The sequence below is a fragment of the Enterococcus sp. LX10 genome (assembly GCF_023539285.1).
GTDB classification, from domain to species: domain Bacteria; phylum Bacillota; class Bacilli; order Lactobacillales; family Enterococcaceae; genus Enterococcus; species Enterococcus faecalis.
In genome coordinates this window covers 553,529-668,871 of record NZ_CP092784.1, presented here as the reverse complement: position 1 = coordinate 668,871, position 115,343 = coordinate 553,529, and the positions used below count along the sequence as shown (strand labels likewise).

Below are 115,343 nucleotides of genomic sequence, written 5' to 3'. Positions count from 1 at the left end.
AAATCTAACATACTGTTTGAGGTTTTCGGTTGACTGTCATCATCTTGTCGAGCTGTTAAATACACCCCAAAAACTAAAAAGGCTAAAGCGATAAAGCCTACAACAAAGTCTTTTGTTTTTGTCCATTCATGGAAAAAAACAGCCCCTGCAACGGTATTAACAACTAACTGCATCCCAGTTGAAATTGGTAAGCCAACTGAAACGCCCATATATTTCATGCTATGAAATTGTTGATTCTGTCCCAAACTCCAGAATAAACCAGATATAAATCCAACAATTAATGTGGCTGTCGTCAACGTAGGCTGGATAACAAAAAAGACAACAATTGAAAATAGTAATGCGCCGATTGTCATACCTAACGTTTGTTGATTGGCGCTTCCACCAATTTTACCGCTGACTAAACCAATACTGCCCCACGCAATCATGGGCACTAAAGCGATAAGTAAACTCATAATATTCTCCTAACAAATTTATTTCATTTCATTCTAACAATAAAAACGTTTTCTAAACAACTAAGAAGAGTAAGAGAAGTTAGCAAGAAAGTTTTAATAAATAAAAAAAGGCCTATCACCTCTTTAATTTGCTGATAGACCTACTTTTTATTTCACTTCATTATAATAACTGAGGGAAGGGAAAAACAATGTCATCGTCGTACCTTGCCCTTCTGTCGATTCGACTGTTAAATCATGACCTAACTTTTTCGCTAAGCTATGGGCCAAATACAGGCCAAGACCAGTCGAATGCTGTTCACTTTTCCGCCCGTTTTCTCCAGTAAATCCTTTATCAAAAATGCGTCGTTGATCTTGCATCGGAATGCCAATCCCAGAATCTTTTAAAGATAAATAAATACCTTGTTTATTTTTGGAAATTAGAACCGTAATTGTGCCGCCTTCTGGCGTATACTTGACTGCATTACTTAATAATTGGCGGAAAATAAAAATGACCCATTTTCGGTCGGTTAAAACCGCTTCATCTTCTCCTTCAATTGAGAATTGCAATCTTTTTTGGATAAAATAATTTGCCTGCGTACGAACAACAGATTGCACAATTTCTTTTAAAGAATATTCTTGGAGTAAATAATCTCGAGAAAAGCTGTCCAGTCTAGCATAATATAGGACTTGCTCGACATATTCATCAATTTTCCCTAACTCATTTTCCAATAGATAATATTTTTTCTCTGGAATATCATCTTCGACAGATTGTACCAGTAAAGTGATAGCCGCTAGGGGGACTTTGATTTCATGAACCCAAGAGTCAATGTAATCTTTTTGGTCCTGTTGGTTGTTAATTGCTTGCTGCATGGTTTGTTGGTGCTCTTGCAATAAACCGTTAATATACGTTTGGACAAGTAGCTCTTCTTCTTTTTCTGCTGTATTCAAATATTCTTGTAAAGAAGGCGGCTCTTTTTCCGTTGCCAACGAAAGCCACCACTTACGTTTTAAATAATAATCAATTGTTAAAAATAGCGATAAAAACACACTTTGCAGTAAAAAGATATAGCCAACCACTGTCCAATCTAAGCGGACATTAGGAGCCAACCATAAAATAAAACAAGTTAAGAACAGAAAAAATAACCAACCAATTAGTAATAACCAGCGATCTTTTAAATACTTTAGAATGGTCATTGTCTACTCCTATCTAGGGCACCATATAACCGACGCCCACTTTGGTTTCAATATAGCCAGCAATCCCTGCTTGCTCAATTTTTTTTCGTAAACGATTGATATTTACCGTCAACGTATTGTCATCCACAAAACGTTCATCGTCCCATAAAGCGCGCAATAGTTTTTCACGTGTTAAAATTTTTCCGTGCTTTTTCATTAAAAGATACAGTAATCGGTATTCATTTTTACTTAAATCGATCATTTCGCCTTTGATTTCCATTCGTCCATTGTCCACATTTAAAGTAATGCCATTATGTGAAAGCACTTCACTATCTGTATCGGAATAGTTATAAGAGCGGCGCAACAAAGCATTGATTTTAGCAATTAAAACATCTATCTGGAACGGTTTTGTAACAAAATCATCCGCGCCCATGTTCATCGCCATAATCATATCCATATTGGTACTACGACTCGAAATAAAAATAATTGGTACTTTAGAAACTTCACGAATTTTTTGACACCAATAGTACCCGTCGTACACAGGTAAATTAATATCCATCAAGACTAATTGAGGATTCTCCTCTTGAAAATCATCCAATACATCATTAAAATCGGTTGTTCCAATCGTTTCAAATTGCCATTTTTGTAATTCCTCGCTAATTAACTCTCGAATGGTTGTTTCATCTTCGACAATCATGATTTTAGCCATGCAATCCCACCTCTTTTATTTCTAAATTTTCATCTTTCTTATCCTAACAAACTTCATTCTTTTTGGATATAGGACTTTATGATGATTTTTACACTATTTCAAAAATAGGCGCTAATAATTCCCATTCTGATAACATGATGAATTTACCAACAAAAGCAAAAATACCATCTAATAATAACACAGACATATTAATTCCTAATACAATAGAAGCTTTTTCGACAATTGGCATGGACTTTTTATTTTTCAAAATAAGATATAAAACAAAGTTCGTTCCATAAGTAAAAACTGTTAACAACACAATTAACTCAATCATTTTACCACTTCCTATTTTGGACTTTTCATTTTTCCTTCAATAATTTACTACTCTTAATTATAGCATAATCTTATAAAAAAATCGGCAGAGTCCTAACCCTTAAGATAAACAACAAAATAGAAGCAGCCTCTTTGGAACTCGCAAGAATCGAGCTTTTTTTAAGAGTTGAAGGTCTTGATCCTTAAAAGACAAGTCCTTCAACTCTAGTATGTTCCATGTATTGGAATTGATACCAACGTACCAAAGTGTAGTGGATCAGACAACCTCAGTTTTTCTAATGATTATATTTGTCATACACTTCTTTTAACTGGTTTAAATCTATTTTTTTCATTTGGTACAATTTTTTGGTCACTTCATTTGCTCTAGCTGGATTTGAGTCAGATAAATAACGTTTCAGTTCAGGATTGCCTGTTTGCCAACTGACTCCAAATTGATCTTCCATCCAGCCACACGGCCATTCTTTCCCTTTAGCAGTCACTTGTTGCCATAGCCGATCTATTTCCTCCTGATTTTCACAATCAATATAAATGGAGAAGGCCATGGTAAAATCAAAATCATGTTTATCTCGTGCATCCATTACTCGAAACGGTTGCTCCTGTAATGTGAAAAGTGCTTGCGCAATGTTCCCATCTTCATATTCAACTTTTTCAATTATTTCGCCTGGACCGAAAATCGCCAACCATTCTGATAGAGCTTTGGCTGCTTCGCCATATTTTTCATTAGCAAACATAAAGGTTGGTACAATTGTTTGTTCTTTTCCTGAAAAAGACACTTGCCAAGAGACACCAAATTTGTCCACTACCCAACCATATAAAGGACTAAAAGGATATTCCCCAAAAGGCATCAAAATCTGTCCGTCTGCTGTTAAATTTTTCCACAACGTTTCTGTTTGTGATAACGTTTTACATTCAACAAAAAATGAACTAGCTGGTGTAAAGGAAAATTCTGGTCCGCCATTTAAACCAATGATTGTTTGGTTCGCCAAGGTAAATTCAATGGTCATTAATGATGTTCCTTGAGGTTGATGCTCCTCATTAACGTAGTTCGTTTTACTTAGAATCGCACCTTTTTCAAAGATTGTTGTATAGAAGTTAGCAGCTTCTTCCGCTTGTGTGTCAAACCATAAACATGGTGAAAATTTAGGCATTGTGGTTCCCTCCTTCGTTTTCTTTAGTGTAGTCAAAGATTGATAAATAAACAAAGAGAACGTTTTAGTATTTATTCATTTCCGTCTGATAGAATCGATAAATTGCTTGTTTTACTTCTTGAAGCAAGGAGGATTTTAAATGTCCCCGTGTCAAAAAATAAAAGGAACGCCAATACTTTTCACCTAACGTTTGGAAAGGAATTTTTTCAGTAATCGCCTTTCTTGAAAGCAACGATTGCCCCATGCCCAATTCCAACATTTTAACGATCATTTCATTATTTTTAACCGTCATGAGTGTTGGGCTTTGATTACTTTCTTCTAAATACTGTTGGGTATAATGAAAAACCCCAGAATCCTTTTCACGTACCAACCAATTCTGATTGTCAGGGTTCCCAGCTAAAACCAATTGATCCTGAATAATTTCTTCACGAGTTGCTCCTTTCGTAATTAATGGTTTTTCGATAAAGCCAAAATCAACTTGATGTTTTTCAACTTTTTCCACTACTTCTTCTGAATTGTTCATTTCTAAAACAAAATTGATCGTTGCATACTGTGTCTGTAAATGCTGCATCAGTTGCGGCAAATAATAAACTGCAAAAGTATTAGACGCAGCAATTCGGCAAGTTTCTTTAGGTAATCTCGCCTGATGAAGAGCTGTTAATGTTTCTTGCCAATCATCAGCTAAATTTAGCAAACGATTATACAAGACTTCCGCTTGCCTAGTAGGGACTACATCTTGTCGACCTTTTCTTAAAAACAATGAACAGCCTAATTCTTCTTCTAATTGTTTGATTTGATTAGAAACGGCTGGTTGTGATATATATAGGCAGGTAGCTGCTTTGGAAAAGTTCATTTGCTCATACACAATTTGAAAAGTCTTTAATAATTTAAACATAAGTATCCTTTCGATAACTTTCTATTATAAATATTATTTTAACTATTTATTTCTCAAATGTAAAAAATTTCGTTATACTGGAAGTAATGAACAAGAAAGAGAGATTTTTTCAATGAAAAATTCAGAAAATGATTATATCCAATCTTTATTCCAAATTCTTCCCGGCTTGCTAACAGCTTTCCTTGTCGCCTGCCTTAGCAAGTTTCTTGCCATCTGGTTACCTAGCTTAGGCGCCGCAACGATAGCTATTTTACTAGGAATCTTTTTGGGAAATACCTTTGTTCGCGGTGCCAATTTAAATCGCGGAACCAAAGTAGCCGAAAGTAAATTACTAGAATTTTCTGTTGTTTTATTGGGAACCACCGTGACCTTTCAAACGATTGCCCAAATTGGCTTACAAGGTGTCGCATTTATTCTCATTCAAATGTCGCTGACCATTATTTTTGCCTATTTGATCGGTAAAAAACTGGCTTTTTCTGATAATATGTCTTTATTGATGGCTGGTGGTAATGCCGTTTGTGGGTCTTCTGCCATTGCTTCGATTGCTCCAGCAATTCAAGCAGATGAGGAAGAAAAAGGCCAAATCATTACTTTAGTAAACTTATTAGGTACCGTTTTAATGTTGACCTTACCCATTTTAAGTGGGATTCTCTATGGTACCAATTTGTTGGCTCGTAGCGCACTAATCGGAGGGACTTTACAATCAGTTGGTCAGGTTGTCGCCAGTGCCAATATGGTCAATGAGAACGCAGTTCAACTTGCGATGCTCTTTAAAATTATGCGAATTGTCCTACTCGTAGCAGTTGTCTATTTATTTGGACGTTTCAAGCAAAGTAAGACGGCAGAATCAGAGGCTGAGTTGGTAGAAGTCACCAAAAAAAGTAGCGCCCTACCTTGGTATGTAGTTGGCTTTTTCATTGCCTGTGTCTTTAATAGTTTGATTCATTTCCCCGTCGTGATCAGTGAGACTGCTCATTTCTTTAGTTCTTGGTTTGAAATTACTGCCTTGGCAGCAATCGGGTTACGACTCGATTTTAAAAAGTTTTTCCAAGAAGGCAAACGTTTCTTAATCTATGGTTTATCAGTTGGAACTGTTCAAGTCGTCCTAGCCATTTTGTTGTTGGCACTGCTACAGTTCTAATAAAAAAGTTTGACGTTAACACGTCAAACTTTTTTATTTCAGCTTATTCATGCTATTATGAATAAGGTTTTATTAACTTAAAGGAGTTTTTCGATGTTATTTAGTTTTAAAAAAAACGAATGGTTAGGCAATGAACGAAATGATCTATTTGCCGGTCTCGTTTCTTCTGTCGCCATTTTACCAGAAGTAATCGGGTTTGCGATTATTGCTGGTGTTCACCCGCTTTCTGCAGTGTTTGCTTCAGCAGTTACTTTACTTGTGATTACTTTTACGGGCGGCCGTCCGGCAATGGTCTCGGCGTCTGCTGGTTCAATGGCCTTAGTCCTTGCAGGCTTAATTCAAGCACACGGTTTGTCATACATGCTTGCTGCGACTATTTTAACAGGCTTTCTACAATTTATTTTAGGTTATTTAGGTATCCATAAATTAATGCGCTTTATTCCCAAGACAGTGATGTACGGATTCGTCAATGCGTTAGCCATTTTAATTTTCATGGCGCAAGTACAACAATTGCCTCATCAAACACTGTGGTCCTACGGCATGATTATCTGTAGTATCTTACTTATTTATCTATTACCTAAGTTTATTACAATCGTGCCTCCTGCTTTAATTGTTATTTTATTCATGACTATCCTGTCCTATTTTTTAAAAGGTCATTTGCAAACGGTAGGTGATCTTGGTGAAATGAGTCAGTTTCATCCAGCGATCCGTTGGCCTAATGTACCCGTCAACTTAGAAACGTTGTGGATTATTTTACCTAGTTCTGTTGCCTTAGCAATGGTCGGGTTAATTGAATCTTTATTGACGATCCCCATTGTGGACAAAATGACAACGAGCCAAAGTGATAGCCAACGAGAAGTTAAGGCGCAAGGATTCGCTAATATAATTACCGGCTTTTTTGGTGGCCAAGCTGGCTGTGCGATGATCGGGCAAGCGGTCATTAATGTTAAATCAGGGGGACGAAAACGGCTTTCTACTTTGATTTCAGGTATTACCCTCCTTCTATTCATTTTTGTTTTTAAATCCGTGATGGTAGCCATTCCTACAGCTGCATTGATTGGGATCATGATGACAGTGGCAGTCGACACCTTTGATTGGGAAAGTTTACAGCTTTTCCGAACTTTTGAAATTACTGAAATTGTTATTTTACTCGTGACAGTGGGTGTGATCGTCTATACGCATAATTTAGCGATTGGAATTATTCTAGGTGTTCTTTTAAGTGGTCTTCTTTATCATTTTTTCAAAAAAGAACCAAAAAAAAGTTGCTAGCTTTAGCAACTTTTTTTATTTTTCCCAATATTTCTTCAACGCTTCTTTTTCTATTTTCTTAATGAACGCATCTTTGCCATCCATATATTTATCAATGCTATCGGGGTGTGCTTGGGCCAATTGCTTTTTTAATGTACCATAGGTTGTAGCAATTGCCGGATTTTCTCGTAAATAATTTCGAAAAGCAAGATGGCGCAAAATTTCTTGCGTATTGTCAAACTGATAAATATGCACATGATGTGTTCTTTTTATCGGGCCTTTTCGTAAATAACGACGTCCTGATAGCCCAAATTCCCCCATATATTCATAACCGATTCTTTCAAATTCCCCTTGTAACAGGTCTACTTTTTCAATTTCTTCAACAATGACCAAAAAATCAATAATTGGTTTGGCTGCTAAATTAGGCACAGATGTGCTACCGATATGTTCAACTTTAAGACAATTTTCCTTTAGAATCTGTTTCAACGCTTGGGCTTCTTCTTCAAACTGTTCCACCCAGGCTGGTTGGTATTCAGTAACGATTACCCGCATGATTTCTTCCCTCTTTTCTATATCCGTTTCATATGTAAAATAGGAAACGGATTTCCTTGAGGATCTTCCTTTGATTCACCAATTACTTGAAACCCTTGAGATTGATAGAACTTCACAGCCCCTTCATTTTGTTTATTGGCATCAACAAAGACAATTGATTCTTGCTCTATTAACTTTTTGATAATTTCTCCACCATAGCCTTTACGAAAATAGACTGGGTCAATAAATAACATTTCCAACGTTTGTTGATTTGTTCCACTAAAGCCCACACATTTCTGTTCTTCATTTAACCACATACTTAATTGAACTTGTTGAAAATAATCAGGTAAAACTACTTCGATTTTATCAATATCTGCCTGACTCAAAAACAAATGGGTAGCTTCTACTGAAGAACGCCATAGAGAAATTAATTGAGGATAATCGTTTTTTTTTACTTCTTTTTGGTTCAGCATTTTTAATTCCTCCCTATCTAATAAACAAAGTATACCACATTTTGTCTCTCTCAATTCCATAAAAAATAGTCAAATCAACCGTGTTTTTTCTGTCGATTTGACTGTCTCTCTCTATTAACTCTGATGGCTAAACGAGTAAACTAAGCAAAGCCACGATGGCTAAACCGCCTTGTGTTAAAATAATTTTTTTATCACTAGTTAAGCTACCGTACGCCGCCACTAAAATAATATAAATCAATAAAAATTTTGTCATCTCCATCGTTGCTTGCGCAAAATAGACACTATAAATAAGTCCTGCACCGATTAGTCCATTATAGATTCCTTGATTTTTAAACAATGTAGTGACTGATTTTCTTTGTAACTCTTGCTTATCCATTTTAAAAACACGGCTTGTTGTCTCAGATGTTGGTACAATCGTTTCTAAATACATAATGTAGAAAAATTCTACCGCCACCAAGGTTACTAAAATTGTTGAAATTAATGTCATCTGCTCCCTCCTCCCATTCCTTTGAACGAAGTAATTTTATGTAATTTTTGCTATGATGTAAATAGATATGCCTAGCCTTAACGAAAGGAAGAAACCTATGACTTTTCAAGAAACTATTAGCGCCTATATCCAAGAACGTTATCAGATAACGCCCGATTTTCCTTTTAAAAAACACCCAGACTATCTCGTCTTTCGTCATCCTAGAAATGCGAAATGGTTTGCTTTAATTATGCCACTGGATGCACAACTGCTCGGCGCTACCGAGAATAAGCAGCTCACTATTTTAACCGTTAAACTTGCGCCTGAATTGATTACCTTATTAAAGAACCAACCTGGCTATTTTCCTGCCTATCATATGAACAAAGAACATTGGTTAAGTCTTTCTGAAGAAATTCCGCTCTCACAAGTTTTTTCATTTATAGATGAAAGTTACCAACGGAGTTATTAAAAAAACACCCTACTCAAGGAGTAGGGTGTGAAAGATTATTTAAGCTTATTTGCTTAAAGCGTCTTTTGCTTGTTCAGCTAACGCTGTAAATGCTGCTGCATCGTTAACGGCTAAGTCAGCTAACATTTTGCGGTTGATATCAATCTCTGCCAATTTCAAACCGTGCATTAATTTAGAATAGCTTAAGCCATTCATACGAGCTGCCGCGTTGATACGTGCAATCCATAATTTACGGAAGTCACGTTTCTTTTGACGACGGTCTCTGAATGCATAGTAATAAGAGTTCATTACTTGTTCTTTTGCTGATTTAAATAAAGTATGTTTTGATCCGTAGTAGCCTTTCGCTAACTTAAGGACTTTTTTACGACGTTTACGGGTTACTGTTCCACCTTTAACACGTGCCATGTTGAATTCCTCCTAATATCTTGTTTCTCTTGACGGTAATCTAAAAGTCACCGAGTTGTTTTATTTCATTCTTGCTAATTGTTGGCGGATACGTTTGTAATCGCCTTTTGCAACCATGCTTGCTTTACGCAATTGACGGCGTTGTTTTTTAGTTTTACCGTGGAAACGGTGAGATGTAAAGGCACGGCCACGTTTTAAGCCGCCTCCACCAGTACGTTTTACACGTTTTGCTAATCCGCGGTGTGTTTTTTGTTTTGGCATGACTAATTTTCCTCCTCAAAATCTTTGCTTCAAGTGAAAGACTCTAACAGTCACAACTGTCGAATATCCTTCTTGTAGAAATTACCAAAAGTCCGAATGCTCGGTCTCTTCGTTTACTTGTCGTTTTTCGGTGCCAGCGTTAGAAACATGCTGCGTCCGTCCATTTTCGCTTTTTGTTCCACTGTGGCGATGTCCGCAGTTTCTTCAGCTAAGCGATCAAGAACTTTCTGACCAATCTCTTTATGGGTAATGGCACGGCCTTTGAAACGGATAGAAGCTTTCACTTTGTCTCCTTTTTCTAAGAACTTACGCGCATTACGAAGTTTTGTATTGAAGTCATTTACGTCAATTGTTGGACTTAAACGAACTTCTTTGACGTTGATCACTTTTTGTTTCTTGCGAGCTTCACGCTCTTTCTTTTGTTGTTCGAAACGGAATTTTCCATAATCCATAATTCGCGCAACTGGTGGTTTCGCTCCTGGCGCTACAAGTACTAAATCCAAGTTTGCAGATTCAGCGATTTGTAATGCTTCTGCTTTGGTTTTTACACCTAATTGTTCACCATCTTGTCCGATCAAACGTAACTCGCGTGCACGAATGCCGTCGTTAACCATCATATCCTTTGCTATGGTCATTCACCTCCAAAATTTTTAAGAGAAAATCCTAACGGAAGTCTGCTTTGTTTGCTAAATGCAATAAAAAAACAGGTTCCTATCCAGAACCCGCCAACAGTCTGCCTTACTTAAAAAAATAAGGAATACTTTATCTAGCCCAGCGATATACTCAACTAAGGCGAGAAGCGGGTGCTTCTGCTTTCATTTCTCAACTTCACTAGTTTACCTTAGTTTATCCTAGTTGTCAATATATTTCCTCAAAAAAAACGAATCTAGCATTAGATTCGTTTGAACTCGTATTTTGATTATTAATAATTAGTGGACTGTCCCAATATGACTTCCTAGAAACAAATGGTTCAACACATGGTGTGCATTTTCTATCCCCTAGGCGATCCCTGTAGTCCCTACAGTTCTTCTATTTATAAGGTTTCTCGTTTAGACAAGCCACGTTCTAAGATTTTTTGGCTTCTAAGATACTCTGAATTTTCTGTACTTTCAGAAAAAGACAACTCTGTTTCGATCTCCTCTGACTCAATACAAATGAGTTCTTTGCCATACCATTGTGCTTTATACAACAGTTTAGCTAAAAATAAAGACCAAGCCAATTCCGAACGATCATGTTTTGGCGGCCGCTCATTACTGTGATGGGCTTTTTCAATACAAATAACATCGTAACTTGAAACCAATTCCGTTGTAATTTTGTTTAAAATATCCGTTCGTTGGTTGGCTATTTTTTCGCGAATTTTTGCGACTTTTATTTTTTGTTTTTGATAATTTTTTGCTTGCGAAAGATCGACACCTTTTTCTAAAGCAATCATTTTACGCTTGTTTAATTTTCGTTCTTCTTGACGTAGTTTTTGCTTTAAATGCTTTGAACAATAGCTTTTTTCGAAGCTTTCACCATTCGAAAGCAGCGCAAATTTTTCCCTACTGCTACAAATTCCCACCATTTTTTGTTGCTTTGTTTTCGTTTCAACCGGCGCTTCACACAAAATGGAAACATAATAATTGTGACTCGCACTCATAGAAATAGTTACAGATTTTATCTCCCCCAGTGGTTGGCGGTGTACCTTCATTTTAATTAAAGATTTCAATTTAGGTACTTTCAAATAACGATTATCCAAAATTTTGACCGTGCCATGTTGATTATTCGTAGTGTAGGAATGCACCGTTTCTTTCTTTTTCTTTTTTGGAAAGCCCATCCCTTTTTCCCGATAAAAATTTTTAAAGGCTCGATCCAAATAAACTTGTGCATTTGCCAAGGCTAAACTATCAACTTCTCTGAGGACAGGGTATTGTTTCTTATATTTAGCTGGCGTTGGCATTTTAAACGTTTGTTGAGGATTTTTTCGCATCTCTTTGTAGATATCAATCCGGTCTTGTAACATTAAATTATACACCAAGCGAACACAAGAAAATGTTTTTTGAATAAACTCTTCTTGTTTTGAGGTTGGATAAAGTCTGTATTTATAAGCTTTCAGAGCCTTCATCTCATAACCACCCTACCAAGATAGTTAGAAAAGAAGCTGGTTATAAACCAGCTTTTCTTTTCTTCTCTTCAATTTTTTCACGGTACATTGCAACTTCGTCTTCAGCACAATAAACATAGTGTCCATTGAGAATTTCACGGAGCTCACGATCTTTCCCATCTGCCGCTGCAGGCTGGTAAACGATCCGTTTACGTGTGCGTTCATAGTCTGGATCTGGTAATGGAATCGCAGAAAGTAAACTTTCTGTATAAGGATGAACGCCGAAATTATAGACATCATCACTTGTGCCCATTTCCAATAATTTCCCACTGTGCATTACGCCAATTCGGTCACTGATATGTTTTACCATCGATAAGTCATGTGCGATAAACAAGTAAGTTAAGCCTTGTTCTTTTTGTAAATCTTGTAATAAGTTTACTACTTGGGCTTGAATCGACACATCCAAAGCCGAAATTGGCTCATCACAGATAATGAAACGTGGATTAACCGCTAAAGCACGGGCAATCCCGATCCGTTGACGTTGCCCACCAGAAAACTCATGAGGATAACGCGTACTGTGACTTGGATTTAAGCCCACCGTTTTTAAAAGTTCATTGACTTTTTCTTCCCGCTCTTTTGGTGTTTTAGCTAATCCATTGACATCGATTCCTTCAGCAATAATATCATTGACTTTCATTCTTGGATTCAATGAAGCATATGGATCTTGGAAGATCATTTGAACATCGCGGCGGAATGCTTGCATGTCCGCTTTTGATTTAATTTTGCTAATGTCTTTTCCATCGAAAAGAATTTCACCAGCAGTTGGATCATATAAACGAATGACACTGCGACCAGTTGTTGATTTTCCACTTCCTGATTCGCCAACTAATCCAAAGGTTTCGCCTTCATAAATATGAAAACTAATGTCATCAATGGCTTTTACTTCGTCTTTACGACCAACATTGAAATACTGTTTCAAACCAGTGACTTCTAATAGGACTTTTTTCTCTTCTGCCATTAATTACTACCTCCTGGATTTTTTTGACGCTCTGCATAAATTGCCCAACGACGAACAATCTCTGCTGGAGGCGTAACTTTTGGTGCTTGTGGTGCTAATAACCACGTTGCTGCTTTGTGTGTCGGTGATACTTCAAAATAAGGTGGTTCTTTTTCTGTATCAATTTTTAAAGCAAACTCATTCCGTGGATAGAAAGCATCTCCAGTTGGTGGATCTAATAAATCTGGAGGTGAACCTGGAATCGCATAAAGTTTGTCTTCTGTTCCTTCCATCGTTGGCATTGACCCTAAAAGTCCCCAAGTATATGGATGTTGTGGATTATAGAAAATTTCTTCTGCTGTTCCCACTTCAACCAGACGTCCACCGTACATGACAGCGACACGATCAGCCACGTTTGCTACTACCCCTAAATCATGGGTAATGAAAATAATCGAAGTGCTAATTTTTTCTTGTAAGTCTTTTAATAACTCTAAAATTTGTGCTTGGATGGTTACATCCAACGCTGTAGTTGGTTCATCTGCAATTAGAACTTCTGGATAACAAATTAAAGCAATTGCAATGACAATCCGTTGACGTTGCCCACCAGAAAATTGGTGCGGATAGTTTTTCAAACGTTTTTCAGCATTAGGAATGCCGACTAATTTTAGTAATTCTAATGCTTGCGCTAAGCCTTCTTTTTTTGAGACTTTATTATGTTTGATTAATGATTCCGCCACTTGTTTGCCAATTGGCATCGTTGGGTCTAATGAAGTCATCGGATCTTGGAAAATCATTGCGATTTCTTTACCACGAATGGCTTGCATTTGTTTTTCTGTTTTATGAACAATATCTTGCCCTTTAAACAAAATTTCCCCGTTATCAATATTGGCATTACTGCTCAACAAACGCATAATACTGCGAGTTGTAACAGATTTACCACTCCCTGATTCACCTACGATGGCTAACGTTTCACCTTTATAAAGATCAAAACTCACACCACGAATGGCGTTGACTTTACCTGCAAATGTATCAAAGGAGATTCTTAAGTCTTTAACTTCTAATACTTTTTCCATAGTCATTCACCACTCTTACTCTTTCATCTTAGGATCAAATGCGTCACGTAAACCATCAGCTAACAAGTTGAAACAAATCATGATAACTGAAAGTGTTGCCGCTGGAATCCACATTAAATATGGAAGGAAACGGAAAGTTTTGTATCCTTCGTTTAACAAGGTTCCTAAAGATGCGGTTGGTGGACGTAAGCCTAACCCAATAAAACTTAGGAACGCTTCAAAGAAAATTGCCGATGGGATACTGAACATCATTTGGACAATAATGACACTTGAGATATTCGGTAAAATATGTTTAATAGCAATTTTCCAACGAGATTCGCCCAATGTTTCTGCTGCCATGACAAACTCTTGGTCTTTTAGTTTCATGGTCTGGGCTCGCACAATCCTGGCCATTGATATCCAGTTTGTAATAACCATGGCTAAAACAATCGAAACAATCCCTGGATCAAAGACTGTTAGCATCAAGATCATAACAACTAAGTTAGGAATACCAGAAAGAACTTCCAAAATACGTTGCATTACTGTATCGACACGACCGCCGACTAACCCGGAAATCAGTCCATACGTTACCCCAATCGTAATATCTAGAATTGCCGCGATAAACGCAATTAATAAGGAAATACGTGTTCCCATAAATAAACGACTTAGGACATCACGACCTAAACCATCTGTTCCTAGATAAAAGTTTACGTTATCTGGAACGTTTGCTTGTGCATATTTATCAACTAATTGACCAGCAACTGTTGTTTTACCATTTAAACCATTCACGCTTTCCAAGCCAGGAATTCGTGGTGGTAAGTTAATGTAAGAAACATTTTGTTTCGTTGGGTTATGTGGTGAAACCCAAATGGTAATAATAGAGATAAAGATAATAACTGCTAAGAAACTCATTGAGATAACTGCAGCTTTATTCTTTTTCAAACGACGCCATGAGTCTTGTAAGAAACTTAAAGACGGTGTGGCAATACGCTCTCTTTCTTTTAGAGTTGAAGTGTTTAGAGGCTGAAACTCATCTGCCGGAATATCTTTAATCGCTTGTGGTAGATTATTTTTATTGACTGTTTCCATTAGCCTTTTGCACCTCCTGATACGCGAATTCTTGGATCAATTAAACCATAAAGTAAGTCAACAATCAGAATTACAACAACTAACATTGTTGAATACAAAATAGTTACTGCCATAATTGTTGGATAGTCGTTTGTCATAATTGATTTTACAAACTGTTCCCCAATTCCAGGGATGGCAAAAATATTTTCTACTACTAAAGAACCTGTCATTAAACCAACGGCTAAAGGTCCTAATAAGGTAATCAATGGAATTAAACTGTTTCTTAACCCGTGGCGGAATGCAACTTGCCAGCGACTCAAGCCTTTTGCTTTGGCTAATTCGACATAATCACTATGCAAGACCTCTACCATCTCGGTTCGAATAAACCTAGCCGAATCGGCCATTGGACTCATTGCCAAGGCAATAGTTGGTAAAATTGTGTAGGCAAAACCATTCCACATAGCAATTGGTAAGATTCTTAATTTCATTGCAAAAATGTATTGTAATAATACCGCGAAAACAAAGTTTGGAATAGAACGACCTAAAATGGCTAACAATGTTGCCAACGTATCTACCCAAGTATTTTGACGCATCGCTGCGATAATCCCCAATAAAATACCGACTAACGTACCAAAGATAATCGCTTGTCCTCCCAGTTGAAGGGATGGCCCAATTCGACCAGCTAATAACTTAGCAACAGGTTGGTTTTTAAATTGGAATGAAATACCAAAGTCTCCCGTTACCAGGTTCTTTAAGTAAATTCCGTATTGAACAATCACTGGTTTATCTAAGCCAGATTGTTTATTCAACATAGCGATTGTTTCTGGACTAAGTTTTTCTTGGTTGGTATAAGGCGTACCTGGTAATAATTGCATTAAGAAAAACGTAATCGTTGCGATTAACCACAAAGTGATAATCATGAAAAAGATCCGTTTAAGAAAATATTTTCCAAAACTATTCAATAATGACACCTCCGAGATTTTTTTGACTTCCTCAGTTATTTTCGTTAAAGTAATGACTAGATAGACCACAATAATAGATAGGGTGAACACATGAAAACTTTTAAATGGCCAATTATTACAGCCGTTATTTCCAGTATCGGCATTTTTCTTTACTTATTAATAAGTAAAGAACCTATCACTACCTCCTCATTATCAGATACCTTCTTTATCGTTTCGCTTTTCTTTTTAATTATCGGCATTGCTTTATGGATTATGTCCTCTGGCTTTTTCGATAACTTTCAGCGCTCAATGAAAAACGCGTTTCGTTTTAAAAAGAAAAATGAACCGAAAGAGTTTATCCCGCTTTCAGTCATTGGCGATGCACATCGCTCTTTCTGGCTAAAAACTGGGGGCATCTTACTGATTCTGTCTTTAGGCTTTCTACTATTTTACTTGGTCTAAGACAAGATAGCAAGAGGACCGTTGCCTTTTATTCCATGGCAAAGGTCCTTTTTTGTTTGCTATCGATCTTTTGTCAGGTTATTCTGAAATGTATGCCCATTTGTAGTCATACGTTGCGCCAGCAGGATGAACTGCGACATCTTTGACTTTTTCAGCACGTAAATGCGCTTCTGATTTTTGGAATAATGGTACCACACCCATGTCTCCCATAATCGTTTTCTCTGCATTTAACATATCATCCCAACGTTTTTCAGGATCTGTCGCATCTGCACTACTTGCAGCTTTCACGAACTTGTCAAACTCTGGATTGTTATAACGTCCACGGTTATATGAGTTATCTGAAGCAAATAAGTCTAAGAAACTACTTGGATCAGCATAGTCAGCACTCCAACCACCGATTACTGCATCAAAGTCGCCTTTGTTTGAACGATCTAAACGAACAGAGAATGGAACCGGACTAACCGTTACCTTCACACCATCTAAAGCATCTTGAATTGACCCTTGAACAAATTCAACTGTTTTCTTAGAAGAATCTGCATCTGAAGAAAGAATATCCATTGTTAAGGTTGAAATCCCCAATTCTTTTTTCGCTTTTTCCCAGTATTCTTTAGCTTTTTTCGTATCATATTCAATTTGACTACCTGCTTCTTTAGCAAAGTCTTTGCCGCCACTTGGGTCTTTTGCCATATCTGCTGGTACTAAACCGTTTGGCTCGATAGAACCATCCCCTAAGATTGATTCAACTAACGCTTTACGGTCGATTGAGTAAGAAATGGCTTTACGTAAGTTCGCATTTCTAAATGGTGATTTTTCATCACGTTGATTTAGTTCCATATATTGTGTTGATGCTTCTTTTTGACTAACAAAAGCTGGGTCATTGGCCATTTGTTGGGCTAATTCACCAGAAAGAACGACATCGTCTGTTTGTCCATCTTGGAACAAGTTCAACGCGGTTGGTGATTCTTTCACGACATTCACATCTACTGAGTCCAGTTTCACTGTGTCTTTATCCCAATATTGATCGTTTTTCTTGAATGACCATTTTGTATCTGTACCAGGACCATCAAAGCCGTCTAAGACGAATGGACCATTGTAGACAGCACTTTCGCTGTTTGATGCATAATTTTTACCATATTTTTCCACAATATCTTGACGTTGTGGGAAGAACGATGGAAAAGCTAATAAGTAATCAAAGTATGGTGTTGCTTTTTCTAAAGTGATTTCTAATTCTGTATCACTGACTGCTTTAATTCCTAATTCTGATTTATCTTTTTCCCCTTTAGCAATGGCATCGCCATTTTTTACAGAGGCATACAGATAAGCATATTCAGAAGCTGTCGCTGGATCAACTGTTCGTTGCCATCCATAAACATAGTCATTCGCAGTCACTGGTTTACCGTCTGACCATTTTGCATCTTTATTTAATTTAATTTTGTATGTTAGTCCATCTTCAGAAACTTCTGCTTTTTCCGCTGCACCTGCAGGTTGGACTTTGTTATCTTTGTCTAAACGATAAATTCCTTCATATACATTATTTAATGCAATAAAACTAATTCTGTCTGTTGCTAGTGATAAATCAGCTGTTGGCATTTCTTGTTGTTCTGTGACACGTAAAACTTGTTCGCCACTTGCCTTACCGCCACCAGACGCACTTGAGCTATCTGACGTTCCGCCGCCTCCACAAGCCGCTAAAGTTGTTACGCTAAATAATGTAATCACACCGAATGTTAATGACTTTTTCAATTTCATAGTGTTGCCTCCTAAAATAATACAATCTGTATTTTCTGAAAAATCAGAATTTAATAATTATTTATTGCTATGGAATATATCTTACATTTTTCATATTAAAATTGCAAGTCAAAATGTTAACTTTTTTTAATTTTTCTTCTCTTCCTATCAGAAACCACTCTTTTTCTTCCTGTCTTTTATTGCAATTCTTTTGTCAGTTTTCTAAACATTATGGTAAATTAGGAAGTAAAGGAGTGACAAAATATGAAAAATTCTACGTTTTTAAAGGATTTGTTTGCTATTGATAAAGCAAATGACGAATTATTTCGGTTAGTTGGTGTCGCAATTTGTATGGCAATTCCATTATTAATTGGTTATTTTTCCAATAATTTACTCATTGGGACCTTTGGCTCGATGGGCATTTATACGTTTATTTATTATCAGCCGCTTCCTTTGCCTCAATTATTGCGCAGACTGAATATTGTTGGCTTTTTTATTGTTCTGGGCAACAGCTTAGGAATGCTAAGTCACCATGTACCTTGGTTGATTCCTATTACAATTGCCATCGTCGCTTTTTTTGCACGCTTACTTTTTAGATTGTATGGCATTGAGAAGCCTGGTGCTTTGTTAGTTATCATGTCAACCGCAATGGGAACAAGCAACAATTTTCCTTTACATAAGATTCCCATCATGGCCAGTTTTGTTCTTTTAGGAGTAGTGACCGGCATTATCATGGGCATTGTGCTTCATTTCATCGACAAGCGCCCCTACGTTTTTCAAAAACGGATGTCTCTTCAAGAACGACTTTATATTGATCCCGCTTCTTTATTAGATGCTTTGCATTATGCGGCCATTTTATTTTTAGCGGCTTATTTAAGTCAATCGCTTCATTTAGTCAACGCTTATTGGATGACGTTTACTTGCGCAGCCATTTTACAAGGGGAAAATTTACATTCTGTGATGCAGCGAAATGTTCAACGGATTCTAGGTACGAGTCTTGGTTTGTTGCTTTCTGCAATTTTATTAATGATTCCCTTTACAAACAATCGGTATCATTAGTATTCTATATGCAGCTTTTGAAGGATTCATTAACAGAAACTATGCGATTGCCAGCTTTTTTATTACCCCGATGTCCTTATTATTATCAAATCTTGCACGACAGCAAGTCATTAGTAATCTTTTAAACTATCGATTAGTCGGGATTGTGTTAGGTAGTTTACTTGGTTTTGCCGGCGCTTATGTTTTCACAACTGCGCTACGTTTCTATAATCGGGCCTACTCAATTGATGAAACCTTTGAAAATCAACAAGAAGAAAGAGGCGTTTTATGAAAATAACTTATCCCTTGCCACCAAATCTACCAGAACAACTTCCTCTATTAACGAACTGTCAATTAGAAGATGAGGCAATCTTAGAAAGTCATTTGTATCAGCAGATTGATTTACCGAATCAAGAAGTTCGTAACTTAGTCTTTCGGGATGCTGTTTTCGATCATCTTTCATTAGCAAATGGCCAGTTTGCTTCTTTTGATTGTAGTAATGTTCGTTTTGAAGCTTGCGATTTTTCTAACGTCGAATGGCTGTCTGGCAGTTTTCATCGAGTGACTTTCCTTCGTTGCAATTTGACAGGAACGAATTTTGCAGATAGCTATTTAAAAGATTGTCTGTTTGAGGATTGCAAAGCCGATTATGCTTCTTTTCGTTTTGCAAATTTTAATCTTGTTCACTTTAATCAGACTCGTTTAGTCGAAAGTGAATTTTTCGAGGTCACCTGGAAGAAACTCCTTCTAGAAGCTTGCGATTTAACCGAAAGTAATTGGCTAAATACTTCTTTAAAAGGATTGGATTTTTCCCAAAACACCTTTGAACGCTTGACTTTCTCGCCAAACTATTTATCAGGTCTTAAAGTCACCCCTGAACAAGCCATTTATTTAGCAAGTGCCCTTGGTTTGGTGATTACCTAAGAAAATTTTAAAAAAATAGCCGAATAACTGGTTCTGTCGGTTCTTTCTTATTAAATTGTTATTAATTTTTTGGAAAAACCAACGGAACCATTTTACTTGTGCCTTATTTTTAGGTAAACTATCTTAGGTTAAGCAATCTCTTTTTTTGGAACAAGAGAAACTTTTGGAATCATTTCCTATAAATCATGAAGAGATTATGACAAACGTTCTTCTAATCCAAGAACGTCTTTTGTCCTATACTCGATTCTACTCAAAAGGAATGTCAGTGAATGAATATAAAAAAACAAGGCCTCGGTCAAGCGACGGGAAAAATCATTTTAATGGGAGAACACGCCGTTGTTTACGGCGAACCAGCAATCGCCTTTCCTTTTCAAGCGACAGAAATCACAGCCGTCTTTACCCCGGCAAAAACTATGCAGATTGATTGTGCATATTTTACAGGATTGCTTGAAGACGTGCCCCAAGAGCTAGCAAATATCAAGGAAGTTGTTCAGCAAACCTTACATTTTTTAAAGGAAGATACAGTTAAAGGCACTTTGACCTTAACAAGTACGATTCCCGCTGAACGAGGAATGGGTTCAAGCGCAGCAACCGCTGTGGCCATCGTTCGAAGCCTTTTTGATTATTTTGATTACGCTTATACATATCAAGAATTGTTTGAGCTTGTTTCTTTAAGTGAGAAAATTGCTCATGGCAATCCTAGTGGTATCGATGCCGCAGCAACAAGCGGCGCTGATCCATTATTTTTTACTAGAGGATTTCCGCCCACACATTTCTCGATGAATTTATCTAATGCCTACTTAGTAGTAGCTGATACGGGAATTAAAGGTCAAACACGTGAAGCCGTGAAAGACATTGCGCAGCTAGCTCAAAATAATCCCACCGCAATCGCTGAAACAATGAAACAATTAGGTTCTTTTACTAAAGAAGCAAAGCAAGCGATTTTACAAGATGATAAACAAAAATTAGGTCAGCTAATGACGTTAGCGCAAGAGCAACTCCAGCAATTATCCGTCAGCAACGATATGCTGGATCGACTAGTGGCTCTCTCTTTAGAACATGGCGCTCTAGGAGCAAAATTAACCGGCGGCGGTCGCGGTGGCTGTATGATTGCCTTAACAGATAATAAAAAGACCGCACAAACCATTGCACAGACTTTAGAAGAAAATGGAGCTGTTGCTACATGGATTCAATCATTAGAGGTGAAAAAGTAATGCTTTCAGGAAAAGCACGAGCGCATACAAATATTGCTCTGATTAAATATTGGGGAAAAGCCAATGAAGAATACATTTTACCAATGAATAGTAGTTTATCATTAACATTAGATGCCTTTTACACAGAAACAACTGTGACATTTGATGCCCATTATTCAGAAGATGTATTTATTTTAGATGGTATCTTGCAAAACGAAAAACAAACAAAAAAAGTCAAAGAATTTTTGAACCTTGTTCGTCAACAAGCCGATTGTACTTGGTTTGCAAAAGTAGAAAGTCAAAATTTTGTGCCTACTGCAGCTGGTTTGGCTTCTTCAGCGAGTGGTCTAGCTGCTTTAGCAGGGGCCTGTAACGTAGCCTTAGGATTAAATCTTTCAGCAAAAGACTTATCACGTTTAGCGCGACGTGGTTCAGGTTCTGCTTGTCGCAGCATTTTTGGTGGTTTTGCTCAATGGAACAAAGGCCACTCTGATGAAACTTCGTTTGCTGAAAATATTCCAGCCAATAATTGGGAAAACGAATTGGCCATGCTCTTTATCTTAATTAACGATGGCGAAAAAGATGTTTCCAGCCGTGATGGAATGAAACGAACAGTAGAAACTTCTAGCTTTTATCAAGGTTGGTTGGACAATGTGGAAAAAGATTTATCCCAAGTTCATGAAGCAATTAAAACAAAAGACTTCCCTCGTTTAGGAGAAATCATTGAAGCCAATGGGTTAAGGATGCATGGAACAACCTTAGGCGCTGTCCCGCCATTTACTTACTGGTCCCCAGGCAGCTTACAAGCGATGGCTTTAGTTCGCCAAGCACGGGCCAAAGGAATTCCTTGCTACTTTACAATGGATGCAGGTCCGAATGTCAAGGTCTTAGTCGAAAAGAAAAACTTAGAAGCATTAAAAACATTTTTAAGTGAACATTTTTCAAAAGAGCAGTTAGTCCCAGCTTTTGCTGGTCCCGGAATTGAATTGTTTGAAACGAAAGGAATGGATAAATAAGCATGATTGAAGTTACTACGCCAGGAAAGTTATTTATTGCAGGAGAATATGCCGTTGTTGAACCTGGCCACCCTGCCATTATCGTTGCTGTGGATCAATTCGTAACTGTAACTGTCGAAGAAACAACAGATGAAGGCAGTATTCAATCTGCACAATACAGCTCGTTACCTATTCGTTGGACACGCCGAAATGGTGAGCTTGTATTAGATATTCGCGAAAATCCTTTTCATTATGTTTTAGCGGCGATTCATCTAACTGAAAAATATGCGCAAGAGCAAAACAAAGAATTGTCATTTTATCATTTAAAAGTGACGAGTGAATTAGATAGTTCAAATGGACGAAAATATGGTCTTGGTTCAAGCGGTGCGGTAACCGTTGGAACTGTCAAAGCCTTGAATATTTTTTATGATTTAGGTTTGGAAAATGAGGAAATTTTCAAATTATCAGCATTAGCTCACTTAGCCGTTCAAGGAAATGGTTCCTGTGGAGATATCGCTGCCAGCTGTTACGGGGGCTGGATTGCCTTTTCAACCTTCGATCATGATTGGGTCAACCAAAAAGTAGCCACTGAAACATTAACTGATTTGTTAGCAATGGACTGGCCTGAATTAATGATTTTTCCGTTAAAAGTACCGAAACAACTACGTTTACTAATTGGTTGGACAGGTAGCCCTGCGTCCACTTCTGACTTAGTTGATCGAGTCCATCAATCAAAAGAAGAAAAACAAGCGGCTTATGAGCAGTTCTTAATGAAAAGTCGGCTTTGTGTCGAAACAATGATTAATGGCTTTAACACAGGAAAAATTTCTGTTATTCAAAAACAAATTACTAAAAATCGCCAATTGCTCGCCGAATTATCTTCACTAACTGGTGTGGTAATCGAAACAGAAGCCTTGAAAAATCTTTGTGATTTGGCTGAATCTTATACAGGAGCTGCGAAATCTTCTGGCGCTGGCGGGGGCGATTGTGGGATTGTAATTTTCCGCCAAAAATCTGGGATTTTACCATTAATGACTGCTTGGGAAAAAGACGGAATTACCCCACTGCCACTTCACGTCTATACCTATGGTCAAAAGGAGTGTAAGGAGAAGCATGAATCGAAAAGATGAACATCTATCATTAGCTAAAGCGTTCCACAAAGAAAAAAGTAATGACTTTGATCGTGTGCGTTTTGTTCACCAATCGTTTGCTGAATCCGCTGTTAACGAAGTGGATATTTCCACTTCGTTTCTTTCTTTTCAGCTTCCCCAACCTTTTTATGTCAATGCAATGACAGGTGGTAGTCAGCGTGCAAAAGAAATTAATCAGCAATTAGGCATTATTGCCAAAGAAACTGGCCTTTTAGTTGCGACAGGATCTGTCTCGGCAGCGTTAAAAGATGCTAGTTTAGCGGATACGTATCAAATTATGCGAAAAGAAAACCCAGATGGACTCATTTTTGCCAATATTGGTGCAGGTTTGGGTGTGGAAGAAGCAAAGCGAGCGCTTGATTTATTTCAAGCGAATGCCTTACAAATCCATGTAAATGTGCCCCAAGAATTGGTCATGCCTGAAGGAGATCGTGATTTCACTAATTGGCTAACCAAGATTGAAGCTATCGTACAGGCCGTTGAAGTGCCTGTCATTGTCAAAGAGGTTGGCTTTGGCATGAGCCAAGAAACCTTAGAAAAACTCACCTCTATCGGCGTTCAAGCAGCGGATGTGAGCGGCCAAGGCGGAACGAGTTTTACACAAATTGAAAATGCCCGGCGGAAAAAACGCGAACTTTCTTTCTTAGATGATTGGGGGCAATCAACGGTTATCTCTCTTCTGGAATCACAAAATTGGCAAAAGAAACTAACTATTCTCGGCTCTGGCGGTGTGCGTAACTCTCTTGATATTGTCAAAGGACTCGCTTTAGGTGCCAAAAGCATGGGAGTTGCTGGGACTATCTTAGCTTCCCTTATGAGTAAAAATGGTTTAGAAAATACCTTAGCCCTTGTACAGCAATGGCAAGAAGAAGTGAAAATGCTTTATACTCTTTTAGGAAAAAAGACGACAGAAGAATTGACGAGTACCGCACTTATCCTCGATCCAGTTTTAGTTAATTGGTGTCATAACCGTGGTATCGACAGCACTGTTTTCGCAAAACGTTAAAGAGACCAGAACATTAATGTTCTGGTCTCTTTATTTGAGTTCTTTTATCCTACATAAGCATCTAAGATAATTTGTTTTAGTTCACTAATTAATGGTTCTTTCGGATTTGCAGTTGTACATTGGTCTTCATATGCAAGTTCTGCCATACGATCAACCGTTGTGTCTAATGTTTCTTGTGAGACACCTTGGGCTTTCAAGTTCATGTCAATTCCGACTGATTTACCTAAGTCTGCTACTGCTGTTGCTAAAGCTTCTACTAATTCTGCGGTAGTATTTCCTTTTAAGCCTAAGAATTTTGCAATGTCTGCATAATCAGTATCGGCGCGGAAGTAATCATATTTAGGGAACATTGCGTGTTTTGATGGATCTTTCGCATTGTAACGAATAATATGTGGTAATAAAATCGCATTTGTACGACCATGTGGAATGCCATATTCCCCACCAATTTTATGAGCAATAGAGTGACAAATACCTAAGAATGCATTGGCAAATGCCATCCCTGCCATGGTTGATGCATTATGCATTTTTTCGCGAGATTCCATATCTGGACGTTTCACTGAATTTTCTAAATGATCGAAAACTAACTTGATTGCTTGTAAACTTAAACCACGTGTGTAATCTGAAGCCATCACGGAAACATAAGATTCAATAGCATGTGTTAAAACATCCATACCTGTATCTGCAGTGACTGAAGCTGGCACAGACATTACGAACTGTGGATCAACAATCGCTACATCTGGTGTTAACGCATAGTCTGCTAACGGATATTTCACGTGTGTTTCACTATCAGTAATAACGGCAAATGGTGTAACTTCTGAACCAGTTCCTGAAGTAGTTGGGATACAAACAAATTGTGTTTTTTCTGGTTTGGCAATTTTATATGTCCGTTTGCGGATATCTAAGAATTTTTGTTTTGCACCAAAGAACTCTGTATCTGGGTGTTCATAGAACATCCACATGCCTTTCGCCGCATCCATTGCAGAACCGCCACCCAAGGCAATCACTGTATCTGGTTGGAAATCAACCATCATTTTGGTACCTGCATAAACAGTATTTGTTGATGGGTTTGGTTCAACATCAGAAAATACTTCGATTTTCACATCATTTTTACGTTTTTGTAGCTCTTTACGTACGATATCTGCATAGCCAAATTGAACCATACCTGGGTCACAAACTAACATGACACGTTCAACATTTTCCATTTTTTGTAGATATTGTAAAGAATTTTTTTCAAAGAAAATTTTTGGAGGTAATTTAAACCATTGCATATTATTTCTCCGTTTCGCTACCGTTTTAATATTAATTAAGTTAATGGCTGATACGTTTTTAGAAACAGAGTTTTTCCCGTATGAACCACAACCAAGTGTTAAGGATGGAATCATTTCGTTATAAATGTTACCGATACCGCCTTCTGCTGATGGAGTATTCACTAAAATACGACAAGCTTTCATACGTAAACCAAAAGCAACTTGTAACTCTTCATCTTCTGTATGAATTACTGCTGTATGTCCTAAACCACCTAAGTTTAACATCGCTTCACATAGTTCAAAAGCATGCTCTGCATTGTTTGATTTCATCATTGCTAAAACTGGCGATAATTTTTCTCTTGATAATGGATATTCTGGACCTGCACCTTCTAATTCAGCGACTAAAATTTTTGTGCCTTTTGGTACGCTAATTCCTGCTAATTCAGCAATTTTTTCTGCAGAGTTACCGACAATCGCTGGATTTACTGCGTATTTGCCTTCATTCATCACTGCATCTTCTAGTTTTTGTAATTCATTCGGTTTCACGAAGTAAACATTGTGTGCTTCAAACTCAGCTTTGACAGAAGCATAAATTTCTTTATCCACAATGACCGCTTGCTCAGAAGCACAAATCATTCCATTATCAAATGATTTTGAAACAATTAAATCATTAACAGCACGTTTTACTTTAGCCGTTTTTTCAATATAAGCTGGTACGTTCCCAGGACCAACGCCTAGTGCTGGTTTACCTGTTGAGTATGCAGATTTTACCATACCTGCGCCACCAGTTGCTAAAACAATGGCAATCCCTGGATGATTCATCAAAGCAGATGTTGCATCAATCGATGGTTGTTCAATCCATTGAATACAATTTTCTGGTGCACCTGCTGCAATCGCCGCATCCCGTACAATACGTGCCGCTTCTGCCGAACATTTTTGTGCGCTAGGATGGAAAGCAAAAACAATTGGATTTCTTGTTTTTAAGGCAATTAGTGATTTAAAAATAGTTGTTGACGTTGGGTTTGTTGTTGGTGTGACCCCACATACCACGCCAACTGGCTCAGCAATTTCCATTAAACCGGTTTGTTCGTCTTTGTTAATTACACCCACTGTTTTATCATGTTTAATATTATTCCAAATGTATTCAGATGCATACATATTTTTGATTGCTTTATCTTCATAGATTCCACGGCCAGTTTCTTCGACAGCCATTTTTGCTAAAGGCATATGTTGGTCTAACGCCGCCATTGCCATTTGATGGACAATGTGATCTACTTGTTCTTGTGTAAAATCTTCCATTGCTTTTAAAGCGACATTCGCTTTTGTTGCTAATTCATCAATCATTGATGAAACATCAACTGTTTCTGTCTTTTCTTTTTTTACTGTTTTAACCATGTTCATCCTCCTAAGAGTTTCATTTTAAAAAAACTTTGTTAACTATTTCACATTCACATCATACAACATAAAATGAATCTTGTAAATAGTTTTTTGTGATATTTTTCACAACTATTTATAAATTTTTTTATCTCAAAAAAAAAGACCTATTCTTTTTTTCTAGAATAAGTCTTCAATATCATGCCAGTCCCTTAAAGAATTTTTTGATGTCTGTGCCAATAATTGTTGATAGTCAAAAAATTCATTCGGCTTAACCTTCTGAATGTCTTTGCGACAGTCTTTGACAGATAAACGGGCTTGCTTTTTCCAACGATAGGTGAGTAAATAAGTCAATAAATCTTCTTCGTTGATGGAAGAATAACCTAGTTCACGAAAATTTTGGCACTTCTTTTTAATACTTTTATTGAGCATTTTTTGTTGTAACCAACTTAATTTTTCCTTTGTCATGGGCTCTTCTCCTTCCAACTAAGCGAAAGATTGATCACTTTTTAACTATCTTCCAACACTATAAAAAGGAACCTTTTTTGTAAACTTAATAGTTAAAAAGGACTTAGGACGTAAGTCCAAATGACCTACCTTCCTAGTCCTACATTTTAAGATAAACGACACGAGCGGAATAGGAATTATCTCTTCTTATTGGCTTTCTCGTGTGACTACTGGTCACAGTTTCGCCTTTGAAAAGCCTGTTCCGCTCTCTTTAACCATTAAATAAATCAGTTGATTCGTTTAGTCTTTCTTTTCTTTTGAAGGATCTGATGTTTCAGGAACTTCAGTTACTTCTTCTGTGACTGTCTCTTCAACTTCTGTGACTGGTACACTAGTTACTGCTGAATCATTTGTAACAGCAGTTCCAGGTGTTACAGTTCGAATTGCCGCACGGTCAAATTCTAAGACAATACCTTCGCAATCGATTAAAACTGTTTTTTCGTTGATTTCACTTAAAACACCATGTAAACCACCAATTGTGACAACACTATCGCCAGTTTTCATTGCGTTTAGTTGTTTTTGACGTTCTTGCTGTTGTTTCTTTTGAGAACGTGTCATGAAAAACATCATTCCTCCTAGAAGGACTAATGTAAAAATCATTGTAAATCCGCCACCCATTTGTTTCACCTCACTCTGCATTATTCACACTACTAACTGTATCAAAAAAATGCTTGAAGAACTAGTTTTTTCCTCTAATTTTTAGAAACTTTTTGCATTCGCTTTATTAAAGCCATATTCTTCAAAAAACGCTTGTCGGAATTCTAATAAATTGTCGTCCATAATTGCTTGACGGACATTTTTCATTAAGTCTAACAAGAAGTATAAATTATGATACGATGTTAAACGGATTCCGAATGTTTCATCACATTTAATCAAATGACGAATATAGGCCCGCGTATAATTACGACAAACATAACAATCACATTTCTCATCAAGCGGACGAAAATCTCTTGCATATTGGGCATTTTTAACAACCAAGCGGCCTTGTGAAGTCATACAAGTACCATTGCGCGCAATACGTGTTGGTAACACACAATCAAACATGTCAATCCCACGAATCACTCCATCAATTAATGAATCAGGGGCACCCACACCCATTAAGTAACGTGGTTTATTTTCTGGAATTAACGGTGTCGTAAAGTCTAAGACTCGGTTCATTTCTTCCTTAGACTCACCAACAGATAAGCCACCAATCGAATAGCCAGGAAAATCCATACTCACTAAATCTTTAGCACTTTGACGACGTAAATCTTCAAATCCCGCACCTTGAACAATACCGAATAATCCCTGTCTATCAGGATTCGCATGGGCTTTTAAGCCACGCTCAGCCCAACGAGAAGTCCGTTCAATCGAGCGTTTGACATACTCATAGCTTTCATCAAATGGTGGACATTCATCAAAGCTCATCATAATATCTGATCCTAATTTATTTTGAATATTGATCGCTTTTTCTGGAGAAAGGAACATTTTTGAACCATTTAAATGATTTCTAAAATGCACACCTTCTTCTTCGATTTTCCGCATATCACTTAATGAGAAGACTTGGAAGCCACCTGAATCAGTTAAAATAGGTTGATCCCAGTTCATAAATTTGTGTAAACCGCCTGCTTCTTCGACTAAATCTTCACCTGGGCGTAACCATAAATGGTAAGTATTACTTAAAATAACACCGGCACCCATTTCTTTTAATTCTTCTGGTGACATTGTTTTAACTGTCGCAAGTGTACCTACCGGCATAAACATTGGTGTTGGAAATGTGCCGTGAGGAGTAATTAATTCACCTAAACGCGCACCTGTGTGTTTATCTTTTTTAATTAAACGATAACGAATGGCTGGTTCCGTCATTCATTTCCCTACTTTCTACTATAATTTGTCCTCCCATCATCATACTTTTTTTTTATTGAATTTGCAAGGATTTCTCAAGGTTTCTTTTTTCAAAAAAGGATCCTTAAAAACAGCAACTAGTTCAAATAATTCAAATGAACTAGTTGCTGTTTGGCGCTTATTTTGTCGCTGTATATTTTTCTAAATCTTGCATCGCTGTTTTCACAATTTCAGGGGTAATTTTTTGTTTCATATAATGAATCGTTTCGCCTTCTATACAAGCACGTTCTGCTACTTCTTGATACTCGGCTTCAGTTAAGTCCATGTCCATTTCTTTTAAAGAAATAGGCAAACCTAGTTGGTGATAGAAAGGAATCAATTCAGCGATTTCTTGCCATTTCTCTTCAATGGCTAATTGAACAAACACACCATACGCCACTTTGTTTCCATGCAATTGTTGATGGCTAGCTGGCAGCAAAGTTAGTGCATCATGAATGGAATGGGCACCCGCTGTCCGACCATAATCATCGCCAAAGCCACCCACCATTCCACCAATAATTAAATTTGTTTCGATGACATCAATAAACGATTGATTTAATTGTTGCTCTTCCATCGCTTTTAAAGCATTGATACTTTCATTTAACAAAATATCGCGGCATTTTTCCGCGGCAAAATGAGAAACTTGAATAGGTAACACTTGGACGTCTAACTGCGAAATAATCGCATCTGCTTCGTACCATTTAGCTAATGTATCCCCAATACCTGCCACCATTAAGGACCGAGGCGAATGCAATAACACTCTTGGTTCTACCAACACCAAAGCGTTTGCTTGCGGAAAAACGTCATACCGTTCCATTGCTCCATCTTCTCGATACATTACACTCAATGGCGTGCACGGTGCACAAGTAGCTGCTAAAGTGGGCAAAATAATTACCGGTAACGCCATTTTGTGTGCTAAGGCTTTGCCCAAGTCGGCCACTTTTCCTCCACCGACAGCGACGATGGCCTCTAAATGATTGTCCAGCACTTGCGCTTCTAACTCTTGCACACGTTGATCTGTACAAACACCTCCATAGTTTTCAAAAACAGCTGTTACTTTTTGAAACGTCGGAAAATACGGTTTTGCCGCTTGCCATGACTCAGTCCCGTGTAAAATGAATACACGATGAATATTTCTGCATAATAGTTGTCCTTCTAATAATTCCCACGAACCAATTTCGCAAAGATACTCTTGTGGTGTCCCTCTCACAATTAATGATTGTTCCATCTTGAAAATCCCCTTCATTTTTGACTTTTGAAAATTTTTTTGAAAAAGTTGTATTTTTTCAACTCTACTACTTTTCCTTTTACATATTCTATGATATGATAAACCACATCATAACACAATAAATTTTTATACATTTATTCGCTTTTTTTGAATATTTATAAAAATAATACAAAAAGGAGTTTACGCAAATGACCAAATGTAAAAAATGGCTACAGACGATTTTACCAATTTTATTCTTGTTGCTCTCATTATTACCTATTAAAGAAACTTTTGCAGCCGAAAACGATCCAGTCTATGACAAAATCATCCAAAAGGGAGAACTAGTTGTCGGCCTATCCGCAGACTATGCCCCTTATGAATTTCATGCAAAAGTAGATGGTGAAGATAAAATTGTCGGTTTTGATATTTCTATTGCTCAAAAAATTGCCGACGATTTAGGCGTTAAATTAAAAATCGAAGAACTAGGCTTCGATGCTCTGTTAGGGGCCTTAAAAACTGGCAAGATTGACATGGTCATCTCTGGCATGTCGCCAACGCCTGAACGATTAAAAGAAGTAGCTTTTTCTCAACCATATATGAACGTTCAACAAAGAGTCATTGTTCGGAAAGAAGACAAAGATAAATTTCATTCCACTAAAGATTTCGAAGGCGTTCGTGCAGGTGCCCAAAAGCAAACGACACAAGAAGAATTAATTAAAACCGAATTAACCGGTGCTGTCCCTACTTCTCTTCAAAAAATTCCAGATTTAATTATGAATCTAAAAAATAATAAATTAGATGCAGTCGTTATGGAAGAACCGGTTGGCGAAGCCTATGTTTCTCAAAATGAGGATTTAGCTTTTGCTGATGTTACCTTTGAAAAAGGCTCAAAAGATACTGCCGTTGCTTTTCCTAAAGATGCGCCCGTTTTGACGGAGAAAGTAAATGCCTCTATTAAACAAATTAATGATCAAAAATTAATGGACGGTTATAAAAAAGAAGCCAATCAATTAATGTTCCAAAAAGATCAAAGCTTTTTACAAAAGTATGGAAAGTTCTATCTTAACGGTGCAGGCTATACCATTTTCCTAGCTTTCATTGGTGTTTTGTTTGGTGCCATTTTAGGGGCATTACTTGCCTTAATGAAGTTAGCCAATTCCAAAATTTTACGTGGCATTGCCATTGCTTATATTGAATATGTTCGTGGCACTCCTTTGCTTGTTCAAATTTTTATTGTCTATTTCGGGACAGGCGTTCTTGGTTTAGACTTATCAAAAGTAGCAGCTGGTTGTATTGCCCTTTCTCTAAACAGTGGTGCATATGTAGCAGAAATTATTCGTGCTGGTATTCAGGCAGTTAATAAAGGACAATTGGAAGCTGCTCGTTCTTTGGGAATGAATCAAAATCAAGCAATGCGATACATCATTTTCCCACAAGCTATTAAAAATATTTTACCAGCGTTAGGCAATGAATTTGTTACAGTAATTAAAGAATCTTCCGTTGTTTCAGTCATTGGCGTTTCGGAACTAATTTTCCAAGCTGGCAACGTTCAAGGAGCAAGTTTTAAACCCTTCTTACCTTACTTAATTGTATCGTTGATTTATTTCGTCCTAACCTTTACTATCTCGCGTCTATTAGGTGTTGCTGAAAGGAGAATGAGTACTAGTGATTAACATTAAAAACTTACAGAAAACATTCGGAAAAAATGAAGTACTTAAAGGAATTGACTTAGAAATTGAAGCTGGTGAAGTTGTCGTAATTATTGGCCCTTCTGGTAGTGGTAAAAGTACTTTTTTACGTTGCTTAAACTTATTAGAAACACCAACTGGTGGCAGCGTTGAATTTGAAGGAAAAAATTTATTAGATAAAAATACCAACATTGATCAACTTCGTCAAAAAATGGGAATGGTATTCCAAAATTTCAATCTTTTCCCGCATAAAAATGTCTTGGAAAACTTAACGATTAGTCCTGTTAAAGTAAAAAAAGAAGCCGCTGCTGAAGCCACAGAACATGCTCTTTCTTTACTGGAACAAGTTGGTTTATCAGATAAAAAAGAAAATTATCCCGCTCAACTTTCTGGTGGGCAACAACAACGGGTAGCGATTGCTCGCGCTTTAGCCATGCGTCCTGACGTGATGCTGTTCGATGAACCAACTTCTGCCTTAGACCCTGAAATGGTGGGCGAAGTGCTATCCGTTATGAAAAATTTAGCTATTGAAGGGATGACAATGGTAGTGGTTACCCATGAAATGGGCTTCGCAAAAGAAGTTGCGGACCGTGTCATTTTTATGGATGCAGGAATTATTCAAGAAGAAGGCACACCTGAAGAAATTTTTGATGCGCCACAAAACCCAAGAACACAAGATTTTCTAAGAAAAGTTTTATAAAAAGGAGCACCTGGTATGGATCGCAAGAATATCGCAACACGTTACCAACAACCTACTGAAAATTTACTCATGGATATTGCAACATTGGCGAAAAAGACCCCAAATTTAATCGATTTATCGATTGGTGACCCTGACTTAATTACCGATGAGCGGATTATCGAACAAGCAGCTAACGATGCCAAAAATGGGCATACAAAATATACCGCTTCTGATGGTAGCGAGGCATTCATTGAGGCGGTCATTCAGTTTTATCAGTCACATTATCAATTATCCTTTCAACCGAATCAAGTCCGGGCCACAGTTGGCGCTCTGCACGGAATGTACCTTGCCTTACAAGTGATTCTAAATCCTGGAGATGAAGTGATTATTCATGAACCTTACTTCTCTCCTTATAAAGACCAAGTCCTTTTAGCAGATGGTGTTCCGGTCTTTTTGCCAACCTATGAAGAAGATGGTTTCCAAATTGATGTAGCTCTTTTGAAAGAAAAAATCACGCCTAAAACCAAAGCGATTATTCTAAATTCACCGAATAACCCGACAGGCGCTGTTTTCTCTGAAGAAACTTTCAGAGAAATCGCACAGGTAGCGATTGAACACAATTTATACATTCTTTCAGATGAAGTTTATGAAGCCTTTTGTTTCCAAGAAACGTTTACTCCCATGGCTACGTTTGCTCCAAAAAATACTATCACTTTTGGCAGCTTTTCAAAAGCCTTTGCAATGACTGGCTGGCGTATTGGTTATATGATTGCCCCAGACTATATTAACGAAGTAGCCAAATTAATTAATGAAGGCGTTACGTATTCTGCGCCTACGTTGTCACAGCAAGCAGGAATCTATGCGTTACAACATTTTGACGAATTTGTAGACCCGATCGTTGAAGTGTTCCAAACACGTTTAGAGTATGTGGCACAACGAGTAGCAAAGATTCCTTTCCTTTCGCTTCATCCAGTCAAAGGAAGTATTTACGCCTTCATTAACATTCAAAAAACCGGACTAACTTCCGTTCCTTTTGTGGAAAAGCTTTTAAAAGAGACACAAGTATTAGTGATTCCTGGAAAAGCATTTGGTGAAACAACAGGCGATGAGTACATTCGTTTAGCCGCAACACAAAATTTAGATTTATTAAAGGAAGCGTTCGATCGAATTGAAAGAATGACCTTTGAATAAAAAAAGCTTCTGCATTAGCTAATAATCATAGCTAATGCAGAAGCTTTTTAGATTTCTTCTATCAATTCAATCGCTTGCCCACCAACATGCGGTGGAATCGACATAGTCATCGGCGGCAAGCCTACGACTGTGAAACGGACTTTTGTCCCTTTTTTCAAGTGAGACAGTGGGATACTTTCCTCTAACTGTTCAACAAGTATGTTTAAAATTACCCCATGAGAAAATAAGGGCACGATGGATTCTGGATCACTTTCTGCTTGGATATTTTCTAAATGCAATCGCATTGACAATGGCTGCGTCTCATTTATCACACCAGCCTCTGCTAAATTCCCTGTAAAAACAGCAATTTTTTCAGTCATTTGTTTGCCTCCTTTTTAAACATCATATTGAAGAGAATTAATTCCATCCCCTAAAAATTCTGAAGCGTTGTTAAATTCGGCAGGATCATATTTGGTATAGGAAACTTGTAATGTCAAAGTAATATTCCTTAAGGTTTCAGAATGGGCAAATTTCTCTTGAGCTTGTTGTTTGAATTCTTTTCTAGTAGTGTATCCGTCATCCCCATCGCGGAAAATTAATAACGCCCAAGTTGGCGGTGTGCCGTCGATAAAGTATGGTAAGAAGCGATCATCCGTTGTCTCTTTAATCGCCGCTGTCACGATTTGTAGCAATTCATTTTTTTGTTCAGGACTTAATAAGTTACGAATACTTTCCCAATAGGCCACTCGGATCACGACTAAATATAACGGCGCTTCATAACGTGTAGAAATGTCAGAAAATAAATCGAATCCTTCTTCGTACATTTTTGCTGTTCTTAAATTGGTTACTGCATCTAACGCATTTAACTGAGAAGTTTCTTTACGTAAGCGAATATTTTCTTCTTCAATCGTACGAATTTGATAAGTCACTGCATAGATTGTTAAACAGTAGAGCGGCGGCATGATTAGCCAAAATAATGAGCCATAGCTAAACAAATCATGATAGACATACTGATATACAACATAAGTCAATTGTAGAAAAATAAATATAAGCGAAAATGTTAACCCCGCTGTAATCCCTACAAAATAGGTAACAATAATTAAGATAACTGAAATTAATAGACAACTTAAGTCCACAAAGAAATCATTCGTTCCTAAGGCCATAAAGATGGTTGTGCCGACAACCAAAACAATTCCTGCCAACAAAGTTAAATCCAAAAGTAAGGTCACTCGTTTTTGATTCACTCTATTCCCCACCTTTCAAATTCTTCTTCACGATGAAGAACGCACTTAATCCAATAATGGTCATACCAATTAAGAAGACAAATAGATAAATCATTAATTTATGATTATTGACAATTCGTTTACCTAATGATTCGTTGCTAACGTTGCTTACACGTTTTTTGAAACGATAATCATAGCGACGATAGTTCGGATCGACCACAATGGCATCTCCTTTGTACATAGAAGTATTCTTCTCTGTATTTACTTGTGTAGAGGCTAAAAAGACACCTTGTGATTTAGCTCCTGTTAAGATTAACGCCGCAGCTTTCGCATTATATGGAGAAAACATTAACTGCGCCGTACCGATTTGTTTGCCATAATCTTTTTCAATGCTCAGTTTCTCGTTTGAAACAAAACGTGTGAAGTCCTTATCATAATGGAAATATAACTGATCGTTTAACTTACGAATCATCGGATTATCCTTAGGCGTACCAAAAATAATCAAGTTATGATTTTCTAATGCCGCATTTTTAGGCGCTTTTTTATAATACGTAATCTCACCGACATTACTTTCGGCATAATTACCAATTAAGTTAAATAAATTAGTCAACACTTTAAAATAGTTGTCGTCCATTTTTTCTGGTAATAAAATCGCTAAATCAGCAAAAGAACGGCTTCTGATAAAAATGTTCGGATAGTTGTTAAATAATATGTCATTCAGTTCTTCTGTTTGAATAAACGCATTTGAATTATTTTCAATAAAGGCCCATGGAGTCTGACCATTTCGCAAAACTTCTGGTGATTTAACATTCAAATCAAAAGCAACTTTTAAAACAAAACTATCAGCAATTTCTAAGTTCTTTGGAAATTCGAGATTTAATTCATCACCGTTCGCACGAGCAGCGCTTAATTTCTTGCTGCCAATTGGTTTATCATTGGCATAGACCGTCACTAAAGAAGAATCAAAATCTAAGTTTTCAGCGTATTTAAAATGTAAATGCACGCGACTTCCATTGGCATTGTTTCGATCCACTGGTAAATTGACAAAGTACGTTTGTTCTTGATGATAGGCCCCTTCTAGCTTATCCCCCGTTGAGGTTAATGGATAATTTCCATCAAATTCTAAAGTTGAACTAAACGTATCGGTATTCTCATCAACTGTTGTCTCTTCTTTATCTGTTTGGGTCATTAATTCATAGTTTGCTAAATAACGTCCCGCACGAACAAGTAAGTCCTCATCTTTAGAAGTAGCTACTAAAACATGCTTATCTGGTTGATTTAAAAATTTTAAGACAGCCTGGTCCTCCACACGTTTGCTATCGATTTGACTTTTATACTGATCTGGTAATTTATCATAGCTGGCAATAATCAACTGATAGGGTGCTGACTGTTCTTTGTTCAAAGAAGCCATTGGTAACAATTCTTCTGAGGTAGTAATCAAACGAGCAGCACCAGCTAACGCATGGGTCGCTGCAGCTAATTCTTTTTCCGATGCATTTTCTGGTGTCAAAATAACACTGTGTTTATTCGCAATCGTGTCTGCTCCCACAAAATGATTATAAAAAGAATGAATCGTATTCTCTGGTAATTGTAAATCGTATTGGAAGTTTACGTTAGATCCTTCATACATCGTTAACCAATTTGCCGGAGTTTCAATTAAATTATACATGTCGTTTCCTGCCTGATTAATAATTTGGCCCTCAACAGTCAATGTATTTGTCTCTTTAATCAGTTCTAAAGGGATTTCAATCGTCTTTTGTTGAATACCAGTCGTATTTTCAGGACGCCAAGAATAAAACTTCACACCATTCACTGCCACAGTTAAATCTGAGGTCTGATTATTTTTTAATTGTGTGATTTGGTAGGTCATATTGAATGATGCTTTTTTTACATCCCAATAATCAATTTTTGTAAAATACATGGTGCTACGGACAGAAGTACCTGTTAAAGAGATTGTTTTATTTTGAAAAGGTTGTGTAAAGGTATGGTTGTCTTGTTCTTTGTTTTCGGCGTATACGGTCGGACTTGCGACACCAATTAGAATTGCCAGAAAGAACAACCCTATTAAAGTGACTGTTTTTTGTTTCATTGCACGTTTCCTCCTTATTTAAATCGTTCAGTTTTGTACCATTTTGTTTGTGTTTGTTTATGAAAAACATTTTCTTTAATATACATCACCATGCCATAAGCGGCGACTACTAGCCACATCTGACTGTATGTAATATACATCAAGGCAATAATTAAGATATTCTCTAAAGTCATTTCGCCTTTTTCGGTTGTAATACTGACAAAAGTACTGAAAATAAATAACAAAATCGCTAACAACCATAAGGAATTGCTAAATCCTTGCAGGGTCGTTGTTAAGTAACCAGACATTGATAAAACTAACATGATGTCTGACAAAACGAGCGATGTCATTAAGAGAAAATAAATAGACAAGAAATATAAAATATCAAAACGGATCCGACTCGCTTTAGGATTAAACAATAATTTAGCATTTTTAACAATGACATAAATATTGCCTTTGACCCATCGCGTCCGTTGTCGGAACCAAACAGACAAAGTTTGCGGCTCTTGCTCCCACGTCACTGCTTTTGGTTGAAACTTAATTTTATAGCCCATCATATAGATGCGAAAACTGATTTCTGTATCTTCGGCTAACGCTTTGTCATCCCAGCCGCCAATGGCTTCAATAATACTGCGACGAACAATGAAATTTGTGCCAGGAATCGTGCATAACTTAAATAATTGAAAACGACCGGCTTGTGCCATCCATTGAAAGGCAAGTGTTTCGATATTAATAAAGCGTGTCAACAGGCTTGCATTGCGATTTCTCGTTCTAAATTTACCAATAACCGCGCCGTATTCCTCACTAGCAATTAACTCTCCAACTAAATAACGGAGTGCATTCGGTTCAGGTGTATTGTCCGCATCATAAATGGCAATCACGTCCCCCTTGGCTTGCTTGAAACCAATGTTTAAGGCATTAGACTTACCTTTCCCACCTGTTATATTGTCTGTATTAATAATCTGCAAATTTCGATTAACCGCCTTTTTTTGGACATTCGCTAAAAGCTCAGCACTATTATCACTTGAGTTATCATTAATCACAATAATTTCATAGCGATCTTGCGGATAATTAAAATTCAATAACGCTTCAACTGTCCGCACAATGACAATTCCTTCATTATGGGCCGGCACCATAATTGAAACAAACGGTGCATCTTCGTCCTCTACAGGTGGCGGTGCGACAGGATCTGTTTTTAAATAATAAACATAGCCAAAAATAACTAAGAGAATATTTACAATTAGTAGACTCCAAATAATGATAGTTGCTGTTAACATTACAATGTCAGCAATGGTCATTTGTCTTCCTCCTTATTAATATATTTCGACCGATAATTCTTTCGTCCAATCATAAACAAAATAATCAGGATGATTAAAGTCAGTGTAACAACGCCAATCAAAATATTGTTTGTGATACTGAAAAAGAATGAAAATAACCCTGTAAATCGTTGTTTTTCAACTGTTGAGGCCCCTGTATCAGCCAAACCATTGACAATTTGATTGTTTAAGAAGAACCGATTATTCCGAAATTCGATTTTCTGCGTTTGTGTTTGAACAGTGAAATGTTGATCCGCTTCTGAAACACTAAACACTATTGGTGCTTCTTTGACTTCTTGAATTAGATGATCCACTTCTTTTTTAGAATTTGGAAATGAAAAACTAATGGTGGTCGGCATTGGAAATCGATAGTCATTCGGATTATCTTTATCCGTCCATTCAATCCCCGATAAATAATCATACGGTAAATCAAACAAAGCATTCTTATAAGTGATTGATTCTCCCGTTTGGTTCCGATAAAAAACACGTTCAATCGGCGGATTTTCTCTTAGAATCACTGTATCACTAATTGCTAGACCATCCTCTTGGTATTGAAGGTCTTGATTCCAATATCCTGGAGCAGAAATGCCTACTGGATAGACATGTCTGTCGACCAATAAACTAATCTGCTGCGCCATCAATTGTTTCAAGGCACGTTGGTCATTTAAATCAACATTATTAACGACCGGTGTTTCTAAGAAAATAACCCCCGTCGAAGCAAATGCACGTAACGCATTCGTAAATAGTTTATAAGGTAAAATCGTATTGTTTTGTGAAACGCTCGTACTGGATAAAATATAAGGATACGTGGTTTTAACTAATTCTTCTTGCAAATAGGTTGCCACAGACATATCTCTTAACGGGTTAAAATCAGAAATCGTCAAAAACGGCCGTGACATTTTTTCACTTTCCAGCCATTGACTAATCACGTCCAAGCTTTCTAAAAAAACAGCGCCTTTGCGTTCAAACATTGGTAGAAAAGCATGCCCATTCTCAATTACACCAAATGGATATTCTTCTGGTGCTAATTCTTGTGTTTTTAATCGACCAACTGTCTGACCTTGCGTATTTTCCAGCACAACTGATTGATCTTGAAAAGGCAATACTTGAGAAAAGCGTTTTTTTTCATCTTCTAACCGATATTGACGATGACTTAATTCTTTCCACGTACCGCTAAAATATTGTTTTTCATCGTCACGCATGTTTCGACCAATGTGTAATTGTTTACCTTTAAAATGAACTCGATCTGCTAGAAAATCAGAGGCAATAACGCCGGCTTGTTCAGGCCAATTCACCATAGAAATCAAACTGTCATAGCCATCATTTAGCAATTCGCCAGGCACATAATCTGACACCGCCACACTCTGAACTTCTACTCCAAAACTCGTCAACACTCGTTGTAAAGCATCCACATCATTTTCTTTTTTTCCAGCAATATTCAAGCTGTCATAGACAAGTAAGACATGTTTACTTGGTGCAGCCAGCGCCGGTTTAGCAAAGCCGAAAAAAACGAAAAAGAGTAAGACACACACCCAGCCAATAAGATATTGTTTATTTTTCAATTTTCTCTACCTCCCCAATGACTTGTGGTGTTGTATCTTGCCACATTCGTTTACCAATAACATCAGAAACAATTTGTAACAAGAGAAAATCTAAAAATACTGAGACTAAAAACAAATGACGTACTAAGTCACTATCCCCATCAATAATAATTGTTGAAATGAAAACAACTAATAAATTTAGATAAATCCCTGTCATTAAAAAGAAGCGAAAAACTAATCTCGGTTCGTTTCTCTTGAGTCCTCTGTATAAACCAACGCCATATAAACCAAACAGGATCACGCCTAATAATAGATAGAAAGCAAAGTTTTTAGGAAAAAAGCTGGCTTTAATACGGTTATACACCATAAAAAATTTAGATTGTTCTAGCGGTGCACGCCCCGTCGTTTTCTCAAAATTCCCCACATTATTAGGCTTTACTAAGTAAACATTTGGGACCGCTGAATTCAGTCCTTGCCATAATTCAGATGGATAATTTAAATAATTCAATAACACCCATCCAAAACTCGTTTTATCAAAAAAATCTTTTTTCATTTGTTCAGAAGTTGGTGATACAGGACTGTATTCTTCAAAGTAGGAACGTCCCTTTTGCAACCCATATTGCGGGTTAATTCCGCCCTCTGACATCCGTTTATCTGGAACCTTACTATCCTTCATTACACCGCGCGTCATACTATGGTAGACATCACGTTCATAGATATCGTTAGGGACAATAAAAGCTGCTAACGTTGTAAAACCAATCAGTGCAATTAAAAAGGCCGTCATTGACAATCGTTGATAACGTTGTGACAAGTAGACAAAAAATCCTAATCCAGCAATAATTACACCAATAATCAGCAAATATTCTTGGCGTGTTGTTCCTATTAAAAGTACTACTGCTTGTGCCAAGATAACTAAGATTATTCTTCTGAGCCAAGTTCGTGGTTTCGTCACCCGATAAAAATAGACAGAAAATGCTAAGACACTCACAGAAAGTAAAAAACTCGTCGCTTCTGTATAAAAGGAATTAAAATAAATCGTATAGGAGGTATCCCCTAAGATGAAAATAACCAACAAGGAGATAAGATAACTTTTTTTCAAAGATACGTCTTCGGTTAAGCCTCGTACCAGAATATAAATTGACACTAAAAAACAACTAAGATAAACGAAACCTAAGAAACGAATATCGAAAAGTGTTTGACTATAAAAAAGTTTATTAAGCCAAATGGCAACGGTAATGAAAAATTGTTGAGTGGAAACAAAGTGCGTCGTTGTTTCATTAAAATAACGCATAATTGAAAAGTCCTTAACAAAATAGGCCACATTGTCGTAGCTATCACCATTGACACGATAAAGACTATTTGAATTTAACACACGAAAATACTCGCCATTATCTCCCAAGCCATTAATCGGATAAACAAATAACAAAATGCTTGTCACTAACCCAATCCCTAAAACGGCCAAAAGACTTGGAGAAATATAACGACTCAACCATTCAAAAGCCGAGTTCATGTGTTTTTTGATCTTTTCCATGCTTTCACCTCATCTAGAAATCATAGGCCAAAAGAGCCATTAAGTTATTATAGGAATAGACTTGTTTCGTAACTTTATCACCAAACCCTCCATAAATCGGGGTGCTTGAATCCATAATTTGAAAATTATTAAGTACTGTAATTGCCGCACGATACAACTCTTTGTCATTTTCGGCAACACCAATTAAAGCCGCTATCGCATAACTGGCTGCAGATTGATTTTTATCCACAGGCGATCCATTTAAATCATACGAGTTAAAAAGCGTTCCTTGCTGAACTTGTTTTCGCACAAAATCAATACTAGTCTGCTTCGCCATACCCACTTCACTTAAATGGACAATCGTTAATAAAGATTCAATAATATTAAGTGTTCCGTTGTTTTCGTATTTATTTGTTTGATGATTAAACTTCGTTTGATAAAGAGGTAAATCATCAGAAATATAGCCATCGTCTATTAATTGGTAATGATACTGCAAGTAGTCTGCTGAAATCCCAAATTCTTTGTATAGATAACCCAGCGTAATTAAGTCAATATAAAACAAAGAAGTTTCTGAAGACTGTTGTTTTGATTTACTATCGTAAAAATCAATTAGAATATTATCTTTCATAGAGGTTTTCATAAAACTCTTACCTAATTTTTTAATTTCTTGATCATACTGATCTGTGTTAAAATGCCCACCTGCTTCAATCAACGAACGAATGATCCGTAAATCATCAATCGAGGCATTGACATTGTACTTATTGCCTTGCTCGTCAATTCGGTAACTAAATTGGACGCCGTCATAAAAAGTGTCTTTCGTCTGCTTATAAAAGTTATCAAAACGTCCCTGCGTATCAAAAGCTAAATCCCGCAAATATAGACCAGAAGACTCACTTAGCAACTCATGTCCTGTAGCGACATCTTTGCGTTCAGCATCTGGTAAATAATTGGTTAAAAAACCGCCGTCTGTTTTGAGCCGGGTTTCAATAAAAAACTTCAACAAATCTTTGCGTTCAGCGGTTTCTTTTGTGTGAAATTCATGTTTTGTTAAAAAATGTTGTTTGTCTGTCGACATTAAGCGTTGAATTTTTGGATTCACTTTTTCCACCTCTACTTTATAGGATTTTTCTCTAAATAAAAGAAAATATCCTCCCAGAAGCACCACGAATACCCCAATAAAAATCCAAAGTTTTCTCTTCATTGTTACGCCTCTTTTCCTCACTTCTTTATTGTCAGTGTACACAAAAGTACTTGTTTTTGCGAAACTTACGCTACCTCTTCAAGCGCAAGAAAAAAAGCAATCCATAAAAATAAAAGGATTGCTTTAACCGTTTCGTCGATCATTTCCTGTCATCGTAATCTCTTTTGACAGATAACGCACACGTTCCATAATTCGTCTGGCTTTTAGCGGCTCTTGTTCTCCTCGTTGCGTCACGGTTAAATGCTCTTCTAAAGCTTTTAAATCTAGATTGGAAGAGAAAAAAGTAACTAATTGTTCTTGCATTCGGTATTGCAAGATTACGCTTAAAACGTCGTCACGAATCCAACTAGTCATGGATTCCGCACCAATGTCATCAATAATTAATATAGGGGATTTTTTTACTGCATCGAGCTTTTCACCAACTTGATCGCGACCAATGGCTTGTTTCATTTCTACTGTAAATGTTGGAAAATGAACAATTGTCGTAGTAAATCCACGTTCTGCTAAAGCATTAGCCATCGCACCTAATAAGAAAGATTTTCCTACACCGAAGGGGCCTTGTAAATAGAGCCCTTTATGAAACTCTTTTGGTGTCGCAGGATATTCTCTTAAAAATTGCATTGCTTCTGCTAACGCTTTGGCTCGACCTTGAGAAGATGGATCGAAATCTCGTAAATTTGCTTCTCGGACATCTTTTGGCATGTCCATTGCCCTTACTCGATTGCGAATTTCTTCTTCCTTCTGACGGGCGATTAAATCAGCCGTTGGGACATATGTTACATCAATGTAATGAAAATTCAACATTAATCTTGGCTCATAGCCGGGGGCAATCATTGCCGGATCGTTTAATTGAAATTTCTTTTTTTCTTGAACAAATTCATACAGCTTAGCATAACTTTTACGAATATCTTCATCGGTTAAACGCTCTCGGTTTGCTTGTATAAAGGCTTGAACATCTTGATCTTTCAATACTTCGTTAACCAGCTCTTCATATCGTTCATTGATGTCACGCTTCTGGATAATTTTTGACATTTCTTTTCCTACGTCTTCCATCATTGGTCACCTCCTTGGTTTAAAAATTCTTGAATTTGGCGATCTAACTCGGCTTGTTCTTCTGGGGAAAGTTTTGTTTCATCGTTTGGCTGATCGGCCCATTCTGGCAATCGCTCTTGTCGAACAGTTTGGCGTTTCCCTGAATAATTTTGTTGTCGCTGTTTTTGTTTGGTTTGGCTTTGTTTTGCCAATTCTCTGACATGTTCAATTGCTTTTTCTGGTGAATGAATGCCACTTTGTCCCCATTCATTCGCAATTCGATTCACATACTCCGCTTTTAAAGTCGGTTGTTGTTGAATGTTGTAAACATAGTTAATCAAAATATTAATCACACTAGTCGGTAAGCCTGATTTGGCAACCAAATATTTCACTAATGAACGTTCTTGTGGTGTCGTATAGCCGCCTCGACTATTTTTTAAAGCTTCTAAATATTGAATAGGCGGATTCTTTTCACTATCCATAATCATTTGAATATCCAGTTCAGAAAAACCATTCATTTTTAATGCGTTATATCGATACGTTTGTTGCTCTTCCACCGTCAATTGTGCTTGCTTGTTTGTCACTACGTTTGTTGGTTGTGGTTTTTTATCAGGATCAAACGCTTGATGAATCGTTCGCACTAATTCCTTAGGCAAAATTCGACTTGTATAATAGTCAAATGATTTCGAAGCAAAGTCTACCATATCTAACTCATTGATGCCATATAATTGATGAAAAACATAGACTTCTTCTTGAAAACTAGCCTCATCTTCAGGCAGTTGTAAACCTAAACGGTGCAAACCTTCCACAAAATAGTGCCAATCAAAAGAATCCGTTGATACAGAAATTTTCTTCGCTTTTTCTTGTTGAGAAAAAGTTTCTTGAATCGTTGTCAATCGGTTCGCTTCGGAAACAATTTGTTCTTCTTTAAAGGCATAAACCTCTTGAAAGCTAGCGGAAACATTTTGATAGCCCTCTGTTTTGGTAGGATGCGGTTGGAACTTTTGCACTAATTGATCAAATTTCCGTTGTCCAACCCGATTAAATAACACTAAAGCTAACACTTCATCTTTAAAAAAACGAGCGGCTGTTTCAGGTGCTTTTAAATAATATAAATAACAATCTCCTAATTCCCGATCTGTTTTTTTATACGTTTCTAGCAACCCAATGCCTTCTAATTTGTAGCAAGCTTCTTCTAATTGTTGGCAACTCAAGTCCAGCAAACTAATTAAATCTGCATGAAACAGCGAGCCATTCTCCTCTGAGTCTGTTGTTTCAGATAACAAAAGCCAATATAAACTAAACGCATTGGCGCCGACAATTGGTTGATATAAAAAGGTTAAAACCTCTTTCTCTTGATCAGAAAGCGGTGAATCAATAACCGCTTGAAAAATATTTTTTGGTTGGATTCTTTGCCGATTTCCTTTCAAAGAAAGACCTCCTTTTTAATTTTCTGAGTCAGGAGAAGTAGATTTTGCTTTGTCGACAATGTCCTGTAACTCTTTCAAAAACACGCTCATATCTTTGAATTGTCGATAAACACTTGCAAAGCGGATGTAGGCAATTTCATCTAGATTGACTAAATCTTCCATCACATATTCACCGATAAGCGTTGTAGAGACTTCATTTTCCCCTAAACTACGCACTCGATTTTCAACATTATCGACAATTTGAACCATTTGTTCCATAGCAACGGGTCTTTTTTCCGCAGAGCGAATGAGCCCACGCAAAATTTTATCACGATTAAATTCTTCACGATCCCCATTTTTCTTGATTACAAGTAATGGCGCCGCTTCAATTCTTTCAAATGTAGTGAACCGATAACTGCAATTTTCACATTCACGACGACGGCGAATTGCTCGTCCATCATCTGCTTGACGGCTATCAATAACACGGGAATTATTATGATGACATCTTGGACAACGCATAACGTTCACCTCTTCTATTCTGTATAATTTTTGTTGCCTATATTATAACATGAAATTGCGCTATTACTAGGTCTTTAGAACTGGTTCTTCGTTGAATCTTTGCCATTTTTTAATAAAAACAAAGACTTTCACTGTTTTTTCTGAAATTTTCAAAATATTTTACGCTATTAAAAAAATATTCACTTCTCTTCAGTTTGTTCCTCTAGCCACTTCTTCACTTGTTGTTCCGTTTCTTCTCTAGTTCCTTGATTATCAAACACGATATCTGCTCGTTCTTTTTTCATTTCAATCGGCCATTGGCTATCAATTCGTTGTTGTGCTTCTTCTTCTGTTAATTGGTTTCGGGCCATCAGACGCTCTTTTTGAATCTTTTCTGGTACATATACCACAGCAACTTGATCCATAATCGCCTCATAATGAGCTTCATAAAGCAGAGGAATATCAACAATAACCAGGGCGGCTTTCTTTTTAGCTTCTTCAATTTGACGTAAAATTTCTTTTCTTAAAAAAGGTTTCAACGTTTCATTTAATAGCTCTCTTTTTTGAGGATTAGCGAAAATTAATTGTCCTAATTTTTTCCGATCCAATTCACCAGTTGTTAATACTATTTCTGGTCCGAAAGTTTCAACGATTGCGGCTAAGGCTGGTTGCCCTTTTGCAACAATTTCGCGGGCGATAATGTCGCCGTCAACAATTGGATAGCCTGCTTTTTTAAAAAGAGCAACAACCGTACTTTTACCTGTCGCAATTCCTCCTGTAATGCCTAAAACTTTTGTCATTTCAATCGACGACCTTTCAATTGTTGGCATTGTGGACAATAATGCGTACCACGTTGTGCCACTTTTGTTTTAACAATTGGCGTACCACAACGATTGCAAGGTAAGCCTGTTTGCCCATAGACATTCAACGCTACTTGAAAAGTCCCTGCTTCTCCTAACGCGTTTAGATAGGTGCGGATGGTGGTTCCACCTGCTTCAACAGCGCGTGCCAAGACGTCAATGATTGCTTGATACAACGTAGCAACTTCCGCAGGTTTTAAGGAATCTGCTGGTTGCTCTGGATGAATTTGCGCTTGCCAAAGTGCTTCATCTACGTAAATATTCCCCAAGCCCGTCACTAGCTTTTGATCTAACAGTAATGGCTTAATTGCCTTATGATGCTTTTTCAATCCTTGTTGAAAAGCAGCTAATTGAAAAACGTCTGGTGTTGGCTCTGGGCCCAAAGCTAAAATCCCTTTATATTGATGACCTTGATTCTTAGGAACCAATGTCATACGGCCAAATTTCCGTACATCTAAATAACGTAATTGCGTGCCATCTGTAAAAGTAAACATTACATGGGTATGTTTGGCAATTTCATCATCAGCCTGATGAAACTCATATTTACCTTCCATTCGTAAGTGAGAAATCATATCATTATCAGACAATTTAAAAATCAGAAATTTTCCTCTTCGCTCAATCCCTTCAATCGTTTGACCAGCTAATTGACCTTGAAATACATCAACTTCTGGTGATTCAATAATTCTTGGCCAAAAAACAATGACTTCTTGAATGGTTTTTCCTACAACAAGTTTTTCAAGTCCTTTTCGCACTGTTTCTACTTCTGGTAATTCTGGCATTATTTTTGCTCCTTTATATAAAGAGGTCTGAACGCTTAGATACCAACGTCCAGATCCTACTTATCCTTATTTTATTCATCGTTCTTAATGGGTAAGCTATTATTTTGCTTCATACCATGTTTTTCCCCAACTGCTATCGGTGATAAGTGGCACATGTAAGGAAACTGCGTGCTCCATCACTTCTTTGACGAGTTGATTTAATTGTTCTAATTCTGATTCTGGTACTTCAAAAACTAATTCATCGTGCACTTGTAATAACATTGTCGCTTGTAATTTTTCTTCTTTTAAACGACGCGCCATTTCAATCATCGCAATTTTTAAAATATCTGCGGCACTTCCCTGAATCGGTGTATTAATCGCTGTACGTTCAGCGAACGAACGTAGATTAAAGTTTCTTGAATTAATATCACTTAAATAACGACGGCGATGATACAATGTTTCCACATATCCTTTGTCTTTGGCATCGCGGACAATCTCTTCCATGTACTGTTTCACGCCTGGATATTTTTCAAAATAGGTGTCAATATATTGTTGCGCTTGCTTTCTAGTAATGCCTAAGTTTTGAGACAAGCCATAATCACTGATACCATAGACAATTCCAAAATTCACCGCTTTAGCTTGACGACGCATGTTAGGTGTGACATCTTCTGCTTTTTCAACACCGAAAACTCGCATTGCAGTGCTGGCATGGATATCTTGTCCTTCCACAAACGCTTCTTTTAAATGTTCATCATTAGAAATATGCGCGAGCACACGTAACTCAATTTGAGAGTAATCAGAAGAGAAAATCAACCAATTATCCTCTCTTGGTACGAAGGCTTCTCTAATTTTTCGGCCTTCTTCTAAACGGATAGGAATGTTTTGTAAATTAGGATCTACTGAGCTTAGTCGTCCTGTTTGTGTCAGTGTTTGTACATACCGAGTATGAATTTTATTATCTGGCTGAATTACTTTTAAGAGTCCTTCAACATAGGTTGATTGAATTTTGGCAATTTGACGATAAGTTAAAATATCTGCCACAATTGGTGCTTGTTCTTTTAGTTGTTCTAAAACATCCACCGCTGTTGAATAACCAGTTTTCGTCTTTTTGATCACAGGTAAGCCCATTTTTTCAAATAAAATAACGCCTAATTGTTTAGGTGAGTTCAAATTAAATTCTTCGCCAGCTTCTGCATAGATTTTTTCTTCGATTTCTTTCAAGCGTTCTGAAAATTCTACTTGCATTTCTTTTAAGCGCGTGGCATCAACACGGATCCCAGTTATTTCCATATCGCCTAAAATACGAGAAAGTGGTAATTCCATTTTATAGAATAAATCAGCTTGATTTTTTTCTGTTAATTCGCTATCTAATTTGCTTGTTAAAAATTGAATTGCTTTAATCTTACGTGCTAAATGACCAAAGAAAACTTCTTCGTCCTCTGGCAAGCCTTTTTTGGCCCCTTTTCCATAAATAGCTTCATCAGATTGAATCGCATCATATCCGTAATGTTGTGCTACACCTTCAATATCAGCGTTATTGTCATTGGTATCAAGTAAATAAGCAGCCAATAAAACATCAAAGGCAATCCCTGTCATTTTTCCTACATAGCGATTTAGTGCAACGTACGTCCGTTTTGCATCGTAGACATTTTTTTTACGTGTCTCATCCATCAACCAATCGATAAATGGCTGACTTTCAAAAACAGCTAAATTATTCGTGGTATAAATCTTCTTGTCGTTGCCCCAAGCAAGGCCGACAATCGGTGACGTGTGATAGTTATCTTCCATCATCTCAACATAAAGAGCCATATCGTCTGTAAACATTTCATTGGTTAACTGATCTTCGACTACTTCAAATAAAATATCTTCCATTTCAACAGGTTCTTCTGTAATGTCCAACTTAGCTAAAAATTGTTTAAAGTCCATTTCTTTATAAAAAGGAACCAATTTTTCTAAGTTTTTCCCTTCATATGCCAAGTCTTCCACATTGACTTCGACTGGTGCATTGACTTCAATTGTCGCTAAACGTTTAGAAAGAAAGGCTTGCTCTTTATCATTAATCAAGTTTTCTTTCATTTTGCTTTTTTTCATTTCATCGATATTCTCATAAACCCCTTCAACTGAGCCATATTGTTTTAACAGCTTGATCGCGGTTTTCTCACCGATTTTCGTTACACCTGGAATGTTATCCGACGTGTCGCCAGCCAACCCTTTCATATCAATAATTTGCTTAGGCGTTAACCCATCATATTTTTCAGCAATATGCTCAGGCGTATATGATTCAATATCGCTAACTCCTTTAACAGTGATATCTACTTTGACAGTGTCCGTCGCTAATTGTGTCAAATCTCGGTCCCCTGATAACACGACAACATCATATTCATCTTTATCAACTTTGTTGGCTAATGTACCAATAATATCATCTGCTTCATAGTTAGGTAGTTCATAATATTTTACGCCTAAACCTTCTAAAAGTTCACGAATATACGGCATTTGTTCTTTAAATTCGCCCGGTGTTTTTGAACGTCCGGCTTTATATTCTGAATAAAATTCTGTTCTGAATGTGGTTTTCCCTGCATCAAAAGCGACTAAAACATGAGTAGGCATTTCTTTTTGCATTACATTTTCAAACATATTGTTAAATGCATAAATAGCATTTGTATGCAAGCCGTTCTTATTTTTGAATCGTTCTAATGAGTTATGTAGCGCAAAAAATGCACGAAAGGCTACACTGTTTCCATCAACGAGTAATAATTTTTTTTTGGTCATTTTTTTCCCCTCATCTTTAGCAAACTAGTTTCCTTTCTATTTTAACAAAAAACTACAGAATTTGCAGTAGACGGCGATTGCCGAATGAAAGAAAAAGGTATTTGACATAGTTCCTTAGTGACAACTATATCAAATACCAAAATCAATCAGCAATACACACTGGATCTTCGCAAATATGAGAATCTTTTTACGGCAAAACATTTCCCGCTGCACGATAAATATCGTACCAATCTTCGCGACTAATCACAATGTCTGCTGCTTTAGCGATTTCTTCAATTCTACCAAGATTCATACTTCCTGCGATGACTTGCATATTAGCAGGGTGGCGCAGAATCCAGCTGCTGGCTAAGCCAGTTGGCGTTGTTTGATATTTTTCAGCCAATTCGCTTAATTTTTGATTTAACTCAGGGAATTTTTCATTTCCAATAAAGACACCTTCAAAATAACCATATTGGTACGGTGACCATGCTTGAATAGTCATTTGTTTCAACCGTGAATAATCTAAAATACCATGATCATAATCAATGCTTCCTGATATTTCCATATTTGTTTGTAAGCCTTGATCCACCATGCCAGTATGCTTGATGCCAAATTGTAATTGATTGGCTAATAATGGTTGTTTAACAGCTGTTTTTAAAAGTTCAATTTGTCCTGGCGTTTGGTTACTTACACCAAAATAGCGAACTTTCCCTTGTTTTTCTAATAAATGAAAAGCTTCAGCTACTTCTTCTGGTTCCACTAAAGTATCTGGACGATGCAACAATAATGCATCGACTGAATCTACACCTAAACGCTGTAAACTCCCTTCAACCGCTTCTAAAATATATGCTTTTGAAAAGTCAAAAAAGCCTTGACGAATCCCACATTTCGTTTGTATAAAAATATCTTCACGACGAATGGTACTTTCTTTTAAGGCCTTACCAAAAATGGTTTCGCAGTCGCCGCCACCATAAATGTCGGCGTGATCAAAAAATGTAATGCCATGATCATAAGCAGTTTCAATTACCTGTTGAGGATTTTCAGCACCATTTAAGCGCATACATCCTAAGATAACCGAAGAAACTGTTTCGTCACTTGTACCAAATTGCAGTTGTTTCATTTTAATATCCTCCTCATCCATTCCTCTTACTTCTTCATTTTAACACTATTCAGACAAAATTGGACTTCTTACGATAGATTCGCTTCGACTTTTTCAAAAAAAGCAGGAGATAATTCCTCTGGCAAATAAACCACTGTCTCAGAAGAAAGCGCTACGTTCATCTGAAACAAATGATTGACAATTAAGAGGTGTGCTTGGTGAAGTTGATACGTTGGTTTTCCATGAATAATTGTAATATTCTTTTTTTCACTGAAATAGTTTTTTATAGATTGCCCCAGCGCTTGTTCCTTTTCTGGAGGAAAGTCCGTCAATAGGCAAATAATATATTTTTTTTCATATAAAATCGGGTCAAATAAATCTAGGATGTGATAAAAATAGCAACTCGTCAATTCCCTTTCTTTTACTGAAGTAAAGACTGGATATAGGCGTTTTAAAAGCCTAATTAGTTTCTGTAATCTGTGCCAAGTTTGATGATAACGTACAGCGAGTAATTGTTCCTGTTTATGAGCTGGCAACCATACTTGTCCGTCTAATAAACTATTCATATGCGTACTTAAAAATCGACATAAATGAATTTCTTGATAATTAAAATGATGTTGTGTAAAATTCCTCCTAATTTCTTTCATAATAAAAATAGCTGTTTTTAAGCATAAACTTTCTATTTTCATTTGCTCATGAATAAAATACTTTCGCGCTTTCTTGCCAAAGCAACCACCAAAATGTGCTTCAAGAATCACAAATAACGCTTTTTGTTCTTTAAGAGACATAAAAGAAGTGCTCAACACTTCCACACGAAATAAATAAAAAAAAGCACTTGTTTGTTGAAATAAATTAGCATTTGGCACTGAAATTCCATGCCCGTCTCGATATCGTCTCTCCCAAATATAAATTAGCCAACTAAGATGATTCTGTTGTGCCACATTTAAATCCAACTCAAAAAAGGTAATGATTTTCCGAGTCATTTCTCTGTTTTCTTCCAGACAGCTTTCTTGAAAAAACAAATAAAAACAAAGGATTAACTGTCGAATTTGCCATTCATTGCCAGTTAAATCGTAATGTTTTTGACGTACAATAATATCAAAATTAACTAGCCAACGTCGAATATTAGACAGTTTCTTCCGAAGAGTTGATTCCTGTAATCCCAATACCTGGGTCAATTGCGCATAATTGATTCGCTCTTCAATTAGACAACGTAAAATATAAAATTCGGGAATAAAATAACAAAATTTTTGTCTAAACCGAGCCAAGCCACAAACGCATAATTCATGATATTTTACAATTCCTTTAGTCGTTGTATAAATCTTACAAAGCCCTTCTATCTTAAACGTCTCCTGCTTTTTTTCAAAACGTTGAATGTAACAATGGATGGTTTTGTCGCTCACTTTTAGTTTTTCTGCAGCCATCAAAACAGAAAATGTCTGCTCTTGTTGCAGTAAATCCAACAATTCCAACATATTTTTATGTTCAAAAGACAATAATTCCTTGAAATCCATATATCGTCCCCTTTCACTCCCTTGTTATAAGAATACGTCAAATAAGGCAAAAATTTTTTTAAGAAGAAAAAAATAGAGAACAAAAAGTATTGATTACTTTCCATTCTCTACAATTATATCGAATTATTTTTTTGAAATATGCAGTGTCATAGCATTTGCTGCTACAATAATTGTACTTAATGACATCAACACAGCACCTACAGCTGGATTTAAAACAATCCCAATTGGTGCAAGGACCCCAGCCGCTAAAGGAATAGCGACAATATTGTACCCAGCTCCCCACCAAAGATTTTGGATCATTTTACGTCGTGTTTGTTTGGCTAAATCTAAGAACCTTAAAATATCTTTAGGATCACTATCCGTCAGTACAACATCTGCCGAATCAATCGCTACATCTGTACCAGCGCCTATCGCAATGCCGATTGAAGCACGGGCTAAACTTGGTGCATCGTTAATACCGTCTCCTACCATCATGACCTGATGCCCCTCAGTAAGATACTGTTGCACAATTTTTTCTTTATCTTCTGGTAAGAGCTCTGCGTAGTATTCCTTCATTCCTAAATAATTAGCAACTGCACTGGCAGCTGTTTGATTATCCCCTGTCAACATGACTGGCGTAATGCCTTGCGCTTGTAACTCTGCAATAAATGTTTTAGCTTCTGGTTTGACTTTATCTCCTAAAGCAAGCAGTGCGACTAATTGACCAGCGATGATTAAATAGCTCAAAGTATTTCCTTGCTCTTGATAGTTTGTTTTAATTGTTTCATCGAAGGTTAACTGTAACCGTGCAACTTCTTTTTCATTGACTATTTTGACTTCTTGGTTTTGAACAGTAGCAACCAGTCCTACGCCTGATAAAGCTTGCAGATTATGGGCTTCATAAGGTTGAACGGCTTGTTTATTTAAATAGTTCATGATCCCAATTGCCAACGGATGGTTTGCATTTTTTTCCAATGCCCCAATATATTTAAGTGCTTCTTCTCTAGTAAACTGCTTACTCATTAATTCTAAGCCAGTAACTGTAAATTGTCCTTCTGTTAAAGTACCAGTTTTATCCAGCAACACATATTCAACCTTATTGGCTTGTTCTAATGCATTCCGATTTTTTAAAAGTAAGCCATTTTTAGCAGCAATGGAGGTACTTCTAGCAATCACTAAAGGAATTGCCAAGCCTAACGCATGGGGACAGGCAATAATAAAAACTGTAACCATTCGTTCAAATGCTAGCGACAAATCTTTCGTTACGAGTAACCAACCGATAAATGCTAACACACCTACGAATAAGGCAATATAGAATAACCACTTGGCTACACGGTCTGAAATAGATTCTAGTTTTGATTTTTCCGATTGCGCTTGTTTAACCATCTCCATAACTTTTGACAGGTAACTATTTTCACCCGTGCCAGTTACTGAAATTTCAATCATTCCGTTGCCATTGACAGCTCCACCAATCACGGAGTCACCAATGTTTTTTTCTACTGTTTTTGATTCCCCTGTAACCATCGATTCGTCGACTGTTGTGCTTCCTTTCAAAATTTTACCATCTGTCGGAATTTTATCTCCCGAACGAACAATCAAGCGATCGCCTTCTTGGACATCTTGCAAAGGAATTTCTTCTTCCCCATGTTCAGTCATTCGCTTGACTGTGTCAGGTAACAGTTCAGCCATTTTTTTCAAGGCATCACCAGCATTAGAAATAGCATTCATTTCAATCCAATGGCCTAAAAGCATAATAACAATCAGAGTGGCTAATTCCCAGAAAAAGTCCATCACGTGGGCCTGATTCGTAAAATGATTCATGTAAAACGCATATAAGCTGTAAAAATATGATACCGAAATCCCCATCGCAATTAACGTCATCATTGCTGGACTCTTTTGCTGTAATTCCATTTTAGCGCCACTTAAAAACGGTTGTCCACCATAAAAAAATAGCACAGTTGCTAAAATTAAGACCAACCAATCAGAACCTGGAAAAGTAAATTGAAAAGGTAATTGAAAACCCATCATTGGTGAAAGAACAATAATCGGAATAGCTAAAATCAATGACAGCCAGAATTTTTGTTTAAAATTCCCCATATGCATTGAATGGTCCATTCCCTTCATTCCTTCATGTTGATGTGACATAGCCATTTGTTCATGCGCCATATCATGATTCATGTGATTCATTTTATCGTGGGACATTGTTGGCTGTTTTTCCTGGTGTTGTTCATGATTATGTTTTGCTGACATATGATCCCTTCTCTTCTTAAGTATTTTCATCTTAAGCATAGCACAAGATGAAAATTGTTAGAAATAATTACTTTTTTTAGTTTAGAAAAAAAAAGAGCCGAATTTTGCGTATGTATATTTTAAGAACACCTTATCCTCATATTTATTACAAAAGGAGTGTTTCAATGAAAATTACTACAAAGCAAGTCGGGGCGCGCATGCGTGAAGCTCGAAAAAAGAAGAAGTACACTTTACGTTATTTAGCCAATAAAATTGGTTTATCTAGTGGAAGTACAATTAGTAACTGGGAATTAGGTTTGAATTTACCCAATAAACGATACTTAAAAAAAATCGCTAAAGCCTGCGACACAACAGTAGATTGGCTACTTTATGGTGATTTCGATCGATTTGTGCGCCAGCTATTAAAAGAAAATTTTCAAAATAAACAACTGCTAAAACCACCTTTTTTTACTCAGTTGATGATACGTTTATCTGAAGAACAGCTATCCTATCACGATTCCTTAAAAATTATGATTCAAGCGCAAAAGTTACAGCAGTCCTTTTATGCTTTTCCATTAACAGTAGAAGCCCCCTCTCATTCCCAAGAGAGTATTTCTATTTATGAACCAACAACTGCAGAAGAACAGTCTGACCAATCTTATTATCATCCGTTTATTTTGTCAGAACTCCATGAATTATTTACACATTCTCAAAATCCAGAATTGGATTATTCTCTGATTATCGCTTTTCTTCCTTTGTTAAAAGTAGATCAATTAACTGAACCACAAAAAGAAGTCTTACTGGCCATCTTTAAGCGAATGAATTCCTTTAAAGACCAAACACTTTTAAATGAATTCTTTGTGGAATTACAGTATTTACTCTGATTCTACAAAAAAGATTGAGCCATGTATCTCAAGGACTTAGGCTCAATCTTTTAGTTAAATTTCTTCTATTTATGAACGATTCTTTCGTTCGACTAAGTGCGTTTTCCGTTGTGGTCCAATGATTAAAGGAACGGATTCATATTTGACTTCACTGTATTCCAAGCCAAACCAACTTTCAGGAGAGGTAGTTAAGTTTTTGATAGCTAATTTTGCCTGCATAATTTGTCGATCCCATTTTTTCAGTTCAGAAACGTTAGATAATTCTTCTTGAATTAATACAAATTGGAAATCGCCAACTTCTCTTCCTGGCGTTAATGAATAACGTTGTGGCTGTTTTGGCAAGCGGCCTGTTTTCATCAAGTCATGAACAATTTGTCTTAAATATACATTCACTTCTTGAGAAATATGGAAACCTAAATATAGCTGAACTTGCACAATAAAATCAGTCCCTAACATATCAACAGAATACTCTTGAGTAAAGGGTTCATCTGTTACCTGAACATTAACAAACCAATAAACATTCGCTCGTTTTGGCTGTTTGTCCAAAATCGAATAAATAATATTACGATTAATTTCGCCGTCCACTCGATCGGAGGTTAAAAAGACCACGTTGGTTTGATACATTGGTACAGATGTATCTTCTTTCAAAGCTTTAAGTTGTGGTACATATTTTTCCAACGACACTTGTTCCGCCGTTGCTTCCTTAATCTCGTTGCCGCGTTCCCAAATAATCATGATGCATAACAAGAAGACTGCCATTCCCACAGCAACATATCCACCATGGAAAAACTTCGCAGCACTTGAAAAGAAAAAGACAACTTCAATGGCAGCAAAGAACAAGGAAATTAGATACGCAGACCAAGCTGGAATTTTATCCAAAAGATAAAACAACAATAAAATGGTTGTCATCAACATCGTAATCGTAATCGATAGACCATACGCAGCTTCCATGTGTGTCGATGTTCTAAAAGCCAGCACGATTGCTGAACAAGCTAACCACAAAATTAAATTTACCGCTGGAATATACATTTGACCGATATTGCTCCCAGGATAAATAATTTTAAGTCTTGGTAATAACTTCAATTTAATCGCTTCAGAAACTAAGGTATACGAACCTGATATTAACGCTTGCGAAGCAATCACTGCGGCGATTGTTGCAAAAACAACGCCAAATACGAGAATACCTCGTGGAATCATTTGGAAAAATGGGTTAATTTCAGCTAATGCCTGCATTTCAGGGTTTTCTTTGACCGTTAACAACCACGCAGCTTGACCTAAATAATTAAGAATCAAACAAATCTTAATATACGGCCAGCTAATGCGGATATTCATTTTTCCTACATGCCCTAAATCAGAATATAAAGCTTCAGCACCAGTTGTAGCCAAGAAAATATTCCCTAAAATAAATAGACCTAGTTTATTTTCTGGACTGACTAGTAATTGCAAAGCATAATATGGATTTAATGCACGAATAACCGTCCAATCTTGGCTAAAATTCATTAAACCAATGATGCCTAAAAAAGTAAACCACATGAACATAATCGGCCCAAAAGCTTTCCCGACCAATTCTGTTCCAAATCGTTGAACAGAAAAAAGAATTAAAATAATCGTCAACGTAATAACCACTATAATCGTTTGGTCATTGCCAAAACGTTCAAAAAATGCTGGAATCCCCCGTAAGCCTTCGATCGCTGTCGTCACTGTCACAGCTGGGGTCAAAACGCCATCAGCCAGTAAAGCGGCACCGCCAATCATTGCGGGAATAATCAAATACTTACTTTTTTTACGAACCAATGTATAAAGAGAGAAAATCCCACCTTCTCCATGGTTATCAGCATTTAAAGCAATAACTACATATTTAATCGTGGTTAAGATAGTCAATGTCCAAAAAATTAATGAGATCGAACCTAAAATAAACGATTCAGAGACCCGTGCCAAGCCACCATTATCTCCTACAATAGCTTTCATTACATATAAAGGGCTCGTTCCAATATCTCCATAGACAACGCCCATGGCAACTAAGATCCCTGCCATCGTAAATTTCCGACGATCGAACCCCTCTGCTTTGTGTAACACAATACTTTCCTCCTACAAAAGAAATGACTTCGTTTAGTTTAACCAACAGCTCCATAAAAACTTTTAAAACTCTTTATTATATAACGTTTTATATATCTTTTTCATTAGTCAAAAAGCGCTTTTTGACTAACGATGCTACTCACTATAATACGTTTTAAATCGTTTAGCAAGTCTTTTTATTAGAGAATGTTCATCTTAGATAAGAAACCCACCTATTTTGAAAAAAGGAAAATCAAAAATAAGAGCGTGGGACAAAAATCACTTTGGATTTTTTCTCCACGCTCAAAAACTGATAAACGGCGAGAATAGAAGCAACACTACGCGTTGCTCCGATCTCAACAACTTCTAAGGTGTTTTCTCGACATGCGTCTCGTCACAGTACAGCCTTCAAAAGAGCTACAGCTCTAAGAGTTGCGATGTTTCACTGTGAAGCATGAACAGATGAAATCATCGTACCTACTTGGTGAAGGTCCTTCGGAAATAAGCCGAAATTGACTTTCTCACACAAGTGTTCGGCGTATCTTAATCCTTCCAAGTGTTGAGAATCACGAAGAACGTAGTGTTTCGATGATGAACAATACCTACTTCGCAGAGCTCCGATCTCATCAATCTCTAAGTGATAAATCACTAAGAATTGAAGGACTTGGTCTCCAAAAATTAAAGAACAATTTTCGGAAATTCCTTCTTATTGCTGAGAAACACTATTTGCAAAGCAAATAGATGTTAAACAGTACCTACTTGGTTCTCGGAGTTAAACGCTTCTGTCCCGACCTCTTGCTAACTATTAAGATAATTTTCTGAACAAAAGTAGCTCCTTTTATTCCTGTTAAATTTAAATCACTTCTTCTTCCTCATCAACTTCAGAGAAATGGAACTTAATCATTTCATTGACGAAAATTGGCACAAAGGATAGGAAAATTGCTAACATCCAATGATTTAAACTAATATGCACTAATCCAAATAGTTCTTGTGTGAATGGTAATAAAGCAATGGTTGTGGTAATTAGTAATGCTAAAACGACCATTTCAAAGAGGGACTTGTTGCTTGATAATTTTACACGGAAAACAGAGTTCGCACTACGAACATTAAAGACATGTAAGATAGAGGAATAAGCTAAGATTAAAAATGCCACTGTTTGTCCCACTTCATAGCTGTTTGAAACATAGGCTGAAACACCTGGTACAAAAGCACCTAGATAAAAACCAAACAAAGTAATGACTGTGAACACTGCTGCATTAATCCCAATCTTTTGCCACAAGCCTCGTGCAAAAATCCCTTCATTTTTAGGGATTGGTGCCTCATCCATAATTCCTTTTTCTGCTGGTTCTTTTCCTAATGCAAAACCAGGTAACCCATCTGCGACCACGTTAACAAACAACAATTGAACTGCAGTAAATGGCGCACCCCAACCAAGTAACATGGCAATTAAAACAATAAAAATCTCAGAAATATTACAGCTTAACAAGAAGTTAATGGCTTTACGAATATTTCGGTACACGGCACGTCCTTGCGCCACTGCATCAACAATGGTTGCAAAGTTATCGTCCGTCAAAATCATATCTGAAGCGCCTTGAGCCACATCTGTTCCAGTAATCCCCATTGCGCAACCGACATCACTAGCTTTCAAGGCTGGCGCATCATTCACGCCATCTCCAGTCATTGCTACAACAGCGCCAGAACGTTGCCATGATTGAACAATTCGAATTTTATCTTCAGGGGTTACACGTGCATAAACGGATAAATCTTTAACCCGTTTATCTAATTCTTCATCACTCATTTTTTTCAGTTCTGAACCAGATAAGGCTTCACTTTTATCTTTTAAAATTCCTAATTCTTTAGCAATTGCACTGGCTGTTACCACGTGATCACCAGTAATCATGACTGTTTTAATTCCAGCTTTTTTCGCACGAGCAATGGCGCCCTTACTTTCTGGACGTGGTGGATCAATCATGCCAATTAAGCCTAACAAGCGAAGATTTTTTTCTAAAGCCTCCGATGTAATTTCCTTGGGTGGTTCATCATATACGGCATAACCGACAGCAATAACTCGTAACGCTCGTTTTCCGAAACGATCATTAACAATAGCCGCTTGATCGACATCCCCGAAACCAAAACGAGGTAGTAACACATCAAAGGCTCCTTTAGTAATTGAGATGTACTTTTTCCCCCATTGATGGACCGTAGTCATCATTTTTCGTTCTGAATCAAAGGGAATTTCACCAATACGAGGATATTTTTCTTCAAGTTCTTCTTTCGTATGATAATTCTCTTCGACAGCACGAACAATTGCCGCTTCTGTCGGATTCCCTGTAACAGTTAGTTCATCGCCTTCTTTTTCCACAATGACATCTGTACATAAAGCAGCCATTTTCAATACTTCCATGGCTTCATCGGTCATGGCATCTTCCGTATCCGTTACTTCATCACCACGATGCCATACTCGGCGGACGCGCATTTTATTTTGTGTCAGTGTTCCTGTCTTATCAGAACAGATAACATTCGCAGTTCCTAGCGTTTCTACTGCTGGCAATCGACGAATAATCGCATGTTTCTTAGCCATTTTTTGAACACCATATGCTAAGGTTAACGTTACAATCACGGTTAGTGTTTCTGGTACAGCTGCCACCGCTAAGGAAACGGCTGTCATAAACATTTCAAGAAGCGGTTCTCCTTGCAGTTCACCAATAATGAAAACAATTGCTGCAGCCCCTAAGGCTAACAAACTAATACGTTTGCCTAATTGATTCAAGCGTTTTTGTAATGGTGTTTTTTGCTGATCGCTGTTATTCAGTAACCCAGCAATTTTACCCATTTCTGTATTCATTCCTGTTGCAGTTACTACTGCTCGTCCGCGGCCATTCACAACGGTACAGCCTTTGAAAATCATATTTATTTGATCTCCTAAGCCATCATCGTCATGCCCCACGTATGTAGGATCTTTTTCAACAGGTTCACTTTCACCTGTTAGTGCTGACTCTTCTACGCGCATTTGAGAAGCTTGAATAAGTCGTGCATCGGCTGTAATCATTGAACCAGCTTCAAGAACCAGAACATCTCCTACTACTAGTTCTTCAGCATCGACTTCGATTACCTTGCCATCTCGTAAGACTGCACTACTTTGCTTGTTCATGTCTTGTAAAGCCGCCAGAGATTTTTCAGCATTTCCTTCTTGAACAATGGCTAAAACAGCATTGATAATCACAATTGCAATAATTAAGATTCCTTCAAAATATTCGCCATGTTCTGTTACGATTGCTGTATAAAACGAAATTGCCGCAGCAACTAATAAAATAATCGTCGTAAAATCAGATAAACTGTGAATGAATTTCTTTAACACAGAATCCTTCTTAGCCTCTTCAAATTGATTGCGGCCATTTTCTTTCAGCCGTTGTTGGGCCTCTTGTTGTGTTAAACCAGTTTCAGTATTGACTGAAACTTCTTTTGTGACAGTATCGATAGTTTGCTTGTAAGCTTCCATCCTATTCCCCCTCTAATTTTTTCTTCCTATATAATAGTGTCTTTATTAAATATAACATGATTTTTTTTGAACACGCAACTTTTTTCATCTTTGGCTTAGCGTTCTCTCATATGCCCGAAAAAAACTGGTATTTTCGTTGTTGCTACAACAATGTTTCTATTCAATTATGGGAATTTTATGAAAAAAGAAACGAATTCAGCCAAAAAGCAATGGACATTTTTTTCATTTTGTCTGATAAAAAAATAGTTTATTTCTATATATTCAACACAAAAACAACAAAAAATACAATGTTATTTGGTTCGCACGATTATTTATTTTACATGTTATAAAATAACCAGAAAAATATTATATTTAATCTTATTAATAAGTGTTATAACTTGCAAACGCTTCCAAAAGGTGCTATTCTTTAAGTGTAAGGAGGACATGCAAATCAATTGGTTGAAGATTTTCTCAGTAGATAAAAATCGGTAAACTCAAAGTTGTTAGAATTGCAAGATTCACCTGTAAACAATACGTGTAGAGTAATTGTTAGTGATAACTCGTATCGGAAAATAGGGAAAGGTTATAGAAGGATGGAGTTTCTATAAAGCATTTACCCTATCTGTTATCACCTAACGCAAGTTATCCACCATCCAAGCGTCGAAACTGTATGAAAACAAGGTTTTAGTTTCACCACATCACGTTCACCTTTTGCTTTACATGTATCGCGAAATGTAAACACTTATTCAACCAATTGATGTCTTCCCGTTAACAAGGCCGAGCTTAAATTTAAGCTCGGTTTTTTCTTTTAGGCAATAAAATATATTTGTATCAAATAATCATATGTGTTATATTCAAGGTGCACATTCTATTTTATCTTCTTTTAAAGGAGGGAATGCTATGCGAAAAAAGAAAAAATCTTCGTTTGAAAGTTCAATTCATGTTTATCGTGCTATGGCTCGTATGACCCAGCAAGATTTGGCCAATCGAGTCGGTGTCTCTCGACAAACAATTATTCAACTGGAACGAAACAAGTACAATCCTTCATTACTTCTTGCGCATGACATCGCGAACGTCTTTGGCGTAACCATTGATGATGTGTTCACCTTCAAAGAAACACTGAATGACGATGTAGAACAAGAAGCCTAAACAGTATAAGCTGTACTTAACAAGACAATTTTTCTGATTGTACTTGGAGTTGCCGAGGTACAACTTAGTACCGGCAATACGAAGAAAGCACTTCTTCGTATTGTTGTTTCAATAATTAATCTTTTCTTACATAAAAAAAGAACGGCGCAACCACGGTTGCGCCGTTCTTTTTATTCTAAGATTGTCTACTAAGCATTTTTGTCCTAGTAGCGTTTTGGTTTCTAACTTTATTATTTACAGGGGAAGAAAAAATAAAGCACACCTTTACTGTGATTCCAAAAATCACGTGTTTATCATAATATATTTTTGTTTCAATCCCAAGTATTCTGCTCACAAAGTGTCGCTTATTTAATAAACATTGCATCGCCAAAACTAAAGAAACGATATTTTTCCTCAATTGCATGTTGGTAAGCAGCCAATGTTAAGTCTTTTCCTGCAAAGGCACTCACAAGCATCACTAACGTAGATTTTGGTAAATGGAAGTTCGTTGAAAAAGCCTCTACGACTTTAAATTGATACCCTGGTGTGATAAAAATATCGGTCCAGCCACTGTCAGCTTGGATTTCACCATTAAATTTTGTGCCAATTGTTTCCAACGTACGAATAGAAGTTGTTCCAACCGCAACAATCCGACCGCCTGCTTGGCGTACTTCATTTAGTTGCTTAGCCGCTTCTTCAGTTAAACGATAGAATTCGCTATGCATATGATGTTCTTCTATATTATCAACGCTCACGGGACGGAATGTTCCTAAACCGACATGTAAAGTTAAATAAACGAGATGAACACCTTTTGCTTTGATCTCTTCTAATAGTTCTTTTGTAAAATGCAAACCCGCTGTTGGTGCTGCAGCTGAACCATTTTCTTCAGCATAAACCGTTTGATAACGATCTGGGTCATCTAGACGTTCTTTGATATATGGCGGCAATGGCATTTCTCCTAACGATTCTAAAATTTCTAAGAAAATACCATCATATTTAAATTCAATGATCCGACCACCATGTTCCAACTCTTCTTTAACCACCGCTTTTAGGCGACCATCGCCAAATTGAATTTCCGTGCCGACTTTTGCACGTTTCGCGGGTTTAATCAAGGTTTCCCATGTATCGCCTTCTGTATTTGTTAAAAGTAAAACTTCCAAATGACCGCCTGTTTCAGGTTTTTCTCCATATAAACGGGCCGGCAGTACCCGTGTATTATTCATGACTAATGCATCCCCAGGCTGTAATTCATCAAGAATATCATGGAAATGTTTATCCTCCATGTCCCCTGTTTCTTTATTTACAACTAATAATCGTGAACTAGCTCGATCTTTTAGTGGGGTTTGAGCAATTAATTCTTCTGGTAAATCAAAATCAAAATCTTCTGTACTTAGCATTTCCGTCACTCTTTCTACTAGTTTTTATCTTGGTTATTCTAACACTTTTTCTTGTTTCTGGCTATGTCAGCCTTCTGAATCAAACTAAATAGTTGTCAAAAAAGGCCAGAAGCACTATACTTACTTTAAGTAAGTATACATAGTTATTTAGAGGAGGAACTCAAAATGCATGCTCAATTTCATCATGTTTCACTATTAGCGCGTCATGGTCAAGAAAACCAATCATTCTATACAAAATTGTTAGGATTACGCTTTGTCAAAAATACCGTAAATCAAGACAACAATCGCATGCCTCATTATTTTTATGGCGATTATCAAGGCACACCGGGAAGCTTAGTAACTTTTTTTATCGTGCCCTTATTAGGCAACCGCTATGAAGAAAAAAATTATTTAGCCACGATTGGCTTAAAAATTCCCCAAAACAGCCTTTCCTTTTGGGAACAACGTTTAACAGAAAACAAAATTCCATTTAACAAAAAAGAAAAGAGCCTACATTTCAGTGATCCAGATGATACGCATATTATCCTGACAGAAGTTCCTGAAAATCCATTAAAAGAAACACTCGTTGTTTCTAACGACATTCCAGCAGCGGTTCAAATTATCGGTTTGACCTCTACTGAATTTCATGTGCCAGATTCTGAAAAAACCTTGGCCTTTTTTGAAACATTTCTTGGTTGGCAAGCAGTTGGCAATACGATTATTTTAAGTGAGACGGAAAGCTTTTCTGTTCATCAAACAATGTCGGATAAAACAAGCCGAATGGGGCGTGGCAGTATGGATCATATTGCTTTTTCTGTGGCTGATGATGAAGCATTACAAGAACTACACACGCGCGCTTTAGCACAAGGCTGGGAAATTGAAATGTATGTAAGTCGTGGATATTTTAAAAGTTTATACATTCGTGAACCAGGCGGGAATCGGGTTGAATTTGCTACTTTGGCTCCTGGCTTTACATTGGATGAGCCTCTGGAACATTTAGGAGAAACATTGGCTTTACCGCCTTTTTTAGAACCAAAACGGACTGCAATTGAAGCCAACCTCTACAAAGACATGTAACCAACGCTTCAGAAGACAGCAGAAAACGGACGTAATAATCGGTGACAAAATTACGTCCGTCTCTCTTCCCCTATGTTTGAATGTTTGAACAAGAGAATAAAAAATGACCTTCAGATTTTTCTGAACGTCATTGCACATTCCATAAAAAGCATCCTTCGTTCTTCCACTTCTTACTTCTTAAAAAAACTGGTAATTTTTTCAAAAATTCAGTAAAATAAAAGTGATCAATGGTTTCCATTGATTGAACGGGCAACTTGATGGTCCACTTGCACAGGTGACTATTCAAGGCTTCGTGATTTAGTTGCCGCTAAATCATGAAGCGCCTTTTTTTATTTTATTCCCTTGTTCTCTTTCCATTCTAATGAAAAACTCAGCTCCCGTCAACTTGCTATAAAGGACACTTTTCTTTGTTATAGCGGCTTTTTCCCCTTCTCAGAATACTCTTTTTAACATCTTGTTTCGTTCAGACAACTTTTACTAAACAATAGTTGTCTTTTCTTTTTTTTAGAACGAATTAAAAAATTTTTACCGCCTTCTTTTTCCCATTAAAAATAGATTACATTTGTCGAAATCGCATTTTTATAGCATACTAGTAATAAGATACATTTTCAAAATATTTAGTTGAGGTGAGTAAGTTGATAGAATTTCAGCATGTATCAAAATTTTATAAAGGCGGAAAAGTCGCCGTTGATGACATTAATTTGTCTTTCGATAAAGGTGAATTTATCTGCTTCATCGGAACAAGTGGTAGTGGAAAAACGACATCAATGCGGATGCTTAACCGCATGACTGACCCTTCGAAGGGAAAAATTTTAATTGATGGCCAAGATATTCAAAAAATCAATCCTGTAGAGCTACGTCGCCAAATTGGCTATGTCATTCAAAATATCGGCTTGATGCCTCACATGACCATTCGTGAAAATATCGTTTTAGTGCCTAAATTATTAAAAGTACCTGTGGAAGAACGCAATAAGATAGCCGAAAAAATGATTGATTTGGTTGAGTTACCACGAGAAATGTTGGACCGCTATCCCAATGAACTTTCTGGGGGACAACAACAAAGAATCGGCGTTGTGCGGGCTTTAGCTGCCAATCAAGATATTATTCTAATGGATGAACCTTTTGGTGCTTTAGATCCTATCACCCGTGATTCATTACAAGATTTAGTGAAAGATTTGCAAGAACGTTTAGGAAAAACGATTGTCTTTGTTACCCATGATATGGATGAAGCGTTGAAATTAGCAAATAAAATTGCCATTATGAGCGAAGGCAAAGTAATTCAATTTGACACACCAGATAATATTTTACGTCATCCAGCCAATGAATTTGTAGAAGAACTCATCGGAGAAGATCGCTTATTACAAGCCAAACCTGATTTCACCACTGTTGATGAAGTCATGTTAAATTCAGCTATTACTATCACGCCGGAAAAATCTTTACAAGAAGCGATTAAATTGATGCGTGAAAAACGGGTTGATACCTTATTAGTTGTTGATAATTCCCATGTGCTTAAAGGCTTTATCGATGTTGAAACATTAGATCAGCAACGTGGCAAAGCTTCTAGTGTTGGTGATATCTTGAATAAAGATGTCTTTTTTGTTCAAAAAACCGCTCTTTTACGTGATGCTTTACAAAGAATCTTAAAACGCGGCTTAAAATATGTGCCAGTCGTTGATGAACAAAAACGAGTGGTGGGCATCTTAACACGTGCTTCCCTTGTTGACATTGTTTATGATGTTATTTGGGGCGATGAAACAACGATTAGTGAAGCTGTAGAAGCAAAACAAAGCGAGTCCGAAACTGATAAAGAGGAGGCGTAAGCAATGAGTAGCTTCTTTCAAGAATATGGATCAGAAATGATTTCAAAAAGTATTGAACATATTTATATTTCATTCTTTGCACTTTTATTAGGGGTCGCTATCGCTGTGCCCGTTGGCGTTTGGTTAACACGTTTGCCCAAAGTAGCCAATATTGTCATTGGTTTAACAAGTGCCTTACAAACGGTTCCTTCGTTGGCTTTATTAGCTTTGATGATTCCAATTTTTGGTGTCGGCAAAACACCCGCTATTATCGCGCTATTCATCTATTCCCTTCTACCTATTTTAAGAAACACGTATATCGGAATGAAAAATGTCGATGAAAATTACCGAGATGTTGCTAAAGGCATGGGCATGACCAATTTACAGTCTATTTTTAGTGTTGAATTACCCATTGCCATGCCAACAATTATGGCCGGCATTCGTTTAGCTGCTGTCTATGTCATTGCTTGGGCTACACTGGCTTCTTATATTGGTGCAGGTGGTCTTGGTGATATGATTTTCAGTGGATTAAATAACTATCAGCCAGAATTAATCTTTGGCGGGACTATTCCAGTAACTATTTTAGCGCTTTTAGCAGATGTTCTTCTTGGATTATTAGAAAATCGTTTAACGCCAAAAGCTTTAAGGGAGGGCGAATAATGATGAAAAAGAAACTCAAGTTAAGCTTACTCTTCTTAAGTAGTTTACTTTTATTGGCAGGTTGTTCTTTACCTGGTCTCGCTTCAACTTCTGATGATAACACTGTCGCCATTACAGGTGGGATTACTTCAGAAGCGCAGATTTTAGGGAGCATTGTAGCGGATATGGTTGAGCATTACACAGATAAAAAAACAAATGTGATTAACAACTTAGCCACTACTACCATCAATCACCAAGCAATGTTAAACGGAGATGCCTCAATTTCTGCAGCTCGTTATACTGGTACTGACGTGACTACTACGCTTGGTTTACCAGCGGAAAAAGACCCTAAAAAAGCGTTCAATCTAGTTCAATCAGAATTTGAAAAACGTTATCAACAAACTTGGTTCCCTTCATATGGATTTGAAAATACTTATGTATTCTTAGTTACAAAAGAAACGGCTGAGAAATACAATTTAAAAACAGTCAGTGATTTAGGGAAAGTCGCAGACAAATTAGTTGCTGGTGTCGATACTGCGTGGATCACACGTGAAGGCGACGGTTATGAAGGCTTTAAAAAGGAATACAACTTCCAATTTAAATCTATTTTACCAATGCAAATTGGCTTGGTGTACGATGCAGTCAACGCTGGAAAAATGGACGTTATCTTAGGCTACTCAACAGATGGCCGGATTGGTAGTTACGATTTAGTCATGTTAAAAGATGACAAGCGCTTCTTCCCGCCTTATGATGCCGCTCCTGTGGTTAGTGACAAATTATTAAAAGAAACGCCGGAAATTAAAGATGTCTTAAATCGCTTAGATGGTAAAATTTCTACCAAAAAAATGCAAGAATTGAACTATCAAGCAGATAATGATTTAATTGAACCTGCTGTCGTAGCCGAACGTTTCTTAAAAGAAAATAACTATTTTGAGGGGGAGTAACAGATGAATAATATGAATTTATTCCAACAATTTATCTACTATTTCCAACAAAATGGCGGCTACGTCTTTCAACAATTTTTACGTCACTTTTTAATTTCGATTTATGGCGTAATCTTTGCTGCAATTGTCGGGATTCCTATCGGGATTATGATTTCACGTAAACGTAGCTTAGCCAACTGGATTATCCGTTTAGCGAACATTATCCAAACAGTACCAGCTTTGGCAATGCTTTCGATTTTAATGTTGGGGATGGGCTTAGGTGTCAACACGGTGGTTGTAACGGTCTTCCTTTATTCTCTCCTACCAATCATCAAAAATACGTACACTGGCATGATTCAAGTAGATCGCAATATTTTAGATGTTGGTAAAGGAATGGGTATGACAAAAGTACAACTTCTTTATATGGTCGAGTTACCTTTATCTGTTTCAGTCATCATGGCAGGTATTCGAAATGCGTTAGTCGTCGCAATCGGGATTACTGCGATTGGCGCTTTCGTTGGTGCTGGTGGTTTAGGGGATATTATTATTCGTGGAACCAATGCCACAGATGGTGCTTCTATCATTTTAGTCGGTGCCTTACCAACGGCCTTTATGGCGATTATCACAGATTGGGTTCTAGGGATTATTGAACGTCGTTTAGACCCAGCTAGCAAACATTCCAATTAATAAAAAATACAGAGCAGATCCAACATTGTTTCTTTTCAATGGGATCTGTTCTTTTATCTAGGAGATCAATAATGTCTAACTATACTATTATCGATTTAAACCAACAGCCACACTTAATTCCGTCAGCTGCTCAATGGTTTAGCCAAAAGTGGCAAATCCCCGCTGAAGCGTATCAAGCAAGTATGCAGGAAATACTAACTAGCGAAAACCACGTACCACATTGGTGGGTCTGCTTGAATAAGCAGCAGGACATCGTTGCAGGCGTGGGCGTAATTGATAATGACTTCCACAATCGTGCAGACCTTACGCCAAACCTTTGTGCATTGTATGTCGAACCAACATTTCGTCACCAAGGCTTAGCAGGAATTCTTTTAACAACAGTTGGTGATTTTCTTGCTAATTCTGGATTTAAAAAGCTTTATCTGCTTACAGACCATACTACTTTTTATGAAAGATATGACTGGGAATTTTTGACAATGGTAACCACTGAAGAGCAGTCTTGCGCTAGAATTTATCAAAAACAATTACGTCAATAAAAAAAGTCTGCCATCAAAATGGCAGACTTTTTTATTTATTTTTTCAAGTGATAACTATAGGTAGCCACAATAATATTTTCCCGCCACGCTAAACGAATCCGCAAGCGTAAACTTGTTTGGTTATGCAAAATATTTTGCCAACGTTTATTTGGTACAAATTGTGGTACTAAAACCGTTGTACTGTAGTTATGCTTCGTAGCATTTTTACTAACTAAATCAACATAACGTAAGATAGGGTTTTGCAGTGAGCGATACGAAGAATGGACAATTGATAGACGAACGTCTGGGAAGTGTTTTTTAAACTCTTCCTGAATTTCTTTTTCCTTTTCAACGTTTTCATCCATTGAGACATGCATGGCAACAACATAATCACCAATGGAACGCGCATAGTTCAAGGCGCCGACATTTGCCTTGGTTACGTTCCCTACTAAAACAATAACTGTATTCCCGTCAAACTCATGTAACTGTGCCCCATCTTCTAAACGTAGCTGTTCCGCCACATTTTTATAGTGAGTATTGACCCGATAAAATGCATAAATCAACACTGGCATAATAATAAAAAACGGCCAGATGTCCCCTAATCGATAAATAAACAAAATGGCGATAATCGCGAAAGAGATAAAGGCGCCGACAATATTAGCAATTGATTTTGGCAACCAATTTTTAGTTTCTTTTCGCCATTTTACAACCATCCCCGATTGAGACAAAGCAAACGGAATAAACACACCAATTGAATATAATGGGATTAAACGTTCTGTGGAACCTTGGAAAATCAATAATAAAACAATGGAACCAGCAGCTAAAGTTAAAATACCGTTTGAATAGCCTAAACGGTCGCCACGATCCATATACATATGCGGCATAAACTTATCTTTGGCTAAGTTATAAGCCAAAACTGGAAAGGCTGAGAATCCTGTGTTAGCGGCAACCGCTAAAATTAAGGCTGTCGCAAACTGTAATAAATAATATAAAATATTTTGACCAAAGACCGCTTTCCCAATTTGGGAAAGAACTGTCACTTCTTCTTTTGGCACAATCCCATACCAATAGTTAATAAACGTAATCCCCACGAAGAAGAACCCTAAAATCGTTGCCATTAACGCTAACGTCCCAGCAGCATTTTTTGCTCGTGGTTTCTTAAAGAATGGCACTGCATTACTGATTGCTTCGACCCCTGTTAAGGAAGAAGAACCAGATGAAAAAGCCCGTAGAACTAAGGCAATAGAAATTCCTGGAACCACGGCTCCTGGTAAAGCTGTCGCATTCAATGGCTGTGCGCCAGTCACAATTTTAAATAGCCCGACAACAATCAGTAAGGTAATAATTGCGATAAAACTATACACTGGCAACATTAAGAACGAAGCAGATTCTCGCAGGCCTCTCAAGTTCATTAAGGTAATCAATATCACAATCCCAATAGAAATTGCTACTTGATGCCCATATAACGCCGGAATCGCCGATATAATCGCCTCTGCGCCCGCTGAAACTGAAACGGCTACTGTTAGCATATAATCGACTAACAACGAACCACCAGCCAATAAACCGGCATTTCTGCCGAGGTTTTCACTACTAACAACGTATGCGCCGCCGCCATGCGGATACGCATGAATAATTTGTCGGTACGACAATGTTAAAGAAATAAGTAAAATAATAACAAATGCAGCAATTGGCAATGAATACCAAATCGCAGCCGCCGACAAAGTAACCAGAACCACCACTATTTGTTCTGTACCATACGCAATGGATGAAAGTGCATCAGAAGATAACAACGCAAGCGCTGCAAATCTGCTTAATTTATGTTCATCATTTTCGGCTGATTTCAATGGTTTCCCAATGAACAGTCGTTTTAAATCCGCCATTTTTTTCGACTCCTTTTCTCTAGAGTGACCCGCTCACTTTTTTCATTATTTTTTATCAAACAAATCCATATGCTACGCTTCTCACAATGAAAAGTCAATTGATTTATGTTACTGAAAAAGATAAAAAAATCACCATTTTTTTTTAATCAGACACTCATTTACAGTCCCCCGCTTCCTTTATCTTATCAAGAGAATCTAGATAACAAAAGGATTTGCATTCTCTAAACAAAAAAGCGAGAGCTAAAAGTCTATTTGACCTTTTGGCTCACGCTTGAAAACTTAGTTAATTATTCCCTTTTATTGTAACAAGTACGTATGATCGAAGGTAATTTCCACTTTATAACGACCAATTTTTTCATAAACTTGCCGCTGAATTTCCACACCCAGTTCAAATTCAGATAATTTTGATTCTGTAGGCAAAACCAAGTCGAACAAAATCTTCGGTTCTTCACCATAAGTAACTAAGCGGATATCATGGACTTTTAAAGACGCATCAAAAGAACGAATAATCTTTTTGATTGTTTGATGAACAAATTGTTGTGTTGGGTCATACAAATTCACTGGATCAATATGACAAACAAGATTAACATCCAACTCTTCTTTAAACTTCGCTTCAATCGCATCGATTGTCTGATGGGCTTTATTTAAATCCCAGCGATCATCAATTTCAATGTGAACAGACGCAAACGTTTGGCTGGGACCATAATTATGAATCAGTAAATCGTGATATCCTACAATTGTTTCCATTTTTGATAAGACATTTTTCATTTCATCAATTTCTGTTTGGCTCGGACGCATGCCCATCAACTCATTAATAAATTCGCGAATTAACTGCAAGCCACTATAAATAATATATGCAGCAATTAAAAAACCAATATATCCATCAATTCGCAAACCAGTGACGCCTTCAATAAATGCAGAAATCAAAACAGCTAATGTAGTATAAACATCATTAAAGCTATCCTTAGCAGAAGCAACTAATGCTTGAGAATCAATTTTTGCTGATACTTTTTTGTAAAACAGCCCTTGCCAAATTTTAATCCCAATTGACAAAGCTAAAACAGCAAATAAAATGGGTGTCACCTTGATTGATTCTGGATGCAGGATGCGATCAACGGAGGTCGTTAGAAACTCAAATCCAATAAACGTAATCACTAATGATACAAGCATTCCACTAATATATTCAAAACGTTCATGGCCATAGGGATGTTCTTTATCCGCTGGCTTACCAGCAATATAAAAACCGACTAATGTTAAAACTGAAGAAATAGTATCGGACAAGCTATTAATGGCATCTGCCATGATTGAAACACTACCTGAAAGCAAGCCAATCATAAATTTACTAACGAATAAAAATAAATTAGAAACAAGCCCAATCCGCCCGGCAAAAGCACCGAATGCTGTTCGTTTTTCCAATTTACGACGTTCAATTTTTTTCTCATATCGTTGAAGCAATGCTTGAATCATTTTACAACCCCTACCCACTTTTTATTTCTTAAAAAAATACTATAAAACCTTTTTATACATTTGTACACAAAAAACCTCACTTTCTGAGGGAGATTTTATTATTTAGCATTGCCAAAAAGTCAAAAGCAAGAGCCCCCAAAACTTCTTTGTTAGGGATGCCTTGAAAATAAAGAAAAACAAAAAGCCGAAAACGCTAGAGACGTTTTCAGCTTTTTGTTTTTTAATGGAATAAATGGCTCTTTTGTGCTAAAGCCGCAAATTTTTTCGATCTGTGTTCCAGATGTGGATAAAGAATTGCGCCGCCAATACTAAAGACGACTGAAATCCCCACCATAATCCAAATGGCAAACCAAGCATTTGGCCAGTAAATGCCTCCTGCTGATTCCCTTAGCAAGTTCACGGCATGCGTAAACGGCAAGAACGGATTAATCATTTGGAAGAATTTACCTGAGACTTGAATTGGGTAGTTCCCACCCCCACCAGAGATGGATAGTACCAAGATTATTATCGCAATTCCTTTCCCTACATTGCCAAAGAGAGCAACGAGCACATAAACCATTATCATAAACGTAATGGCAATCAATACAGCAAACCAGACACTATACGCTGGATTACGAACATCTACGCCTAACGCAAAGTAATTACCTAAGGTTACAATCAGTGCTTGACCAATCCCCATGACAATGAAGGTAAACATCCGTGCTGAAAATTGTTCCCGTTTAGAGAAGCGTTTTTTATCTTTTCCTTCGAGATAAACATCCGTTGTCGCAACACTTGAGAATAACACAGCGCCAACCCATAAACACAAAGCTGTATAGAATGGCGTACTTGCCGAACCATTATTAGCAATCGGATAAACAGCATGTTCTTTGACTTCAACTGGTTGTGTAAAGAAGTCACTTTCTTTATTGGCATCTAATTTTAGTAATTTAAGAATTTCACCTAAATCAACTTCTTTTTCACCTTTACGGATTGCATTCGCTGCTTTGTGTAATCCTGTTTTGATATTTGGCCAATCATTAATAATCAGCTCGTTGGCTTTGTCCAAGGCCGCTTCAACATCTGGCATTTTCTCATTGACTGTTTTCAAGGTATTCGTTAAATCTTTTCGGATACCTGGATAGTCATTTTGCATAAAGGCTGCCGCTTTGCTGACTTTGTCTTGAATGACTGGTAAATCGTTTTTATACAAATCAGCACCACGATTAATGCCATTGACAATGGTTTCCATATTGCCATTCAACATCGTATTCGCATCATGAATTTCTTGTTTAATTGCCGGCATTTCGGCTTGATATTTTTCTAATAAAGAAATCGCATTAGTGACCGTTTGACTTGTTGAGCTCAATAACCCTTCAAAGTCAATTTGTTGTGCTTTGTTTAGTTGACCTTGAGCGTTTTGGATGGTACTAGTTAGTTTGTTTAAAATGGTTGAAACAGTATTACTAATTCCGTTTACATCAACACTGCCCACAATATTAGAAATATTAGTTGCCATTGCGTCAATCTCATTTAAATAATTTTGTACTCCAGAGATATCACCCGCTTGGACTAAAGCATTTAATTGATTCAAGCGATTGCTAAAATCTGTTAATAAATCATTTACATGGCTTAATTGAGCAATCGCACCATCTAAGTCATGATTACCAGCATTTTCTTGGAGTTGTTTCATAAACGCAATAATGTCGTTAATTGCTTGCTGTTGCCGTTGGATATTAGTTGTGAAATCTTGTACTACTTCATTAATATGTTGTTTTTCTTCTGGCGTTAACTGTCCATCATCTAACGCTTGACGAATAGTAGCGACTACGGAAGTTGTTGTTGTAGCAACTTGCTGGATAGATTTCAAAGTCACTTCAACGCTATTCGTAATGCTTGGTAACGCCTCTTGCAATTTATTAGCGCCATCTAATGTGACATTCCCTAAATCATTGGCTTGATCACCTAGTTTACGAATATCTGGTAACGCCGTTTGAACTTGTTGAATGATTTCTAATCCTTGTTTTGCTTCTTGAATTCCTTCGCTCATTGTTTGTTCCACAGAGGCAAAGTCTTCATCAATCATAGCAATTTGTCGGCCAGCGTTTTGAATTTCTGGAATTTTGTCTTGTAACGTCAAAATAACACTAGCTTGTTCTTTGATGCTTGGCATTTTGCCATTTAGCTCAACAATCTTCTCTCCTAAAGCATCAACTTCAGGTAAATATTTCATCGCATCGTTGGCTTTCGCTAATTTTTCTTTTAGCTCAGGCATCTTACCATGTAAGTCTGTGACTTGTTTTGCGTACGTGTCAATGGTTCCAATGTTGGCATCTGTATCTAAAATCATGCTCTTAACTTTTTGAATGCTGACCATGTTTTTATCAATATCATAGCCAATATCATTGAATGTTTTGATTAACGTACTACTTGCCGTTTTAATGAATTCTTCCGAAATTTGTGACTGAATGGAAGAAGCGCCTTTTGACGTAATTTTCGGCGCAATTGCATTAATTTTTTCGTTAATTGAGTATTCAATTTTAGGTTTATTGATATCACCAGAAGTAAAACTTAGCAAATCCTTGGAAAAATCTTTAGGTAAATAAATCCCGGCAAAATATTTTCCTGATTGGACCCCTTTGTCTAATTCCTTTTTCGAATCAACAAAACGCCAACCTAATTGCTTGTTTTTCTTCAAGTTTTTCAAGACTTCATCACCAATATTGACCGATTTATCTTGAAAAGTTGCTGTTTGGTCATCACTATAGACCGCTATTGGTAACTCTCCTGTATTTGAATACGGATCCCATAGTGCTTTAATGTTAAACCATGCATATAATGATGGAATAATCATTAAGGCAACAATCAAAAATGTTGCTACTGGGTTTTTAAAAATTCTTTTCCAATCTAAAATAAATAGTTCCCATGTATTTTTTATATGTTTCATAAAATCACCTGCTTTTTTTTGTGCCTGAATAACTTTAGCATAAAATACAAGAGAATAACAAACAAAAGCTTGAATGTTACGACACATTTTTAAAATGTCGTAAGTTCAAGCTAAGATTGTTTATTTCATATTTTTAGAAAATTCCGAAACGACTTGTTTAACTTCATCAATGGCTTCTGGTTTTAAATAAGCCAAAAGTTTTGGTGCTTTTGTCATCAAGTACATTTTATCTAGTTTGCCTGTTTGTTGGCGTTCAAACATTTCTGCAAGTAGCGCTTGCATTTTTTCTTTTTTATCTTCTTTTGTTCGATCTAGTATGAACGTTAAGAATTGTTCTTGTCCTTCTTTCATTCCCTATCCCTCCTTACAAACAGATTCTTTTCTATTATAAAACTTCTTTTTTAGAAAGGATAGTCCTTTTTTTAGGATCTATGATTTTGTGTACAGACTTAGCATGTCTTTTTTGGCGGATAAAGGTAAGCCGAGTCCCTCTTTTAAATAGCCCTCTACCGAACCAAATTCTTTTTCAATCGCCTGTAAAGCGGTCGCTAAGTACTCTTTTTTCACATAAAGCATCGTTTCTAATTGTTGAATTTCTGCTGAAGAGGTTCCATTTGCTTGATATTGTGCAATAATCTGCTCGTTAGCGGCTTTTCTTTGCTCATTCGTCTTTAAATAATCTTCTAAAATATATGAATGTTCCACACCTAAAGCACTTAATATCAAGGCTGCACCGATTCCTGTTCGATCTTTTCCTGCGAAACAATGAAATAAAATAGCTTCCTGTGGATAACTTAAAAAGTTTTCAAAAAATGTTTGGTAACCTTTGCGGCCCGAATTGGAAAGAACCATCTCTTTATAAGCCATGTCCATTGCTGCATCGGGTGAACCAACCGTTTTAAGCATTCCTTCTAATGAAGCGGTCTGTGCCTGAATATCGGCCAAAATATCTATATGTAAATAGTTGGTTCCTTGAATTGAATCATCTGGTCGTTCTTGCGTTTCTGCTGCACTTCTAAAATCATAAATCCGTTTAATTTGATAATCCTCTACTAGCATCTGTTGATCCTCTTGTGCAACATTAACGAGTTCCCCACTCCGAAAAAAATGCCCTGTCTTGACGGATGTGCCTTGTTTCGTTGGAAATCCTCCGATATCTCTAAAATTCACTACGCTGTTCATATTCTGTCGCTCCTTCATTTTAATTATTTTGTTGTCATTTAAATGCTTTGTTTTTTTCTTTTATTTCTTTTTTTCAATGATAATAAAAAACACTTCAAAAAGCAATCTTTTTATCAGTTGTTTATTGCCATTTTATCATAGATGCAGTATTCTTAAAAGAGAGGTGAGCAACGATGTTAAAAAGAGATTTTTTAGAGAAACCTTATGATTATATGAATGATATTTTATTATTCCTATATAATAATAAAGGCCAAGCAACACGAAATGAATTAATAGATTTTTTCAATATTAGTTTACCAACATTGAATGAATACCTTTCTTTTTTAGAGCAATTTTTGAAAGAAGAGCGACTTCAAGAAAGCCTCACCGTGACTGCATTAGGTGATACCCTTTATCTAAACAAAGCACCAACCTTTTCCATGAAATCAATGATCATGTTGTTCTTGGATAAATCTATTAAGTTTCACATGGTCCAGCAGCTCTTCCATAAGAATGAAATAAATGGCGGGTATTTTCAACAGAATTATGCCATTAGCTCTGCTACGTATTATCGAAAAATTGTTGAATTAAATGATTTACTCAATGAGTTTAATTTACGTATCAAACGAGGAAAACTTGTTGGCGAAGAAAAACAAATTCGCTTTTTCTTTTTTAATTTTTTCTGGTTTATCTTTGAAGAAAAAACAGATTTGGAAAAAGAGCTGGCCAATCAATACTTAGGATTAATTGAGATATTACAAGAAATTCCCAGAATTACCTTTGATCATACAGAAATTCTCCAAATTAAACTTTGGATGAAAATTTCTTTTCGTCGCATGATTTTAGAACCCCTGCCAACGATTAGTCCACAGGATGCCCAACTCGATCGACCTTTATTTGAAGAAATTAATTTATCTATACATACATATATGAAAAGAATCGACCGTCCATATACAAGCAACGAAGCCTATATGTTTTATGACTTTTTTTGTTCCATGCATAATTATTCTGCGAATGCTGCTTTCGCCTTTCGTTTAGCAAAACAACAACGAATCGAAAAAACGTATCTTAACGAAATGAACCGAGTTATTTTAACGTATCTTAAAGCACATGATTATCTATCTCATTACGTACTGCCTATTCGATTACTTTATATTGAAAATTTACTTTTTCAATTACATGCGCAACTCTACTATTTTTCTGGATTTATTTTACCCTTTGATTATTGGACAATTCAGTCACTTTTGAAAGTCTTACGTCATCCTTTTAGTGAAAGTGAAGTTTACGAATTAGTGGAAATCGCTACAACGAACTTTGCCACAGAAGCCACTATTTCTAAATACCAAAATCAATTTACTGAAATTAATTATACGCTTATTTTGAATCACATTGCTGAATTAAATGAAAAAAAAATAACGATTGGTGTTTATCACTCATTGAGCAGTGCCTATAGTGAGTTGGTAGCACAAAAAATACAACAGAGTATCGCTGGAAAATATCCGCTGAAAATTGAGCCTTACAACGTAGAAAACCATTATGATTTGCTTTTAATGAATACCAATAATGAACAGCTCATTGCCCAGTATGACCATTACTATATTTTTTCGGATATTAGTAATCGTTATGACCTGCAATCAATTGAAAAAATCATTCAATTGTTATTGGGTAAATAACCTCTAATAAGAAAAGCTTAAGTGCCCGACTCTCAGATGGCTGACTTAAGCTTTTTATTTTACTTTCCCTATTTCCTTAAACGGCGCCATTTTAAACACCACGATGCCTTCAATCGTCTGTATCTCGACAAAGCCGAACGTACGACTATCACTTGAATGCGTACGATTGTCCCCTAAGACAAAGTAATGACCGGCTGGAATCTTCTGAAATAGGTGAAGTTGGGCTGCTGCTTCTTCTGATAAGTCAAAACGACTGGCATTCTCAGGCAGTGCCTCATTATCGCTTGCTATAGGTTCTTCTGAAAGATAAAGTTTTCCCTCATTTACCCAAATTCGATCACCAGGAACCCCGATAATTCGCTTGACGTACGTACCTTTGTTAGCTAGCGGTGCTTTAAATGCAATCACATCGTACCTTGTTACTTGCTTCGTCCGTTGTACTAAGACTCGTTCCCCTGCGTTAAGTGTCGGCTTCATGGATTGCCCAGCAATTGGGTAGCTAGATGTCTTTAACACAAAAAAGAACACAAAAATGGCGAAAAGAATAGCTGGCATAAAAAATTTAACGACTTGGATGCGTTGTTTCTTTTGGTAGGCTTGCCGCTTTTTTTTAATCTCTTCAGCGGTCATTTTTCTTTGCGGTCCTCTTATTGATCGATGGTTATCTGTTTGCTCAAGCAAATATTCCGTTGCTTTGTTAGTCTTTTGCTTTTTTAGCTGATATGTCGCAGGCAACTTTTGCTTCAAGAAGGCGCGCTTAATGTGGCGAATTGTTCGCATAACTGGCTTTATCCATTCTTCCATCGTTTTCTTAAAAGGAAAAGCTCCTTAAATAAACTTTTCCTTTCTTGCTCCTTTTTTCTATTTGACTAATTGCGTTCCTTTTTTTATATAACTACTACGTAACTGGTTCTCCTTCATAAACTGATTCAGTGGTTTCTGCGCATCTTGTGCCAGCTCCCAGATACTTTGATTTGCTTGTACAAGATATTCGCTCTTCTCTGTTACTATGTTTTTCCTGATAAGCGGTTGCCTTAGTGACTGCTCTTCCTTTGAGACAACAGCAGCCTGTAATCGTTCTGCAGAGCCACTTAGTGTAACAGCTAAAAAAAGGACTCCAAGACAATGTAGTTTCCTTGCTCCCATTAACTTTTTACTGACCATTTTATTAATAATTATCTTGTTCAAGACGTGTCAGTTTAGTTAAGCGTTCCTCTAATTCGCGATAAATCTCAAGTACTTCTACTTTTGACGCTTCGACTTCATTCGAAATACTTTTCGCTCGATTACCAATATTTAACATTTCTAATTCTGCAGAATTGATTAGGTGTTTTGCTTCTACTTTCGCTTCATTAACAATCCGATTGGCTTCTTTTTTGGCAGAAACCATCACTTCGCCAATTTCTTGTTGCGATTTTAAAGCCTCTTCTTGTAATTGCTGATTTTTCATTAATAAATCGTTAATTTGCTGTTTTGCGCGTAGCAGTTCTGTTAACTGCTCACTACTCGGTTCAATATTTTTTGAAACGGCTTGTAGTGTCTTCAATTCTTTTTGAACTTGTTCTAAACTGTCTTCTTTGGACTCTACTTCTTTTCTTAGAGCAGCTAATTCCCCTTCGTAAACTTGCTTTTCAGCAAGATGTTTGTCATTGACACCTTGCAGTCGCCCTAATTTTACTTCCGCTTCATTTTTTTGCTGTAAACTATTCTGAAGCTCATTCTTTAACTCCTCCATGCGTTGTTGCACAATCACTTCTTGTTGGGCAGCCTCTTGTAAGGTTTGTTTTTCGGCTTCTACTTTTTGTAATTGTACAGTTAGTTTTTCAATTTGTTCCTGCAATGCTTGTTGAGTCGTTGTGCTTTCTTCTAATTCTGTCGTTAACGTTTCTACTTGCTTTTCCATTCCTGTAATATCCCCTTTTTTCTCCAACTTTCCTTTTTCTTCTGCTAACTGGTTGTATAATGTCTGGATATGTTGTTGCTGTTCAGCCGATTCTTTTTCTAATTCTGCCACTTGCTGCGTTAATTCACTTTCTAAACGTTCCATTTGATTATGTACAGTGGTTAATTGTTTTTCTGCGTTTTGCAGATTTGTTTGAAGAGTAGTAGCCTCTGTCGTGGTTTCACTGTCTGTTTCCAGTTGCTCTTCCAATTCAAAAATTTCATGTTCTTTTTGATTTAGTGTTTCAAGTAATGCCTGATTTTTTTCTTCTAATGCTTGTTTTTCCGTTTCTTGTTGGTTCTTTAATTGCTCATTTTCTTCTTGAAGTTTTTTAAAGGCTGTTTCTTTTTTCTGATAGTAGGCGAGCCTTTCTCTTAACGTCGCCATTTCTTTTTCCTGTTGTTCTGGTTTGATTCCGCTAATTATTTTTTCTGGTTCGAATCCTGGCTGAAAAAAGACTTCTTTTTCAAGCGTATCATCCGAAATATCTTTAATTTTTTTGATTAAACGTCTTTTTGTCATTTATATGTCCTTTCTCTCGTCCTTTTAACTAATCACGACAGGCTCCAAATTTGTTTCAAGTGTCTCACGAGCATACGTATCAATGGATTTGACAAGGGTTTGCTCTTGATCTCGATAAGTAAAATTAAAATCAATCATGGTAATTTCTTTGACTGAATCCAATGCTGAAATAAGTGCTAAAATATTGTCTTGGGCTGTTTGAAATTCAGGGTAACTTAAGCCAACTGAAAAAACAGACAGTGTCAAGGTTTGTGTTTTTTCACTTCTAATTATTGTGATACTCGTCTCACCGAAGTAAGGACGCCATTCACGCGCTAATTGTAATTCATAATTAGTCAAGACAGCGGCCGATTCTGTCGAAACAGCTTGCTTCCAGGGAAACTGGTTTAAGGCTGTTTTTTTAATCGCTTGTTTTTTTATTTTGTCACCTTGAGTAGCTTGGCCCTGTGCCAAACGCTCGATCCGCTGTTCCATGCGGATATTTCGTTGATTTAATTGATAATATGTATAAACAATTCCTAACAATAATACGCTAAGTAGACAAACACTAAACAATAAATAAATCATTAAACGACTATTTTTCTGATACTTATAGAAATTTATTTTCCTCTTTAATGTCCTGTCCTCTGAATCCAGTTTTTCGACAAGTAATCGCAAATACAATTGATAGCTTACAAATAAAAATAAGCAACTACTCATTAAAAGTACAACAATCATCATACCAATATAATCTCCTTTATGTCATCACTCAACAATCAAAACTTGTAAAATTACCTGTTACGCTCTTTAAAAACTCTATATAGTATTGATTGTAACATTCCGTTTGAGCCTTGCCAACAACTTTATTTAAAATAAGATGATAAAAATTTGAATTTTATATTTATATTTTAATTTTTTAAATACAAAACAAAAAAAACAAGAGAGATGCCACTTGGCTATCCCTCTCGCTTTTACTCAAACTATGTTTAGCAAACCAAATTCAATCAGTTGCTTTTTCAAAAATCCAATTCGTCTTTGTTGATTTCATAGTAGCTATCGTTCTTTATGTAGCTGAATTTGCTTTTGCTGGGGCTGAATCGCTACTAAGTCCAACACTGATGCCTAAGGCACGATCAACTTCTTCCATAATATCAAGTCTCAAATGACAAACTTTTTCTTTCAAGCGGCCCTTATCGATTGTTCGAATCTGCTCTAAAAGAATCACTGAATCTTTTTCAATGCCTGTTTCATCAGAATTAATCCCGATATGTGTTGGCAATTTTGGCTTTGCCATTTTGGCTGTGATCGCCGCAACGATAATCGTTGGGCTAAAATGATTACCTAAGTTATTTTGGACAACAAGGACAGGTCTGACGCCACCTTGTTCCGAGCCCACTACTGGGGAAAGGTCTGCAAAATAAATATCTCCGCGTTTGACCATAGTGGAACCTCCTATCTAGTTATATTCTCTGGGGATTCTTTGTGAGAAAGTACATGCAACTTCATAATGAATGGTTTCTAATTTTTCGGCTACCATTTGTAACGTATTTTCTTCATTGCCATCTTTTCCAACTAATGTAACGACTGAGCCGACAGGAACTTCTTCTGCTAAACGAATCATACATTGATCCATACACACTCGTCCAACGATTTCGCAACGCTTGCCATTCACGAGCACTGTAAATCCTTGGAGATGACGCAACCAGCCATCTGCATAACCGATTGGCACTGTCCCAATCCACTCTTCGGATTCAGTCACGTAGGTTTCGCCATAGCCAATTCCTTCGCCAGCCGCTAAGCGTTTTACATGGATGAGTTCACTGGTCAACCGCAAGGCCGGCTTTAACGCATAGCTTGGGGCCAGCTTATTACCTGAAGGGTTCAACCCATACATGGCTACACCATAGCGAATCATGTTTCCTGGCACATCAGGATGCCATAACGCTGTCGCACTATTGCTAACATGGACATACTGAGGTAACTCTTCTAAAACTGCTAGAACAGCCTTAAAACGCCCTGCTTGTTTTTCAAAATAGCTTGTATCGATTTCATCAGCTGTTGAAAAATGAGTGAAAATCCCTTCCCATAAAAATTCTTTGTGGGATTGAACAAACCGCACTGCTTGCTTAGTCTCTTCTGGGGTTAAAAAGCCAATCCGTCCCATGCCAGTATCGACTTTTAAGTGAACACGTAATGGCGTGTTACTCTCAGGCGTTAGTTGTTGAAGAGCAGCTTCTAACCATTCTTGTGTAGCTACCGTTACAGATAAATCATATTGAATCAACAAAGGCACATAAGCTAAGTCTACCACACTCAAAATTAAAATGGGGTCCTGAACACCTGCTTCTCTCAATTCAATTGCTTCATCCAATAAGGCGACACAAAAACCTGTCGCGCCACCTTTTTTCGCCGCTTTGGCGGATTCTACGGCGCCATGCCCATAGCCGTTCGCTTTCACAACCGCAAATAAAGCAGTTCCTTCTGGCAAACGTTGACATTCATTTTGGACATTTTCAGTAATTGCTTGCGTATCGATATGTAACCGTGTAGGACGATGCCATCCAACGACCATTGTACATCCTTCTTTCTTCGTTGCTTCTGTTATTCGCTTTCTAAAACAATTTGTGCAATCGCCATAGTATCTGTGTGCGTAATCGAGACAAACACTTTACCATTATGGGGCGAATTTGCTACGTACGGTGCACCTGTCTTTTCAGTCAGCACCTCAATATCTTGTAAACCAACTTTGCCAATCCCTGTGCCCCATGCTTTAGAGAACGCTTCTTTACAAGCAAAACGACCAGCTAAAAATTCTATTTGACGTTTTGTAGATAACTTTTCAAAAAGGGTCAATTCGTTAGGTGTTAAAACCCGTTGAATAAACGATCCTTGTTTTTCAACAATCGGTTTTATCCGACTTAATTCTACTGCGTCAATACCAATTCCCTTTATCATTTTCCGCCTTACTTCCTATTTAATATAGTTACTCCTTTAATATAGTTACTCCGAATTACCTTTCATTTTAACAAAATTTCAAAATTTTTCCACTGATTCGCTAAAAAAATAAAGAATGTTTTACAAGATCCTCACACAAATTGAAGCACCATACGTTTTCTTCCTATTTACATTTTTATAAAATTTTTCTGAATTTTTATAAAAGTAAGACAACAACTAAGAAGTATCGGAAAAAAATCAGGAAACTAAGCGGATGTTCTGATTTTTTATAGCAAATTTTGGCTACTTATGGGAGAATAAAAAGAAAAAGGAGAAAAACGTATGACTTTAACTTCTCGGCAAAAAAAGTTACTTCGTTGCGCCCTGTTTATTTTTACTTTGTTGCTCTACATATTTCCAATCTTCTTTAAAAATCCCAGCCTATTTTTTCTCTTGCAACTGGTTTGGATTCTAACCATTCATTTGCTACAACAAAAACTGAAACTCTTCAATCTAACTTCCCCGTTGAAAACTTGGATGATTTTGGCGTTTTTCTTTTTCTATATCATTTTGATGCCTTTTTTACTTTTTTTAAGTTTTTCTATTTAACGATTATCTACCAAAAAAGAGCGAGTGTTCCGTTCATAGACGGAACACTCGCTCTTTTGATTATTTAGCGTTTTCGCGAATGACGAAACCACGTTTTTTATCGTTATGACGTTTGCCGCCACGTTGATCTTTATTTTTGCGGTCGCTATTTTTGTAATTACGGTCGCCATCTTTATGGTTTTTGTTGCCACGATAGCTGCCACCTTTACCATTGCCACCACGGTTGCGATTACGGTTGTTCCCACCGCCACCACCACGGCCATTTTTGTTAAAGCCTTTTTTATTTGAAGGCAATGGTCGTTCTGGGGTAATTTTTACAGGAACCGCATCTGCTGGATCTTTCGCTACTGTTTTTAATAATAACGCAGCTAAGTCTGTCGCTGAATATTTTTCTAATAATGCTTCAGCAGATTCTAGATATTTGTCTAAACCATTTTCTTCTAGATCACTTTCGATGGTTTCAACAGCTGCACTTAATTGTCCTTTAAATGCTTCTTTTTCGGTTGGTGGACGTAATGGTGTCATCCGTTTTTTCGTTAGGTTTTCGATGACATGTAAGTAACCCATTTCGTTTGGTGTTACAAACGTCACAGACATACCACCTTTACCAGCACGACCTGTCCGACCAATACGGTGAACATAACTTTCTGGATCTTGTGGAATATCGTAGTTATAGACATGGGTGACACCTGAAATATCTAACCCACGTGCTGCTACATCTGTTGCCACTAAGATATCTAAGTTACCATTTTTGAATGAACGTAAAACGCTCATCCGTTTTTGTTGTGATAGGTCGCCATGGATGCCTTCTGCTTTGTAACCACGCGCTTCTAACCCGCGGGCAAGTTCATCAACACGGCGTTTTGTCCGACCAAAGACAATGGTCAATTCTGGGGTTTGCACGTCTAGTAAACGTGTCATAATGTCAAATTTTTCAAAGTCTTTTGAACGTACATAATATTGATCAATTAAATCAGCCGTCATTTCTTTGGCTTTAATCTTCACATGTTCTGGTTGTTTCATGAATTTCACGCCAATATTCTTGATTGCTGGCGGCATAGTTGCTGAAAATAGAAGTGTTTGACGTTGTTCTGGCACTTGTGAGATGATTTTTTCAATGTCTTCCAAGAAGCCCATATTTAACATTTCATCTGCTTCGTCTAAAACTAATGTTTCAACAGTTTCTAATTTCAAGGTACGACGGTTAATATGGTCTAGTAAACGTCCTGGTGTACCTACAACGATATGTGGACGATCTTTTAGTCCACGAATTTGGCGACCGATATCAGCCCCACCGTAAACGGCTTGGACGCGAATCTTTTTATCGCGGCCTAAACGGAATAACTCTTCTTGTGTTTGGATAGCCAACTCACGGGTTGGTGCAATGACTAATCCTTGAATAACGCGGTTGTCTGCGTCAATTTTGTTAAGCATTGGTAAGCCAAAAGCAGCGGTTTTCCCTGTTCCTGTTTGTGCTTGTCCGATTACGTCTTTTCCTGCTAACGCTAACGGAATTGTTTCTGATTGAATAGGGGTTGCTTCCTCGAAGCCTGCGCGTTCTACCGCTGATAATAATTCTGGCGCTAAACCAAGTTCTTTAAATTTCAAATGATATCCTCCTAGATTTTGTTTCGGAAAGAACGATTTCTTCCTAGTTTCAGGTGTCTTCACTTTCAGTTGTTAAAAAGAAATCCATTATAGTGTGCCAACTATTTCTTCTTTCCTGATTTCACCGAAAAATTCACCTTATGGCATTAGAAAAGCCAAACGTGGTCGTTCAGCTTCACATTTATTATTAAACATAGAAATAGATCTATTTTATTTACTACGATTCAATTTTTCTCGTCATCTTCCGGCAATAGGTCATTCTATCATAGAATCCTATTTTCAGCAAGTTTTATGAAACTTATTTACTTTTCCAAAAGTGCATCGATGACTTCACGAAGTCCCATCCCGTTACTTCCCTTTAAAACCACCATGTCTTCTGGCTGTAAGACTTTTTTGACAGCTTCAATCAACTCATTTTTTTCTTCTTTTTTAAAAGAATGAATGTTAGCTGGTGCATAGGTTTCTTGCAATTTATCAGCTAAATAAGCCATTTCAGAACCATATAAAAAGACTTCTTCAATCGCATCTGGGGCTAAATGCTGCGCCATTGCTTGATGCATGGCAGCAGAATCAGGACCTAATTCCAGCATGTCTCCTAAAACAGCAATTCGTTTTCCTACTTTGGACATTTTGCTAAAACTGTCCAGAACAAGACCCATAGCTGTCGGATTGGCATTGTACACATCACTTAAAATTTCGGCCCCATTCGCTGCTTTCAGCCATTCTGTCCGATTCTTTGTTAGTTCCGCTGTAGCCAACCCTTTTTGAATCTCACTATCCGTTAATTGGAAATACCGACCAATGCCAATTGCGATTAATGCATTGGTGACATTATAGGTTCCTGGCACTGGAATCGTAAACGTCATTTGTGTATCACTGATTTTGAATGAGGTTTGCTCTTTGGCTTCATTTGTGACGATTCCTTGAAGTTGACTTTCCTGGCTAAAACCAAAAGTAATCACTTGTTGCGTGACTTTTTCCACCAATGGTTCTAGCAAAGGTTCATCGCTTGGCACAAATAAACTACCGTCTTTGGCTAAACCATCTACGATTTCCATTTTTGCTTGTGCAATGCCTGCTCGTGAGCCTAAATTTTCCACATGAGCTTCGCCAATCATTGTGATGGCGGCAACTTCTGGCTGAGCCAGATTGGAAAGGAAAGAAATTTCCTGAGCGTGATCCATACCCATTTCTAAAATCAGTTTTTCTGTTTCATCAGGCATGTGTAAAATAGTATAGGGTAAGCCAATTTGATTATTGTAATTGCCTTGCGTTTTGTAAGTCACAAACTTTTCAGATAACACAGCAGCAATCAAATCTTTAGTGGTGGTTTTTCCATTACTGCCAGTCACAGCGATGACATTCGGTTGCATTTTATTTAAATAATAGGTAGCTAATTTTTGCATAGCAACCAGTGGATCAGTAACATGCAAAACAGGCAATTGTTGCGGTGCATCGACTAAATCCTGTCCCCAAAAAGCGGCCTGACAGCCATTAGCCATGGCACTCTCAATAAAACGATGACCATCATTTTCACCTTGTAAAGGAACAAAGAGATTTCCTTTCACAATTTTACGACTATCAAATTCAATGCCTGTTAAAGGAAAATCAGGCCATTGTTGCCAATCATTACTGGCTTCAACCGCTTGCGCTACTTCCCAGAAGGTTAATTTCATTATGTTTTGCTCCTCTGACACAGGGACTGGGACATGCCAAAGTCTTGTCATGTCCCAGTCTTGTGTGATTTTTTCTTCTTAGTTATTATAAAATTCTTGGCGTTGTTTAAAACGATTCAAAGCTAACTGAATCAATTCCTCAATTAAATCACTGTATTTCAAGCCCATATTTTCCCATAGTAAAGGGTACATACTAAAGTCAGTAAAACCAGGCATGGTGTTCAATTCATTCAGGAATAATTCGTTTTTGCTTGTTAAGAAGAAATCACAGCGACTTAAGCCACTTCCATCTAACATAATATACGCTTTTTTAGCGTATTCTTGCGCTTGATGGGCTACTTCTTCTGGAACATGCGCTGGGATTTGCATTTCAATCGTGTTATTGATGTATTTTGCATCATAATCATAGAAAGCGACATCTTTCACCACTTCACCAGGTAAAGTCGTACGGACATCTTCATTTCCTAAAATGGCTACTTCAATTTCACGTGCTTCAATCCCTTGTTCAACAATTGCTCGGGCATCATAACGGAAAGCTTCTTCCAATGCTTCTTGCAATTCTTCACGATTTTCCGCTTTGCTAATTCCGACACTAGAACCCATATTGGCAGGTTTAACAAAGACCGGATAGATTAAAGAACCTTCACATTTTTCAAAGACTTCTTTTGGATTTCCTTTCCAGTCACTTCTTAAAACTGGCACGAATGGTACTTGTGGAATTCCAACAGTTTGTAAAAGATATTTCGTCATGATTTTGTCCATTGCGTTAGCACTAGCTAAGACACCTGCGCCCACATAAGGCATATTAATGGTTTCCATGAATCCTTGAATTGTTCCATCTTCGCCATTTGGTCCATGTAAAACAGGGAAAACAATCGCTTCTTCTTCATAAATTTCCGAAGGACTGATTCGTTTTCCTGAAAATTCGCCTGTTTCTTCAGGTGTTTGTGCCCAAGTTAAATGTAAAACTTCTTTATTTTGTGGTCGTTCAGATAAGAGAGGGCCTTTTACCCATTGACCATCTTTACTAATAAAGACTAACTGTACTTGATAATATTTATAATAGATTGCATTTAAAACGGAATATGCAGACAAAACAGACACATCGTGCTCTTCACTTCTGCCGCCATACAACAAAATAATCTTCAAATGCTTGTCCTCCTAGTTTCTTTCCTGTCTTTTAGAAAAAATTATTTTTCAAATTATCCTTACTTATTTTAGCATAAAACCCAGTTTCATAATAGAAGCAAATTTAGTGAAGGAAAAATTCTTTGCTTGCCTTTTCCTTACTAAAGACTCCGTTCCACCAGCTCAATAAGGGCTTGTTTAAACGTTGTTCTATCTTTGTCTGTAAAAGGTTTAGGTCCTTTCGTTCGGCCACCTTTTCGCCGAATTTGGCCACTAAAATAGCGTTGTTCTAACAATCCATCAATATTTTCTTTCGTATATTGATAACCCAGTTGATGTAAAACCAACACTCCTTTTGGCAAAACCAAGGAAGCTAAGCCATAATCTTGTGTAATTAAAAGATCCCCTTTTTTTATTAACTGCACAATTTTAAAATCAGCAGCATCCGCTCCTTTATCAACATACACAAAAGAGACATTTTCTGGATAATCTTTTAAGGAATAATGATCTACACTAGTAACAATCACCACATCTAAAGCTTTCTCTACAGCGACTTCAATAACCGTCTCTTTCACAGGTGAACCATCGCCATCGACAAAAATTTTCATTCATTTCCCTCGATTCTTCCTTGCTCTAACCATTTGGGATGACGTTGAAAGTAGTGTTGTAATTCGTCAAAAACGACTTCTTTAACCACTTCATATAACTCTGTATTTCTTAAAATGGTTTTCGTTGCATCCGTGTAGCGGGGCTTTGGTATCGTAATGGCTAAAACAAAATCAAATTCTGCTAAAAAACTATCTGCTGTCACAGATAATGAATAATGTTGCTCCTCTAAAAATTGATTAAAGGCGACCACTACGCCATCAAGAAACCCCTCATAGTGGGTTCCACCAAGACTGGGATAATGCCCATTAACAAATGTTTTTTGCACTTGCGGCGCATGATTTTTACTCAAAATAAATTGAACAAGGGCCAATTCTGTTTGCTTTGCTTGAATAATCGGTGCAGCTTTTCTAGTTAATGGGTTATCTTTTTCAAATAAATAATTACTTAAACCTTTAGGGTAATAACAAAGATTTTTTTGTTCCTCTTCTTGTGTTAAGAGAATCTTTAAGCCTGGATTCAACATGGCAATCTGTTGACATTGTTGTAAAACACGCATATAAGAAAGTGATTCTGTACCAAAAATTTGCGTATCTGGCCAAAACAAGACTTCAATTCGTTCCTGGGTTTCTTCAATAGGTAATAATAATCGTTTTTTCAATTGCCCTTGATGGTAAATAAAAATAGTCCGCTGTTTTTCTTGATCGATACTGATTCCTACTTGTTTTGAGAAGGCTTGTAAAACAGATAAATACAGAAAAGGTGGTTCTAAATCGACTTGCTTTTGTTCAAAAACAAGCGGTCGTGTGGAAGATACCTGAAAAGAGATTTGTTGACGCGATAACTGTATTGCAATTTTCCCTTGATTCTTTTCAATGAAAAACTCTAATAAACCGTTAATTGTCTGAACAAGTAAATTCTCTAAGCCGACTAAGCCAGTCGTTCCAATGAACGCTTCTGGTCGTTTTTGAATCCGTTCAATAAATTCATCATTTTCTAAAACTGTTAAAAGATGTGCAACACTCATCCTGCTGCCTCCTTTGCAATCTGTTTCTTTTAATTATAATGAAAAAAAGACCAGAAGAAAAGCCACACACGACTTTTCTTCTGGTTTTCTTCTTTAACGAATTAAATCAATATTCGGATGCTCGAGAACATGATTCACTTGTTTGACCGTTGTCAAAGGAATATCTCCTTGAATCGTATGTGCAAGGACCCCATTGACTGTGGCAAAGGTAACTGCCTTTTCTAACGACCAATTTTGGCTATAGCCATATAAAATCCCCGCCGCATAAGCATCACCAGCACCAATTCGATCAAGATTAAGAAGCGGTCTTTTTTCACTCTGTTGGTACTCATTTTGGGTATATAAATACCCACTTAAGTAGTTTTGATTTTGGGAATGACTTCTCGTTGTCCCAGCAAACCATTCCAAATTGTATTGAGACATGAAGCGCTGAATCAGTTCAGTTTCTTGTGCCTCACCTTCTAAATCTTCTCGCGGAATGAAACCTAATAGCTCGACCAAATCACGTCGACTGCCAAAAACAATATCACAATAAGGTAAAATGCGTTCGTACTGTTGACGCATAAAGAGTGCGCTATTTGCTGTATTCAAACTAGGTCGATAATTAAAGTCAAAACAAACTTTCTTTTGACAGGCATGCGCCTTTTGAGCAAGTATCAAAGCAGCATCACGAGTTTTTTCAGTTAAACTTAACGAAATACCACAAATATGCACCATATCTACTTCCGCTAAAAAAGCCTCAAAATCGTAGTCCTTCGCCTCACTGATGCCAAAAGCACTCTGATGGCGATTTTGATAAGTTACTTGTGTGGGTCGGATTCCATAACCCATTTCTGCAAAAAAACTACCAATATGATCGCCCTTTTCTCCTACCCATTGATCTGAAATTCCTAACTTCCTTAGCGCTGCTTTGCCAGCTTCACCAAGACGATTGGCAGGTAATTTCGTAATCAATGCTGTTTCTAGTTGAAAATGAGCCAAATTTGCTAAGAGATTTACGCCAGTACCTACAAAGTTCATTCTTAACTGCTCTGTTTGTTCTAACATTAGATACTCTGGCGGAGTGAAACGAAGCATGACTTCACCAAACGCAGCAATTTTCATCTTTGCCACCTACTTATTCAATGTGTTTTTCATCATGGTTAGTAACTTTTTCACGTCTTCTGTTCTAGTGTCCCCTGTTTCTTGATCGATAATTGAGCTGTAAACATGAGGAATGATTTTTTTAACGCCAGCATCCACCGCAATTTGAACAATTTCTTCAAAGTTTTCTAAATCAATGCCCCCTGTTGGTTCTAAATAAAAGTCATACTTGGCACAAGCTGCTGCTACTGCTTGGTATTCTTCTTTGTGAGCCAAGCCTTTCATTGGGAAATATTTAATAGAACTGCCTCCCATGTCTTTCAACAATTTGATGGCAGTTTCGATAGGTACTTCTGCCGCTGGCGCACCCGAGCTTAACGGACCTGTCGCAATATTAACATAGCCAACTTTGCCTGTGGGTGACACCAAGCCATTAATCACTGTTTCGTCTTGACGAAGTAAGGCCCGCGAAGCGCCGACACCTGTGAAGACTTGGTTCACGTGTTGCGGTTGTAGAACTTCTGATAAGCGAGCCACCATTTGACTTTGATTAGGATCGCCAGCCCCTAAGCCGACAGATAAAGCGTTGTTGGTTGCTGCTTGGTATTTTTTCATATCGTCAATGGCTGCTTCATCGGTTTCATAGTTTTTTGAAAGGACGCCTAGCACAACATGCCCTTCTGCTGCTTCATAACAGGCTTGGGCATTTTCTACTGAATTGGCTAAGACGTTTAAACAAATGCGTTCTTCTAAATAATTAGGTTTTAATGACATGGCTTATTTCTCCTTTGTGTCCATAATTTCTTGTAATCGTTGCACGATTTTGTTCATTTCTTCTTGATTGACAGAACGAATGTCAAATTCAATGATGCCATTGTTGGCTTGATATTCTCGCGTATAAATGGCTGGACTTTCTGCTTTTAATGCTTGGATGACTTCCTTAGCGGTTTTTCTGCCGTTCACTTTGACACTGGCGCGATAAATGTCTCGGCCAGCGCCATCTTGGACAATTTTAGCGGTTAAATCTGACAGGTTGTTGATGGCTTCAACAAACGGTTTTAAGCGTTCTTGCATCGAAGCCCCTGACTCACTGCCATGTGTCAAATATTCTTCCACTGCTTGCGTAAAGCCCAAGATATTGTCTTTGCCAATTTTCATTGCTCGACCAATGCCTTTGCCTTGTAGGCGCACCCAATCAATGTATTCTTTTTTCCCGACCACTAAACCGGCACTTGGCCCTTCAATGGCTTTGGCGCCGCTGTAAATCACCAAATCAGCGCCTGCTTCGGTGTATTTGAAAAGATCTTCTTCTGCTGCCGCGTCAACAATTAGCGGCACCTTATGGCGTTGCGCCACTTTGGCCGCTTCGGCCACCGTCAGCATACTTTTTTGCACGGTATGATGGCTTTTGATGTATAGAATGGCCGCTGTTTTTTCGGAAATCATCATTTCCACGTGTTCTGGACTGCACATGTTGGCGTAGCCAGCTTCCACCACTTGGCCGCCGCCTTGCGCTACCATGACTTCTACAGGCGTGCCGTAGTCCACGTTGTGCCCTTTAGGTAAAATAATCTCTCGCTGTTCGATTTTTTCTGTATAGGGATGGTACGCGTGGTACAAGCTGCCTTTTCCAATCAAGGCAGCCACTGATTGAGCAATCCCCGCCGAAGCTGAGGAAACGATTTGGGCATCTTCTACCTTCAACAAGTTGGCTAAAAAGGCCCCTGTTTGCACACTAAGTTCACTCATTTCAAAGAAATGTTCGCCGCCGAATCGTTGAGCCGCTAGGACTACCTCCGAAACTTTGGAGACACCTAGAATGGTCATTTTCCCAGAAGCATTAATGACTTCTTTTAAGTGGAATTTTTCGTAACTAATTGTCATAGATTTGTCCTCCAATAATTGTTTTGATTGGGCGAATTTGCTCTTTGGCTACTCGTGTCAATCCATTAGAATCAGTCAATGTTTTTTCTTCTGCTTGAATCGTGAAAATCGTTAAATCAGCATCTTTACCTATTTCCAACGTGCCTTTTTGAGCTAAATGGAAATTCTCAGCAGGAGCCTTGGTTACCTTTTCAATAATTTCTGGCCAATCATAGCCGACCACACGGAGTTTTTCCATCGTTGTGGCTAAATCATAAACAGGACCATTTTCTCGGTTACGAATGTAAATATCTGTGCTAATTGATGCAGCTTTCATTCCCTCGCGCAACGCTGTTTCAGCTACGTGAAAATTGAAACTATCCGTACCATGCCCGATATCAAATACGACCCCTTTGTTGTACGCTTGCCAAGCGAAATCTTTTATTCTATCCGTTGCTTGGTCTAAAATGCCATTTTCTTTCCCATTAAAACAATGGGTTAGGACATCCCCTTTTTCCATCAAGGCTAAAATTTCATCTAAATGAGGCGGTGCTGATCCAATGTGAACCATTAAGGGAATTTCTTGGTTTTCTTGCTGAATCTGTTTGGCCAATTCTAAAGGCGTAATGCCGTTATCGCCAATAACGGTCCTACTCATACGGGCTTTAATCCCTACAACAAAATCTGGTAATTCTTGAATCGCTTTTTTGACCAAACTCGCTTGTACTTTACTTAAATCTGCGAGTTCGTCCTGAGCAACGATGCCCCATTTAGAAATATTGACTAATCCAAAAACATTTGTTTTTGCTTGCTGCGCTAAGTCATAAAATTCATGAATGTTTTCAGCACCTGTTGTCCCAGCATCAATCACTGTCGTAACACCCTTTTTGACCCCAATTTCATCTGGATAATCATAATAAAGAGCCATTTTTTCAAAACAATGAACGTGATCATCTATCCAGCCTGCGGATACATAAGTACCTGGTTCTAAGTGGATAGTTTCTTTTGCAGAACCTGAAATAGTTGCTGCAACAGCAGCTATTTTTTTCTCTTTAATTGCAATTTCAACAGGCATACCATCTACTGTCTGTCCATTTTTTATAAGTAAATCGTAGTCCATATTCTTCCCTACTTTTCTATAAATCTAAATTTTGTCCAAGGCTTAATGAATTCTAATAATACAAGTTCTTCTTCTATAATACGCCCTACTCGGTTTTTGCGTGAGTCTTGATGTGGTTCTAAAACGACTTGTAATTCATTTTTGTATTTTCCAAATGCATCATTTCCCACAACAACATCTCCAGGTTGTAGCATTGCTTGATTATCATGCGGGGGATTAGCTTCATTTTTATATTTTTTACGCACTTCTGTGGAACGAATCATCTGCTGAGTGATATCTCCACGGCGAAAATGTTGATTTTTTGTTACGATTTCTTTTTCAATTTCAGACGTCGCTTCTTCAAAAACAATGGTCAATTCTGTTTGATAACGATTCAACTGACCCAATGCTTCTAATTCTTCGTTGGAAGCATAAGCATTTCCAATAACAACATCATCAGTTAAATTTGTTGCAAATAAATGTTTAGCTTGAACAGTGACTGGCAACTGTCTATGCATTTCTAAAGTAGGTAGCCCATCATTCACATCCCAAGGACCAATTTCACCTACCTGTGATGAAATAAAAGCAGCTGTCCGAATTCCTTCCTTTTTAAAGCGGATGCTACATTTTTCAAAGAAATCATACGGCAATGCAGTTCCCGCTTGTGGATAAAAGTTATGACAACCATATAAGAAAGGTCGATTCGCTTCATACGTCAAAATGTTATCAAGATAAGCAACATCATTACTCATATTCAGCTCAATAGCCACGCCAAATGGATTAAACGTCAACATGGCTTCTTTATTTCCATCAAAACCTGTATCCAACCGAATCCCATCAGCTCCTAATTCGCTGAAAAAAGTCAAATCATCATATGAAATTTCCAATTCATCAAAGATACTTGGAACGACATCTAAAATTGTTTCAAATCCTAAATTTTTCGCATAACTAATTAATTCTTTAAATTTTTTCTGAACCGCTTCTTTGCCATCGGTCACTTCTAACATACTCATAAAAATTCGAGTAAACCCACATTCGCTGGCTTTTTTTAAATACGCTTTATCTTGATTGATATCACTATGATCTGGATAAACTGATACACCTAATGCTCTTTTCATCTTCGTTCTCACACTCCGCTATTTTCAAATTTATTTCGAAATTTCCAAGCAATCACCGAGCTACACAGGATTGTTGTAGAGCCAACGAGCAATACTGGTTGATTTAGAAATCCGCCAATTATCATAGAAAGAGTAATACAAACTGCCGTAAAAACCAACGTCTTTACTAAACCAAGTTGATAAACAACAGTAGGCAACTGCCCTTTTTCTATAATAATTTGACTAACGATAAAAAAGAAAATGAACCAAATAATCATCTTATACGCTCCTGACCTTCTTCTCTGACTTAGAAGGGGCAGGATATTCATATCAGAACACCCGCCCTAACATTTTTTAATTTTTCGCTGCTTGTTCAGCTGCTAATTCTTCTGCTTCTTTATCCAATTGTTGTTTTTCATAAACTTTGAAAAATGGATAGTAGATAGCCATTGTAATTAAGAAGTTAACAATCACTAATACTGCGGCCGAAAAACTCCAATTGGTACTCATCCAAGCAGCAATTGGTGCTGGAATTGCAAACGCTAAGCGTGCAGCCATCATCGGAATTATATTAGCGACTGTTAAGAAATAAGATAACGTTGTGGTAATTAACGGTGCCACGATAAACGGAATACCTAAAATAGGATTCATTACGATAGGCGTTCCGAAAATAACTGGTTCATTAATATTAAACAAGCCTGGTAAGAACGATAAACGGCCAAGACTTTTCAGATACGTTGATTTAGAAAACATCATTAAAACAACTAAAGAAAGCGTAGTTCCAGCGCCACCAATCCAGATAAACCATTGTAAAAACTGTTCTGTAAAAATATTAGGTAACTGATGAACGTTTGCGCCATTGGTAAAAGCTTCAAGGTTTTCTGCAATCGACATATCCCAGAAAGGACGAATAACTGGGCCCATAATCGCTGGACCATGAATCCCTAAAACCCAGAAGAAACAGATTAAGAAGACTGTTAGTAAGCCGCCAAATAAACTGTTACCAGCAAGGATACCTTTAAGTGGCATTAATAACGTACTCAAGAAACCATTCAAATCAAAACCAATTACGTGGCGAATAACCCAGAATAATAAAAGAATAACTGCTCCTGGAATTAACGCAATAAATGAATTTGACACTTCAGGCGGTACGCCATCTGGCATCTTAATCATAATATCTTTTTCAATAAAGAAGCGATAAATTTCAACAGATAACAGCGCTGTTACAATCGCACCAAATAAAGAAGCTGAACCTAAATTTGCTAAATTAATATAGCGCCCTGCTGTAATGACGTTGTCAACATCTTCAAAGACACGTGTTGGTGGTGCCGCTGTTACTAAAAAGGCCATTAATGCTAAAATTCCGCACGTCAAAGAGTCAAGCTTATAACTTTTGGCCAATGATGAAGCAATCCCAAATGTTGCATAAAGTGCAAGTAACCCCATCGTATAGCGGGAAGGAATATCTAAAATTGCTTGATAAGGTTCAATCAATTTTGTGTATGCCTCAATTGGAATATTTTGAAAAATTGTAAAGAATGAGCCCACAATTGTTAAAGGCATCGTTGCAATTAATCCTTTTCTAATCGCTGTCATATGGCGTTGCGAACCAAATTTATTCGCAATCGGCATTAACTTAACTTCCATCCACTGTACAAAACCATTCATTTGTTAATTCCTCCGTTCAACTAATAAAAATAATAATTATTTCGCATTTATAATAACATAGTAACATTATAATGTAAACGCTTATTCTTATTCGTGACAGAGAAAGTGCAAAACAAAAGGCTTTTTCTGATTATAAAGAAACCGGGAATATTGCACCAAAAATCATTGCGCCTAAAATTGCGCCCCCAGCGATTGGTTTTTTCCAAATGTAAAAGCCTAAAGCTCCTAATGTGGCACCAATCCCAATAGGAATCGAAGCACCCGCCGCACTCAAAATAATTAACGGACCTAAGAAACGTCCTGAGGCATTACCAGCCCCCATCATCACATCCGCACCAAAAGTGGAATTTCCTTGATTGATAGTAAATTTCCGAATCAACACAATTACGCCACCAACTGCTAGCCCTAGTAGCGCACCTGTTAAAAGTGCTAAGCCAAAGTTTTCTACAGGTGCTTTAATACCCATGCTGAGGAAAATTGCAGGTACGCCAATCCCGATCCCCGTTAAAATTGAGCCACCTAAATCTAAAATCCCGACTAAGGAACCTTCTAAAATTCGTGCAAACAGGAAACTTGCACCAAATGCTGCGGCAGCGCCATAAGAACCACCATCTAAACCAGCTTTTAGCATCGCAACAATTGAAACTTCATTAAAGGCGCCCACACCATAAACTACATACATATGTGTTCCTGCAAAAATTGCCGCTGACATAATCCCGACTAAAATCGGAAAGCCCCAATCAGCATACCAAAAACTTTTGCCTTTTAAACCTTCTTGAATTTCTTGTTCTTGTTGTGCCCATTCATTTTTTTCTTGCTGTTCCATCTATGAGACCTCCTTTTTTCTATTTAACGGTGAAAACATTGTGTAAATTATTTAACCATTGAGGAATAGACAAGCGGAAACTTTCGATCATTTCTAAGTCGAACCCTCGGAAGAAGCCACTTAAAATAAATAATAAGATAATGGCACCAAGCATGCCGCGTGTCATTCGGGTCCACCCTAAATCATCGACACCTTTACCGATTAAGATCCCTAATACAACTCCTGGGACAGCATTGCCCATGACTAATTGAGATAATCCGCCAAATAACGTTCCCCAAAAACCCGTCCGTTTTCCTGCATCTAAAGCCGCTAGCCAGAATAAAACGGGCATCACAGTATTGATTAAAATCGTTGCTGCAGGTACCAACACCGCAACTGCTGTTACTTGTAGCGATTCTGGAATTGCTGCAGCTGTACTATTTAAGAAAGCCACAGTCGCCATTCCTACAAAGGCCCCGACAATTCCCATTTTTTTGGGATTATGCATCGTTTTAGTGACATCTTTATCCTTTACCAATAAAATTGCTGCAGCCCAGTTAGGCACAATCCGGTGGGTCACATCTTGTGTAAAGGCCCCTGCTCCGACGGCCGAAGCCCAAGCATTAAAGAAAAAACCTAAACCAAAAGAAAAGTGTGATGCCGGATCTCCTTGTGCCGCGTTCATTTCTCCTAATGTTCTAAATGCCCCTAACCCTTGCATTTGTGGTGCATGAAACATCCGAGCAGCGCCTGCGCCAGCTGCAAAACCTAGTAAACCACCAATAAGCAATGACTTCAGCAAAATGATTACAAATTCCATTCCTTCTTCCTCCCTTTATACGCCTCTTTTTGAAAGAAACGGAACTACTACTGCGTTCGGTTCTTTAATTGTTTCCGTTAAAAAATCAACTTCTTCGACTGCAATGGCTTGGATTTCCACTTCTACAGCTAGTTCGACATGATAAATCACTCTCTTTCTAGGAAAGAAGAAGAACAGAAATTTTTCTGTATAAACTTGTTCTTTTGCCTGACGAATAGTTACTTTTTTCGGTTCAATCCGGATGAGGACCTCTGTTGTTTCTTTTAATACTTTTTTTGAAACATCATTCAATGCACTTGCAAAAGCTTCATTCTTCTTATTACCTTTTCCAGAAACAATCACGGTTTGTGTTGACCGTTTTGTGGCATCCATAATTACCGCTCCTTTCTAAGTTACTACTTTCTATGCTCCGTGTTTCTTAATAAATGCTTCAGTTACTCGTTTACCAAGTTCTTCCTGATCCATAAAACCAAATCCAAGAACAGTTTTCCCATCGTTAATTGCTGTTACCCCTTCTTCGATTGATCGCATGCCATGTCTTTCGGGATACCCGTATTTAGTAGCAGCCGTTAACGCCCCTGCACCACCACTGCCACAGAAAGAAATGCCTAAATCTGCCTTTTCTTGTTGCATCACATCTCCTAAACGCATATCAGCGCCCATTCCTGGAACAACAACCGCACGACCACCGGCTTGCTCCACTCCTTTTGCAACATTTTGTCCCTTTCCTAAACGATCTGCGATAACTACTGTAATCATAACTTTTCCTCCTATTAATTGTTTTGTTTAGCAACTTCAAAATGAACAGCTAAAACATACCATTCATCTTCTGATAACTGACCAATTGCTTCTGTTGTTTCTTGTGCAATTTTCAACGTTTCTGGTGTTAGTTCCGTAAATAACGTCCGATCAACACCAGATAATGTCGTTCCTTCTCTTGAACGATTCAGCATCTCATTGAGATGGTTGATCAAAATCGTCCACTGTAATTCCGTTGGTTCAATTTGTGCTTCTGCTAATCGCGCACTGGTTTGTTTGATAATCGATTGTAGCTTTTCTGGTTCAGCACTTTGTCGAATGATCTCCTGTGCTTCCATTGCTAGTTCCATCCTCTTCCTCCTTTGGTTGTTCTAAATAATTAAGTAATGCTGAAATTTCAGCATGATTGACAGGTAACTCATTTTTAGCAAATAAACATTCAATTTGCCGAATTTCTTCTTGTCTTTCACGCGATACTTCTCCATTACAAGGAATCTCTTCGTATTGCTTATTAAACGTAATCCGATGTGTCATTAATAAAACGTGCAGTAAAAAGGCTTCTTGATATTCGCTCAGTAACTTTGTTTGAAACATTCGTTTTAACTCTTCATAAATAATATACGCTTTTACTAACAAATCTTGGCTTTGTATCCGTTCATTTTTTTCAATTACATCAGATTTCGTGGAGCGAGCGGTACCTTTCCCTTGACGTTTCCCTAATAAAATTTTATCGACCTCTTCCCGAATCAAACTTAAGTCTGTGTCCGTCAACAATGGACTAACTTTAATAAATGGGTATGTCATTTCTTCAATTGGGAAAATACTCAATACCAAATCAGGCTTTTCTGCTTGAATCACTTCAGTTGCATTTAAAACAGAAGCAAATCCCGCGAGTTCAACGTTTGGTACTTCCTCTAAAATTTTTTGTTCAATTAAACTGGTCACACCTAAGCCCGTCGAGCAAACATACACAATCCTAACAACTTTAGCTTCCTGCTGTTGTCGTTCCTGAGCTGCCAAAAAATGCAACGCAATATATGCGCAGAAAGAATCGTTGACTAGCAAAACAGAACGTTGAATTAATTGTTTACAGGCACTTTGAATAGCTAAAAATAACGCTGGGTGTTTTCCTTTGATTTCTTCAGAAAACGGATTGTATTCATTAATAAATAAATGTTTCTTTGTAAAACGTAAGGACAGGTGTGCAAACAAGTTCGTAAATAATTGGCGATCATTTACAAAAGGATAATTCAGCTCTTTTGAAACGCTTTCAATGACTTGCTTTGTTAATTGAACCATATCTTGCCGTTGATGGGTTCCGAATAAATCACTATAAATATAAAAATATTCATCCGCTAATAAAGGCAAGTCATACCGTTCAAACACCTCTTGTAAAAGTAAAAGTGGTACTTCGTTCCGTTGTTCAAAGCGTGTTTTTTGCGATAACACTCGGTAAGTCCCAATTGTATGTGCCATCTGCATACGTGCTGCGGCAATTGCCACTCTCAACGTAATAGATAATATTTCGGCATAATCAAATTGATTTTGATCGAGTGGATTAATTAAATTTCGCATTTTTTTCAATGCACTACGATAACAACCTTGAAACAATGTCCCTGACCCAAATTTAATTTTAGGGATTTTTTCAGCCCCTTTTGTCTTTGTCACATAGTTCATAATTTGGTAAATATCGTATTCTGTAAGTTCTTTTTGAGTGATAAATTCCATCAGTAATCGTACATTGCTTTCTTCACCACTAATTGTAAACCCTTGCCGTGCTTGGCGAATTAAGGTTAAATCATATGCTTGCAGCAACCGTTCAACCTGTTCCAAATCACTGACAATTGTGTTTCGACTCACTAATAATTCATCTGCTAGCTGCTGTGCCGTTAAGTACCCTTTGACTGACAATAACTGAAAAATCAATACATTGACTCGTCTTTTTTGATCAGGATAGGTTTCAAATCGATCGACATCGATAATTTCATTTTTTAACAGTAAGCGTTTAGAGTCAGGTAAATCTAGCCAGATTCCCTTATTTCGTTTTGAATAAAGTGTCTCATCGTGCTGTTCAAACCAAGCACGAATATCTTCTAAATCATACTTAATTGTTCGAACGCTGACAGTAAAGTTCTCAGCTAATTCTTGCGTGGTAATGCTCCCTTCCAAATCCAAAAGCATCAATAAAATATTTATCGCTCTTTTGGACAACAACACGGTCATGCCTTGTCACCTCTTTTCTTTTCCCTTTACACTTAAAACTATAGCGTTATTTTATCTGTTCCACAACACAAAAAAGTTGCACTTATAAAAGTGCAACACTTCTCTTTTCATACAAAAAAATCCCTTAACAGTTACTACTGTTAAGGGATACCACACTATTTATTTGCATAAATAGACAGAGACCTTCTCCACAAAAGTATTCTGTCCGACACGTTACAAATCCGGTAACTGATAGCCGTACTATCTGGTGTCGTTGTGTTTGACAATCACTAGCCGTCAAAACGGAATAGCCGAAGCTATCTGATTGAGTCAACTCGTCGCATAAAACACACTTTAACACAGAATAGTATGGATAGCAAGTTGTGGTAATTATTCTCTATCAAACCATTCTTGATAAAAACCTTCAACAATTTTGACGGTTGCTATCGTTAATTCTTTCGTCATTACGGGGCTAGTTAACTTTTTGTCTTGTAAACATTGATTCACATGATTGATTTCATACGTAAATTCACTAGTGAATTGTTCAGACCATTTGACAGTGTTGCCTTGAGTATCTGTATAATAAGCACAATCTGTTTTCCAGAAATTAGGAATAACGATTTGCCCTTTTGTCCCACAGATGGTCATTTCACTAGGTATCTTTAAACCAACATTAATAAAAATATTGCCCAGCGTCCCTTCAGCAAATTTCAAAGCTAAATTACATTGACTATCCGTCGCCTCTTGCTGATATGTTGCGGTTCCCGTAACCGCTTGAATTTCTTTCCCTAATACGTATTGTAAGTATTGTAATGGATAACTTCCTGAGCCATGAAGCGCTCCACCACCCGCTTCTCTCGAGTAAAACCAGGGAATATGATCCACATTGGGATAGGCAGTAACTGACTGAACCCATAAAATTTCTCCCAATCCCCCTTCTTGAATCGTCGCCTTTACTTTTTGGGTAATTGGTAAAAAGACAGATTTCTGAGCTTCCATTAGAAAAACCCCTTGCTCCTGTGCGATTGCGAAGAGTTCTTCTGCTTCAGCAGCATTTAATGTAAATGGTTTTTCCAGTAGGACGGGTTTTCCTTGTGATAACGCAAGCTTAGCTGCTGAGTAATGTCCTTGATTGTAGGTGGGAATATAAATAATATCAATTGTTTCATCCTTACATAACTCTTCATAACTGCCATAAGCCACCGGAATCGCTAATTCTTTAGCCATTTTTTGAGCATTCTCTAAACGCCTTGATGCAATCCCGCGCACTTCAGCTTGCGCGCTTTCTCGAATCCCTGCTACAAATCTTGGGACAATTTGGGCAGTACTCATAATTCCATAACGAATTTTATCCATGTGATCGCCTCCTCTTTCACTATACGAGAAAAACGAATATTTGGAAACTATTTCAAAAAAAAAAAGAAACCGTTTCCCCAAAACGATTTCTTTATATGTAATTTAACGGATACCAACGCTAACTTTTAAAGCTTGATTGACCTGTTCCATCTCTTCACGAGAAAGTTGACAAACCTTGTGTAGCATTCGTTCTTTATCCAATGTTCGAATTTGTTCTAACAAAATAAGTGATGGCGTCCTGCACTCGTTATGGGGAATTTCGATGAGGACTTGCGTTGGTTGCAGCCGCTTGCTTACGTTACGGGTAATCGGTGCAACAATCAACGTTGGACTAAATAAGTTACCTTTGTTATTTTGAATAATCAGGACAGGTCGAATCCCACCTTGTTCAGAACCAACAACTGGTGAGAGATTCGCATAAAAAACCTCACCTCTTTTTATCATTCAGATTCCCTTCCCTCCTTTTCCTTTAAAAAATTATAGCATATTGTTTCTTTCAATATTTTCAACTTTTTAGCTATCCCTTAAAATATTTGATAAAACAACCCTTTAAAAGTCAAAAAAAGCTTAAACAGTCGACTCTGATATAGAGACGGCTATTTAAGCTGACTATTACATTTTTGTTAAAATACTATCCACTTTTGTATTAATTAAATCGATAGCAACGTGGTTTTCGCCACCTTCTGGCACAATGATATCTGCATAACGTTTCGTAGGTTCAATAAATTGGTGATACATGGGCTTGACGACTGTCAAATATTGTTCAATCACAGAATCCAACGTACGGCCACGTTCTTCCATATCACGCTTGATTCGACGAATAATACGGATGTCATCATCTGTATCCACATACACTTTAATATCCATTAAATCCCTTAAGCGGCGATCTTCTAAAATTAAAATCCCTTCAAGAATAATTACTTCTTTCGGTTCTTGGATCACCGTTTCTGTACTTCTTGTATGCGCAACGTAGTCATAAACTGGCTTTTCAATGGCTTGATAATTTAACAGTTGTTCAACATGTTGAATCAATAAATCTGTATCAAACGCAAAAGGATGATCATAATTGGTATTTAAACGTTCTTCAAAACTCAAATGGCTCTGATCTTTATAATAAGAATCCTGTTCTAACATCATAATTGAATGATCGGGAAAATTATTAAAAATCGCACGGCTAACACTGGTTTTTCCGCTTCCTGATCCGCCAGTAACACCAATGATAATTGGCTGACTATCTTTCATGTATAAACCTCTTTCTTTTCAAAAACTTCATTGTCTTTTACTATTATAATGAAAACTCTGAAGAATGCCAGACCTTTTCCAAGACTTTTCATGTGATTTTTATCTTCTTATGAAAAATCTGCCCACACTTCTTTCAATTACAGTATACTTATCAATAAAAGGAGAATCCTACCTATGATTAAAAAAGTCAAAAAAGAAACACTTACAACGGCGCATTACGCTCTTCTTTATGAGGCAGATCCAGCAAAAAAAATGGTGGCAGATTATATTACCCGCGGCATTTGCTTTGACTATCAGACTGAAGAACTTCAAGGAATTTTAGTCCTGTTGCCGACTCACCCACGGACATTGGAAATCGTAAACATCGCTGTCTCAGAAGAAAGCCGAGGGCGGGGCATCGGGCAAGAATTATTACATTTTGCCATTGATTTTGCCAAAAAAGAAAAGTATGATTCCTTGGAGATTGGGACTGGGAGCACAGGCTTTCAACAGCTATATCTCTACCAAAAAGTCGGCTTTCGAATGACACATATTGAACCAGATTTTTTTATCCATCATTATGATGAGCCTATTATAGAAAACGGCTTGCCTTTAAAGGATATGGTTCGCTTACGGTTACATTTAAGTTAAAAAACAACATTTCCTGTACAGGAAATGTTGTTTTTTAATGCCCAAGAATTGGTAACAACTCATCTAGCTGTTGAATCGTATAATTGGGTTGAATGGTTGGTGTTGCTGGAGCGGAGGTCGGATTGAGCCAAACAGTTTGAATTTTCGCTTGTTGACCTCCTTGAATATCTGAATGCAAAGAATCGCCAATAATCATTGTTTTTTCTCGACTAAAATTAGGAATCCGTTCAAAAACAAAATCAAAATACTCTTTCATTGGTTTTTGATAACCCACTTCTTCTGAAACAAAAATATCTTTAAAATAAGGCATTAATTTCGAATCTTCCAATCGACGATACTGTGTTTTTGCCACTCCATTTGTCACAATATATAAATCATAATGGGGTGCTAATTTTTCCAAGATACGTTGACTATTGCCAAGCAAGTCATGTCCTTGACTTAAATATTCTCGGTAGTTTTCTCCCATTTTAACGCTATCAACTTCTCGATTAAACGCGTCAAACAATAAACCAAACCGTGTATCAAGGAGAACATCTTTTGTTATTTTTCCTTCTTCAAATGAACGCCATAATCCTTGATTAATTCGGTGGTACGTTGACTCGACTTCAGATGTAAATGGTACATTTTCTTCTTCAAATAAGGCATGGAGCGCCTTCTTTTCAGCCAATTTAAAATCTAACAATGTATCATCAACATCAAAAAGCAATGTTTTCATTTCCGTTCCTCTTCTCTTTTCAAATTACTCGGTAACGCTTTGCTTGTTTGTTGTTTTTCAATAAAAAAATAAGGCAATAGCAATTGTAACTCTTCTCTTGTTAATGAACGATAAGCACCTAAAGGTAATTGCGGATCTAGCCGCAACGGCCCCATAGTTTGGCGTTTTAAAGCAGTCACTTTTTTCCCCACGGATAAAAACATTTTTTTCACTTGGTGAAATTTTCCTTCTTGAATAGTCAGGAAAACATGACTCTCCGTTTCAGTCGCTGCAAGAACAGTTATTTTTGCTGGCTTACATTGAATGCCTCCTTGCAAAACAATCCCATCTTTAAATTTAGCACAATCTTCTGCAGAGACCAAACCATTGACTTTCACTTCATAACATTTCGCTACTTCTTTATTTGGCCGAATTAATTGATACCCTAATTGTCCATTATCTGTTAATAGAAGTAACCCTTCCGTATCGCCATCGAGTCTGCCCACTGGATAAAGACCAGGGCGTCTGTCTTGTGGCGCAATCAAATCAATAACTGTTTTTTTAGATGCATCTGAGACAGCGCTAACCACACCTTTTGGCTTATTCAACATATAGTACACATGGGTCTTATGCGAAATTAATTGTCCTTTTACTTTAATCATTTGTAATTGCGCATCGACATTTTGGCTTTCATTTAAAGTCACGATGCCATCCACAGTGACCTGCTTGCCTTTGATTAATCGTTTCACCGTTTTGCGTGATCCAAACTGAAGTTCTTCTAGTAATTTATCTAATCGCATTGTTCCGCTCCATTCTGGTATTAGTATAGTGGAATCCGTTAAAGATGAAAAGTAGAAAAAGGTAATTCCTTGACGTATAAAAATATAAGTGTTACGGTTAATAAGTAAAGTAAATAAAGGTTTCTCAAAAACAGCGTAATGACCTGGGAGAGAACAACGATAACAATGAACCATTCCCATGAGTGTTGCCTGGCAATATTTGTGGGGATTTTTTGATTATTGTTAGCATTTTTCTAGACAAGAACAACTGAAAAAAGAGTTTCTTTTTTCCATTATGTTTTGTTTCTGAGTTTAACCAAATCACTCATTATTTCAAGGAGGAATTAGGTTATGTCAGTACAATTAGAAGTTAAAGAAAGAGCTATCCGTCCACGTTCACTAAGAAATCAGCTACGTCACGAAGGGAAAGTACCTGCCATTGTTTACGGTTACCAAATTGAAAGTACACCAATCTATTTTGAAGAAAAAGACTTATCAAAAATTTTACGCGAACATGGTGCTAACACCGTTATTAAAATGACAGTTGATGGCAAAAACATCAACACATTAATGTCGAAAGCACAATTAGATACCTTTACTGGTCAAATGCTTCATGTTGAATTCTTATCTGTAAATATGAAAGAAACAACAGAAGTCGAAGCAGAAGTTCAATTAATTGGTGAATCTGCAGGTGTGAAAGCTGGGGGTACCTTAGCACAAAACTTGTACACTGTTTTAGTGGCAGCCACACCAGATAAATTGCCAGAATCAATTGAAGTAGATATTACAAACTTAGAAATTGGTGATGCTCTTACAATCGCTGATTTACCTGAACACAAAGACTATGAAATTTTAACTGATCCAGAAGAACAACTAGTTGCTATTGTTGAAGCACAAACTGCTCCTGAAGAAGAAGAAGGAACAGCTGCTGAAACGACTGAACCAGAATTAGCCGAATAAAGAGTACACTTTTGTTCAGCTGATTCTCTTAAGTTTTAGAAATGGGATGTACGTTGAAACAACGTACGTCCCATTTTCTTTTTACTGCATGTCTTGATTTCTTCACATAAATGATGACACCTGCAAAGCTAGGAAGCTACAGAGGAATATTAAATTTTTGCTAATCTACGCAATATTTTCAAACGAAACAATTTCTTTTTTTTAAATTTGCAGTATACTAAAAGTAAGTAAACAAAAAGGAGGTCATCCATATGTTTGAACGTTTTGATAGTGACCGTAGCCGCTATGCTTCATTAGGTGTTGTTTCTAGCTTACCTAGTGGCTTAATTGATAGTATTTGGTTGATTATTGACTTAAATCTAAAAGGGGTTATCCTTTTAAACGACTTACTTCACTTTGATTTGTTGAACAATAATGGCAAGGTGACTGTCCATTTTTCTCAAGAAAATAGTTCAGTAGAAATGGCCATCGACTTACCATTTAGTTATTCTACGGCATATCCGTCGCGAATTTTTGCTTTTGATGATGGCCATCGTGAAACGATATTATTACCCGCAGAAATGTTAGAATCTTAAATAATTTCAACAAAGTAGCCTCAAATTCCGATTAAACTGGAATTTGAGGCTACTTTGATTTCTTTTAGTTATTCTACAATAATTTGTTTACTACTTCCTGCAGCATTTTCAAAATTAATAGTAAAGGTTTCTGTTGCATCATCATAAGTGATTCCGTCACTTTGACTAATTACTGTGCTGTAATCTTTTGGTATTTTTAAAGTCAGTGTCTTAGTTGTTTGTGTGGGATCAGAGAAAGTATACGTTTTTTGGTGTTGTTGTGTCTTTCTCATTAAAGAAATAGCTTTATTTGAGGTAATCCCTGCTATTGTACCGCCAGTTTCTGACCAAATGTTAACCCCAAGATAGCCTTCTTCTTCTTGCTTAACTGCTTGAATTTCTTCTGTATTTGAGAGAACTTCTACTGTTTTTTTGGCAGCATATGTTTTTAAATCAGTTTCATCGATTCCTGGTAAAACTACATAAGCATAATGCTCGTTCGTTGGGTGTTGACCATGTTGAATCGTAAATGTTCGATAATCACCTACATATTCTTTATCACTTGGAAATGCTTCATTAATTGCTTTATAGGTTCCTTTTCTAGTTTCACTTTTAACATTTACCGTTGTTTCTTCTGGAAAATAATAACCCATATTAGCATTGGAATGATCCGACTTTAGTAATAACCATTGTTTTTTACTCGTTTCATTTTTCTCATGAATCTCCCCAATATTTGATAACACTTGATACTGATACACATCATTTAACAAACGATTATCAACAACTGTCTCAATCGAAGCTTCTGTATCGCCTTTAATTCCTGCGCCTAATGCGATAATTTGCCCATTTAATACAAACCAAGATTTTTTAGCTTGTAGGTTCATAGGTAAAAGTTTCCCATTATTTTTGGTCCCGTCTTTATTAAGAGCCATCCCTACTACTGCCTGATTGTCTGACGTTACTCCACCAACCCATTGCTCTTTCGATGTGATTGTTGTAAATGCTGAAACTTCATCTGCCAAAGAAATGGTATCTACCGTTGTTCCTGGTAGTCGATAGGGATCTACAGTTGGCCAATAGCTGGAATTAAATTGAACCTCGTCATCATTATATACGTACATCATTCCGTCACCAGTGTGCCAGCCACGTTTATTTTCTTTATTCCCTGCTTCAAAAGATGCAGTGCGCTTTGAATACAAGCCTAGCCCAAACATATAACTAGGTGTTCGTTGGACAAATCGATCCATCGAAGCATAAAGTTTCGTGCCTGTAAAAGGAAGTTGCCCTCCCGTAATTTCTGGATTAGTTAAAAGTTGCATAGTCATCTGTAAATCATTAAAATCACGAGCATTGGTCAAATAATAATCTGGGTTCTCTTTCATCCAATATTTAACGGCTTCTTGAAATTTCTTTTGATAATTATTAGGGGCAAATTTAGCCACAATTAATAAATTATACATGGTAGTTGAGCCATAGCCTGTTTTTCCAACTGCTGGGGCTCTTGAGATGGAACGGCCATTCACAGTTGGTAGCATTTCACCTTTATAAATCAAAGGAAGAAAGGCCCGATCAACATTTTCAACAAATTCTGTCACAAGAGTTGCATCCATTTGAAAAGATGAATCTGCTGTAATGGCCAAAATTTGTCCAACCCCTTTCACCAAAACATTTCCATACGAACCTGTATAAGGAATGTTATTGTGCTGGATAAAAGAACCATCTTGGTAAAAACCATCACCTTTTGTGACTAATTTAAATACATCGACGATACTACTGGATGCTTGGTTAATTTTCCCGCTATCCTTTTGTAAAATTCCTAACCCCAAAACAGTTAAAGCTAAGTCCGTTCGGTTCGCTCCTGATGTCACAAAATTTGGGATAAAAGCTAAATCCACAAACGTTCCTTGTGGTTTTGTATACAACTGTTTAAATGGATCTGGGACATAACTGCTCAGCGCATTTGTATAGATTTGTTGCTTTTCCGGAGAAACTTTATCCTCTAAAATCATTAGAATATTAAGAAACTTCTGTGGCACACCAATTTGCCAGTCCCACCAATTTCCATGGTACTTTTTCCCATCATATCCTTTTTGCGTTACCATAAAATCTAAGCCATCAATAATGGTTGCTGCCAATTTGTCATCTTGGTAAAGCGTACTCCCCTTCGTTCCATAGGCTAACGCTAATTTTTGCAATTTGGTAAATTGAGTCGTTAAATCAGCAGATGGCGTATTGCCAGGCTCTAGTGGCCATAAATAGCTGCGGTTCGGCTCTTTATTCATCGTTTGATCGAGTTCTGTTGCTTCATTGGAGATTTTTTGGACGTAGTCTACAAGCGCTTGGTTAGTTGAATCATATTCTTTGGAAACAAGCTGATTTCGCCATTTTTCTTTTAATCCTCGGTATTCTGTAGATGAATCGATAACAGGAATGCTACCAACGGAGCCACTTTTCATAGAAATGATATTCAGCTTTGATAGATTACCAAATAGTCTAATTCCTACAGCGCCCGTCCAGTCATCATTAATGGACGTACCATCAGGATAATGAACCTCTTCATTTTCATAAAATAATTGATCATTCAGGAATGTCTGAATTTTTTTTCCGTCATAGCGAACCAGCAGTTTATATTGTTGGCCACTTAGTAATGTTGGCCCCGGAATATTAGTTAGCCATTTACCGCCTGGTTGTCCTAACTGCCAGCGACCGTCACGATTATAAGCAAAAGATTGCCATTGACTCGTCTTTTGTTTATCTCCGCGAAAAACCAATCCGAAGTTACTTTGCCCTTCATATAAAAAGGTTAGTTCAAGATCTCCTGAAGATTGTTCGCGTGCATCAAGATTGATAGAGACAGATTCGAGGTTTGTCCCTTGCTTCGTGTTTGCGATCCATAAACCAGCAGAATCATTCTTTTTTTCTGCTGTTCCTACCAAATCTTGCCAATGCCCAACTTGATTGGGGAAATCTGAAATGTAAGAGGGTTGCTCAATCGTTTGGCTCGCTTCGTTTTCTTCTGCAAAAGTAAGGGTGGTTCCCATAAATCCACTCGTCAAAGCAGTAAACAGTCCGACCAGCATTACCCATATTTTCCTGTTTTTCATTCTTTCTCCTCCTAAAAAATTATCGTAAAACGCTTACATCCGAATTAGAGAAAAAGAGTGAAGAAAAATACTTTCTACACTCTCCGACTCTCTGAAAATCACTTAATATACTTTTTACGCCAAAATACCAAAGGCACTCAAAACAATCGATAAAATTAAAATAATCCAAATCACTCGTGTGGAATTTAATTTCTTTTGACCTAACATCCAATAAGTTAAAAGAACAAGTAAGATTGGAACTAAGGAAGGTAAAATTGCATCTAACGTATCTTGAATAACTAATTCGACCCCGTTCTTTTTATAAACAAAAGGAACTGTCGCCTTGATAACTGAAGGAATTAAGGCACCAATCACAGTCACACCAAGAACAGTTGCTGCATTCGTAAAGGCAGATAACTTGTCTTTTAAGGTCGTCACTAGTTTGACCCCTTGCTTATAACCAAGTGGTAAGAGCGCGGCCCGACCAAACAATAGTGCAATATTTGCAATAATCCAAATAACACAGCCAACCACCGAACCATTTTGAGCCAGTGTCCCTGCAACAGAGCCGAAAATCGTCCCCCAAATAACGTGGAATAAAGAGTCTCCAACGCCTGCCAAAGAACCCATCAGAGCTGTTTTTAGCGCAATAATTGTTTCTTTCGCTTTATAGCCATCTTGCTCTTCAATCGCCACATCAATCCCCATAATTAAATTCCCAAAAATAGCATTGGTGTTAAAAAATTGATTGTGTGTGCGCATCATATCTTGAAATTGTGCTTCATCATGACCATAGAATTTTTTTAAAACAGGTAAGATGCCGTATAAATATCCTGAACTCATCATACGTTCATAGTTCCAGTTTAATTGGCTTCCTAAAATATAACGCCAGCTAATTGCATTTAATTCTTTTTTTGTCAGTTTATGCTTACTCATCGCCGTCATATCCTCCTTCAAAATCACCATTTCCTGTTGTTGCTTGTGTCGTGCTTTTTGCCCCATCACGTTTAAATACAAGCATCGCTGCTACCATCCCAACTATCGAAACACCTAACATTGGAACTTTTAAATAAGCCGCTAAGAAAAAGCCTAATAGTAAATAGGGGATATATTGCTTCGTTGGCAAGTAACGTAATAAAATCCCTACACCGACAACAGGTAATACTCCTCCAGCTGTTTTTAAGCCCGTCATTAGCCATTCTGGCATGTTATCGGTAATCGTTGTTACTACAGCATCCCCCGCTAATAACATTAATAAAATCGGAATGGCACGAGACAGTCCCCATAGAACAGAACCAGATAAAACTAAGCGTGGAATCCGTTTTACTTGCATCTTATCAATCGCTTTATCGACACTATGAAGTAAAAAGACATTACAAAAACGGGCCACTACATCTAGTTGCAACATCAACAGAGAAACAGGAACAGCTAAACCAATACCATACTCCGCTCCTTTTCCAGAGATTACAGCGAAAGCGGTTCCTAAAACAGCCCCTGTGAAATAATCAGGTACCGATGCTCCACCAAAAGCAGCAATTCCTAAACGCATTAATTGAAGAGTGCCGCCAACCATTAAACCAGTTTTTAAATCTCCCATAATCATTCCAGAAATCATTCCAGCAATAGCTGGTTGCGTCAACGTATTTGAAATAAGTGAGTCATTAATAGCAATAAACGCATAAATAGTAATTAAAATAATTTGATACGCTGCTAAATGCATTGAAATTTCCTCCTAAATTTAAAAATATTCTTTCTTAGTCTGACTGTTTTAGCCGCGTAATTTTTTCATAAAATCAACGACTGGATCGTTTGGAACTAATTGGGCTGTCACAGTGACGCCTTTTGAAGCGATTGTTTCAAAAATTTGTTCTTCTTCTGGTAAAACTTGAATACTTTTTGTTACTTCGCGTGCTCCTTCTTTGTAACTCATATTCCCAACATTTACAGTTTTGATAGGTCCTTGCGCTTCGATAAAGCGGAGCACATCTTTCGGATTTTTAAATAATAAAAATAAACGCTGTTTACCATATTTTCCTGATTGAATATTTTTAGCGGCAGCCTCTACTCCAAGAACAGATAAACGCATCGAAGAAGGCGCTGCCATTCTCAAAGATGATTTTTGTAAAGGATCTGTAGCCGCCTCATCATTGGCTACAATTATTCGCTGTGTACTAAGACTTGTCGACCAAATTCCCGCTACTTGTCCATGAATTAACCGTTCATCAATCCGTGTGTTTACAATATTTTCTTTTCCAACATATTGACTATAGTTACTTAATTCTTTTTCTTTGCTGGCTTCTGAAATCTCTTGTTCTGCTTGATTCATTCCAGCCTTTACATCAACAATATTTTCTTGTGCTAAACAAACTAATTCTTTAATCGAAGCCTGTTGATTAACCACTGCTTCAATCACAACAGAGAGCGTCATCCCTGCAATAATTTCCACTCCGTCAACGTTCAAATAATTCTTTGTTGCCACGTTACATGGCGTTCCTCCTAGTAAATCAGCAATAATCAGTGTCGTACCGTTAAGGGCTTTCATTTTTTCATTTAGCTCTTTCTCAAATTGAAGATTGTCACTATCTGGTCGTAATGAGACTGTATGCACGTGTTCTTGCCGACCAACAATCATTTCTAAGCTAACTTTGACGCCTTCAGCCATGCTACCATGACTAATTAGTACAATGTTTTCCACGAGTTTCCCTCCCTAGATGTAGGTGACCCTACTTAACATGTTATGTTCTCTACGAACTTACTATAACACATACTAAGTTATCCGTAAACCTAATATCTTAATATATTGAATTTATTTTTTTGAATTCTTTAAATAAAAATTGTCTTTCCTCTTTTTCAAAGTGTTTGCTAAAGGCTAGTTAACATGTTATGCTTAATTCATTCGATTACTAGAATGGAGGCAATCGCATGTTACCTAAATATGAACAAATTAAACAAGACCTTTTACGTGAAATAAAAAATCATACCTTTATTCCTGGTGATAAATTTTATTCTGAAGCCGATATTAAACGAAAATATGCTGTTAGTTCTATCACAGCTGTCAAAGCACTGAATGAGCTAACCAGTGCAGGTTACTTGTATCGTATCCAAGGAAAAGGGACCTTTGTTTCGAAATCAAAAGTTTCTCAAAATGTAAAATTTTCTGATATCGAGTTGCATTCTTTAGACTCTGAAAAAGTTAAAGTCCTTTCAATTGAAGAAGAAAATCAAGCCGAAATTTTAAAGGAATTAGGCTTACCAGCTAACGCTTCTTATTATAGAATCAAGCGTGTACGCTATTCTGAAGATACACCCTTTCTCGTACATATCACACATCTTCCCAAAAAGCTTGTTAAAGAGCCGCTCTCAAAGGACCTCACAGCTTATGCAAGTGTGTATGAACGAGTCCGTAAAGATTTTTCAGTAGACCTCTTCTCGTTAGCTTCTGTAGAAACAAATGAAATTGTCTTTCCCGAAGATGCTGAGTTATTGAATTTACTTCAATTAAGTTTTCGTGAACCCGCTGTTAAACAAGTTAAACATTCCTATCTCGCAGATGGTAGTGTTGCTGAATATATTATTAGTTATAAACATTGGAAATATTTCAAAACCAAAATAGAAGTAGAAGCCGAATAAATTTCAGCTTCTACTTCTATTTTTTTAATCTATGATTACTTGATTCGTAAATTTCAAGTACTCAATTTCAATTCCCTCTGTTTCAAAAATTACTACTTCATTTTGTCCTTGCTGTAAAAATTCTTTGGGACAATACAGCGAATGAATGGGTCCTATTTCCCAATAACGACCTAGATGATGACCATTGACCACAACGAATCCTTTGCCGTAGCCTCGACAGTCAATATACGTGTCTGCTAGCTGTTCTAATTCAAATGTTACTTGATAAAACGAAGGCTGCAATGGATTTTTTCCAGCTGT

108 protein-coding genes, 1 pseudogene and 1 other annotated feature (2 of these 110 running past the window's edge) are annotated in these 115,343 nt (G+C 37.2%); of the genes and pseudogenes, 27 read left to right on the top strand and 82 right to left on the bottom strand.

Annotation, left to right across the window (positions count from 1 at the left end):
• From MKZ30_RS03210 to MKZ30_RS03185, 6 genes are all read right to left on the bottom strand, one after another.
• On the bottom strand, positions 1–452 hold the 5' portion of the coding sequence (locus tag MKZ30_RS03210) for a GRP family sugar transporter (protein ID WP_002355811.1). Its footprint begins 412 nt before the window's first position; the window shows 452 of its 864 coding nt (coding positions 1–452); it begins with the start codon at positions 450–452; the stop codon falls past the left edge of the window.
• Between the two features lie 147 nt (positions 453–599).
• A complete protein-coding gene (sapS, locus tag MKZ30_RS03205; RefSeq protein ID WP_002358842.1) occupies positions 600–1,625 on the bottom strand; it encodes a two-component system sensor histidine kinase SapS in 1,026 nt (341 codons plus the stop codon).
• 13 nt (positions 1,626–1,638) lie between these two features.
• Entirely contained in the window at positions 1,639–2,313 is a 675-nt protein-coding gene (sapR, locus tag MKZ30_RS03200; RefSeq protein WP_002355809.1) for a two-component system response regulator SapR, read from the bottom strand.
• Between the two features lie 88 nt (positions 2,314–2,401).
• A complete protein-coding gene (locus MKZ30_RS03195) occupies positions 2,402–2,626 on the bottom strand; it encodes a hypothetical protein (RefSeq protein ID WP_002355808.1) in 225 nt (74 codons plus the stop codon).
• A 274-nt stretch (positions 2,627–2,900) separates the two neighbouring features.
• Positions 2,901–3,773 carry a VOC family protein gene (locus MKZ30_RS03190; RefSeq protein WP_002355807.1) on the bottom strand — a complete coding sequence of 291 codons (873 nt, stop codon included), beginning with the start codon at positions 3,771–3,773 and terminating at the stop codon, positions 2,901–2,903.
• Positions 3,774–3,837: 64 nt separating this feature from the next.
• Entirely contained in the window at positions 3,838–4,668 is an 831-nt protein-coding gene (locus MKZ30_RS03185) for a LysR substrate-binding domain-containing protein (RefSeq protein WP_016614030.1), read from the bottom strand.
• Positions 4,669–4,780: 112 nt separating this feature from the next.
• Here MKZ30_RS03185 and MKZ30_RS03180 point away from each other — a divergent pair, with 112 nt between their 5' ends.
• Both MKZ30_RS03180 and MKZ30_RS03175 read left to right on the top strand, forming a co-directional pair.
• On the top strand, positions 4,781–5,809 hold the full coding sequence (locus MKZ30_RS03180; RefSeq protein WP_002355805.1) for a YeiH family protein: 1,029 nt from the start codon (positions 4,781–4,783) through the stop codon (positions 5,807–5,809).
• A 93-nt stretch (positions 5,810–5,902) separates the two neighbouring features.
• A complete protein-coding gene (locus MKZ30_RS03175) occupies positions 5,903–7,078 on the top strand; it encodes a SulP family inorganic anion transporter (protein ID WP_002403716.1) in 1,176 nt (391 codons plus the stop codon).
• 15 nt (positions 7,079–7,093) lie between these two features.
• Here the strand turns inward: MKZ30_RS03175 and MKZ30_RS03170 are convergent, their stop codons facing one another.
• The 3 genes from MKZ30_RS03170 to MKZ30_RS03160 all read right to left on the bottom strand — a co-directional run bounded on the left by MKZ30_RS03170 (position 7,094) and on the right by MKZ30_RS03160 (position 8,548).
• Complete coding sequence (locus MKZ30_RS03170) at positions 7,094–7,609, bottom strand: GrpB family protein (RefSeq protein WP_002361365.1); 516 nt, start codon at positions 7,607–7,609, stop codon at positions 7,094–7,096.
• Positions 7,610–7,626: 17 nt separating this feature from the next.
• Positions 7,627–8,121: a GNAT family N-acetyltransferase gene (locus MKZ30_RS03165; RefSeq protein WP_002383352.1), complete on the bottom strand. Its 495-nt coding sequence runs from the start codon at positions 8,119–8,121 to the stop codon at positions 7,627–7,629.
• Positions 8,122–8,188: 67 nt separating this feature from the next.
• Positions 8,189–8,548 carry a DUF1304 domain-containing protein gene (locus MKZ30_RS03160; RefSeq protein ID WP_002370721.1) on the bottom strand — a complete coding sequence of 120 codons (360 nt, stop codon included), beginning with the start codon at positions 8,546–8,548 and terminating at the stop codon, positions 8,189–8,191.
• A 67-nt stretch (positions 8,549–8,615) separates the two neighbouring features.
• Between MKZ30_RS03160 and MKZ30_RS03155 the strand changes: the two genes are divergently transcribed.
• Positions 8,616–8,996 carry an MmcQ/YjbR family DNA-binding protein gene (locus MKZ30_RS03155; RefSeq protein ID WP_002419367.1) on the top strand — a complete coding sequence of 127 codons (381 nt, stop codon included), beginning with the start codon at positions 8,616–8,618 and terminating at the stop codon, positions 8,994–8,996.
• 45 nt (positions 8,997–9,041) lie between these two features.
• Here MKZ30_RS03155 and rplT read toward each other — a convergent pair whose 3' ends face one another.
• From rplT to opp1B, 8 genes are all read right to left on the bottom strand, one after another.
• Positions 9,042–9,401, bottom strand: a complete 360-nt coding sequence (gene rplT / locus MKZ30_RS03150; RefSeq protein WP_002355799.1) for a 50S ribosomal protein L20 — start codon at positions 9,399–9,401, stop codon at positions 9,042–9,044.
• Between the two features lie 60 nt (positions 9,402–9,461).
• Positions 9,462–9,662, bottom strand: a complete 201-nt coding sequence (rpmI, locus tag MKZ30_RS03145) for a 50S ribosomal protein L35 (RefSeq protein WP_002355798.1) — start codon at positions 9,660–9,662, stop codon at positions 9,462–9,464.
• A 113-nt stretch (positions 9,663–9,775) separates the two neighbouring features.
• Complete coding sequence (gene infC, locus MKZ30_RS03140) at positions 9,776–10,297, bottom strand: translation initiation factor IF-3 (protein ID WP_002355797.1); 522 nt, start codon at positions 10,295–10,297, stop codon at positions 9,776–9,778.
• A 54-nt stretch (positions 10,298–10,351) separates the two neighbouring features.
• Positions 10,352–10,483, bottom strand: a sequence feature (ribosomal protein L20 leader region).
• Positions 10,484–10,695: 212 nt separating this feature from the next.
• Entirely contained in the window at positions 10,696–11,766 is a 1,071-nt protein-coding gene (locus tag MKZ30_RS03135) for an RNA-guided endonuclease TnpB family protein (RefSeq protein WP_002413564.1), read from the bottom strand.
• 40 nt (positions 11,767–11,806) lie between these two features.
• Positions 11,807–12,763: an oligopeptide ABC transporter ATP-binding protein Opp1F gene (gene opp1F, locus MKZ30_RS03130; protein ID WP_002355795.1), complete on the bottom strand. Its 957-nt coding sequence runs from the start codon at positions 12,761–12,763 to the stop codon at positions 11,807–11,809.
• A complete protein-coding gene (gene opp1D, locus MKZ30_RS03125) occupies positions 12,763–13,821 on the bottom strand; it encodes an oligopeptide ABC transporter ATP-binding protein Opp1D (protein WP_002355794.1) in 1,059 nt (352 codons plus the stop codon). The genes opp1F and opp1D overlap by 1 nt, the downstream gene beginning before the upstream one ends.
• A gap of 9 nt (positions 13,822–13,830) precedes the next feature.
• Positions 13,831–14,883 (bottom strand): oligopeptide ABC transporter permease Opp1C, encoded by a 1,053-nt coding sequence (opp1C, locus tag MKZ30_RS03120; RefSeq protein WP_002355787.1) that lies wholly within the window; start codon positions 14,881–14,883, stop codon positions 13,831–13,833.
• Complete coding sequence (opp1B, locus tag MKZ30_RS03115) at positions 14,883–15,824, bottom strand: oligopeptide ABC transporter permease Opp1B (RefSeq protein WP_002381304.1); 942 nt, start codon at positions 15,822–15,824, stop codon at positions 14,883–14,885. The genes opp1C and opp1B overlap by 1 nt, the downstream gene beginning before the upstream one ends.
• Positions 15,825–15,914: 90 nt before the next feature.
• Between opp1B and MKZ30_RS03110 the strand changes: the two genes are divergently transcribed.
• Positions 15,915–16,265 (top strand): DUF3899 domain-containing protein, encoded by a 351-nt coding sequence (locus MKZ30_RS03110; RefSeq protein WP_002355784.1) that lies wholly within the window; start codon positions 15,915–15,917, stop codon positions 16,263–16,265.
• 78 nt (positions 16,266–16,343) lie between these two features.
• On the opposite strand, the gene opp1A is transcribed toward MKZ30_RS03110, so the two are convergent.
• Positions 16,344–18,014: an oligopeptide ABC transporter substrate-binding protein Opp1A gene (gene opp1A / locus MKZ30_RS03105; RefSeq protein ID WP_002381303.1), complete on the bottom strand. Its 1,671-nt coding sequence runs from the start codon at positions 18,012–18,014 to the stop codon at positions 16,344–16,346.
• Between the two features lie 243 nt (positions 18,015–18,257).
• Between opp1A and MKZ30_RS13310 the strand changes: the two are divergent.
• From MKZ30_RS13310 to fni, 6 genes and pseudogenes are all read left to right on the top strand, one after another.
• A pseudogene (locus MKZ30_RS13310) lies at positions 18,258–19,323 on the top strand (FUSC family protein).
• On the top strand, positions 19,320–19,955 hold the full coding sequence (locus MKZ30_RS03095) for a pentapeptide repeat-containing protein (RefSeq protein WP_002383343.1): 636 nt from the start codon (positions 19,320–19,322) through the stop codon (positions 19,953–19,955). The pseudogene MKZ30_RS13310 and the gene MKZ30_RS03095 overlap by 4 nt, the downstream one beginning before the upstream one ends.
• A gap of 269 nt (positions 19,956–20,224) precedes the next feature.
• A complete protein-coding gene (mvk, locus tag MKZ30_RS03090; RefSeq protein ID WP_002383342.1) occupies positions 20,225–21,169 on the top strand; it encodes a mevalonate kinase in 945 nt (314 codons plus the stop codon).
• Positions 21,169–22,164, top strand: a complete 996-nt coding sequence (gene mvaD, locus MKZ30_RS03085; RefSeq protein ID WP_002355778.1) for a diphosphomevalonate decarboxylase — start codon at positions 21,169–21,171, stop codon at positions 22,162–22,164. The genes mvk and mvaD overlap by 1 nt, the downstream gene beginning before the upstream one ends.
• Positions 22,165–22,166: 2 nt before the next feature.
• Positions 22,167–23,273, top strand: a complete 1,107-nt coding sequence (locus MKZ30_RS03080) for a phosphomevalonate kinase (RefSeq protein WP_002355777.1) — start codon at positions 22,167–22,169, stop codon at positions 23,271–23,273.
• The gene (fni, locus tag MKZ30_RS03075; protein WP_002381302.1) at positions 23,257–24,300 is read left to right on the top strand and encodes a type 2 isopentenyl-diphosphate Delta-isomerase; all 1,044 of its coding nucleotides are present in this window, start codon (positions 23,257–23,259) and stop codon (positions 24,298–24,300) included. Before MKZ30_RS03080 ends, fni begins: the two co-directional genes overlap by 17 nt.
• A gap of 44 nt (positions 24,301–24,344) precedes the next feature.
• On the opposite strand, the gene adhE is transcribed toward fni, so the two are convergent.
• From adhE to MKZ30_RS03050, 5 genes are all read right to left on the bottom strand, one after another.
• Entirely contained in the window at positions 24,345–26,942 is a 2,598-nt protein-coding gene (gene adhE / locus MKZ30_RS03070) for a bifunctional acetaldehyde-CoA/alcohol dehydrogenase (protein ID WP_002388933.1), read from the bottom strand.
• Between the two features lie 159 nt (positions 26,943–27,101).
• Positions 27,102–27,407, bottom strand: a complete 306-nt coding sequence (locus MKZ30_RS03065) for a post-transcriptional regulator (RefSeq protein ID WP_033600844.1) — start codon at positions 27,405–27,407, stop codon at positions 27,102–27,104.
• Positions 27,408–27,668: 261 nt separating this feature from the next.
• Entirely contained in the window at positions 27,669–28,067 is a 399-nt protein-coding gene (yajC, locus tag MKZ30_RS03060) for a preprotein translocase subunit YajC (protein ID WP_002383336.1), read from the bottom strand.
• Positions 28,068–28,127: 60 nt separating this feature from the next.
• Positions 28,128–29,273, bottom strand: a complete 1,146-nt coding sequence (gene tgt / locus MKZ30_RS03055) for a tRNA guanosine(34) transglycosylase Tgt (RefSeq protein WP_002355772.1) — start codon at positions 29,271–29,273, stop codon at positions 28,128–28,130.
• A gap of 157 nt (positions 29,274–29,430) precedes the next feature.
• Positions 29,431–30,519, bottom strand: a complete 1,089-nt coding sequence (locus MKZ30_RS03050) for an iron-containing alcohol dehydrogenase family protein (RefSeq protein ID WP_010712084.1) — start codon at positions 30,517–30,519, stop codon at positions 29,431–29,433.
• A 188-nt stretch (positions 30,520–30,707) separates the two neighbouring features.
• On the opposite strand from MKZ30_RS03050, the gene MKZ30_RS03045 reads away from it, so the two are divergent.
• From MKZ30_RS03045 to MKZ30_RS03035, 3 genes are read left to right on the top strand one after another with little or no spacing between them, the layout of a single operon-like run.
• Positions 30,708–32,171 carry an ABC transporter substrate-binding protein/permease gene (locus tag MKZ30_RS03045; protein ID WP_002355770.1) on the top strand — a complete coding sequence of 488 codons (1,464 nt, stop codon included), beginning with the start codon at positions 30,708–30,710 and terminating at the stop codon, positions 32,169–32,171.
• Entirely contained in the window at positions 32,164–32,886 is a 723-nt protein-coding gene (locus MKZ30_RS03040; protein ID WP_002355769.1) for an amino acid ABC transporter ATP-binding protein, read from the top strand. The genes MKZ30_RS03045 and MKZ30_RS03040 overlap by 8 nt, the downstream gene beginning before the upstream one ends.
• Positions 32,887–32,901: 15 nt before the next feature.
• Positions 32,902–34,056 (top strand): pyridoxal phosphate-dependent aminotransferase, encoded by a 1,155-nt coding sequence (locus tag MKZ30_RS03035; protein WP_010816370.1) that lies wholly within the window; start codon positions 32,902–32,904, stop codon positions 34,054–34,056.
• Between the two features lie 47 nt (positions 34,057–34,103).
• Here the strand turns inward: MKZ30_RS03035 and MKZ30_RS03030 are convergent, their stop codons facing one another.
• The 16 genes from MKZ30_RS03030 to MKZ30_RS02955 form a co-directional block, all read right to left on the bottom strand.
• Entirely contained in the window at positions 34,104–34,415 is a 312-nt protein-coding gene (locus tag MKZ30_RS03030; RefSeq protein ID WP_002419368.1) for a hypothetical protein, read from the bottom strand.
• Positions 34,416–34,430: 15 nt separating this feature from the next.
• On the bottom strand, positions 34,431–35,291 hold the full coding sequence (locus MKZ30_RS03025) for a hypothetical protein (RefSeq protein ID WP_002419369.1): 861 nt from the start codon (positions 35,289–35,291) through the stop codon (positions 34,431–34,433).
• On the bottom strand, positions 35,281–37,347 hold the full coding sequence (locus MKZ30_RS03020) for a cellulose biosynthesis cyclic di-GMP-binding regulatory protein BcsB (RefSeq protein ID WP_016614034.1): 2,067 nt from the start codon (positions 37,345–37,347) through the stop codon (positions 35,281–35,283). Before MKZ30_RS03020 ends, MKZ30_RS03025 begins: the two co-directional genes overlap by 11 nt.
• Positions 37,348–37,361: 14 nt before the next feature.
• Complete coding sequence (locus MKZ30_RS03015) at positions 37,362–38,624, bottom strand: glycosyltransferase family 2 protein (RefSeq protein ID WP_002355764.1); 1,263 nt, start codon at positions 38,622–38,624, stop codon at positions 37,362–37,364.
• On the bottom strand, positions 38,621–40,204 hold the full coding sequence (locus tag MKZ30_RS03010) for a hypothetical protein (RefSeq protein ID WP_033600845.1): 1,584 nt from the start codon (positions 40,202–40,204) through the stop codon (positions 38,621–38,623). The genes MKZ30_RS03015 and MKZ30_RS03010 overlap by 4 nt, the downstream gene beginning before the upstream one ends.
• Entirely contained in the window at positions 40,194–41,714 is a 1,521-nt protein-coding gene (locus MKZ30_RS03005; protein WP_016614036.1) for a YfdI family membrane protein, read from the bottom strand. Before MKZ30_RS03005 ends, MKZ30_RS03010 begins: the two co-directional genes overlap by 11 nt.
• Before the next feature lie 13 nt (positions 41,715–41,727).
• On the bottom strand, positions 41,728–42,936 hold the full coding sequence (locus MKZ30_RS03000) for a hypothetical protein (protein WP_249958780.1): 1,209 nt from the start codon (positions 42,934–42,936) through the stop codon (positions 41,728–41,730).
• 81 nt (positions 42,937–43,017) lie between these two features.
• Positions 43,018–43,947 (bottom strand): primosomal protein DnaI, encoded by a 930-nt coding sequence (gene dnaI / locus MKZ30_RS02995; RefSeq protein WP_033600852.1) that lies wholly within the window; start codon positions 43,945–43,947, stop codon positions 43,018–43,020.
• A complete protein-coding gene (locus tag MKZ30_RS02990) occupies positions 43,947–45,356 on the bottom strand; it encodes a replication initiation and membrane attachment family protein (protein WP_010816369.1) in 1,410 nt (469 codons plus the stop codon). Before MKZ30_RS02990 ends, dnaI begins: the two co-directional genes overlap by 1 nt.
• A gap of 15 nt (positions 45,357–45,371) precedes the next feature.
• Entirely contained in the window at positions 45,372–45,854 is a 483-nt protein-coding gene (nrdR, locus tag MKZ30_RS02985; RefSeq protein WP_010827221.1) for a transcriptional regulator NrdR, read from the bottom strand.
• 179 nt (positions 45,855–46,033) lie between these two features.
• Positions 46,034–46,633 (bottom strand): dephospho-CoA kinase, encoded by a 600-nt coding sequence (gene coaE / locus MKZ30_RS02980; RefSeq protein WP_033600846.1) that lies wholly within the window; start codon positions 46,631–46,633, stop codon positions 46,034–46,036.
• Complete coding sequence (gene mutM, locus MKZ30_RS02975; protein WP_010713835.1) at positions 46,630–47,472, bottom strand: DNA-formamidopyrimidine glycosylase; 843 nt, start codon at positions 47,470–47,472, stop codon at positions 46,630–46,632. The genes coaE and mutM overlap by 4 nt, the downstream gene beginning before the upstream one ends.
• 99 nt (positions 47,473–47,571) lie before the next feature.
• Positions 47,572–50,220: a DNA polymerase I gene (gene polA / locus MKZ30_RS02970; protein WP_002415913.1), complete on the bottom strand. Its 2,649-nt coding sequence runs from the start codon at positions 50,218–50,220 to the stop codon at positions 47,572–47,574.
• Between the two features lie 187 nt (positions 50,221–50,407).
• Positions 50,408–51,319, bottom strand: a complete 912-nt coding sequence (locus MKZ30_RS02965) for an aldo/keto reductase (protein WP_033600848.1) — start codon at positions 51,317–51,319, stop codon at positions 50,408–50,410.
• A 68-nt stretch (positions 51,320–51,387) separates the two neighbouring features.
• Complete coding sequence (locus MKZ30_RS02960; protein ID WP_033600849.1) at positions 51,388–52,812, bottom strand: helix-turn-helix domain-containing protein; 1,425 nt, start codon at positions 52,810–52,812, stop codon at positions 51,388–51,390.
• Between the two features lie 123 nt (positions 52,813–52,935).
• Positions 52,936–55,080 carry a heavy metal translocating P-type ATPase gene (locus tag MKZ30_RS02955; RefSeq protein ID WP_002361337.1) on the bottom strand — a complete coding sequence of 715 codons (2,145 nt, stop codon included), beginning with the start codon at positions 55,078–55,080 and terminating at the stop codon, positions 52,936–52,938.
• A gap of 125 nt (positions 55,081–55,205) precedes the next feature.
• Between MKZ30_RS02955 and MKZ30_RS02950 the strand changes: the two genes are divergently transcribed.
• Entirely contained in the window at positions 55,206–55,904 is a 699-nt protein-coding gene (locus MKZ30_RS02950; protein WP_002415909.1) for a helix-turn-helix domain-containing protein, read from the top strand.
• Positions 55,905–55,973: 69 nt separating this feature from the next.
• On the opposite strand, the gene MKZ30_RS02945 is transcribed toward MKZ30_RS02950, so the two are convergent.
• Together MKZ30_RS02945 and MKZ30_RS02940 are read right to left on the bottom strand one after the other, a co-directional pair.
• Positions 55,974–57,980: a KUP/HAK/KT family potassium transporter gene (locus tag MKZ30_RS02945; protein WP_033600850.1), complete on the bottom strand. Its 2,007-nt coding sequence runs from the start codon at positions 57,978–57,980 to the stop codon at positions 55,974–55,976.
• Between the two features lie 832 nt (positions 57,981–58,812).
• Positions 58,813–61,458 carry a calcium-translocating P-type ATPase, PMCA-type gene (locus MKZ30_RS02940; protein WP_033601092.1) on the bottom strand — a complete coding sequence of 882 codons (2,646 nt, stop codon included), beginning with the start codon at positions 61,456–61,458 and terminating at the stop codon, positions 58,813–58,815.
• Positions 61,459–62,280: 822 nt separating this feature from the next.
• Here MKZ30_RS02940 and MKZ30_RS02935 point away from each other — a divergent pair.
• Positions 62,281–62,586, top strand: a complete 306-nt coding sequence (locus MKZ30_RS02935) for a helix-turn-helix transcriptional regulator (RefSeq protein ID WP_002355748.1) — start codon at positions 62,281–62,283, stop codon at positions 62,584–62,586.
• Between the two features lie 344 nt (positions 62,587–62,930).
• On the opposite strand, the gene queA is transcribed toward MKZ30_RS02935, so the two are convergent.
• Complete coding sequence (gene queA, locus MKZ30_RS02930; protein ID WP_002355747.1) at positions 62,931–63,962, bottom strand: tRNA preQ1(34) S-adenosylmethionine ribosyltransferase-isomerase QueA; 1,032 nt, start codon at positions 63,960–63,962, stop codon at positions 62,931–62,933.
• Positions 63,963–64,127: 165 nt separating this feature from the next.
• Here queA and MKZ30_RS02925 point away from each other — a divergent pair, with 165 nt between their 5' ends.
• From MKZ30_RS02925 to MKZ30_RS02900, 6 genes are all read left to right on the top strand, one after another.
• Entirely contained in the window at positions 64,128–65,018 is an 891-nt protein-coding gene (locus MKZ30_RS02925) for a ring-cleaving dioxygenase (protein ID WP_033601093.1), read from the top strand.
• A gap of 626 nt (positions 65,019–65,644) precedes the next feature.
• Complete coding sequence (locus MKZ30_RS02920) at positions 65,645–66,838, top strand: betaine/proline/choline family ABC transporter ATP-binding protein (RefSeq protein ID WP_002355745.1); 1,194 nt, start codon at positions 65,645–65,647, stop codon at positions 66,836–66,838.
• Positions 66,839–66,841: 3 nt separating this feature from the next.
• Entirely contained in the window at positions 66,842–67,477 is a 636-nt protein-coding gene (locus MKZ30_RS02915) for an ABC transporter permease (RefSeq protein ID WP_002355744.1), read from the top strand.
• Between the two features lie 2 nt (positions 67,478–67,479).
• On the top strand, positions 67,480–68,400 hold the full coding sequence (locus tag MKZ30_RS02910; protein WP_002355743.1) for an osmoprotectant ABC transporter substrate-binding protein: 921 nt from the start codon (positions 67,480–67,482) through the stop codon (positions 68,398–68,400).
• Positions 68,401–68,403: 3 nt separating this feature from the next.
• Positions 68,404–69,066, top strand: a complete 663-nt coding sequence (locus MKZ30_RS02905) for an ABC transporter permease (RefSeq protein WP_002363261.1) — start codon at positions 68,404–68,406, stop codon at positions 69,064–69,066.
• Between the two features lie 71 nt (positions 69,067–69,137).
• Complete coding sequence (locus MKZ30_RS02900) at positions 69,138–69,602, top strand: GNAT family N-acetyltransferase (RefSeq protein ID WP_033601094.1); 465 nt, start codon at positions 69,138–69,140, stop codon at positions 69,600–69,602.
• Between the two features lie 35 nt (positions 69,603–69,637).
• Here the strand turns inward: MKZ30_RS02900 and kimA are convergent, their stop codons facing one another.
• From kimA to MKZ30_RS02875, 5 genes are all read right to left on the bottom strand, one after another.
• The gene (kimA, locus tag MKZ30_RS02895; protein ID WP_002379167.1) at positions 69,638–71,461 is read right to left on the bottom strand and encodes a potassium transporter KimA; all 1,824 of its coding nucleotides are present in this window, start codon (positions 71,459–71,461) and stop codon (positions 69,638–69,640) included.
• Between the two features lie 297 nt (positions 71,462–71,758).
• Positions 71,759–72,928 carry a cation diffusion facilitator family transporter gene (locus tag MKZ30_RS02890; RefSeq protein WP_002415904.1) on the bottom strand — a complete coding sequence of 390 codons (1,170 nt, stop codon included), beginning with the start codon at positions 72,926–72,928 and terminating at the stop codon, positions 71,759–71,761.
• Between the two features lie 220 nt (positions 72,929–73,148).
• Positions 73,149–75,854: a YhgE/Pip domain-containing protein gene (locus MKZ30_RS02885; protein ID WP_010816363.1), complete on the bottom strand. Its 2,706-nt coding sequence runs from the start codon at positions 75,852–75,854 to the stop codon at positions 73,149–73,151.
• Between the two features lie 120 nt (positions 75,855–75,974).
• The gene (locus MKZ30_RS02880; RefSeq protein WP_002355737.1) at positions 75,975–76,205 is read right to left on the bottom strand and encodes a hypothetical protein; all 231 of its coding nucleotides are present in this window, start codon (positions 76,203–76,205) and stop codon (positions 75,975–75,977) included.
• A gap of 78 nt (positions 76,206–76,283) precedes the next feature.
• Positions 76,284–77,036 (bottom strand): tyrosine-protein phosphatase, encoded by a 753-nt coding sequence (locus MKZ30_RS02875; RefSeq protein WP_010715057.1) that lies wholly within the window; start codon positions 77,034–77,036, stop codon positions 76,284–76,286.
• A 173-nt stretch (positions 77,037–77,209) separates the two neighbouring features.
• Here MKZ30_RS02875 and MKZ30_RS02870 point away from each other — a divergent pair, with 173 nt between their 5' ends.
• Positions 77,210–78,688 carry a helix-turn-helix domain-containing protein gene (locus tag MKZ30_RS02870; protein WP_033601096.1) on the top strand — a complete coding sequence of 493 codons (1,479 nt, stop codon included), beginning with the start codon at positions 77,210–77,212 and terminating at the stop codon, positions 78,686–78,688.
• 54 nt (positions 78,689–78,742) lie between these two features.
• Here MKZ30_RS02870 and lepB read toward each other — a convergent pair whose 3' ends face one another.
• The 7 genes from lepB to acpS form a co-directional block, all read right to left on the bottom strand.
• On the bottom strand, positions 78,743–79,492 hold the full coding sequence (lepB, locus tag MKZ30_RS02865; protein ID WP_002415900.1) for a signal peptidase I: 750 nt from the start codon (positions 79,490–79,492) through the stop codon (positions 78,743–78,745).
• Between the two features lie 57 nt (positions 79,493–79,549).
• Complete coding sequence (locus MKZ30_RS13355; RefSeq protein WP_002368127.1) at positions 79,550–79,876, bottom strand: hypothetical protein; 327 nt, start codon at positions 79,874–79,876, stop codon at positions 79,550–79,552.
• A complete protein-coding gene (locus MKZ30_RS02860) occupies positions 79,857–81,152 on the bottom strand; it encodes a coiled-coil domain-containing protein (RefSeq protein WP_002419382.1) in 1,296 nt (431 codons plus the stop codon). The genes MKZ30_RS13355 and MKZ30_RS02860 overlap by 20 nt, the downstream gene beginning before the upstream one ends.
• A 24-nt stretch (positions 81,153–81,176) precedes the next feature.
• A complete protein-coding gene (locus MKZ30_RS02855) occupies positions 81,177–81,872 on the bottom strand; it encodes a hypothetical protein (protein ID WP_010816360.1) in 696 nt (231 codons plus the stop codon).
• 322 nt (positions 81,873–82,194) lie between these two features.
• A complete protein-coding gene (locus MKZ30_RS02850) occupies positions 82,195–82,572 on the bottom strand; it encodes a type II toxin-antitoxin system PemK/MazF family toxin (RefSeq protein ID WP_002355729.1) in 378 nt (125 codons plus the stop codon).
• A 15-nt stretch (positions 82,573–82,587) separates the two neighbouring features.
• Positions 82,588–83,703 carry an alanine racemase gene (gene alr / locus MKZ30_RS02845; RefSeq protein ID WP_002419384.1) on the bottom strand — a complete coding sequence of 372 codons (1,116 nt, stop codon included), beginning with the start codon at positions 83,701–83,703 and terminating at the stop codon, positions 82,588–82,590.
• A gap of 29 nt (positions 83,704–83,732) precedes the next feature.
• On the bottom strand, positions 83,733–84,086 hold the full coding sequence (gene acpS / locus MKZ30_RS02840) for a holo-ACP synthase (protein WP_002355727.1): 354 nt from the start codon (positions 84,084–84,086) through the stop codon (positions 83,733–83,735).
• A gap of 321 nt (positions 84,087–84,407) precedes the next feature.
• Here acpS and MKZ30_RS13350 point away from each other — a divergent pair, with 321 nt between their 5' ends.
• On the top strand, positions 84,408–84,674 hold the full coding sequence (locus MKZ30_RS13350) for a hypothetical protein (RefSeq protein ID WP_010827210.1): 267 nt from the start codon (positions 84,408–84,410) through the stop codon (positions 84,672–84,674).
• 60 nt (positions 84,675–84,734) lie between these two features.
• Here the strand turns inward: MKZ30_RS13350 and cshA are convergent, their stop codons facing one another.
• The 21 genes from cshA to udk all read right to left on the bottom strand — a co-directional run bounded on the left by cshA (position 84,735) and on the right by udk (position 104,713).
• Positions 84,735–86,282: a degradosome RNA helicase CshA gene (gene cshA / locus MKZ30_RS02835; RefSeq protein ID WP_002355724.1), complete on the bottom strand. Its 1,548-nt coding sequence runs from the start codon at positions 86,280–86,282 to the stop codon at positions 84,735–84,737.
• A gap of 302 nt (positions 86,283–86,584) precedes the next feature.
• A complete protein-coding gene (locus MKZ30_RS02830) occupies positions 86,585–87,958 on the bottom strand; it encodes a UDP-N-acetylmuramoyl-tripeptide--D-alanyl-D-alanine ligase (protein WP_002355722.1) in 1,374 nt (457 codons plus the stop codon).
• A gap of 78 nt (positions 87,959–88,036) precedes the next feature.
• The gene (locus tag MKZ30_RS02825) at positions 88,037–89,107 is read right to left on the bottom strand and encodes a D-alanine--D-alanine ligase (protein WP_002355721.1); all 1,071 of its coding nucleotides are present in this window, start codon (positions 89,105–89,107) and stop codon (positions 88,037–88,039) included.
• Positions 89,108–89,247: 140 nt separating this feature from the next.
• A complete protein-coding gene (locus MKZ30_RS02820) occupies positions 89,248–89,694 on the bottom strand; it encodes a YaiI/YqxD family protein (protein ID WP_002376042.1) in 447 nt (148 codons plus the stop codon).
• A complete protein-coding gene (locus MKZ30_RS02815; RefSeq protein ID WP_002415895.1) occupies positions 89,691–90,719 on the bottom strand; it encodes a DNA topoisomerase IV subunit B family protein in 1,029 nt (342 codons plus the stop codon). Before MKZ30_RS02815 ends, MKZ30_RS02820 begins: the two co-directional genes overlap by 4 nt.
• Before the next feature lie 93 nt (positions 90,720–90,812).
• Complete coding sequence (locus MKZ30_RS02810) at positions 90,813–91,823, bottom strand: sugar kinase (protein WP_002415894.1); 1,011 nt, start codon at positions 91,821–91,823, stop codon at positions 90,813–90,815.
• A 9-nt stretch (positions 91,824–91,832) separates the two neighbouring features.
• Positions 91,833–92,576 (bottom strand): 2-dehydro-3-deoxy-phosphogluconate aldolase, encoded by a 744-nt coding sequence (gene dagF / locus MKZ30_RS02805; protein WP_202566398.1) that lies wholly within the window; start codon positions 92,574–92,576, stop codon positions 91,833–91,835.
• Between the two features lie 3 nt (positions 92,577–92,579).
• Positions 92,580–93,686: a DgaE family pyridoxal phosphate-dependent ammonia lyase gene (locus tag MKZ30_RS02800; RefSeq protein ID WP_202566396.1), complete on the bottom strand. Its 1,107-nt coding sequence runs from the start codon at positions 93,684–93,686 to the stop codon at positions 92,580–92,582.
• Positions 93,676–94,785: an amidohydrolase/deacetylase family metallohydrolase gene (locus MKZ30_RS02795; RefSeq protein ID WP_002368108.1), complete on the bottom strand. Its 1,110-nt coding sequence runs from the start codon at positions 94,783–94,785 to the stop codon at positions 93,676–93,678. The genes MKZ30_RS02800 and MKZ30_RS02795 overlap by 11 nt, the downstream gene beginning before the upstream one ends.
• A gap of 8 nt (positions 94,786–94,793) precedes the next feature.
• Complete coding sequence (locus MKZ30_RS02790; protein ID WP_016614081.1) at positions 94,794–95,882, bottom strand: DUF871 domain-containing protein; 1,089 nt, start codon at positions 95,880–95,882, stop codon at positions 94,794–94,796.
• 8 nt (positions 95,883–95,890) lie between these two features.
• A complete protein-coding gene (locus MKZ30_RS02785; RefSeq protein ID WP_002383078.1) occupies positions 95,891–96,190 on the bottom strand; it encodes a hypothetical protein in 300 nt (99 codons plus the stop codon).
• 25 nt (positions 96,191–96,215) lie between these two features.
• Entirely contained in the window at positions 96,216–97,529 is a 1,314-nt protein-coding gene (locus MKZ30_RS02780) for a PTS sugar transporter subunit IIC (protein WP_002358780.1), read from the bottom strand.
• Between the two features lie 130 nt (positions 97,530–97,659).
• The gene (locus tag MKZ30_RS02775) at positions 97,660–98,355 is read right to left on the bottom strand and encodes a DUF4310 family protein (protein ID WP_002361314.1); all 696 of its coding nucleotides are present in this window, start codon (positions 98,353–98,355) and stop codon (positions 97,660–97,662) included.
• Between the two features lie 19 nt (positions 98,356–98,374).
• The gene (locus MKZ30_RS02770) at positions 98,375–99,154 is read right to left on the bottom strand and encodes a DUF4311 domain-containing protein (RefSeq protein ID WP_033600997.1); all 780 of its coding nucleotides are present in this window, start codon (positions 99,152–99,154) and stop codon (positions 98,375–98,377) included.
• A 15-nt stretch (positions 99,155–99,169) separates the two neighbouring features.
• Complete coding sequence (locus MKZ30_RS02765; protein ID WP_002383076.1) at positions 99,170–99,526, bottom strand: DUF4312 family protein; 357 nt, start codon at positions 99,524–99,526, stop codon at positions 99,170–99,172.
• A 30-nt stretch (positions 99,527–99,556) separates the two neighbouring features.
• Positions 99,557–99,913 (bottom strand): glycine-rich SFCGS family protein, encoded by a 357-nt coding sequence (locus tag MKZ30_RS02760; protein ID WP_002355707.1) that lies wholly within the window; start codon positions 99,911–99,913, stop codon positions 99,557–99,559.
• 14 nt (positions 99,914–99,927) lie between these two features.
• A complete protein-coding gene (locus MKZ30_RS02755; protein WP_002393661.1) occupies positions 99,928–100,251 on the bottom strand; it encodes a PRD domain-containing protein in 324 nt (107 codons plus the stop codon).
• The gene (locus MKZ30_RS02750; protein ID WP_010715053.1) at positions 100,217–102,136 is read right to left on the bottom strand and encodes a BglG family transcription antiterminator; all 1,920 of its coding nucleotides are present in this window, start codon (positions 102,134–102,136) and stop codon (positions 100,217–100,219) included. The genes MKZ30_RS02755 and MKZ30_RS02750 overlap by 35 nt, the downstream gene beginning before the upstream one ends.
• 369 nt (positions 102,137–102,505) lie before the next feature.
• Positions 102,506–103,471: a Gfo/Idh/MocA family protein gene (locus MKZ30_RS02745; protein WP_033600996.1), complete on the bottom strand. Its 966-nt coding sequence runs from the start codon at positions 103,469–103,471 to the stop codon at positions 102,506–102,508.
• Positions 103,472–103,573: 102 nt separating this feature from the next.
• The gene (locus MKZ30_RS02740; protein ID WP_002355703.1) at positions 103,574–103,915 is read right to left on the bottom strand and encodes a type II toxin-antitoxin system PemK/MazF family toxin; all 342 of its coding nucleotides are present in this window, start codon (positions 103,913–103,915) and stop codon (positions 103,574–103,576) included.
• 168 nt (positions 103,916–104,083) lie between these two features.
• On the bottom strand, positions 104,084–104,713 hold the full coding sequence (gene udk, locus MKZ30_RS02735; protein ID WP_002355702.1) for a uridine kinase: 630 nt from the start codon (positions 104,711–104,713) through the stop codon (positions 104,084–104,086).
• 174 nt (positions 104,714–104,887) lie between these two features.
• Between udk and MKZ30_RS02730 the strand changes: the two genes are divergently transcribed.
• Positions 104,888–105,343: a GNAT family N-acetyltransferase gene (locus tag MKZ30_RS02730; protein ID WP_002383069.1), complete on the top strand. Its 456-nt coding sequence runs from the start codon at positions 104,888–104,890 to the stop codon at positions 105,341–105,343.
• A 34-nt stretch (positions 105,344–105,377) separates the two neighbouring features.
• On the opposite strand, the gene MKZ30_RS02725 is transcribed toward MKZ30_RS02730, so the two are convergent.
• Together MKZ30_RS02725 and MKZ30_RS02720 are read right to left on the bottom strand one after the other, a co-directional pair.
• A complete protein-coding gene (locus tag MKZ30_RS02725; RefSeq protein WP_002355700.1) occupies positions 105,378–106,058 on the bottom strand; it encodes a YjjG family noncanonical pyrimidine nucleotidase in 681 nt (226 codons plus the stop codon).
• A complete protein-coding gene (locus tag MKZ30_RS02720) occupies positions 106,055–106,837 on the bottom strand; it encodes a pseudouridine synthase (RefSeq protein WP_002361308.1) in 783 nt (260 codons plus the stop codon). The genes MKZ30_RS02725 and MKZ30_RS02720 overlap by 4 nt, the downstream gene beginning before the upstream one ends.
• A 330-nt stretch (positions 106,838–107,167) precedes the next feature.
• Here MKZ30_RS02720 and MKZ30_RS02715 point away from each other — a divergent pair, with 330 nt between their 5' ends.
• Positions 107,168–107,776: a 50S ribosomal protein L25/general stress protein Ctc gene (locus MKZ30_RS02715; protein WP_002358773.1), complete on the top strand. Its 609-nt coding sequence runs from the start codon at positions 107,168–107,170 to the stop codon at positions 107,774–107,776.
• Between the two features lie 251 nt (positions 107,777–108,027).
• On the top strand, positions 108,028–108,351 hold the full coding sequence (locus MKZ30_RS02710) for a DUF960 domain-containing protein (protein ID WP_033592926.1): 324 nt from the start codon (positions 108,028–108,030) through the stop codon (positions 108,349–108,351).
• A 68-nt stretch (positions 108,352–108,419) separates the two neighbouring features.
• Here MKZ30_RS02710 and hylB read toward each other — a convergent pair whose 3' ends face one another.
• The 4 genes from hylB to MKZ30_RS02690 all read right to left on the bottom strand — a co-directional run bounded on the left by hylB (position 108,420) and on the right by MKZ30_RS02690 (position 114,108).
• Positions 108,420–111,434, bottom strand: coding sequence for a hyaluronate lyase HylB (hylB, locus tag MKZ30_RS02705; protein ID WP_033600995.1), 3,015 nt, complete (start codon positions 111,432–111,434; stop codon positions 108,420–108,422).
• A 114-nt stretch (positions 111,435–111,548) separates the two neighbouring features.
• Positions 111,549–112,349, bottom strand: coding sequence for a PTS system mannose/fructose/sorbose family transporter subunit IID (locus tag MKZ30_RS02700; RefSeq protein ID WP_002383066.1), 801 nt, complete (start codon positions 112,347–112,349; stop codon positions 111,549–111,551).
• Positions 112,342–113,133, bottom strand: coding sequence for a PTS mannose/fructose/sorbose/N-acetylgalactosamine transporter subunit IIC (locus MKZ30_RS02695; protein ID WP_002358771.1), 792 nt, complete (start codon positions 113,131–113,133; stop codon positions 112,342–112,344). Before MKZ30_RS02695 ends, MKZ30_RS02700 begins: the two co-directional genes overlap by 8 nt.
• A 48-nt stretch (positions 113,134–113,181) precedes the next feature.
• Entirely contained in the window at positions 113,182–114,108 is a 927-nt protein-coding gene (locus MKZ30_RS02690; RefSeq protein WP_075578612.1) for a PTS sugar transporter subunit IIAB, read from the bottom strand.
• A 227-nt stretch (positions 114,109–114,335) separates the two neighbouring features.
• On the opposite strand from MKZ30_RS02690, the gene MKZ30_RS02685 reads away from it, so the two are divergent.
• Positions 114,336–115,043, top strand: a complete 708-nt coding sequence (locus MKZ30_RS02685; RefSeq protein WP_002366233.1) for a GntR family transcriptional regulator — start codon at positions 114,336–114,338, stop codon at positions 115,041–115,043.
• 24 nt (positions 115,044–115,067) lie between these two features.
• On the opposite strand, the gene MKZ30_RS02680 is transcribed toward MKZ30_RS02685, so the two are convergent.
• A protein-coding gene (locus tag MKZ30_RS02680; protein WP_033600993.1) for a glycoside hydrolase family 35 protein crosses the window boundary here: on the bottom strand, positions 115,068–115,343 show its 3' portion. 1,503 nt of this gene lie beyond the right edge of the window; only the last 276 of its 1,779 coding nucleotides appear in the window; its start codon lies off the right edge, out of view; it ends in the stop codon at positions 115,068–115,070.

Bases quoted from the DNA above. Each gene is read 5' to 3' on its own strand.
- MKZ30_RS02745 (WP_033600996.1), bottom strand. From the start codon at position 103,471: ATGGATAAAATTCGTTATGGAATTATGAGTACTGCCCAAATTGTCCCA.
- tgt (WP_002355772.1), bottom strand. From the start codon at position 29,273: ATGACGGAACCAGCCATTCGTTATCGTTTAATTAAAAAAGATAAACAC.
- MKZ30_RS02760 (WP_002355707.1), bottom strand. From the start codon at position 99,913: ATGATTACAGTAGTTATCGCAGATCGTTTAGGAAAGGGACAAAATGTT.
- MKZ30_RS02695 (WP_002358771.1), bottom strand. From the start codon at position 113,133: ATGCATTTAGCAGCGTATCAAATTATTTTAATTACTATTTATGCGTTT.
- MKZ30_RS03165 (WP_002383352.1), bottom strand. From the start codon at position 8,121: ATGGAATTGAGAGAGACAAAATGTGGTATACTTTGTTTATTAGATAGG.
- opp1A (WP_002381303.1), bottom strand. From the start codon at position 18,014: ATGAAATTGAAAAAGTCATTAACATTCGGTGTGATTACATTATTTAGC.
- mvk (WP_002383342.1), top strand. From the start codon at position 20,225: ATGAATATAAAAAAACAAGGCCTCGGTCAAGCGACGGGAAAAATCATT.
- rplT (WP_002355799.1), bottom strand. From the start codon at position 9,401: ATGGCACGTGTTAAAGGTGGAACAGTAACCCGTAAACGTCGTAAAAAA.
- rpmI (WP_002355798.1), bottom strand. From the start codon at position 9,662: ATGCCAAAACAAAAAACACACCGCGGATTAGCAAAACGTGTAAAACGT.
- MKZ30_RS03050 (WP_010712084.1), bottom strand. From the start codon at position 30,519: ATGGAACAATCATTAATTGTGAGAGGGACACCACAAGAGTATCTTTGC.
- MKZ30_RS02795 (WP_002368108.1), bottom strand. From the start codon at position 94,785: ATGGACTACGATTTACTTATAAAAAATGGACAGACAGTAGATGGTATG.
- MKZ30_RS02830 (WP_002355722.1), bottom strand. From the start codon at position 87,958: ATGAAATTAACCTTCTGGGAAGTAGCGCAAGCGGTTGAAGCCAGTAAT.
- MKZ30_RS02750 (WP_010715053.1), bottom strand. From the start codon at position 102,136: ATGACCGTGTTGTTGTCCAAAAGAGCGATAAATATTTTATTGATGCTT.
- MKZ30_RS03005 (WP_016614036.1), bottom strand. From the start codon at position 41,714: ATGGAAAAGATCAAAAAACACATGAACTCGGCTTTTGAATGGTTGAGT.
- MKZ30_RS03190 (WP_002355807.1), bottom strand. From the start codon at position 3,773: ATGCCTAAATTTTCACCATGTTTATGGTTTGACACACAAGCGGAAGAA.
- coaE (WP_033600846.1), bottom strand. From the start codon at position 46,633: ATGACAAAAGTTTTAGGCATTACAGGAGGAATTGCGACAGGTAAAAGT.
- MKZ30_RS03155 (WP_002419367.1), top strand. From the start codon at position 8,616: ATGCCTAGCCTTAACGAAAGGAAGAAACCTATGACTTTTCAAGAAACT.
- MKZ30_RS02925 (WP_033601093.1), top strand. From the start codon at position 64,128: ATGCATGCTCAATTTCATCATGTTTCACTATTAGCGCGTCATGGTCAA.
- MKZ30_RS02890 (WP_002415904.1), bottom strand. From the start codon at position 72,928: ATGATTCAAGCATTGCTTCAACGATATGAGAAAAAAATTGAACGTCGT.
- MKZ30_RS03045 (WP_002355770.1), top strand. From the start codon at position 30,708: ATGACCAAATGTAAAAAATGGCTACAGACGATTTTACCAATTTTATTC.
- MKZ30_RS13350 (WP_010827210.1), top strand. From the start codon at position 84,408: ATGACTTTAACTTCTCGGCAAAAAAAGTTACTTCGTTGCGCCCTGTTT.
- sapR (WP_002355809.1), bottom strand. From the start codon at position 2,313: ATGGCTAAAATCATGATTGTCGAAGATGAAACAACCATTCGAGAGTTA.
- MKZ30_RS02875 (WP_010715057.1), bottom strand. From the start codon at position 77,036: ATGAACAGCGTAGTGAATTTTAGAGATATCGGAGGATTTCCAACGAAA.
- MKZ30_RS03095 (WP_002383343.1), top strand. From the start codon at position 19,320: ATGAAAATAACTTATCCCTTGCCACCAAATCTACCAGAACAACTTCCT.
- queA (WP_002355747.1), bottom strand. From the start codon at position 63,962: ATGCTAAGTACAGAAGATTTTGATTTTGATTTACCAGAAGAATTAATT.
- MKZ30_RS02790 (WP_016614081.1), bottom strand. From the start codon at position 95,882: ATGAAAAGAGCATTAGGTGTATCAGTTTATCCAGATCATAGTGATATC.
- MKZ30_RS02685 (WP_002366233.1), top strand. From the start codon at position 114,336: ATGTTACCTAAATATGAACAAATTAAACAAGACCTTTTACGTGAAATA.
- acpS (WP_002355727.1), bottom strand. From the start codon at position 84,086: ATGATAAAGGGAATTGGTATTGACGCAGTAGAATTAAGTCGGATAAAA.
- yajC (WP_002383336.1), bottom strand. From the start codon at position 28,067: ATGCAGAGTGAGGTGAAACAAATGGGTGGCGGATTTACAATGATTTTT.
- MKZ30_RS02815 (WP_002415895.1), bottom strand. From the start codon at position 90,719: ATGAGTGTTGCACATCTTTTAACAGTTTTAGAAAATGATGAATTTATT.
- MKZ30_RS03135 (WP_002413564.1), bottom strand. From the start codon at position 11,766: ATGAAGGCTCTGAAAGCTTATAAATACAGACTTTATCCAACCTCAAAA.
- MKZ30_RS03170 (WP_002361365.1), bottom strand. From the start codon at position 7,609: ATGCGGGTAATCGTTACTGAATACCAACCAGCCTGGGTGGAACAGTTT.
- mutM (WP_010713835.1), bottom strand. From the start codon at position 47,472: ATGCCAGAATTACCAGAAGTAGAAACAGTGCGAAAAGGACTTGAAAAA.
- lepB (WP_002415900.1), bottom strand. From the start codon at position 79,492: ATGGAAGAATGGATAAAGCCAGTTATGCGAACAATTCGCCACATTAAG.
- MKZ30_RS02740 (WP_002355703.1), bottom strand. From the start codon at position 103,915: ATGATAAAAAGAGGTGAGGTTTTTTATGCGAATCTCTCACCAGTTGTT.
- MKZ30_RS02700 (WP_002383066.1), bottom strand. From the start codon at position 112,349: ATGAGTAAGCATAAACTGACAAAAAAAGAATTAAATGCAATTAGCTGG.
- MKZ30_RS02720 (WP_002361308.1), bottom strand. From the start codon at position 106,837: ATGCGATTAGATAAATTACTAGAAGAACTTCAGTTTGGATCACGCAAA.
- kimA (WP_002379167.1), bottom strand. From the start codon at position 71,461: ATGGCGGATTTAAAACGACTGTTCATTGGGAAACCATTGAAATCAGCC.
- MKZ30_RS02725 (WP_002355700.1), bottom strand. From the start codon at position 106,058: ATGAAAACATTGCTTTTTGATGTTGATGATACATTGTTAGATTTTAAA.
- MKZ30_RS02955 (WP_002361337.1), bottom strand. From the start codon at position 55,080: ATGCTTAAGATGAAAATACTTAAGAAGAGAAGGGATCATATGTCAGCA.
- alr (WP_002419384.1), bottom strand. From the start codon at position 83,703: ATGGTCGTTGGATGGCATCGTCCTACACGGTTACATATCGATACGCAA.
- MKZ30_RS03020 (WP_016614034.1), bottom strand. From the start codon at position 37,347: ATGAAACAAAAAACAGTCACTTTAATAGGGTTGTTCTTTCTGGCAATT.
- polA (WP_002415913.1), bottom strand. From the start codon at position 50,220: ATGACCAAAAAAAAATTATTACTCGTTGATGGAAACAGTGTAGCCTTT.
- MKZ30_RS02935 (WP_002355748.1), top strand. From the start codon at position 62,281: ATGTGTTATATTCAAGGTGCACATTCTATTTTATCTTCTTTTAAAGGA.
- MKZ30_RS03080 (WP_002355777.1), top strand. From the start codon at position 22,167: ATGATTGAAGTTACTACGCCAGGAAAGTTATTTATTGCAGGAGAATAT.
- MKZ30_RS02860 (WP_002419382.1), bottom strand. From the start codon at position 81,152: ATGACAAAAAGACGTTTAATCAAAAAAATTAAAGATATTTCGGATGAT.
- adhE (WP_002388933.1), bottom strand. From the start codon at position 26,942: ATGGTTAAAACAGTAAAAAAAGAAAAGACAGAAACAGTTGATGTTTCA.
- opp1C (WP_002355787.1), bottom strand. From the start codon at position 14,883: ATGGAAACAGTCAATAAAAATAATCTACCACAAGCGATTAAAGATATT.
- fni (WP_002381302.1), top strand. From the start codon at position 23,257: ATGAATCGAAAAGATGAACATCTATCATTAGCTAAAGCGTTCCACAAA.
- MKZ30_RS02965 (WP_033600848.1), bottom strand. From the start codon at position 51,319: ATGAAACAACTGCAATTTGGTACAAGTGACGAAACAGTTTCTTCGGTT.
- MKZ30_RS02810 (WP_002415894.1), bottom strand. From the start codon at position 91,823: ATGAAAATTGCTGCGTTTGGTGAAGTCATGCTTCGTTTCACTCCGCCA.
- MKZ30_RS03160 (WP_002370721.1), bottom strand. From the start codon at position 8,548: ATGACATTAATTTCAACAATTTTAGTAACCTTGGTGGCGGTAGAATTT.
- MKZ30_RS02880 (WP_002355737.1), bottom strand. From the start codon at position 76,205: ATGAAAGAAGGACAAGAACAATTCTTAACGTTCATACTAGATCGAACA.
- dnaI (WP_033600852.1), bottom strand. From the start codon at position 43,947: ATGGAAGACGTAGGAAAAGAAATGTCAAAAATTATCCAGAAGCGTGAC.
- MKZ30_RS02755 (WP_002393661.1), bottom strand. From the start codon at position 100,251: ATGGAAGCACAGGAGATCATTCGACAAAGTGCTGAACCAGAAAAGCTA.
- nrdR (WP_010827221.1), bottom strand. From the start codon at position 45,854: ATGCGTTGTCCAAGATGTCATCATAATAATTCCCGTGTTATTGATAGC.
- MKZ30_RS02940 (WP_033601092.1), bottom strand. From the start codon at position 61,458: ATGGAAGCTTACAAGCAAACTATCGATACTGTCACAAAAGAAGTTTCA.
- MKZ30_RS03110 (WP_002355784.1), top strand. From the start codon at position 15,915: ATGAAAACTTTTAAATGGCCAATTATTACAGCCGTTATTTCCAGTATC.
- MKZ30_RS02710 (WP_033592926.1), top strand. From the start codon at position 108,028: ATGTTTGAACGTTTTGATAGTGACCGTAGCCGCTATGCTTCATTAGGT.
- opp1F (WP_002355795.1), bottom strand. From the start codon at position 12,763: ATGGCAGAAGAGAAAAAAGTCCTATTAGAAGTCACTGGTTTGAAACAG.
- infC (WP_002355797.1), bottom strand. From the start codon at position 10,297: ATGACCATAGCAAAGGATATGATGGTTAACGACGGCATTCGTGCACGC.
- opp1D (WP_002355794.1), bottom strand. From the start codon at position 13,821: ATGACTATGGAAAAAGTATTAGAAGTTAAAGACTTAAGAATCTCCTTT.
- MKZ30_RS02770 (WP_033600997.1), bottom strand. From the start codon at position 99,154: ATGGAATTTGTAATCATTTTGCTGAAGTCATTGCTTATTGGTGGTTTA.
- MKZ30_RS02905 (WP_002363261.1), top strand. From the start codon at position 68,404: ATGAATAATATGAATTTATTCCAACAATTTATCTACTATTTCCAACAA.
- MKZ30_RS02900 (WP_033601094.1), top strand. From the start codon at position 69,138: ATGTCTAACTATACTATTATCGATTTAAACCAACAGCCACACTTAATT.
- MKZ30_RS02800 (WP_202566396.1), bottom strand. From the start codon at position 93,686: ATGACAATTAGTTACGAAAAATTCCACTTAAAAGAAGTCATTAATGCT.
- MKZ30_RS02765 (WP_002383076.1), bottom strand. From the start codon at position 99,526: ATGGATGCCACAAAACGGTCAACACAAACCGTGATTGTTTCTGGAAAA.
- MKZ30_RS02950 (WP_002415909.1), top strand. From the start codon at position 55,206: ATGAAAATTACTACAAAGCAAGTCGGGGCGCGCATGCGTGAAGCTCGA.
- dagF (WP_202566398.1), bottom strand. From the start codon at position 92,576: ATGTCATTAAAACCTAATTATTTAGAAGAACGCATTTGTTTAAACGTC.
- MKZ30_RS02855 (WP_010816360.1), bottom strand. From the start codon at position 81,872: ATGATGATTGTTGTACTTTTAATGAGTAGTTGCTTATTTTTATTTGTA.
- mvaD (WP_002355778.1), top strand. From the start codon at position 21,169: ATGCTTTCAGGAAAAGCACGAGCGCATACAAATATTGCTCTGATTAAA.
- MKZ30_RS02850 (WP_002355729.1), bottom strand. From the start codon at position 82,572: ATGGTCAAACGCGGAGATATTTATTTTGCAGACCTTTCCCCAGTAGTG.
- MKZ30_RS02870 (WP_033601096.1), top strand. From the start codon at position 77,210: ATGTTAAAAAGAGATTTTTTAGAGAAACCTTATGATTATATGAATGAT.
- MKZ30_RS02820 (WP_002376042.1), bottom strand. From the start codon at position 89,694: ATGAAAATTTTTGTCGATGGCGATGGTTCACCTGTGAAAGAGACGGTT.
- MKZ30_RS03030 (WP_002419368.1), bottom strand. From the start codon at position 34,415: ATGACTGAAAAAATTGCTGTTTTTACAGGGAATTTAGCAGAGGCTGGT.
- MKZ30_RS03180 (WP_002355805.1), top strand. From the start codon at position 4,781: ATGAAAAATTCAGAAAATGATTATATCCAATCTTTATTCCAAATTCTT.
- sapS (WP_002358842.1), bottom strand. From the start codon at position 1,625: ATGACCATTCTAAAGTATTTAAAAGATCGCTGGTTATTACTAATTGGT.
- MKZ30_RS02775 (WP_002361314.1), bottom strand. From the start codon at position 98,355: ATGGAACAGCAAGAAAAAAATGAATGGGCACAACAAGAACAAGAAATT.
- MKZ30_RS02780 (WP_002358780.1), bottom strand. From the start codon at position 97,529: ATGAATGGTTTTGTACAGTGGATGGAAGTTAAGTTAATGCCGATTGCG.
- MKZ30_RS02910 (WP_002355743.1), top strand. From the start codon at position 67,480: ATGAAAAAGAAACTCAAGTTAAGCTTACTCTTCTTAAGTAGTTTACTT.
- MKZ30_RS02785 (WP_002383078.1), bottom strand. From the start codon at position 96,190: ATGAATATCCTGCCCCTTCTAAGTCAGAGAAGAAGGTCAGGAGCGTAT.
- MKZ30_RS03035 (WP_010816370.1), top strand. From the start codon at position 32,902: ATGGATCGCAAGAATATCGCAACACGTTACCAACAACCTACTGAAAAT.
- MKZ30_RS02730 (WP_002383069.1), top strand. From the start codon at position 104,888: ATGATTAAAAAAGTCAAAAAAGAAACACTTACAACGGCGCATTACGCT.
- MKZ30_RS03175 (WP_002403716.1), top strand. From the start codon at position 5,903: ATGTTATTTAGTTTTAAAAAAAACGAATGGTTAGGCAATGAACGAAAT.
- MKZ30_RS02960 (WP_033600849.1), bottom strand. From the start codon at position 52,812: ATGGATTTCAAGGAATTATTGTCTTTTGAACATAAAAATATGTTGGAA.
- hylB (WP_033600995.1), bottom strand. From the start codon at position 111,434: ATGAAAAACAGGAAAATATGGGTAATGCTGGTCGGACTGTTTACTGCT.
- udk (WP_002355702.1), bottom strand. From the start codon at position 104,713: ATGAAAGATAGTCAGCCAATTATCATTGGTGTTACTGGCGGATCAGGA.
- MKZ30_RS02715 (WP_002358773.1), top strand. From the start codon at position 107,168: ATGTCAGTACAATTAGAAGTTAAAGAAAGAGCTATCCGTCCACGTTCA.
- MKZ30_RS03195 (WP_002355808.1), bottom strand. From the start codon at position 2,626: ATGATTGAGTTAATTGTGTTGTTAACAGTTTTTACTTATGGAACGAAC.
- MKZ30_RS03015 (WP_002355764.1), bottom strand. From the start codon at position 38,624: ATGACCATTGCTGACATTGTAATGTTAACAGCAACTATCATTATTTGG.
- MKZ30_RS03185 (WP_016614030.1), bottom strand. From the start codon at position 4,668: ATGTTTAAATTATTAAAGACTTTTCAAATTGTGTATGAGCAAATGAAC.
- MKZ30_RS02885 (WP_010816363.1), bottom strand. From the start codon at position 75,854: ATGAAACATATAAAAAATACATGGGAACTATTTATTTTAGATTGGAAA.
- MKZ30_RS02915 (WP_002355744.1), top strand. From the start codon at position 66,842: ATGAGTAGCTTCTTTCAAGAATATGGATCAGAAATGATTTCAAAAAGT.